The sequence below is a fragment of the Pseudarthrobacter sp. 902506025 genome (genome assembly GCF_040702325.1).
Lineage (GTDB): Bacteria > Actinomycetota > Actinomycetes > Actinomycetales > Micrococcaceae > Arthrobacter.
Genome location: NZ_JBFBKW010000003.1, coordinates 240,984 through 355,547 on the forward strand (window position 1 = coordinate 240,984; position 114,564 = coordinate 355,547).

Annotated in this window: 99 protein-coding genes, 1 tRNA gene and 1 pseudogene (1 of these 101 cut by a window edge); 34 read left to right on the forward strand and 67 right to left on the reverse strand. The window is 66.6% G+C overall.

The window, feature by feature from the left end; genetic code table 11:
* Positions 1-119 precede the first annotated feature (119 nt).
* The 4 genes from AB0280_RS08310 to AB0280_RS08325 all read right to left on the reverse strand — a co-directional run bounded on the left by AB0280_RS08310 (position 120) and on the right by AB0280_RS08325 (position 3,061).
* Positions 120-287 (reverse strand): DUF3117 domain-containing protein, encoded by a 168-nt coding sequence (locus tag AB0280_RS08310; RefSeq protein ID WP_009357720.1) that lies wholly within the window; start codon positions 285-287, stop codon positions 120-122.
* A gap of 233 nt (positions 288-520) precedes the next feature.
* Positions 521-1,777 carry a hypothetical protein gene (locus tag AB0280_RS08315; RefSeq protein ID WP_366366830.1) on the reverse strand — a complete coding sequence of 419 codons (1,257 nt, stop codon included), beginning with the start codon at positions 1,775-1,777 and terminating at the stop codon, positions 521-523.
* Positions 1,774-2,235, reverse strand: a complete 462-nt coding sequence (locus AB0280_RS08320) for a DivIVA domain-containing protein (RefSeq protein ID WP_366366831.1) — start codon at positions 2,233-2,235, stop codon at positions 1,774-1,776. The genes AB0280_RS08315 and AB0280_RS08320 overlap by 4 nt, the downstream gene beginning before the upstream one ends.
* A gap of 43 nt (positions 2,236-2,278) precedes the next feature.
* Entirely contained in the window at positions 2,279-3,061 is a 783-nt protein-coding gene (locus AB0280_RS08325) for a TIGR00730 family Rossman fold protein (RefSeq protein ID WP_366366833.1), read from the reverse strand.
* Between the two features lie 104 nt (positions 3,062-3,165).
* On the opposite strand from AB0280_RS08325, the gene AB0280_RS08330 reads away from it, so the two are divergent.
* From AB0280_RS08330 to AB0280_RS08345, 4 genes are all read left to right on the forward strand, one after another.
* Positions 3,166-3,921 carry an amino acid ABC transporter ATP-binding protein gene (locus AB0280_RS08330; RefSeq protein ID WP_026265670.1) on the forward strand — a complete coding sequence of 252 codons (756 nt, stop codon included), beginning with the start codon at positions 3,166-3,168 and terminating at the stop codon, positions 3,919-3,921.
* A gap of 72 nt (positions 3,922-3,993) precedes the next feature.
* Positions 3,994-4,881: a glutamate ABC transporter substrate-binding protein gene (locus AB0280_RS08335; RefSeq protein ID WP_141159890.1), complete on the forward strand. Its 888-nt coding sequence runs from the start codon at positions 3,994-3,996 to the stop codon at positions 4,879-4,881.
* A gap of 85 nt (positions 4,882-4,966) precedes the next feature.
* A complete protein-coding gene (locus AB0280_RS08340) occupies positions 4,967-5,617 on the forward strand; it encodes an amino acid ABC transporter permease (protein ID WP_366366835.1) in 651 nt (216 codons plus the stop codon).
* On the forward strand, positions 5,614-6,453 hold the full coding sequence (locus AB0280_RS08345) for an amino acid ABC transporter permease (RefSeq protein WP_159631483.1): 840 nt from the start codon (positions 5,614-5,616) through the stop codon (positions 6,451-6,453). The genes AB0280_RS08340 and AB0280_RS08345 overlap by 4 nt, the downstream gene beginning before the upstream one ends.
* A gap of 70 nt (positions 6,454-6,523) precedes the next feature.
* Here AB0280_RS08345 and dapE read toward each other — a convergent pair whose 3' ends face one another.
* On the reverse strand, positions 6,524-7,660 hold the full coding sequence (gene dapE / locus AB0280_RS08350) for a succinyl-diaminopimelate desuccinylase (protein ID WP_366366836.1): 1,137 nt from the start codon (positions 7,658-7,660) through the stop codon (positions 6,524-6,526).
* A 51-nt stretch (positions 7,661-7,711) separates the two neighbouring features.
* Between dapE and dapD the strand changes: the two genes are divergently transcribed.
* Both dapD and AB0280_RS08360 read left to right on the forward strand, forming a co-directional pair.
* Positions 7,712-8,740 (forward strand): 2,3,4,5-tetrahydropyridine-2,6-dicarboxylate N-succinyltransferase, encoded by a 1,029-nt coding sequence (dapD, locus tag AB0280_RS08355; RefSeq protein WP_366366837.1) that lies wholly within the window; start codon positions 7,712-7,714, stop codon positions 8,738-8,740.
* Positions 8,741-8,756: 16 nt separating this feature from the next.
* Positions 8,757-9,620 (forward strand): hypothetical protein, encoded by an 864-nt coding sequence (locus AB0280_RS08360; protein WP_364398003.1) that lies wholly within the window; start codon positions 8,757-8,759, stop codon positions 9,618-9,620.
* Positions 9,621-9,648: 28 nt separating this feature from the next.
* Here the strand turns inward: AB0280_RS08360 and AB0280_RS08365 are convergent, their stop codons facing one another.
* Positions 9,649-10,260, reverse strand: coding sequence for a hypothetical protein (locus AB0280_RS08365; RefSeq protein ID WP_159631480.1), 612 nt, complete (start codon positions 10,258-10,260; stop codon positions 9,649-9,651).
* A 114-nt stretch (positions 10,261-10,374) separates the two neighbouring features.
* Entirely contained in the window at positions 10,375-10,983 is a 609-nt protein-coding gene (locus AB0280_RS08370) for a TetR/AcrR family transcriptional regulator (protein ID WP_275179956.1), read from the reverse strand.
* Positions 10,984-11,084: 101 nt separating this feature from the next.
* Here AB0280_RS08370 and galE point away from each other — a divergent pair, with 101 nt between their 5' ends.
* Entirely contained in the window at positions 11,085-12,098 is a 1,014-nt protein-coding gene (gene galE, locus AB0280_RS08375) for a UDP-glucose 4-epimerase GalE (RefSeq protein WP_366366838.1), read from the forward strand.
* Positions 12,099-12,257: 159 nt separating this feature from the next.
* Here the strand turns inward: galE and AB0280_RS08380 are convergent, their stop codons facing one another.
* The 3 genes from AB0280_RS08380 to fdxA form a co-directional block, all read right to left on the reverse strand.
* On the reverse strand, positions 12,258-13,544 hold the full coding sequence (locus AB0280_RS08380; protein ID WP_056334606.1) for a citrate synthase: 1,287 nt from the start codon (positions 13,542-13,544) through the stop codon (positions 12,258-12,260).
* Between the two features lie 240 nt (positions 13,545-13,784).
* Positions 13,785-14,936 carry a succinyldiaminopimelate transaminase gene (dapC, locus tag AB0280_RS08385; protein ID WP_366366839.1) on the reverse strand — a complete coding sequence of 384 codons (1,152 nt, stop codon included), beginning with the start codon at positions 14,934-14,936 and terminating at the stop codon, positions 13,785-13,787.
* Positions 14,937-14,950: 14 nt separating this feature from the next.
* Positions 14,951-15,277 (reverse strand): ferredoxin, encoded by a 327-nt coding sequence (gene fdxA, locus AB0280_RS08390; protein ID WP_013601705.1) that lies wholly within the window; start codon positions 15,275-15,277, stop codon positions 14,951-14,953.
* 137 nt (positions 15,278-15,414) lie between these two features.
* On the opposite strand from fdxA, the gene AB0280_RS08395 reads away from it, so the two are divergent.
* Positions 15,415-15,654, forward strand: a complete 240-nt coding sequence (locus AB0280_RS08395; RefSeq protein WP_275179574.1) for a hypothetical protein — start codon at positions 15,415-15,417, stop codon at positions 15,652-15,654.
* A gap of 49 nt (positions 15,655-15,703) precedes the next feature.
* Here AB0280_RS08395 and AB0280_RS08400 read toward each other — a convergent pair whose 3' ends face one another.
* Both AB0280_RS08400 and typA read right to left on the reverse strand, forming a co-directional pair.
* The gene (locus AB0280_RS08400; protein ID WP_366366841.1) at positions 15,704-16,513 is read right to left on the reverse strand and encodes a type IV toxin-antitoxin system AbiEi family antitoxin domain-containing protein; all 810 of its coding nucleotides are present in this window, start codon (positions 16,511-16,513) and stop codon (positions 15,704-15,706) included.
* A gap of 202 nt (positions 16,514-16,715) precedes the next feature.
* Positions 16,716-18,644: a translational GTPase TypA gene (typA, locus tag AB0280_RS08405; protein ID WP_159631474.1), complete on the reverse strand. Its 1,929-nt coding sequence runs from the start codon at positions 18,642-18,644 to the stop codon at positions 16,716-16,718.
* A gap of 276 nt (positions 18,645-18,920) precedes the next feature.
* On the opposite strand from typA, the gene AB0280_RS08410 reads away from it, so the two are divergent.
* Positions 18,921-19,826: an SGNH/GDSL hydrolase family protein gene (locus tag AB0280_RS08410; protein ID WP_366366843.1), complete on the forward strand. Its 906-nt coding sequence runs from the start codon at positions 18,921-18,923 to the stop codon at positions 19,824-19,826.
* 136 nt (positions 19,827-19,962) lie between these two features.
* Here AB0280_RS08410 and AB0280_RS08415 read toward each other — a convergent pair whose 3' ends face one another.
* The 5 genes from AB0280_RS08415 to AB0280_RS08435 all read right to left on the reverse strand — a co-directional run bounded on the left by AB0280_RS08415 (position 19,963) and on the right by AB0280_RS08435 (position 27,398).
* Entirely contained in the window at positions 19,963-21,669 is a 1,707-nt protein-coding gene (locus tag AB0280_RS08415) for a dipeptide ABC transporter ATP-binding protein (RefSeq protein WP_224026583.1), read from the reverse strand.
* Positions 21,670-21,680: 11 nt separating this feature from the next.
* Positions 21,681-22,625 (reverse strand): ABC transporter permease, encoded by a 945-nt coding sequence (locus tag AB0280_RS08420; RefSeq protein WP_307488312.1) that lies wholly within the window; start codon positions 22,623-22,625, stop codon positions 21,681-21,683.
* Positions 22,615-23,544, reverse strand: coding sequence for an ABC transporter permease (locus tag AB0280_RS08425; RefSeq protein ID WP_307488309.1), 930 nt, complete (start codon positions 23,542-23,544; stop codon positions 22,615-22,617). The genes AB0280_RS08420 and AB0280_RS08425 overlap by 11 nt, the downstream gene beginning before the upstream one ends.
* 126 nt (positions 23,545-23,670) lie before the next feature.
* Positions 23,671-25,359, reverse strand: coding sequence for a peptide ABC transporter substrate-binding protein (locus AB0280_RS08430; RefSeq protein WP_307488307.1), 1,689 nt, complete (start codon positions 25,357-25,359; stop codon positions 23,671-23,673).
* Between the two features lie 278 nt (positions 25,360-25,637).
* The gene (locus AB0280_RS08435; protein ID WP_366366845.1) at positions 25,638-27,398 is read right to left on the reverse strand and encodes an ABC transporter family substrate-binding protein; all 1,761 of its coding nucleotides are present in this window, start codon (positions 27,396-27,398) and stop codon (positions 25,638-25,640) included.
* A 219-nt stretch (positions 27,399-27,617) separates the two neighbouring features.
* Between AB0280_RS08435 and AB0280_RS08440 the strand changes: the two genes are divergently transcribed.
* On the forward strand, positions 27,618-28,142 hold the full coding sequence (locus tag AB0280_RS08440) for a DUF805 domain-containing protein (protein WP_366366847.1): 525 nt from the start codon (positions 27,618-27,620) through the stop codon (positions 28,140-28,142).
* Between the two features lie 86 nt (positions 28,143-28,228).
* Here the strand turns inward: AB0280_RS08440 and ychF are convergent, their stop codons facing one another.
* Positions 28,229-29,314: a redox-regulated ATPase YchF gene (ychF, locus tag AB0280_RS08445; protein WP_159631466.1), complete on the reverse strand. Its 1,086-nt coding sequence runs from the start codon at positions 29,312-29,314 to the stop codon at positions 28,229-28,231.
* Between the two features lie 90 nt (positions 29,315-29,404).
* On the opposite strand from ychF, the gene AB0280_RS08450 reads away from it, so the two are divergent.
* Positions 29,405-30,631, forward strand: coding sequence for a DNA recombination protein RmuC (locus AB0280_RS08450; RefSeq protein WP_366366849.1), 1,227 nt, complete (start codon positions 29,405-29,407; stop codon positions 30,629-30,631).
* A 76-nt stretch (positions 30,632-30,707) separates the two neighbouring features.
* Here AB0280_RS08450 and AB0280_RS08455 read toward each other — a convergent pair whose 3' ends face one another.
* Both AB0280_RS08455 and AB0280_RS08460 read right to left on the reverse strand, forming a co-directional pair.
* Positions 30,708-31,787: a 4-hydroxy-3-methylbut-2-enyl diphosphate reductase gene (locus tag AB0280_RS08455; RefSeq protein ID WP_159631464.1), complete on the reverse strand. Its 1,080-nt coding sequence runs from the start codon at positions 31,785-31,787 to the stop codon at positions 30,708-30,710.
* Positions 31,788-31,796: 9 nt separating this feature from the next.
* A complete protein-coding gene (locus AB0280_RS08460; RefSeq protein ID WP_366366850.1) occupies positions 31,797-32,648 on the reverse strand; it encodes a hypothetical protein in 852 nt (283 codons plus the stop codon).
* Positions 32,649-32,808: 160 nt separating this feature from the next.
* Between AB0280_RS08460 and xseA the strand changes: the two genes are divergently transcribed.
* Together xseA and AB0280_RS08470 are read left to right on the forward strand one after the other, a co-directional pair.
* Entirely contained in the window at positions 32,809-34,161 is a 1,353-nt protein-coding gene (xseA, locus tag AB0280_RS08465) for an exodeoxyribonuclease VII large subunit (RefSeq protein ID WP_366366852.1), read from the forward strand.
* Positions 34,158-34,376 (forward strand): exodeoxyribonuclease VII small subunit, encoded by a 219-nt coding sequence (locus AB0280_RS08470; RefSeq protein WP_056334565.1) that lies wholly within the window; start codon positions 34,158-34,160, stop codon positions 34,374-34,376. The genes xseA and AB0280_RS08470 overlap by 4 nt, the downstream gene beginning before the upstream one ends.
* A gap of 83 nt (positions 34,377-34,459) precedes the next feature.
* On the opposite strand, the gene AB0280_RS08475 is transcribed toward AB0280_RS08470, so the two are convergent.
* The 6 genes from AB0280_RS08475 to AB0280_RS08500 all read right to left on the reverse strand — a co-directional run bounded on the left by AB0280_RS08475 (position 34,460) and on the right by AB0280_RS08500 (position 40,248).
* Complete coding sequence (locus AB0280_RS08475; RefSeq protein WP_366366853.1) at positions 34,460-35,314, reverse strand: polyphosphate kinase 2 family protein; 855 nt, start codon at positions 35,312-35,314, stop codon at positions 34,460-34,462.
* 51 nt (positions 35,315-35,365) lie between these two features.
* The gene (locus AB0280_RS08480; RefSeq protein WP_366366854.1) at positions 35,366-36,586 is read right to left on the reverse strand and encodes a pyridoxal phosphate-dependent aminotransferase; all 1,221 of its coding nucleotides are present in this window, start codon (positions 36,584-36,586) and stop codon (positions 35,366-35,368) included.
* A 140-nt stretch (positions 36,587-36,726) separates the two neighbouring features.
* Positions 36,727-37,689, reverse strand: a complete 963-nt coding sequence (locus AB0280_RS08485) for an ABC transporter substrate-binding protein (RefSeq protein ID WP_275179582.1) — start codon at positions 37,687-37,689, stop codon at positions 36,727-36,729.
* On the reverse strand, positions 37,686-38,432 hold the full coding sequence (locus AB0280_RS08490; protein WP_224026593.1) for an ABC transporter permease: 747 nt from the start codon (positions 38,430-38,432) through the stop codon (positions 37,686-37,688). Before AB0280_RS08490 ends, AB0280_RS08485 begins: the two co-directional genes overlap by 4 nt.
* Positions 38,429-39,148 carry an ABC transporter permease gene (locus AB0280_RS08495; RefSeq protein WP_366366856.1) on the reverse strand — a complete coding sequence of 240 codons (720 nt, stop codon included), beginning with the start codon at positions 39,146-39,148 and terminating at the stop codon, positions 38,429-38,431. Before AB0280_RS08495 ends, AB0280_RS08490 begins: the two co-directional genes overlap by 4 nt.
* Positions 39,148-40,248 (reverse strand): ABC transporter ATP-binding protein, encoded by a 1,101-nt coding sequence (locus AB0280_RS08500; RefSeq protein ID WP_159631456.1) that lies wholly within the window; start codon positions 40,246-40,248, stop codon positions 39,148-39,150. Before AB0280_RS08500 ends, AB0280_RS08495 begins: the two co-directional genes overlap by 1 nt.
* 239 nt (positions 40,249-40,487) lie before the next feature.
* Between AB0280_RS08500 and AB0280_RS08505 the strand changes: the two genes are divergently transcribed.
* Positions 40,488-41,507, forward strand: coding sequence for a pirin family protein (locus AB0280_RS08505; RefSeq protein WP_366366858.1), 1,020 nt, complete (start codon positions 40,488-40,490; stop codon positions 41,505-41,507).
* On the opposite strand, the gene AB0280_RS08510 is transcribed toward AB0280_RS08505, so the two are convergent.
* A complete protein-coding gene (locus AB0280_RS08510; protein ID WP_159631454.1) occupies positions 41,504-42,454 on the reverse strand; it encodes an N-acetylglucosamine kinase in 951 nt (316 codons plus the stop codon). The genes AB0280_RS08505 and AB0280_RS08510 overlap by 4 nt on opposite strands.
* Positions 42,455-42,540: 86 nt before the next feature.
* A complete protein-coding gene (locus AB0280_RS08515) occupies positions 42,541-43,515 on the reverse strand; it encodes a LysR family transcriptional regulator (RefSeq protein ID WP_366366860.1) in 975 nt (324 codons plus the stop codon).
* Between the two features lie 97 nt (positions 43,516-43,612).
* Between AB0280_RS08515 and AB0280_RS08520 the strand changes: the two genes are divergently transcribed.
* Together AB0280_RS08520 and AB0280_RS08525 are read left to right on the forward strand one after the other, a co-directional pair.
* Complete coding sequence (locus AB0280_RS08520) at positions 43,613-44,848, forward strand: MFS transporter (protein ID WP_366366862.1); 1,236 nt, start codon at positions 43,613-43,615, stop codon at positions 44,846-44,848.
* A gap of 139 nt (positions 44,849-44,987) precedes the next feature.
* Positions 44,988-45,491: an Lrp/AsnC family transcriptional regulator gene (locus AB0280_RS08525; RefSeq protein WP_159631451.1), complete on the forward strand. Its 504-nt coding sequence runs from the start codon at positions 44,988-44,990 to the stop codon at positions 45,489-45,491.
* 27 nt (positions 45,492-45,518) lie between these two features.
* Here the strand turns inward: AB0280_RS08525 and AB0280_RS08530 are convergent, their stop codons facing one another.
* Positions 45,519-46,766 (reverse strand): MFS transporter, encoded by a 1,248-nt coding sequence (locus AB0280_RS08530; protein WP_307488248.1) that lies wholly within the window; start codon positions 46,764-46,766, stop codon positions 45,519-45,521.
* 169 nt (positions 46,767-46,935) lie between these two features.
* On the opposite strand from AB0280_RS08530, the gene AB0280_RS08535 reads away from it, so the two are divergent.
* Positions 46,936-47,427, forward strand: coding sequence for an Lrp/AsnC family transcriptional regulator (locus AB0280_RS08535; RefSeq protein WP_366366865.1), 492 nt, complete (start codon positions 46,936-46,938; stop codon positions 47,425-47,427).
* Positions 47,428-48,423 carry a magnesium/cobalt transporter CorA gene (corA, locus tag AB0280_RS08540; protein ID WP_364397475.1) on the forward strand — a complete coding sequence of 332 codons (996 nt, stop codon included), beginning with the start codon at positions 47,428-47,430 and terminating at the stop codon, positions 48,421-48,423.
* Here the strand turns inward: corA and AB0280_RS08545 are convergent.
* From AB0280_RS08545 to AB0280_RS08555, 3 genes are all read right to left on the reverse strand, one after another.
* Complete coding sequence (locus AB0280_RS08545; protein ID WP_366366867.1) at positions 48,401-49,174, reverse strand: Pr6Pr family membrane protein; 774 nt, start codon at positions 49,172-49,174, stop codon at positions 48,401-48,403. The genes corA and AB0280_RS08545 overlap by 23 nt on opposite strands.
* Positions 49,175-49,280: 106 nt before the next feature.
* Entirely contained in the window at positions 49,281-49,433 is a 153-nt protein-coding gene (locus AB0280_RS08550; RefSeq protein ID WP_018760353.1) for a hypothetical protein, read from the reverse strand.
* A gap of 123 nt (positions 49,434-49,556) precedes the next feature.
* On the reverse strand, positions 49,557-52,031 hold the full coding sequence (locus AB0280_RS08555; RefSeq protein ID WP_366366869.1) for a PEP/pyruvate-binding domain-containing protein: 2,475 nt from the start codon (positions 52,029-52,031) through the stop codon (positions 49,557-49,559).
* A 181-nt stretch (positions 52,032-52,212) separates the two neighbouring features.
* On the opposite strand from AB0280_RS08555, the gene AB0280_RS08560 reads away from it, so the two are divergent.
* Positions 52,213-53,289, forward strand: coding sequence for a DUF2235 domain-containing protein (locus tag AB0280_RS08560; protein WP_366366870.1), 1,077 nt, complete (start codon positions 52,213-52,215; stop codon positions 53,287-53,289).
* Between the two features lie 45 nt (positions 53,290-53,334).
* On the opposite strand, the gene AB0280_RS08565 is transcribed toward AB0280_RS08560, so the two are convergent.
* The 4 genes from AB0280_RS08565 to galU form a co-directional block, all read right to left on the reverse strand.
* Positions 53,335-53,410: transfer RNA gene (locus tag AB0280_RS08565), tRNA-Ala, on the reverse strand.
* A 132-nt stretch (positions 53,411-53,542) separates the two neighbouring features.
* Positions 53,543-54,460, reverse strand: coding sequence for a hypothetical protein (locus AB0280_RS08570; RefSeq protein ID WP_366367094.1), 918 nt, complete (start codon positions 54,458-54,460; stop codon positions 53,543-53,545).
* A 108-nt stretch (positions 54,461-54,568) separates the two neighbouring features.
* Positions 54,569-55,186, reverse strand: coding sequence for a GNAT family N-acetyltransferase (locus tag AB0280_RS08575; protein WP_366366872.1), 618 nt, complete (start codon positions 55,184-55,186; stop codon positions 54,569-54,571).
* Positions 55,187-55,190: 4 nt separating this feature from the next.
* Positions 55,191-56,096, reverse strand: a complete 906-nt coding sequence (gene galU / locus AB0280_RS08580; RefSeq protein WP_159631444.1) for a UTP--glucose-1-phosphate uridylyltransferase GalU — start codon at positions 56,094-56,096, stop codon at positions 55,191-55,193.
* A gap of 102 nt (positions 56,097-56,198) precedes the next feature.
* Here galU and AB0280_RS08585 point away from each other — a divergent pair, with 102 nt between their 5' ends.
* From AB0280_RS08585 to AB0280_RS08595, 3 genes and pseudogenes are all read left to right on the forward strand, one after another.
* Positions 56,199-56,819, forward strand: coding sequence for a 5-formyltetrahydrofolate cyclo-ligase (locus tag AB0280_RS08585; RefSeq protein ID WP_366366874.1), 621 nt, complete (start codon positions 56,199-56,201; stop codon positions 56,817-56,819).
* 111 nt (positions 56,820-56,930) lie between these two features.
* Positions 56,931-57,191 carry an FmdB family zinc ribbon protein gene (locus AB0280_RS08590; protein WP_366366876.1) on the forward strand — a complete coding sequence of 87 codons (261 nt, stop codon included), beginning with the start codon at positions 56,931-56,933 and terminating at the stop codon, positions 57,189-57,191.
* 112 nt (positions 57,192-57,303) lie between these two features.
* Positions 57,304-57,630, forward strand: a pseudogene (locus tag AB0280_RS08595) (SAF domain-containing protein); the annotation flags it as partial.
* A 411-nt stretch (positions 57,631-58,041) separates the two neighbouring features.
* Here the strand turns inward: AB0280_RS08595 and AB0280_RS08600 are convergent.
* The 7 genes from AB0280_RS08600 to AB0280_RS08630 all read right to left on the reverse strand — a co-directional run bounded on the left by AB0280_RS08600 (position 58,042) and on the right by AB0280_RS08630 (position 69,040).
* Positions 58,042-62,241 carry a DUF4011 domain-containing protein gene (locus tag AB0280_RS08600; RefSeq protein WP_366366878.1) on the reverse strand — a complete coding sequence of 1,400 codons (4,200 nt, stop codon included), beginning with the start codon at positions 62,239-62,241 and terminating at the stop codon, positions 58,042-58,044.
* A 129-nt stretch (positions 62,242-62,370) separates the two neighbouring features.
* Positions 62,371-63,960, reverse strand: coding sequence for a glutamine-hydrolyzing GMP synthase (gene guaA, locus AB0280_RS08605; protein ID WP_159631439.1), 1,590 nt, complete (start codon positions 63,958-63,960; stop codon positions 62,371-62,373).
* A 103-nt stretch (positions 63,961-64,063) separates the two neighbouring features.
* Positions 64,064-64,570 (reverse strand): DUF3817 domain-containing protein, encoded by a 507-nt coding sequence (locus AB0280_RS08610; RefSeq protein WP_275179597.1) that lies wholly within the window; start codon positions 64,568-64,570, stop codon positions 64,064-64,066.
* Complete coding sequence (locus tag AB0280_RS08615; RefSeq protein WP_366366880.1) at positions 64,567-65,451, reverse strand: SURF1 family protein; 885 nt, start codon at positions 65,449-65,451, stop codon at positions 64,567-64,569. The genes AB0280_RS08610 and AB0280_RS08615 overlap by 4 nt, the downstream gene beginning before the upstream one ends.
* Before the next feature lie 80 nt (positions 65,452-65,531).
* A complete protein-coding gene (locus tag AB0280_RS08620) occupies positions 65,532-66,020 on the reverse strand; it encodes a PTS sugar transporter subunit IIA (protein WP_159631436.1) in 489 nt (162 codons plus the stop codon).
* A gap of 38 nt (positions 66,021-66,058) precedes the next feature.
* A complete protein-coding gene (locus AB0280_RS08625; RefSeq protein WP_224026611.1) occupies positions 66,059-67,798 on the reverse strand; it encodes a glycerol-3-phosphate dehydrogenase/oxidase in 1,740 nt (579 codons plus the stop codon).
* Between the two features lie 105 nt (positions 67,799-67,903).
* Positions 67,904-69,040, reverse strand: a complete 1,137-nt coding sequence (locus tag AB0280_RS08630) for a GuaB3 family IMP dehydrogenase-related protein (RefSeq protein ID WP_159631434.1) — start codon at positions 69,038-69,040, stop codon at positions 67,904-67,906.
* Between the two features lie 158 nt (positions 69,041-69,198).
* Between AB0280_RS08630 and AB0280_RS08635 the strand changes: the two genes are divergently transcribed.
* The 3 genes from AB0280_RS08635 (at position 69,199) to AB0280_RS08645 (ending at position 71,034) form a co-directional block, all read left to right on the forward strand.
* Positions 69,199-69,846: a hypothetical protein gene (locus tag AB0280_RS08635; RefSeq protein WP_307488222.1), complete on the forward strand. Its 648-nt coding sequence runs from the start codon at positions 69,199-69,201 to the stop codon at positions 69,844-69,846.
* A gap of 23 nt (positions 69,847-69,869) precedes the next feature.
* Positions 69,870-70,487 (forward strand): hypothetical protein, encoded by a 618-nt coding sequence (locus AB0280_RS08640; protein WP_307488220.1) that lies wholly within the window; start codon positions 69,870-69,872, stop codon positions 70,485-70,487.
* A gap of 295 nt (positions 70,488-70,782) precedes the next feature.
* The gene (locus AB0280_RS08645; protein ID WP_366366883.1) at positions 70,783-71,034 is read left to right on the forward strand and encodes a hypothetical protein; all 252 of its coding nucleotides are present in this window, start codon (positions 70,783-70,785) and stop codon (positions 71,032-71,034) included.
* Between the two features lie 401 nt (positions 71,035-71,435).
* On the opposite strand, the gene AB0280_RS08650 is transcribed toward AB0280_RS08645, so the two are convergent.
* The 4 genes from AB0280_RS08650 to AB0280_RS08665 all read right to left on the reverse strand — a co-directional run bounded on the left by AB0280_RS08650 (position 71,436) and on the right by AB0280_RS08665 (position 78,817).
* The gene (locus AB0280_RS08650; RefSeq protein ID WP_364397438.1) at positions 71,436-73,295 is read right to left on the reverse strand and encodes an ABC transporter ATP-binding protein; all 1,860 of its coding nucleotides are present in this window, start codon (positions 73,293-73,295) and stop codon (positions 71,436-71,438) included.
* Between the two features lie 27 nt (positions 73,296-73,322).
* Positions 73,323-74,666, reverse strand: a complete 1,344-nt coding sequence (locus tag AB0280_RS08655; RefSeq protein WP_366366885.1) for an HNH endonuclease signature motif containing protein — start codon at positions 74,664-74,666, stop codon at positions 73,323-73,325.
* 344 nt (positions 74,667-75,010) lie between these two features.
* Positions 75,011-76,522: an IMP dehydrogenase gene (guaB, locus tag AB0280_RS08660; protein ID WP_159631427.1), complete on the reverse strand. Its 1,512-nt coding sequence runs from the start codon at positions 76,520-76,522 to the stop codon at positions 75,011-75,013.
* A 198-nt stretch (positions 76,523-76,720) separates the two neighbouring features.
* Positions 76,721-78,817: an acyltransferase family protein gene (locus AB0280_RS08665; protein WP_366367096.1), complete on the reverse strand. Its 2,097-nt coding sequence runs from the start codon at positions 78,815-78,817 to the stop codon at positions 76,721-76,723.
* Positions 78,818-78,940: 123 nt separating this feature from the next.
* Here AB0280_RS08665 and AB0280_RS08670 point away from each other — a divergent pair, with 123 nt between their 5' ends.
* Positions 78,941-79,909, forward strand: coding sequence for a DUF389 domain-containing protein (locus tag AB0280_RS08670; RefSeq protein ID WP_159631426.1), 969 nt, complete (start codon positions 78,941-78,943; stop codon positions 79,907-79,909).
* Between the two features lie 10 nt (positions 79,910-79,919).
* On the opposite strand, the gene AB0280_RS08675 is transcribed toward AB0280_RS08670, so the two are convergent.
* Positions 79,920-81,443 (reverse strand): ATP-dependent DNA ligase, encoded by a 1,524-nt coding sequence (locus AB0280_RS08675; protein ID WP_366366887.1) that lies wholly within the window; start codon positions 81,441-81,443, stop codon positions 79,920-79,922.
* Positions 81,444-81,513: 70 nt separating this feature from the next.
* Here AB0280_RS08675 and AB0280_RS08680 point away from each other — a divergent pair, with 70 nt between their 5' ends.
* Complete coding sequence (locus tag AB0280_RS08680) at positions 81,514-82,116, forward strand: dihydrofolate reductase family protein (protein WP_366366889.1); 603 nt, start codon at positions 81,514-81,516, stop codon at positions 82,114-82,116.
* 90 nt (positions 82,117-82,206) lie between these two features.
* Here the strand turns inward: AB0280_RS08680 and groL are convergent, their stop codons facing one another.
* The 3 genes from groL to AB0280_RS08695 form a co-directional block, all read right to left on the reverse strand.
* Complete coding sequence (gene groL, locus AB0280_RS08685) at positions 82,207-83,817, reverse strand: chaperonin GroEL (protein ID WP_159631423.1); 1,611 nt, start codon at positions 83,815-83,817, stop codon at positions 82,207-82,209.
* Between the two features lie 79 nt (positions 83,818-83,896).
* Positions 83,897-84,190: a co-chaperone GroES gene (gene groES, locus AB0280_RS08690; RefSeq protein WP_003805290.1), complete on the reverse strand. Its 294-nt coding sequence runs from the start codon at positions 84,188-84,190 to the stop codon at positions 83,897-83,899.
* 255 nt (positions 84,191-84,445) lie between these two features.
* Positions 84,446-84,826: a hypothetical protein gene (locus AB0280_RS08695; RefSeq protein ID WP_366366891.1), complete on the reverse strand. Its 381-nt coding sequence runs from the start codon at positions 84,824-84,826 to the stop codon at positions 84,446-84,448.
* A 54-nt stretch (positions 84,827-84,880) separates the two neighbouring features.
* Here AB0280_RS08695 and AB0280_RS08700 point away from each other — a divergent pair, with 54 nt between their 5' ends.
* Positions 84,881-86,119, forward strand: coding sequence for a class I SAM-dependent methyltransferase (locus AB0280_RS08700; RefSeq protein ID WP_366366892.1), 1,239 nt, complete (start codon positions 84,881-84,883; stop codon positions 86,117-86,119).
* Positions 86,120-86,125: 6 nt separating this feature from the next.
* Here AB0280_RS08700 and AB0280_RS08705 read toward each other — a convergent pair whose 3' ends face one another.
* A complete protein-coding gene (locus AB0280_RS08705) occupies positions 86,126-86,944 on the reverse strand; it encodes a shikimate 5-dehydrogenase (RefSeq protein WP_366366894.1) in 819 nt (272 codons plus the stop codon).
* Between the two features lie 79 nt (positions 86,945-87,023).
* Complete coding sequence (locus tag AB0280_RS08710) at positions 87,024-88,481, reverse strand: glycoside hydrolase family 3 N-terminal domain-containing protein (protein WP_224027190.1); 1,458 nt, start codon at positions 88,479-88,481, stop codon at positions 87,024-87,026.
* Between the two features lie 374 nt (positions 88,482-88,855).
* Between AB0280_RS08710 and AB0280_RS08715 the strand changes: the two genes are divergently transcribed.
* Entirely contained in the window at positions 88,856-90,007 is a 1,152-nt protein-coding gene (locus tag AB0280_RS08715) for a glutamate--cysteine ligase (RefSeq protein WP_159631420.1), read from the forward strand.
* A gap of 89 nt (positions 90,008-90,096) precedes the next feature.
* Here AB0280_RS08715 and tsaD read toward each other — a convergent pair whose 3' ends face one another.
* The 6 genes from tsaD to AB0280_RS08745 are packed head-to-tail and all read right to left on the reverse strand — an operon-like array spanning position 90,097 to position 95,332.
* Complete coding sequence (gene tsaD / locus AB0280_RS08720) at positions 90,097-91,188, reverse strand: tRNA (adenosine(37)-N6)-threonylcarbamoyltransferase complex transferase subunit TsaD (protein WP_307488198.1); 1,092 nt, start codon at positions 91,186-91,188, stop codon at positions 90,097-90,099.
* The gene (rimI, locus tag AB0280_RS08725; protein WP_307488503.1) at positions 91,185-91,655 is read right to left on the reverse strand and encodes a ribosomal protein S18-alanine N-acetyltransferase; all 471 of its coding nucleotides are present in this window, start codon (positions 91,653-91,655) and stop codon (positions 91,185-91,187) included. Before rimI ends, tsaD begins: the two co-directional genes overlap by 4 nt.
* A 44-nt stretch (positions 91,656-91,699) precedes the next feature.
* Positions 91,700-92,371 (reverse strand): tRNA (adenosine(37)-N6)-threonylcarbamoyltransferase complex dimerization subunit type 1 TsaB, encoded by a 672-nt coding sequence (tsaB, locus tag AB0280_RS08730; protein WP_159631418.1) that lies wholly within the window; start codon positions 92,369-92,371, stop codon positions 91,700-91,702.
* Complete coding sequence (gene tsaE, locus AB0280_RS08735) at positions 92,365-92,952, reverse strand: tRNA (adenosine(37)-N6)-threonylcarbamoyltransferase complex ATPase subunit type 1 TsaE (protein WP_224026618.1); 588 nt, start codon at positions 92,950-92,952, stop codon at positions 92,365-92,367. The genes tsaB and tsaE overlap by 7 nt, the downstream gene beginning before the upstream one ends.
* Positions 92,949-94,184, reverse strand: a complete 1,236-nt coding sequence (gene alr, locus AB0280_RS08740) for an alanine racemase (protein WP_307488191.1) — start codon at positions 94,182-94,184, stop codon at positions 92,949-92,951. Before alr ends, tsaE begins: the two co-directional genes overlap by 4 nt.
* Before the next feature lie 56 nt (positions 94,185-94,240).
* Positions 94,241-95,332, reverse strand: coding sequence for a carbohydrate kinase family protein (locus tag AB0280_RS08745; RefSeq protein ID WP_366366896.1), 1,092 nt, complete (start codon positions 95,330-95,332; stop codon positions 94,241-94,243).
* A 91-nt stretch (positions 95,333-95,423) separates the two neighbouring features.
* Between AB0280_RS08745 and AB0280_RS08750 the strand changes: the two genes are divergently transcribed.
* The 4 genes from AB0280_RS08750 (at position 95,424) to AB0280_RS08765 (ending at position 101,086) form a co-directional block, all read left to right on the forward strand.
* On the forward strand, positions 95,424-96,836 hold the full coding sequence (locus AB0280_RS08750; protein ID WP_366366897.1) for a 6-phospho-beta-glucosidase: 1,413 nt from the start codon (positions 95,424-95,426) through the stop codon (positions 96,834-96,836).
* 76 nt (positions 96,837-96,912) lie between these two features.
* Positions 96,913-98,178: a D-inositol-3-phosphate glycosyltransferase gene (gene mshA, locus AB0280_RS08755; RefSeq protein WP_307488186.1), complete on the forward strand. Its 1,266-nt coding sequence runs from the start codon at positions 96,913-96,915 to the stop codon at positions 98,176-98,178.
* A 119-nt stretch (positions 98,179-98,297) separates the two neighbouring features.
* Positions 98,298-99,974: a formate--tetrahydrofolate ligase gene (locus tag AB0280_RS08760; protein WP_366366900.1), complete on the forward strand. Its 1,677-nt coding sequence runs from the start codon at positions 98,298-98,300 to the stop codon at positions 99,972-99,974.
* Positions 99,975-100,231: 257 nt separating this feature from the next.
* Entirely contained in the window at positions 100,232-101,086 is an 855-nt protein-coding gene (locus AB0280_RS08765; RefSeq protein WP_308209013.1) for an endonuclease domain-containing protein, read from the forward strand.
* A 269-nt stretch (positions 101,087-101,355) separates the two neighbouring features.
* On the opposite strand, the gene AB0280_RS08770 is transcribed toward AB0280_RS08765, so the two are convergent.
* The 8 genes from AB0280_RS08770 to glmS form a co-directional block, all read right to left on the reverse strand.
* Positions 101,356-102,441, reverse strand: a complete 1,086-nt coding sequence (locus tag AB0280_RS08770; protein ID WP_141159814.1) for an inositol-3-phosphate synthase — start codon at positions 102,439-102,441, stop codon at positions 101,356-101,358.
* Positions 102,442-102,603: 162 nt separating this feature from the next.
* Positions 102,604-103,644, reverse strand: a complete 1,041-nt coding sequence (gene mgrA / locus AB0280_RS08775) for an L-glyceraldehyde 3-phosphate reductase (protein ID WP_224026625.1) — start codon at positions 103,642-103,644, stop codon at positions 102,604-102,606.
* Positions 103,641-105,431: a malto-oligosyltrehalose trehalohydrolase gene (gene treZ / locus AB0280_RS08780; protein ID WP_366366902.1), complete on the reverse strand. Its 1,791-nt coding sequence runs from the start codon at positions 105,429-105,431 to the stop codon at positions 103,641-103,643. The genes mgrA and treZ overlap by 4 nt, the downstream gene beginning before the upstream one ends.
* Positions 105,428-107,755 carry a malto-oligosyltrehalose synthase gene (gene treY / locus AB0280_RS08785; RefSeq protein WP_366366904.1) on the reverse strand — a complete coding sequence of 776 codons (2,328 nt, stop codon included), beginning with the start codon at positions 107,753-107,755 and terminating at the stop codon, positions 105,428-105,430. The genes treZ and treY overlap by 4 nt, the downstream gene beginning before the upstream one ends.
* The gene (glgX, locus tag AB0280_RS08790; RefSeq protein ID WP_366366906.1) at positions 107,752-110,010 is read right to left on the reverse strand and encodes a glycogen debranching protein GlgX; all 2,259 of its coding nucleotides are present in this window, start codon (positions 110,008-110,010) and stop codon (positions 107,752-107,754) included. Before glgX ends, treY begins: the two co-directional genes overlap by 4 nt.
* A gap of 69 nt (positions 110,011-110,079) precedes the next feature.
* Positions 110,080-111,663, reverse strand: a complete 1,584-nt coding sequence (locus AB0280_RS08795; RefSeq protein ID WP_366366908.1) for an NAD(P)H-hydrate dehydratase — start codon at positions 111,661-111,663, stop codon at positions 110,080-110,082.
* Positions 111,664-111,678: 15 nt separating this feature from the next.
* A complete protein-coding gene (locus AB0280_RS08800) occupies positions 111,679-112,026 on the reverse strand; it encodes a holo-ACP synthase (RefSeq protein WP_141159808.1) in 348 nt (115 codons plus the stop codon).
* Positions 112,027-112,268: 242 nt separating this feature from the next.
* On the reverse strand, positions 112,269-114,161 hold the full coding sequence (gene glmS, locus AB0280_RS08805; RefSeq protein WP_366366910.1) for a glutamine--fructose-6-phosphate transaminase (isomerizing): 1,893 nt from the start codon (positions 114,159-114,161) through the stop codon (positions 112,269-112,271).
* A gap of 146 nt (positions 114,162-114,307) precedes the next feature.
* Here glmS and coaA point away from each other — a divergent pair, with 146 nt between their 5' ends.
* Positions 114,308-114,564, forward strand: partial view of a type I pantothenate kinase gene (gene coaA, locus AB0280_RS08810; RefSeq protein WP_366366911.1) — the 5' end (the start) only. 709 nt of this gene lie beyond the right edge of the window; 257 of the gene's 966 nt are visible here — the first part of the coding sequence; its start codon is at positions 114,308-114,310; the stop codon falls past the right edge of the window.

Sequence of the window (114,564 nt, forward strand, 5' to 3'; positions counted from 1 at the left end):
GCCGTCCGGCCCCCCTCCCGCCCCGCGCCGGGGGCGTGGTCTCGACGGCTCACCTCATCCCCCCCCGCGTTGTGGGCGGCCCGCCCCCGGCGGCCCCCCCCCCCCCCCGACCGGCACGACTATTCGGTAACGCCGACCAGGCATTCCTTGAGGTTGGCTGCCTCGGCAGCGTTCAGTTCGACCACCAGGCGCCCGCCGCCTTCGAGCGGGACCCGCATGATCAGGCTGCGGCCCTCCTTGGTGACTTCCATTGGGCCGTCGCCGGTGCGTGGTTTCATAGCCGCCATGAGGAATTCCCCTCCATTTTGTCCCAGGACTAATCAGCCCGGGCGGGCTGTGTCCGCATGTCGATCAGGCCGCTGTGGCGGGGTGGTTCGACCACCGCCGAGGCTGCGCGTTTTCTGAATGCTTTTGTCCTTGCTTACCTATCATTATCGCGGAATTACCCGCACGTAGCTAATCGATGGACATTTCCCGGAACGTGTCATTCCCGCCCTGACCTGCGCGAAAGCCGGTTTTGCTACGGCGGATAATCCCCTCCGCCGGGCAGCGGCGCCCACGCCCACAGCCACACGATCCAGACGATCTGCAGCAGCAGGAACATGGCCACAACGGTCCCCCGGTACGCCCTGGACCGGGACAGGAAAACCGTGCCCAGTGCCAGCGGAAACAGCGGCAGCAGCATCCTGAAGGTACTGGTCTGGGGGTGGAGGAACGCCAGCAGGTAACCCATATAGCAGGCGCACCAGAGCCGCAGTTCGACGCCGAGCCGCACCACGGGGGGCAGGAACAGCATCACGCCGAACAGGGCCACGAAAACCAGGGGTGCGAGGACGCCCACCACAGGACCAAAGAGGTCGACGCCGGTGTCGAACCACGGCTTGAAAGGCACCAGGTCGCGGCCCCGCCAGACGGTTTCGGTTTTGGTGTAGGCCTGCAGGTCCCCGGTGGCCGCCCATGCCGCAGCCGGCCACGCCAGGGCGGACAGGCCGGCGACGGCGGTGAGTCCGGTGAGTGCCGCCAGGTCCTTGACCGAGTGGGTATTGTCAGCCGGACCCCCTTGCCGCCCGCGGCGGAGATTCGCGGCGGCGTGGAAGACCAGGAGCAGCCCCAGCATGGCAGCGAAGGGAACGCCCACGGGCCGGGACAGGCACAGCAGGACCACTACGGGGGCGGCCCAGAGGTACCGGCGTCGCACCACCAGGAGCAGGGCCCCAGCGAGCAGCAGGAGGGACAGCGGCTCGGCGTAGGGCACTTGCAGAACAGCCGAAACAGGGAAGACCGAGAAGAACGCAACACCCCACATAGCGGGTGCGTGCGGGGCCTTCTGCCGGAAGAGGGCGTACACCGCGAGCGCAGCACCCCATCCGGCCAGCATGGCGACCACCGTGAGTGCGGCGGCAGGGTTCAGGCCGGTGAGGCGGCTGAGTCCGCCGGCCAGCGCAGGAAAAAGCGGGTAGAAAGCCCACGTGTTTTCCTGGACGTTCCCGGCGGCGTCCGTGGGAAGGACCGACGGGTAGCCGTTGGCGATGACCTGCGCGTACCAGCGGGCATCCCAGATGTTGATGAAGTTCCAGTAGTCCGGCTTTGGCGGGAACCAGGGGTTGGGGCCCTGGTGGAGCGCCGCGGCCATGAAAATGCAGGCTGTTATTAGCCTGGACCCGCCGTACAGTGCGGTGACCTGGAGCCACCATGGCCAGCCCCTGACGGCGGATGCAGCCCGGTGGGCCACATTGCCGGCAGAGGCCAGCGGGCTGCGGCGGGCAACCGTGCTCACAGGCCGCCCTTCCGCGGGGCAGCGCCTTCATGGACCGCCTGGTTGCCGCCCTTTCCCGCGTCCGGCACTTCCGGAACCGTGCCGGGGGCCGGGGGCCCGCCGTCGTCCGGCTGGCCTGGGCCGGCGCCGGTTTGCGCTTCCGTGGCGGCCAGCCGGTCCCGCAGTTCGGCCAGTTCCGCGTCGCGTGCCGCCAGCTGGTCCCGCAGTTCGTCCAGGACCTGGTCCACCTGGTCCATCCGGTAGCCGCGCAGGCCCAGCGAGAAGCGAAGCCGGGTCACGTCCTCCGGAACGGCGCGCTCCGGCAGCAGCACCGGCGGCAGGTTGGCCGGCGGCTCTTCGAAACCGCCCAGCAGGACAGGCAGCACCGCCCCGTCCGGCCTGCGGTAGCGCCGGCCCAGGCCGGCCCAAAGGACCGCCGCCACAAGGACGACGGCGAGGAAAACCAGAAAGAAGCTCACTGCTCCATCGTGCCAGACCGGTGGCGGCAACCGCGGCCCGCAGCTACTCCGGCCGCTGTTCCCCGTTCAGTGACGGGGCCACCGCGCCGTGGAGGACCCGGTCCACGGCTTCGGCGGGGTCATCAACCAGCTGGATAAGTTCAAGGTCCTTCTCGGAGACCATGCCCTCGGCCACCAGGGTGCCCCTGATCCACTCGATCATCGGTCCCCAGAAGTCGACGCCCAGGAGGACGATGGGGAAGGACGTCACTTTCCGGGTCTGGACCAGGACCATGGCCTCGAACAGCTCATCCAGGGTGCCCAGGCCGCCGGGCAGCACAATGAAGCCCTGCGCGTATTTAACGAACATGGTCTTGCGGGCAAAGAAGTAGCGGAAGTTGATGCCCAGGTCCACCCACTGGTTCAGGCCCTGCTCGAAGGGCAGTTCAATGCCGAGACCCACCGATACGCCGTTGCCTTCCACCGTTCCCCGGTTGGCCGCCTCCATGGAACCCGGGCCGCCCCCGGTGATCACGGCGACGCCGGCTTCGGCGAGCTTGCGCCCAACTTCCACGCCCATCTCGTAGTACACGCTTCCGGGCTTGGTGCGGGCTGAGCCGAAGACGCTGACGGCCTTCCCGATGTCCGCCAGCGCGCCGAAGCCCTCGACGAATTCGCTCTGGATCCGCAGGACCCGCCACGGATCGGTGTGGACGAACTGGCCGGGGCCTTTCGTATCGAGCAGGTGCTGGTCCGACATTTCCACGGCCGCCTGCTTGCGGCGCAGCTCGAGGGGCCCCTTACGGCGCGGCTGGGTATTCTTGGCCGGATCTGCGTTGATGCTCATTCCCCTAGGCTAACCTCCAACTCCAGGTATCTCTTGAATCACGATCGGCATGAACTTGGGGTGATTGGCGTCATAACCCACGGTTGTTCGCTAGATTCTTTCCTATGACTACTCATGTGCCCGGCGATGCTCTCGTCTCCCTGAACGCCGTTAACAAGCATTACGGCCAGCTGCACGTTTTGAAGGACATCAACCTCCAGGTCCGCAAGGGCGAGGTTGTTGTGGTCATCGGGCCCTCCGGCTCCGGTAAGTCCACCCTCTGCCGGGCAATCAACCGCCTGGAGACCATCGAGGGCGGAACCATCAGCATCGACGGGAAAGTCCTCCCCGAGGAAGGCAAGGAACTCGCACAGCTCCGCGCCGACGTCGGAATGGTCTTCCAGTCGTTCAACCTGTTCGCGCACAAGACCATCCTTGAAAACGTCACCCTGGGGCCGATCAAGGTCAAAGGTGTTTCCAAGGCGGCAGCGGAAAAGGACGCCATGGCGCTCCTGGAACGCGTGGGCGTGGGCCACCAGGCTCCCAAGCTGCCGGCCCAGCTCTCGGGCGGCCAGCAGCAGCGCGTTGCGATCGCCCGTGCCTTGGCAATGAAGCCGAAGGTGATGCTGTTCGACGAGCCCACGTCAGCGCTGGACCCCGAAATGATCAACGAGGTCCTGGACGTCATGGTCCAGCTCGCCAAGGAAGGCATGACCATGATCGTGGTCACCCACGAGATGGGCTTCGCCCGCAAGGCGGCCGATCGCGTGGTCTTCATGGCGGACGGCCAGATCGTGGAGGACGCCACCCCGGAGGAGTTCTTCACCAACCCGAAGAGTGACCGGGCCAAGGACTTCCTGTCCAAGCTCCTCACCCACTGACTTACCGAACAACATCACACTTCAGATCGCATCCAGGCCGGAAAACCCGCGGCCACCAATGAAAGGAATGTCATGAAGGCATTTATGTCCCGGCGAAAGTCCTTCGTCGTGGCGGCTACCGCTGCCCTCGCACTGTCACTGAGCGCCTGCGGCGGTGGAGACTCAGGCGGCTCCAGCAACCCGAGCCCCGTTGAGAAGCCGTCGTTCGCTGCCGGAACCACCATGGCGAAGCTGTCCTCCGCCGGCACCATCAAGATCGGCACCAAGTTCGACCAGCCGCTGTTCGGCCAGGTGGGCCTGGACGGCAAGCCCGTAGGTTTCGACGTCGAAATGGGCAAGCTGATCGCCGCCAAGCTGGGCATCCCCGCGGACAAGATCGAATGGTCCGAGACCGTTTCCGCCAACCGCGAGCCCTTCATCGAGCAGGGCAAGGTTGACCTGGTCATCGCCACGTACACCATCAGCGACAAGCGCAAGCAGGTTGTGGACTTCGCCGGCCCGTACTACGAAGCCGGCCAGGCCCTCATGGTGAACAAGGACAACGACACCATCAAGAAGCCCGAGGACGTCAAGGGCAAGAAGGTCTGCTCCGTCACCGGTTCCACCCCGGCCGCCACGATCGTGGACAAGTACGGCGCCGAGCTCGTCCCGGCCGCCACCTACTCCGCCTGCCTGGAGCCGCTGCGCAACAAGCAGGTTGAAGCCGTGACCACGGACAACGTGATCCTGGCCGGTTTCGTTGACAAGGAGCCGGACGCCTTCAAGCTCGCTTCCGACGAGACCTTCACCAAGGAGCCTTACGGCATCGGCCTGAAGAAGGGCGACACCGAGTTCCGCAACTGGATCAACGACCAGCTCGAATCCTTCGAAAAGGACGGCTCCTACAAGAAGGCCTGGGAAGCCACTGCGGGTTCGGTCATTAAGACCGCCCCCAGCCTCCCGGCCATCAACCGTTACTAAGTAGCGTCCGCCGCGCCGCCGGGGCTGTTCAGCAGCCCCGGCGGCACCGCCTTTAATCCGTCCACGCTTACAGCCGAAGGATCTTATGGACGTCATCTTTGAAAACCTGCCCCTGTACTGGGAGGGTTTTCTTCGCACTCTTTTTCTCTCCGTTGTCTCCGGCATTTTCGCGTTGATCCTTGGCACCTTGCTTGCCGCGGCACGCGTCTCCCCGGTCGCAGCGCTTCGCGGTTTCAGCACCGTGTACGTGGAAGTCCTCCGCAACACGCCGCTGACCATCGCATTCTTCTTCGCAGCGGTGGTGCTCCCCCGGATCGGGGTCAAGTTCGAGCAGTTCGAGATCGCCGCAATCATTGCCCTCAGCACCTACACCGCCGCGTTCATCGCCGAAGCTGTCCGCTCGGGCGTCAACAGCGTGCCTGTGGGCCAGGCCGAAGCCGCACGCAGCATCGGCATGAAGTTCGGCCAGGTTCTCTCTCTCATCATCCTCCCCCAGGCACTGCGCACGGTGATCCCGCCGCTGATCAGCATCCTGATCGCCCTGGTCAAAAACTCCTCGGTGGCCGGTGCCTTCTTCGTCCTGGAACTGTTCGGTTACGGCCGCCAGCTGGCCAACGCCAACGGCGACGCCGTGATCACGGTCCTGCTGGGCACTGCGTTCTTCTATCTGCTCCTCACCGTTCCGCTGGGAATCCTCGCCAACACGGTGGAACGAAAGGTGGCGATTGCCCGATGAGTTCCGTTCTCTACGACGTCCCGGGTCCCAAGGCCCGCCGGGTCTCCCTCATTGCCTCCATCATTGGCGGCCTGCTGATTCTTGGCCTGCTGGCCTGGGTTGTCCTGACCCTTTCCCAGCAGGGCATCTTCGAAGCACGCCGCTGGCAGATCTTCACCCGTGCCGATGTTTGGCGCCTCCTCGGCAACGGGCTGGGATCCACCCTCTCGGCAGCGGCACTTGCCGCAGTCATCGCGTTCCCGCTGGGCCTGCTGCTGTGCCTCCTGCGCATTTCGGACGCCGCCGCCATCCGGGTACCCATGCGGGTCATCCTGGAGTTCCTGCGCGGCATGCCCGTGGTCCTGATGATGCTCTTCATCCTCCTGGGCTTCGGCACCTCCGCGTTCGTCGCCGTGGTAACCGGCCTGGTGCTGTACAACGCGGCGGTCTTTGCCGAAATCATCCGGGCCGGTATCCAGTCCCTCCCCAAGGGGCAGCGCGAAGCCGGCCTGGCCATCGGCCTGACCAGCTACAAGTCGCGCATGCTGATCGAACTGCCGCAGGCAATCCGCCGCATGATGCCCTCGCTCGTTGCGCAGATGGTGGTTCTGTTGAAGGACACCTCGCTGGGCTACATCGTGGCGTACGGCGAGCTGCTGCGGGCCGTCCAGGTCATGGCGGACTTCCTGGGTACCCAGTACCTGTTCCCCATCTTCTTTGTGGCGGCGGCCATCTACATCGCCATCAACATCTCGGTTTCACGGCTTGCCGTATGGATCGAGCGCCGCGGCTCCAAGAAGGCGGCCGGCGGCACGGCGAAGGCCGAACCCGACGTCCTGGAAGCTGCGGCTCCCTAGGCTTTGAAGCTGCAACAGAAAAGGTCCGGAATTCCCGTGGGGAGTTCCGGACCTTTTCCGTTAAGGACCGTCAGCCTGCGAGCCAGCTTTGCAGCGCGGCGAGGCACTTGCGGACGGCATCAGCGTGGACGTGCTCGTTGTCCTTGTGCGCCAGCAGTGCATCGCCCGGGCCGAAGTTCACCGCGGGGATGCCCAGTTCGCTGAAGCGCGCGACGTCGGTCCAGCCGTATTTGGGCTTGGGCTCGGCTCCCACGGCGGCAACGAAGGAGGCGGCGGCCGGGTGCTGCAGGCCAGGACGCGCTCCCGCGGCAGCATCCGTGCGGACCACGTCGAAGCCCGCCAGCAGTTCCCGGACGTGGGCTTCGGCCTGGTCCGGGGTCTTGTCCGGGGCGAACCGGTAGTTGATTTCCACCACACAGCGGTCCGGGATGACATTGCCGGCGGTGCCGCCGTTGATCTTTACCGCGTTGAGGCTTTCCCGGTAGTCCAGCCCGTCAACGTTGATGGTCCGCGGTTCATAGGATGCCAGGCGGGCCAGGATGGGGGCTGCTGCGTGGATGGCGTTGCTGCCCATCCACGCCCGCGCCGAGTGTGCGGCCTCGCCCGCCGTGCTGGCCTCGAACCGGCTGGTGCCGTTGCAGCCGCCCTCCACCGTGCCGTCCGTTGGCTCCAGCAGGATGGCGAAGTCCCCCTGGAGCAGGTTGCCGTGATTCCGGACCAGGCGTCCCAGCCCGCTCTTCACAGCTTCAACTTCCTCGTGGTCGTAGAACACAAAGGTGACGTCCCGCTTGGGCTGCGCGCCGCCGTCGAACATTCCTGCTGCCAGCGCCAGCTGGACCGCCACGCCGCCCTTCATGTCGGTGGCTCCGCGGCCATAGAGGATGCCTTCACCCGGAACGCCGGATTCCCAGCTGGACGGGACAGTGCCCCTGGAACCTTCGGTCAGGGGCAACGGAACCGTGTCCAGGTGGCCGGCGAGGATGACCCGTTCGGCGCGGCCCAGTTCGGTGCGGGCGACGATGGCGTCACCGTCGCGCACCACCGTGAGCTGGGGAATCCCCCGCAATGCGGCTTCGACGGCGTCCGCGAGCTGCTTCTCATTGCCCGACACGCTGTTGATGTCCATGAGTGCCGCGGTCAGCAGCGCAACGTCCTGGTGCAGGTCAAGGGTGGACACGGAAGATTCGGGGGCGGTTTCAGCAGTCACGAAGCCAGTCTAGTTCGAACCGCCTGCCCGGCCCTCGATAGACTGGAGCACATGACTGAGACTGCTTCCTCCGCCGGGCCCGAAACCCTGACCTCCAACACTGAAGACCGTTCCGCCTATGGCTTTGGTGTGGCCACCATCGCCACCACCGGCAGCGACACCACGGTCCTGGACGTCTGGTTCCCGGCACCGGCACTCGGTGTTGCGGCCGAGGACCTCCGCTCGGTGGAAAACGCCGACGAAGCCCTGACCGCCATCGCTGAGAACGGCGCAGACCAGGACCGCGGCACGGAGCAGAAGGTGGTCTTTGTCCAGATCAACCTCGACGAAGCCCCCGCCGACACCGCGGACGCCTACCTCCGGCTGCACCTTCTCTCGCACCGCCTGGTCCAGCCCAACACCATTAACCTGGACGGCATCTTCGCCAAGCTCCCCAACGTCGTGTGGACCAATTTCGGCCCCGCTGCCGTCGAGGGCTTTGAACTGACGCGCGCCAGGCTGCGCCGGCGGGGCGCTGTCACCGTCTACGGCATCGACAAGTTCCCGCGCATGGTGGACTACGTGGTCCCCAGCGGGGTCAGGATTGCCGACGCCGACAGGGTGCGCCTGGGTGCGCACCTCGCCGCCGGCACCACCGTCATGCACGAGGGCTTCGTGAACTTCAACGCCGGGACTCTGGGCACCTCCATGGTGGAGGGGCGCATCTCGGCGGGCGTCGTGACCGGGGACGGCAGCGACGTGGGTGGCGGCGCGTCCATCATGGGCACCCTGTCAGGCGGCGGCAAGGAAAAGATCACCATCGGCGAGCGGGTCCTGCTCGGGGCAAACTCAGGCGTGGGCATCAGCATCGGTGACGATTCGGTGGTGGAAGCCGGCCTCTACGTCACGGCGGGCACCCGCGTCCGCGTCCCGGGCCCCAAGGACGAGGTGGGCGAGGACACCACCAGGATCGTCAAGGCTGCCGAGCTCTCCGGCGTCCCCAACCTGCTGTTCCGCCGCAACTCCACCACGGGCGCGGTGGAGGCTCTCCCCCGCAAGGGCCAGACCGTGGAACTGAACGACGCCCTGCACGCCAACTAGTCTCTTCGTGGCACCTCTGTCTGCGGCGCGCAGGCGCGGCCTGCGCCGCCTGGCGGTGCTGCTCCTCACCCTGGCACTGGCAGCGGGAGGCATCTACACGGCGGTCTACTTTGTGCAGCGTTCCGAGACCCTCGTCTCGGAGCGCTGCACCGCCACGGCCGGCGGCCGGACCGGGGAACTGGCGCCGGACCAGGCGGCCAACGCAGCCCTGATCACCGCCGCGGCCGTCCGGCGGGGCCTCCCTCCGCGTGCCGCCACCATTGCCCTGGCCACTGCCATGCAGGAGTCAAAGCTGCGCAACATCGGCCACGGCGACCAGGCCGGCCCTGACTCGCGGGGGCTCTTCCAGCAGCGGCCTTCCCAGGGCTGGGGCACCGAGGCCCAGATCATGGACCCGTACTACGCCGTCAACGCCTTCTATGACGCCCTGGTGAAGATCCCTGGGTACGAAACGCTGGACATCACTGACGCGGCCCAGCAGGTCCAGCGTTCCGCCTACCCCAAGGCCTATGCCCAGCACGAGGAGATGGGCCGGGCCTTCGCTTCCGGGCTGACCGGACAGACTCCGGCGGGAGTCCAGTGCACGCTGCGCTCCCCGACGGCAGGCGGGAATTCAACAACAGTGGTGACGGAGCTGGAGCAGGCGTACGGCGGCGTGGATGCGCAGGTGGACGGCGCCACCCTGGTAGTGGACGCGGACGGGGCACTGGCATGGTCGGTGGCCCAGTGGGCGGTTGCGAATGCCAAGGACCTGGCGGTGACCAAGGTGGAAGTCGCCGGCCGCAGCTGGGACCGGCCAGGCGGGGACGGATGGCAGGCGTCGGGGGCCGCCGCCGGGCAGGTGCGCATCACCGTACGGCAGGACGACGGCGGCACGTGACCTCCCGCCGTCGTCCTCCCTGCAGGGGCTAGACCAGGATTTCCAGCACCGGCTGGACGTAGCTGCGGAACAGCTCAGGCTGGCCCATCAACTCATGGCTCATGATGATCTTGTCCGGTTCCAGGTACCAGGCCCGTTGCTCGTCCAGCGGCAGCTCAATGATGGTCAGCGTGAAATCCCGGGAGTCCCGCCCCACCTCCATCAGCCGGTCGTCCACCATGTCCCCGAGCAGCTGGTCCGTTCCGCTGGCCACGCGCTGGGCTTCGAGTTCGGCGTATTCGCTCCTGCGTTCCCTGGCCCAGGTGAGGGCAGAGCCGAAATGGGCCTGCAGGAGCCGTTGGAGCGCCGGCGAGTTGCCGAACGCTTCGAAATCGGGTGGAGACAGTTCCGGGGAGGTGTGGGGGTGCGCCTTGAGCAACTGCTCCCACCAGGCCTCCCACTCGGTCTTCAGTGCGCTGAGGCCGCCAACATCCGCGGTCAGGTGCTTATGGTCCGCCGAGCGGACTTTGGGTGATGCATGGGACAGCATGGGACGGCCCACGCCGTTCAGGCCGGCGGCGTCCCGGACGTAAAGAGCAATCATCATCGGCCCGGATGTGTCGGTGGTGATCTGCCACCCTGAACCGCTTGCGTGCTGCATCCAAAGTCCTTTCCTGGCCTACCGGTGCCGGGCATCGTGATCGGTCCGGCCTACCCGGCTATCAGTCTATTCCCGCAGGCAGTCCACGGAAGTGCAGGACAGCCTTTTGATCCCTTACCGTCCGATCCCGTCCAGGTGGCGCTCAAGCACGTCGCGGCACATCTGCGCCGTCATCCAGCCGGGCTGGAGCAAGGCGTGCATGCACAGTCCGTCCAGCGTCGCCAGGAGCCGTTCGGCCTCCACCACCAGGTTCTCCTGCGGTTCATCATCCGGGAGCAGGGTTGCGACGAGTGCGCCCATGATGGCTGCGATTTCGCGGTGGCTGCGGTCCGCCTCCGCGGCGAGGAACGGCCTGATGCGGGCGGCGTTCTTGAAAGCCAGCCACGCACATGCTTCCACAGCTGTTTCCTCGTCCAGGGGAAGCATGCCGCCCAGAAGGGTTAAAACAGCCTCCCGCTGTTCGGGGCTGGCTGCGGCAGCACCAAGCACGGCGGGCAGCAGGGCTTCCAGCCGGCCGGCCACCCGGTCCACCACCGTGCCGAACGTAAACGCCAGGAGCTCCTCACTGCCCTGGAAGTAGTGCCGGACCGAGCCGACCGCCAGTCCTGCTTCGTCCGCAACCTCCCGGAGCGAGGCACGCTCGAGACCGTCCACGGCAATGATGCGGAGAACCGCCTGGACCACATCCTGCCGCCGGGCATCGGCGTCTACAATTTTGGGCACCATTCTTAATAGCACACTTGTGCTTTATCTGCCTTGTCACAGTGCGCCCGCCATCCGGGACACGGCGGCGGGCAACGCTGCACGTGGGATAGCGTTGAGGCATGAAAATCTTGGTCACAGGGGGCACCGGCTACATCGGTTCCCACACTGTTCTTTCCCTGCAGGAAGCCGGCCACGACGTGGTCGTCATCGACAACCTGGTCAATTCCAGCGAGGAGTCGCTGCGCCGCGTGGCCGAACTCAGCGGCAAGACCGCGGAGTTCTACAACGTGGACCTGGTGGACGAGGCCGCCGTCGAGCAGGTGTTCGCCAGCAACGGCATCGAGGCCGTCATCCATTTCGCGGGCCTCAAAGCCGTGGGTGAATCAGTGCAGGAGCCGTTGAAGTACTACTACAACAACCTGGTGGGGACGCTGAACCTGGTCCGCGTCATGGACAGGCACGACGTCCGGTCCATCGTCTTCAGCTCCTCGGCCACTGTCTACGGGGAACACAACCCCATCCCGTACGTGGAAAAGATGGAGATCGGCGCCAACAACCCGTACGGGCGCACCAAGGAACAGATCGAGGACATCCTCTCGGACCTCGGCGCCGCTGACTCGCGCTGGCACATAGCACTGCTTCGCTACTTCAACCCTGTTGGCGCACACCCCTCGGGCCGTATCGGCGAAGACCCGCAGGGCATTCCCAACAACCTTGTCCCTTTCATTGCCCAGGTGGCCGTGGGCCGGCGCGAGAAGCTCATGGTCTTCGGCGGCGACTACGACACCCCGGACGGCACCTGCCTGCGCGACTACATCCACGTGGTGGACCTCGCCGAAGGACACGTGGCGGCGCTGAACCACATCGCGGACCGCACCGGTGTTTTCCGCTGGAACCTCGGTTCCGGCAAGGGCTCCTCTGTCCTGGAGGTCCTGCGTTCCTTTGAGAAGGCAGTGGGCCAGCCCATCCCCTACGAGATCACCGGCCGCCGCGCAGGCGACCTTCCGGCGTTCTGGGCCGATGCCACCTCGGCCCTGGCAGACCTGAGCTGGTCCACCACCAAGACCGTGGACCAGATGTGCGAGGACCACTGGCGCTGGCAGAAGAACAACCCCCAGGGCTACGCCTCCTGACCCTGCCCTCCCCATCCATTGCTCCGCACTTGTCGTTATGGAGCCCCAAAACGACAAGTACGGAGCAGTCGATGGTTCTTAACGCGGAACGGCCGCCCACCTGTGAAAGGTGGGCGGCCGTCGTCGTCATGGCTGTTGCTGTCCCTGACGGGCAGGGGATCAGCGGGCGGGGTAGTCGCGCTCCGGCTCGCCGATGTACAGCTGGCGCGGGCGGCCGATCTTGGTGTTCGGGTCGCTGATCATTTCGCGCCACTGGGCAATCCAGCCCGGCAGGCGGCCGATGGCGAACAGGACGGTGAACATCTTCTCGGGGAAGCCCATGGCCTTGTAGATCAGGCCGGTGTAGAAGTCCACGTTCGGGTAGAGCTTGCGCTGGATGAAGTAGTCATCGCTGAGCGCCTTCTCTTCCAGGCGCATGGCGATGTCCAGCAGTTCGTCGTTGCCGCCGAGCTTGCTGAGGATCTCGTGGGCCGTGGCCTTGACGATCTTGGCGCGCGGATCGTAGTTCTTGTAGACGCGGTGTCCGAAGCCCATCAGGCGGACGCCGTCTTCCTTGTTCTTGACTTTCTCCATGTAGTCCTCGGGCTTGAGGCCCTCGGCCTGGATCTGGCGCAGCATCTTCAGCACTGCCTCGTTGGCGCCGCCGTGGGCAGGGCCGAAGAGGGCGTTGATGCCTGCCGAAACGGAGGCGAAGAGGTTGGCGTTGGAGGAGCCCACCAGGCGCACGGTGGAGGTGGAGCAGTTCTGCTCGTGGTCCGCGTGCAGGATGAGGAGCAGGTCCAGTGCCTTGACGATGACCGGGTCCAGCTCGTACTGCTCGGCGGGGAGGCCGAAGCTCAGGCGCAGGAAGTTCTCCACCAGGTTCATGGAGTTGTCCGGGTACAGCATGGGCTGGCCGATGGACTTCTTGTGTGCGTACGCGGCGATGACCGGCAGCTTGGCCATCAGGCGGATGGTGGAAACCTCCACCTGCTCGGCGTTGAACGGGTCCAGGGAGTCCTGGTAGAAGGTGGACAGCGCGGACACGGCCGAGGACAGCACCGGCATGGGGTGCGCGTCGCGGGGGAAGCCGCCGAAGAAGCCCTTGAGCTCTTCGTGCAGCAGGGTGTGGCGCCGGATCTTCTGGTCGAACTCGTCCAGTTCCGTGGGCGTGGGCAGGTTCCCGTAGATCAGCAGGTAGGACACCTCGAGGAAGCTGGAGTGCTGCGCCAACTGCTCGATGGGGTATCCGCGGTAGCGCAGGATGCCCGCATCGCCATCGATGTAGGTGATGGCGGAGGTGGTTGCTGCGGTGTTCATGAAGCCGGGGTCAAAGGTCACGGCACCGGTCTGCTTGAGCAGCTTGGAGACGTCGTAACCTTCGTTCCCTTCAACAACCTGGATGCGCGGGAGCTTCAGCTCGCCACCTGCGTGGAGCAGGGTCGCAGCATTGTTGGTCTCAGTCATGGAGTCCCCTTCATGAGGCGTCTTCGGCCTCTGTCGAAAGCTTGATCCAACATCAGGTGAGCCGCGCACTTGAGCCTGAGAAGACAGGTTCCAACACCCGGGCTGCCTTCTTGTAGAAAGCCACCATTGATCGTCAACTTAAAAAGTACCGCTCCTTGGCGGGTGTCACTAATCCGCGAGCTTCCCATCCGGCCTAAAATGCGCCGGATGTGGGGCGAGTCACACGAATATTACGTGTCCCTAGGAGCCGGACCCGGCCAGCCGTGCAACGGCTGCATCGATCCGCTCGTCGGATCCGGTCAAGGCCACGCGGACATAGCCGTTGCCCGCCTCTCCGTAGAAGACTCCCGGGCCCACCACGATGCCGCGCTCAGCCAGGCGGGCCACCGTGGCCCACGTGTCCTCCCCCGCCGTCGACCACAGGTACAGGCCGGCGTCGGACTCCTTGATCTCCAGGCCGAAGTCCAGCAGCGCGGGCACCAGGCGTTCACGGCGGCCCCGGTACAGGTCCTTCTGGGCCTCAACGTGGGTGTCATCCCCCATCGCCACCCGCATGGCCTCCTGGACCGGGTAGGGGACGATCATGCCTGCATGCTTGCGGCTGTTGACCAGGTTGGGCATCAGGTCCGGATCACCGGCAACGAAGGCTGCGCGGTAGCCCGCCAGGTTGGACTGTTTGCTCAGCGAGTACACGGCGAGAAGGCCCTGGTGCGAGCCGCCTGCCACGTAGGGATCGAGGATGCTGGGCACGCGCCGGCCGCCGCGCTGGACGTCCCAGTCGCCCCAGCCAAGCTCTGCGTAGCATTCGTCCGATGCCACCACAGCGCCGATTTCACGGGCCTGGACCACCAGTGACTTCAGTGACTCCGCGTCGCGGACGCTGCCCGTGGGGTTGCCCGGGGAATTGACCCAGATGAGGCGCACGCGTGCACGCGTGGCGTCGTCAAGCTCGTCCAGGTTGTCCGTGGCCACCGAGGTGGCCCCGGCAAGGGTGGCGCCGATATCGTACGTGGGGTAGGCCACCTTGGGGCGTACGACGACGTCTCCGGGCTTCAGGCCCAGCAGCAGCGGGAGCCACGCAACGAGTTCCTTGGAGCCCACCGTCGGCATGATGTTGCGGGGGTCGAGGCCCGCCACTCCGCGCCGGCGTTCAAACCAGCCCGCGATGGCTTCCCGAAGCGCGGGAGTGCCGTGAACGGTGGGATAGCCGGGGGCATTCGCGGCCGCCTTCAGTGCATCCTGGACCAGCTGCGGGGTGGGATCCACCGGGGTCCCGATGGACAGATTGACTGCCCCGCCCGGGTGTTCCGAGGCCTTGGCCACGTAGGGGGCCATGGCCTCCCACGGGTAGTCGGGCAGGTTCAGGCCAAACGAATTCACTGCTGCGGTCACGTTTCCCGTCCGCGTCAGTGGTCTTGGTTCTGCGGCGGCAGGGCGGCGATCATCGGGTGGTCCTTGCCCGTGTTGCCGATCTTGGCCGCGCCGCCCGGAGACCCCAGGTCATCGAAGAATTCGACGTTTGCCTTGTAGTAGTCAGCCCATTCCTCCGGGGTGTCATCCTCGTAGTAGATGGCCTCCACGGGGCACACCGGTTCGCAGGCGCCGCAGTCGACGCACTCGTCCGGATGGATGTACAGCGAACGCTCGCCCTCATAGATGCAGTCGACCGGGCACTCCTCAATGCATGCCTTGTCCTTAACATCCACACACGGCTGCGCGATTACGTACGTCACGTCCCTGGCCTCTCCACGTTGGGTTCCGGCTTGCCCGCCGGCTCTTGCATCCGGCAGCACGGCCGGACTATTGACATCTGAGCCTATTATCTCCCAGCCCTTTCCCGCTAACCTAGCCGGCGGCCTAGTATGAACTGGTGAGTCTGCCAGTGTCCGCCCCCGTCCGCTTCCTTGCCGCGGCTGAGCCCGGAACCCGGGTCGTGGTGCGCTACCGGATTGAAGGTGGCCTGACGGACGCCCTGGGCCACCTGCTGGCGTGCGACGCCGGTTCCTGCACCGTCCGCACCCGCCGGGCCGACGTCGTCATTCCCCTGGAGCTTGTGGTGGCCGCGAAGGAAGTGCCGCCCGCTCCCCCGCGCCGCGCCGCCGCGCACTGACGCCGCCTCTCGCTGCGCAAGGACTGTCCCTGCGCAGCCACTCCGGCCGTCATTGCGCAGTGCGGTACGTGGCCAGCGCCCGCTGCACCATCCTCACGAACCCGTCCGGCTCGTCAAGCAGGGTCTCAAAGGTGACCCGGAGGGTTGGAACACCCTGGACAACGGTGACATTCCACCGCCGCCGGTCCTCGCGGTAAGCCTCCCGGCTGCTGTGGTGGGCGTAGCCATCGGTCTCAACTCCGAGCAGGCCGTCAACGAGCAGATCCAGATGTCCCATCCCGGGGATCCTGACCTGCAGCTCGACCGTGTGCCCGGCTTCCTCCAACAGGTATCGCGCCATCGTTTCGATGATGGACCCGGATTGGGGGCGGATCCGCGCGACCAAGTCCCTGAAGCCCTTTTCGAGGACAGCCGGAAACCGCTCCCGCAGGGCCGGAAGGTGGATGAGCCCGTTCTTGACCGCGGACTCCGCAATGGCCAGTCCCTCCAGGGGCGCGAGGCAGCGCAAGGACTGGCACACGATGTCCAGGGGTGTCAGCGGGATCCTGCTGCGGTGCACGATGCAACCAGGGACAGGCCTGCCGTGGGATGCGGCCAGATGCGTCCTGTCCGGGCGCCTGACCACCCACAAGCCCGCGGCGCTGGCAGCCGAGACGCACCCCAGGACAGCATGGTGGCGGCCTGCGTGAATGAGCACAGGATCAGCTTGCGGGTGGGCATAGACGCCACGGGCAATCCTTTGGACTGAGCCCGCAGCCACACTCGCCTCCAGGCTCCGGCGCGAAACCCCCGCCATTGACAGTGAATGGGTACTGGCAACGCCGCCCTGGGCAGCCAGGGCTTCTGAAAGAGTTCGCATAACTGCATGCTCGCCGCTTACGGAGCCGGACGCAGGACCCGGAAACCGCCATGTGGAAAACCGTCCGTGCGAGGTGACAGCGCCGCTCGTTGCGCACGGACTGTCCCTGCTCAACGAGCGCCCGGTTAGCTGCGCAACCGCGGGCTTAAACGCAGAACGCCACCGGCAAATACCGGTGGCGTTCTGTTGACCTGCGGAGTTACTAGGCCTTGGCGCGGGCGCGGTTGGCCTTGGCGCGCTCGTTGGTGTCCAGGATGACCTTGCGGATGCGGATAGCCTCCGGGGTCACCTCGACGCACTCGTCCTCGCGGGCGAACTCGAGCGACTCTTCGAGGGTCAGGTCACGCGGCGGGGTCAGGTTCTCGAAGGTGTCCGAGGAAGCGGCACGCATGTTGGTGAGCTTCTTTTCCTTCGTGATGTTGACGTCCATGTCGTCGGCGCGGGAGTTCTCGCCCACGATCATGCCTTCGTAGACCTCGGAGGTGGGCTTCACGAAGAAGGAGCCACGTTCCTGCAGGTTGATCATGGCGAACGGGGTAACAACACCGGCGCGGTCGGCGATCATGGAACCGTTGGTGCGGTACTCGATGGGGCCGGCCCACGGCTCGTAGCCTTCCGAGATGGAAGCTGCGATGCCTGCGCCGCGGGTGTCGGTCAGGAACCGGGTACGGAAACCGATCAGGCCACGGGCCGGAACGATGAACTCCATGCGGCACCAGCCGGTACCGTGGTTGGCCATGTTGGTCATACGGCCCTTGCGGGCTGCCATGAGCTGGGTGACGGCGCCCAGGTATTCCTCGGGCACGTCGATGGTCATGTGCTCCATCGGCTCGTGGATCTTGCCATCAACGGTCTTGGTGACAACCTGCGGCTTGCCGACGGTCAGCTCGAAGCCTTCGCGGCGCATCTGCTCCACCAGGATGGCGAGGGCGAGCTCGCCACGGCCCTGGACTTCCCAGGCGTCGGGACGCTCGGTGGGCAGGACCTTGATGGAGACGTTACCGATCAGTTCCTTGTCAAGACGGTCCTTGACCTGGCGGGCAGTAACCTTGGCGCCCTTGACCTTGCCGGCCAGCGGCGAGGTGTTGATACCGATGGTCATGGAGATCGCGGGATCGTCCACGGTGATCAGCGGCAGCGGCTGGGGGTTCTCGGCGTCGGTCAGGGTTTCACCGATGGTGATCTCCTCGATGCCGGCGACGGCGACAATCTCACCGGGGCCGGCGGACTCGGCCGGCACACGCTCCAGCGCCTTGGTAGCAAGCAGCTCGGTGATCTTGACGTTCTTCAGCTCGCCGTTGGCGCGGGCCCATGCAACGGTCTGGCCCTTGCGCAGGGTGCCGTTGTAAATACGCAGCAGGGCCAGGCGGCCAAGGAACGGGGAGGCGTCGAGGTTGGTGACGTGCGCCTGGAGCACACCCTCCGGGTTGTACGTCGGAGCCGGGATGTGCTCGATGATGGTCTTGAACAGCGGCTCAAGATCCTCGTTCTCCGGAGCGGTGCCGTCAGCGGGCTGCTCAAGGGAGGCGCGGCCGACCTTCGCGGCGGCGTAAACCACGGGGACCTCGAGGATCTTGTCCAGATCGAGATCGGGGACCTCGTCGGCCAGGTCGGAGGCGAGGCCGAGGAGCAGGTCCATGGACTCGTGCACGACCTCTTCGATCCGCGCGTCGGGGCGGTCGGTCTTGTTGACCAGCAGGATCACGGGCAGGTGCGCGGCGAGGGCCTTGCGCAGCACGAAGCGGGTCTGGGGCAGCGGGCCCTCAGAGGCATCGACGAGCAGGACGACGCCGTCGACCATGGACAGGCCGCGCTCGACCTCGCCGCCGAAGTCGGCGTGGCCGGGGGTGTCGATCACGTTGATGGTGATGGTCTCGCCGTTCGAGGACGGACCGTTGTAGGCGACAGTGGTGTTCTTCGCCAGGATGGTGATGCCCTTTTCGCGCTCCAGGTCACCGGAGTCCATGACGCGGTCTTCTACGTGGTTGTGCTCGGCAAAGGAATGGGTCTGCTTGAGCATGGCGTCGACCAGGGTGGTCTTGCCGTGGTCAACGTGGGCCACGATCGCTACGTTGCGCAGGTCACTGCGCGATGCAGTGGCTACCGCAGTGTTGGTGGAGGTTTCAGACATGCGTTATTGCTCGATTCAGTGGTGAAGTCAGCTGAGGTATCGCGACATTTCCAACCGGAACGCACGACGGACAAGGCCCTTGGCACAGGGCCCCTTCCTCTATTCTAGCCGCTGAGCCATTTGTTGGCCTAAATTCCAGCGGGACTGACCGCTGCCGCTTGAGCCAATATCAGCCACCGTCCCGCACTTGGTGTGACCAAGTTCACTGCCGCCTGCGTGTACATGGCATGATGTCTGTGACCAAGAGCCCATCCTTTGAGCACGCCGGAGACAACGATGCCCCCTGCCAAGGCCAGCACCATGCGCGGTGCCGCGTGGGCTGTGGCCGCAGTGGTCGCCGGTCTCGTGGTCGCCGGTCTCGTGGTCGCGGGATCCGGTGGAGACGGACTTTCCGCTGGTCCGGGCGGCAGCAGCCTGTCGCGGGCAGCCGCAGGCCAGGCAGCCAACAACCAGGCGCCAGCCGTGAAGCCGGGCGCCGCGAAGGTGTCGGTGGCAGCCACTGCCCACGTCCTGAATACGGGCAACGGCCGGCTGGAAGCAGTTGTGCCCGATGTGGGCAAGACTGTCCTGCTGATTGGGGATTCGCAGTCGGAACCCGTTGACGGCTGGCCCCGCCTGGGTTTGGCCGCCGCCGGGTACAACGTGTACTTTTGCGGCCGCGGGGGCACCGGCTACGTCGCGGCGAACGGCGCCACCGGTAACTACGTGGACGCCCTGCAGCGCGGGGACTGGCAGCTCCCCTCCGGCACCCCCGCCCTCATTGTGGTCGAGGGCGGTGGCAACGACGCCGCCGGAGGCGCAAGCAACGCGCAGATCGCACGGAACGCCGAGCGGCTGATCGCTGAGCTGCGGAGCCGCTATCCCGGCACACGGCTGGCAATGATCGGCACCCTGGCCCGGGGATCGAACGACGGCGGCGGCCGGCGGAGTGAGGTTGACGCTGTGCTCGGTGCCGTGGCGGCAGCACATGGACTGCCCTTTATCTCCACCGGAGACTGGCTCACCAGGTACGGGCTGGCGAAGGACCTCGCCGATGCGGTGCACATGAACACCGAAGGCCGCACGGCACTGGGCGGGATTCTTGAGCGCAGGCTAAGGGAACTCGGACTGGACCGGAAAGCCGCAGCGGAGCAGGGCGCCCTCGCCGCCGTGCCTGCAGCCGGGAGCACCTTCCAGGACTGACAGCCGAACCGGGCTGGTTCCGCCGGCCACCCAGACAGTCTCGCCGGCCAATCAAACCGGTCAATTAACCGGTCACTTAAACGGCTGGAGCCGGGACCCAAAGGTCCCGGCTCCACCCGTCAGGGAAAACGTCCCGCTATGCCACCTCAGGCGGAAGCATCAGCTTCGCGCCGGGGATGGCGTTGAGCAGGGCCTTGGTGTACTCCTGCTTGGGCGATTCGAAGACGTCGTCCGTGGAGCCGGTCTCCACCAGGCGGCCCTTCTCCATCACACAGACGTGGTCTGCGATCTGGCGCACCACGGCAAGGTCGTGCGTGATGAACAGGTACGTCAGCCCAAGGTTGGCCTGCAGGTCGGCGAGCAGGTTCAGCACCTGCGCCTGCACCAGCACGTCCAGCGCGGAGACTGCCTCATCACAGATGATCACCTCGGGGTCCAGCGCCAGTGCCCGTGCAATGGCCACGCGCTGCCGCTGGCCGCCGGACAGCTCATTGGGATACCGCTGCATGGCGGACTGGGGCAGAGCCACCTGGTCCAGCAATGTCCGGACTTTCTTCTCCCGGCTGGCCTGGTCCCCGATCTTGTGGACCCGCAATGGTTCTTCGATCGTGCGGTAGATGTTGTACATCGGATCGAGGGAGCCGTACGGGTCCTGGAAGATCGGCTGGACCCGCCTGCGGAACTTGAACAGTTCGGCAGGCTTCAGGACCGAGGTGTCGACGCCGTCGAACAGGATCCTGCCCTCGGTCGGCTTCTCCAGCTGGAGCACCATCTTGGCCACTGTGGACTTGCCGGAACCCGACTCCCCCACGATCGCCGTCGTGGTTCCCCGCCGGACGTCGAAGCTTACGCCGTCAACGGCCGCGAAGTCCGTCGCCTTGCCCAGCCCCGAGCGGAGCTTGTAGACCTTCCGCAGGTCCTGGATCTGCAGGAAAGTGTCCGGCTTCACCGTTTCGGCGGCAGGTGCCAGCAGGTCCGACGTCTCCACGCCCTGTTCCTTGGCCACCTGGATGCGGCGGCTGGCAAGGGATGGCGCGGACTCCACGAGCCGCTTGGTGTAGGGGTGCTGCGGGTTGCGCAGCAGTTCCAGCGACGGCCCGGCCTCAACGACGCGGCCCTGGTACATGACCACGACTTTGTCGGCACGCTCGGCTGCGAGGCCAAGGTCGTGGGTGATCAGCAGCACCGAGGTGCCCAGCTCGTTGGTCATGGTTTCCAGGTGGTCCAGGATCTGCCGCTGGACGGTGACGTCAAGGGCCGACGTCGGCTCGTCCGCGATCAGCAGGCGCGGCTGGCAGGAGAGGCCGATGGCGATCAGTGCACGCTGGCGCATGCCGCCCGAGAACTCGTGCGGGTACTGGTTGGCCCGGCGCTTGGCGTCCGGCAGTCCGGCCTGGGACAACACCTTGGCGATATCGTCCGGACCGCTGGGCCGGCCGTTTGCCCGCAGCGTCTCCCGGACCTGGTAGCCGATCTTCCATACCGGGTTCAGGTTGGACATGGGGTCCTGCGGCACCATGCCGATGGTGTTGCCGCGCAGCTCGATCATGCGCTGCTCGGAGGCGTGGGCGATGTCCTCGCCGTCGAGCAGGATCTGGCCGCCGGACACTTTGCCGTTGTTGGGCAAGAGACCGATGGCGGCCAGGGCTGTGGTGGACTTGCCGGAACCGGACTCGCCCACGATGGCCACCGTTTCACCGGGCATGATGGTCAGGTGTGCGTTCCGCACCGCCTGGACGTCGCCGCCGCCGGTCTTGAAGGTGATGGCGAGGTCGCGGATTTCGAGCAGCGGCCTGACGCCGGTGGCACCGGCCTCATCAATGCGGACGTCTGGACTTGTCATCTCTTTATCTCTCATCGCTGACGGCTCTTCGGGTCGAGGGCGTCACGCACTGCGTCACCCAGCATGATGAAGCTCAGCACCGTGATGGACAGCGCCGCGGCCGGGTAGAGCATGATCTGCGGATGCGTACGTATCGAGGTTTGCGCAGCAGAAATATCGTGCCCCCAGGACATGACTCCTTCCGGCAACCCGATTCCCAGGAAGGACAGGGTGGCTTCGGCCACGATGAACACGCCCAGTTCCAGTGTTGCCAGGACAATAACCGGTGCCAGCGCATTGGGCAGCACGTGCTTCACCAGCGTTCCGAACCTCGACACACCAAGTGCCCGGGCTGCTGTCACAAAATCCGCGTTGCGCACCTCAATGACGGCACCCCGAGTGATGCGTGCCATTTGCGGCCATGCCAGGAGCGAGATGACGAACACCACGGTCCACACACTCTTGTTCTCCCTAAACACAGGCAACTGGGTAATCACCAGCGCGCCCAGAATCAGGGGCAGAGCGAAGAAGATGTCACCCAGCCGGGCAAGCACCGTGTCCAGCCAACCGCCGTAAAAGCCTGCCAGGGCACCGAATGTTACACCGATGATGATGACGCAGAGAACGGAAAGAATGCCGACAGACAGGGACGCCTGGGTCCCGTGAATAACGCGTGAATACACATCGCAACCCTGGAAGGTAAAACCAAAGGGGTGTCCGGCGGTAGGTCCGCCCTCTGAGTTAGCCAGTTCACATCCCTCGTTCGGCGGCACCGACGAGAACAAACCGGGGAAGAGTGCAATCACGATCAGGGCAAGGATCAGCAGCGCCGAGATGATGAACAGGGGACGACGGCGGAGCTTCCGCCAGGCGTCTGCCCACAGGCTGAGCGGGGCCTGGTCAGCCTTGACGGCATCCGTGGCCTGCAGCGGCGTCTCCTCGATGGGGGCCACGAAGTGGCTGTTGTTACTGGTCATAGCGGATCCTCGGGTCAAGCCAGGCGTACAGGAGATCGACAAGCAGGTTGGCCACCACGAAGACCAATACCAGCACACTGACGATGGAGACGATGGTGGGGCCTTCGCTGCGAAGGACTGCCTGGTAGAGCTTGTTGCCCACGCCGGGAACATTGAAGATGCCTTCAGTCACAATGGCACCGCCCATCAGGCCGCCAAGGTTGGCGCCCAGGTACGTAACCACCGGAATCAGCGAGTTGCGCAGGATGTGCGCCAGTACTACTCGCGGCCGGGACAACCCCTTGGCAGTGGCGGTCCGCACGAAGTCAGCATTCATACCCTCACTGACGGATGCCCGAGTGAGACGAAGGACGTAGGCAAAGGAGACCAGCCCCAGGACCACCGCCGGCAACAGTAGATTGCCCCAGTTGGCGTTGGCGCCCACCGTCGGTTTGGCCCAGCCGAGCTGCACGCCGAAGACGAGTTGGAAAACGAAACCGAGGACGAAGGTGGGAACTGCGATGACCACCAGGGAGGCGACCAGGACCGTGGAGTCGAACCAGCCCCCGCGGCGAAGCCCGGCGAAGACGCCGAACGCTACGCCGAAGACAGCCTGGATGATCAGAGCCTCAATAGCGAGCATGGCGGTCACGGGAAAGACGCGCGCCAGGGTGGCCGCTATCGGCTGGCCCGTAAAGTCGTTGCCGAGATTGAAGGTAAACAGATTTTTGAGGAACAGTCCGTACTGGACCCAGAACGGTTGATCCAGGTTGTACTGGCTGCGCAGCGTGTCGATGACTGCCTGGGGAGGCTGTCGATCACCGAACAAGGCTGCAATGGGATCGCCTGGCAACGCGAAGACCATGTAATACACCAGAAGGGTGGTGCCGATGAAGACAGGGATCACCTGAAGAAGTCGGCGCAGGATAAACCGGATCACAGGATCACCTGCCTGCCGGTAAAAGGGAAAACGAGTTCATGAATGCCTTCCTGCCTTTGCAAGCAAATGGGGGCCCCGATGTGACCGGAACCCCCATCAGCCTGACGGCAAGTTAGATCTGAAGACTTACTTTGCCGTGATGTTGTAGTAGAGGATCTCGCCGTTCCAGCCGGTCTCGGCCTTCACGACGTTGTTGCTCCACACAATCGCCTTGGCATAGTCCCAAAGCGGCAAGCCCGGAAGGTCCTGGAACAGAACCTCCTGCGCCTGGTTGAACTTCGCGTTTGCGTCGTCCGTGCTCTTGGCAGCCAGGCCCTCCTTGAGAAGCTTGTCGAATTCGGGGTTCGAGTACTTCTCGTAGTTTGAGGAAGCGCCCGTAGCCCAGACCGGTCCCAGGAAGTTGTAGAGCGACGGGTAGTCACCCTGCCAGCCCGCACGGGTCAGGCCGGGCAGCTGCTGGGACTTGCGGAGGTTCAGAACTTCGGCGAACTTGGCGAACGGCTGGATTTCAGCCTGGATGCCCAGGTTGTTCTTGAACCCGTTGGCCACAGCGTCAATCCATTCCTTGTGTCCGCCATCGGTGTTGGAGGCGATCTGGAGCGGCTTGGAGTTGTCGTAGGGCTTGATCTTCTCGGCCTGCGCCCACAGGTCCTTGGCCTTGGCGGCGTCGAACTTTAGGACTTCACTGCCCTTGAGGCCGTCCTTGAATCCGTCGATGACCGGCGGCACGAATGCTTTGGCCGGGGTGCGGGTACCGTTGAAGACAACCTTGGTAATCTCTTCACGGTTGATGGCGTAGGACAGCGCCTGGCGGCGCAGCTTGCCGGCTTCACCCTGGAAGTTCGGGTTGTAGCCCGGGATGTTCAACGTGGCGTTTGTTGCAACAGGTTTGGTCGCGTTGCGGTCCGGGAAATCATTGACGTAGGTCTTCGTGGCGTTGGACGGCAGGACGTCAGTGATGTCCAGGTTGTCCGCCTGCAGGTCGGTGTATGCGGGGCCCGGATCGGTGTAGAACTTGAACGTTATGCCACCATTCTTAGCCTCACGGGGACCCTTGTAGTCCGGGTTCTTCACCAACGCGATTGACTGGTCATGGACCCAAGCGCCTTGCTTCTCGAACTTGTAGGGACCGTTGCCCACCGGGTTTTCACCGAAGGTCTTGGGGTCCGCAAGTGCGGCGGACGGAAGCGGGTAGAAGGCTGAGTAGCCCAGCCGCAGGGACCAGTCAGCCTCCGGCTGTGTGAGCTTGACCGTGATCGTGGAGTCATCCGTTGCCGCCAAGCCGGACATGGTGTCGGCCTTGGGCGCCGGAGTCGTGGTGGTCTTGCCGTCCGCGGACTTCTCCGTATTGACGGCGGAAACGTCGTCGTAGCCGGCGATCGATTCGAAGAAGAAGCTGTTGTTCTGCAGGTTCTTGGAGTTGGCGGCAAAGTTCCAGGAATCGACAAAAGTCTTGGCGGTGATTGCTTCGCCATTGGTGAACTTCTGCCCCTGCTTAACCTTAATGGTCCAGGTCTGCGCGTCAGATGAATCGATGGATTCTGCCAGCGAGTTCACCGCTTTGCCGTCGGCGTCGTACGTGCGGAGGCCTTCGAACAACAGGTTGACAACCCGGCCGCCATTCGTTTCATTTGTGTTCGCCGGCAGCAGCGGGTTCTGTGGTTCGCTGTTGTACGCGGTGATGACCTTGTTCGGATCGCCGGCAGCTTTGCTGGCCCCGTCAGTGCTGCCGCCGCCGCCGGCGCCGCACCCGGTCAGGGCAAGCGCGGCGATTGCCACGATGCCCAGTGCTTTGGAAGTGCGCGTAAAACGCATTCCGCCTCCTATGAGTTGTGGGAGAGATGTATAGGGGAATCTTGTGCTTCCCCGCAGGTCGGACGCAGCTCACCGCTGTGACGAAACCTACACAATACGAGTTAGCCTAACCGCACGAAGTCCAGATATTGGTACTCCGTTGCCAAACCGTGACCGGCGGCTTTTCAATGCCCCGGGCGGCGGTGATAGTTAGGCACGTCACATGCTACTCGCCGGTAGGCCGAACGGCGAATCGGTGCCGCAAGAGCCAAAGGACCCAAAAAAGGACGTGGCCGAGGCTAGGACAGCCGCCACTCCGCAACGTTCCACCACACGCCCAGGGGACCGGGGCTGGTCTTCACGCCGGCCACCCGCGAATTGAACGCAGTCGTTCCGGGTGTTTGGTAAAGGGGAAGGCCGTACGCGTCCTCCCAGATGTGCTTGTCGATCTCGGCCAGGAGCTCGTCCTGTTTGCCCAGGTCCGTGGTCACGGCCAGCTGTTCCATGATCTTGTCCGCGTCGCCGTCGGAATAGCCCGTGAAGTTGCTGCCTGCACCGGTGCGGAAGATTTGCGGCACCCTGCTGACGCCCGCCTCAGTCCCGATCCAGCCTGACAGGGCGGCATCATAGCCACCCCTGCTCAACGCGGCCGCCCAGTCTGCACTCCCCTGGCCGCCGTCGACAACCCGGAATCCCGCCAGTGCGGCCGAGTCGCGGATCAGGGCGAAGGCTTTGGCCCGGTTCGGGTTGTCCCGGTTATAGAGAATGCGGATGCTGGGGGTGGCGTCCTTGAGGAGCCTCTTTGCGCCATCGATGTCCACCTTGGCGTAATCGGACGACCCGTTGTTCTTCACGGTCTCGTCGTACTTTGGCTGTCCGGGCAGGAACACCTGGGAGTCCAGCGGCTTGTTGTCCGCCACCTGGGTGCCCACCACGGCGTCCACAATCGCCTGCCGCGGCACCGTCTTGAGGAAGGCTTCCCGGACATCCTTGTCGGCAAACGTCCCGGAGAAGTTGAGGTCAAGGTGGTCGTAGCCGGACTGTTTGTACCGTTCAACGGTGATGCCCTGACCTGACAGGCCGGTGAGGAGATTGTCTGTGGCAGCGGAGGGCTGGGGCGAAATGATGTCAGCCTGCCCGTTGCGCAGGGCATCAACCGCGGCCGGCACGGCCCCCGTGAACCGGACATTGATCTCGTCCAGCCACGGTTCCGCGCCCCACACGTAGTCCCGGTTCCGGACCAGCTTCATGGAAACTTCAGGCACGATGTCGCGGACGATGTAGGGGCCGCTGGAAAGGTAGAGCGCAGGATCATCCGGAACGGATTTCGTATCGAACCCGGTGTTCCAGAAGTCGCTGACCTTTTTGAGGGCCGGGTGCGACGCCGGTTTGTCCGGGTTGCCCCGGGGCGTGTCCTTGAGGAGCTTGACCAGGTCCTCCTCGTCGTTGAGTCCGCTCTTGGCAGCAACGACATGGGCCGGGAGTCCGACGTCGAACGCCACTTCCCAGTCAGCGTACGGTGCGGCGTACTCAATGGTGATGGAACGGCCGTCCGACCCGATTTCGGGAAACAGGGTACCCGCCAGGCCTGTGGTGTCGGAGGCGACCGAGAAGTACTTGGTGCCCTTCCCCGCTGCGGGTTCGACGTCGTCGAAGTAACCCGACCCTGCGGCCCAGCTCAGCAGGAGGTCTGCAGCTCCGATGGGCGCCCCGTCCGACCACTTCACGCCCTCGTTGACCGTGTACTTTACTTTGAGCGGCTGGTCGGAGACCTTCTCGAAGTGGCCGAACTTGTCGTTGCGGACCACCTTGGAGCTGTCGTCCAGGTAGAAGAAGCCCGAGTGCGTGATGGCGCCGATCTTCGAGTTGATGTCGGTGTTGCCGTTGGCGCTGTAGGGGTTGAACGAGGAGAATGCGTTGACCTCGGCCACAGTGACGCTGCCGCCGCGCTTCGCCTCCCCCACCACCACGGACGGGGCGCTGCCGCCCGAACAGCCGGAAAGAACCAGGGCAGCCGCCAACGCGGCGATGAGCAACTGCATCAGACGCCGGACCGGCATGCCGCCTCCTTGTGGTTTTCCCTCTCCGGAGGGGACTGGGGCCGCTTCGATCACGCCCTACAAACTCAGGATACTTGGTGCTGCTGCCCGCCAACCCAATCCGAACCTCCTGGCAATGGGGTACGTAGTCCGGGCCGCCGGACGGGACCTACGGCCCAAGCCCGGGCCCGGCCGGTTCCGTAGCATGCTGGCAACGGAACCTCAGGAAGGAAAAGCTCGATGAGCATCCCCCAACCGTCCAATGTGCCCGGAAGTGCAGTCCCGCCCCTCGAACTGCCGTACTACGGTGCTCCGCCGGTGGACGCGGTCAAACGCGTCTTCCAGAAGTACGCGGTCTTCTCGGGGCGCGCCAGCCGAAGCGAATATTGGTGGTGGTTCCTCGCTTCCGGGCTGGCCTCAGCGGTGCTGAATTCCATCAGTCCCACTGTGGTCAACGGCCAGGTGACGGGGTCCAGCGCCCTGGGTGGCTTGTGGTTTCTCGCCACCGTTGTCCCGTCACTCGCGGTGGCGTCCCGACGCCTCCACGACGTGAACCTCAGCACCTGGATGCTGCTGCTCGCCCTCATCCCCGTGCTTGGATGGATTGCGCTCATCGTGCTGCTCGCGCAGCGGGGGAACCCGTCTGGCCAGCGTTTCGACAAGTACCCGGCACGGGAGCGTGGGCAGGCGTCATCCGCTCCCCCGTCCTGGCCTCAGCAGCAGCCTCCCTACCCGCCCGGTCCCGCTGGTCCGACCGGGCCGTAGGCCAGGGCAGACCTCCGGCAATTTTTCCGCCCGGACAGTAGCCCAGCGTCGTTCCGGGACCGGCAGTGCGCCTGTTCCTGCGGAAATCAGACGTTGAAGCGGAACTCCACCACGTCGCCGTCGGCCATGACGTATTCCTTGCCTTCGATCCGGACCTTGCCGCGGGATTTCGCCTCGGCCATGGATCCGGCGTCCACCAGGTCGTCGAAGGAGACGACTTCGGCCTTGATGAAGCCGCGCTGGAAGTCGGAGTGGATGACGCCGGCTGCCTGCGGTGCCGTGTCGCCCTGCCGGATGGTCCAGGCGCGCGCTTCCTTGGGGCCCGCCGTGAGGTAGGTCTGCAGCCCCAGGGTGTGGAAGCCCACGCGTGCAAGCTGGTCCAGGCCGGATTCGTCCTGGCCGTTCATCTCGAGCATCTCGCGGGCTTCTTCCTCGTCCAGCTCCACAAGGTCGGCTTCGAGCTTGGCGTCCAGGAAGATGCAGTCGGCCGGGGCCACCATGGCGCGCAGTTCTTCCTGCTTTTCCGGGCTGCCCAGGATGCCTTCGTCGGCATTGAACACGTAGATGAAGGGCTTGGCCGTCAGCAGGCCCAGCTCCTTGAGGTGCTCCATCTCCAGTTTGTCGCTCTTGATGGAGGAGTAGATGGTGTCTCCCCGCTCCAGCACCGCCTGCGCGGCCTTGATGGCGGCGAGCTCGGCGGCTTCCCGCTTCTTGATCTTGACTTCTTTTTCGATCCGCGGGATGGCTTTTTCGATGGTCTGCAGGTCCGCGAGGATCAGCTCGGTGTTGATGGTCTCCATGTCCGAGCGGGGATCCACCTTGCCGTCGACGTGGATCACGTCGGGGTCATCGAAGACCCGGACAACTTCGGCGATGGCTTCAGCTTCGCGGATGTTGGCCAGGAACTGGTTGCCGAGCCCCTCCCCCTCCGACGCGCCCTTCACGATGCCGGCGATGTCGACGAAGGATACCGCGGCGGGCAGGACGCGCTGGGAGCCGAAGATCCCGGCGAGCTTCTGCAGCCTGGGGTCCGGGAGGTTCACGACGCCGACATTGGGTTCGATGGTGGCGAACGGATAGTTCGCGGCCAGGACCTGGTTGCGGGTGAGCGCGTTGAAGAGGGTTGATTTGCCGACGTTGGGCAGTCCGACGATGCCAATAGTAAGAGCCACGAGCATTGATTCTACCCGCCGGACCCCGCCGCCCAGTACCCGGGAATGTCACTGCCCATGATTGTCAGAGCCCCGTGCAACAGTGAAGCCATGGATGCTTTTGCCTTGATTCTGGCCCTCTTCATGCTGCTGCTCGGTGCGCTTGCCGGCGCTGCAGCCACCTACTTCTCATTGCGCCGGAACTCGCACGCCCTGGAGTCGGACTTCGACCAGGTGTCGTCCCGCCTGTCCGATGTCACGGCGCAGCTGGCAGCGGCCGACGCCGAGCGGCGGCTTTTGGCCGCACAGAACCGTGAGCTGGGTGAGGCCAGGACACAGGACGGCAGCGTGCTGCGTGCCCTGGCGCCCGTGGCCGAAAAGCTGTCCGCGGTGCAGCAGCAGGTGGCGTTGCTGGAGCGGGACCGGGTTGAGCAGTATGGCCAACTAGCCCAGCAGCTGCAGGAGGCCAGGCTGTCCGATGAACAGCTCATCCGTTCCACGCACGCCCTGGAATCGGCGCTGCGTTCCAACAGCGCCAGGGGCCAGTGGGGCGAGGTGCAGCTTCGGCGCGTGGTGGAGGCTGCAGGGATGCTCCGCCACGTCGACTTCGTGGAGCAGGTCCACAGCGCGGGCCACGACTCAACGGTGCGGCCGGACCTGGTGGTGCAGCTGCCGGGTGAAAAGCAGCTGGTGGTGGACGCCAAGGTGCCGTTGTCGTCCTACCTTGAGGCACAGGAACTGGGCTCGGTGGACCCGCGCCTGGCCCCGGCTGGACCGCAGTCGGCGAACGATGGCCGCAACAGGCAGGCCCTCCTGGCGGCACACGCCAAGGCCCTTAGGGCGCACGTGGATGCGCTCAGTACCAAAAAGTACTGGGATATCCCCGGGAACTCCCCGGAACTGGTGGTTTGTTTCATCCCGGCCGAGTCCATCCTGGCGGCGGCGCTGACAGCTGACGCCGGGCTCCTGGACCACGCGTTGTCCCGCAATGTCGTCCTCGCCTCGCCGAGCACCCTGCTGGCGGTGCTGAAGTCCGTGGCATTCACGTGGCGCCAGGACGTCCTGACGGACAGTGCACGCGAGCTCTTCGAACTTGCGCGGCAGCTGTACGACCGGATGGGCACGCTGGGCGAGAACGTCACCAAGCTCGGATCCTCGCTGAAGACGTCCGTGGACCGGTACAACGCCATGGTGGGAACGCTGGAAGCCAGGGTCCTGCCCACCGCGCGGAAACTCAACAGCCTGGAGGAAACAGGCTTGGTTGCACCCCCCTTGGTGGAGGTGCAACCGCGGGCGCTCGTGGCACCCGAGCTGCAGGGCGACGGGGAAGCAGCCTGACACGGCCGCCGAAATGCAGAATGGGCCGGGCAGCCAGTGGCTGCCCGGCCCATTCCGTTGGAATTGTGTGCCGGTTTTAGCTGCGGGTCCGTCGTCCGCCCAGCGCACGGCTGACATCGCCGGCCTGTTTCAGGGTGGCCCGGAGTTCCTTGGGCAGTGAGAAGAGGAGGTCTTCCTCGGCCGTCACGACTTCCTCCACGGCTCCGTAGCCGTAATCAGCGAGCAGCCGCAGCACGTCCTGCACCAGCACCTCGGGAACGGATGCCCCCGACGTAACACCCACGGTGGCGACGCCTTCAAACCACGCCTCGTCAACCTCGTTGGCGAAATCCACCCGGTACGAGGCTTTGGCACCGTATTCGAGCGCCACCTCCACCAGCCGGACGGAGTTGGACGAGTTGGCCGAACCCACCACGATCACCAGGTCCGCCTTGGGCGCGATCTTTTTGATGGCCACCTGGCGGTTGGTGGTGGCGTAGCAGATGTCGTCGCTGGGCGGATCCTGCAGGGTGGGGAACCGTTCCTTGAGCAGCCGGACGGTTTCCATGGTCTCGTCCACGCTGAGTGTCGTCTGCGAAAGCCAGATGACCTTCTCGGGGTCGCGGACGGTGACCTGGTCCACTTCATGCGGGCCATTAATGATCTGGATGTGCTCCGGCGCTTCCCCTGAAGTGCCTTCCACTTCCTCATGGCCGTCGTGGCCGATCAGGAGGATATCGAAATCGTCCTTGGCGAAGCGGACGGCTTCCTTGTGCACTTTGGTGACCAGGGGGCACGTGGCATCAATGGTGCGCAGGCCCCGGGTTTCGGCGGACTCGACCACTGCCGGGGACACTCCGTGGGCGGAGAAGATCACCAGGGCACCTTCGGGCACCTCATCGGTTTCGTCCACGAAGATGGCGCCCTTTTCTTCCAGCGAGCTGACCACGTGGACGTTGTGGACGATCTGCTTGCGGACGTACACGGGCGGACCGTAGTGCTCCAGCGCCTTTTCTACGGCGATCACGGCACGGTCAACACCGGCGCAGTAACCGCGCGGAGCAGCCAGCAGTACCTTCTTGGTGCCGTTCACGGGGGCCGCAGCTGCTACTTCCTCCGGGGAGCGGCGCCTGCGCGGAATGGTTGGCATCGAAAGGGATACAGCCGAGGTGGTCATGCCTCCATGCTACCGGCTGGCCCCAACCCGTTTCCGGGATGCGAACAACGTCACAATGCCCACCGCCACCAGGACGCCACCGGCAACCCCGGCCGTGGTGATCCACGTTTGGAAGTCCGCGCCGGCGGCGGCAAGGAAATGGTCGCGGAACATATTGGCCACCGCGTTGCCGGTGTCCGTGGCCTGGGCGCGGGCTGAGCCCAGCTGCAGTCCCAGCCCCCACAGCCCGGCGAGCGCCAGTCCGCCGAGGCCGGCGGCCAGCAGTACCGTCCCGCGGCGGCGTGCCGCCACGAGCGCCAGCAGGAACGCTACGGCCGACCCGATGGCCAGGATGTAGCCCATGGGCGCGTAGGTGGCCAGCCGTTCAGTCCATTCCCTTTGCGCAGGCTGGCCTACATTGATCAGCGTCTGTTCCGGCGGATCGAGGGGAAGCCTGGTGGTGCGGGAGATCTCCTCCGAGCCCAGGGCAACCAGTGGGGCAACGTCGAGGGTCAGGGACGACGCCGGTGCTCCTCCCTGGGATGCCGCGGCAGGATCGGCAAAGCTGAGGCGGTGGCTTCTGCGGAGGGTCTCCTCCCAGGCCGCCGGATAGCCGGGCAACCCGGTCAGCGACTCGGCCGCCTTTTCAAGCATTGGCTCCACCAGCCCGGAGAGGAACCCGGGAACCGACCCGGTGTCAATCGTTCCCACTGCGGCCGCGGCCAGCTTCTTTTGGAATTCCGTGTCCTTGCCAAGCGGAGCTGCGAGACGGACGAAGCCGTCTTCCTGGACGATGTTCCGGTCCACCCAGATGGCGGGAACGGCAACGGCGGCGAGGAGGATGCCCAGCACGGTGGCGATGGCAGAGATAAAAGTGCGCACAACAGGTCCTTAGGGGTTGGGGGCCTTATCCCATCCTAGGCAGGGTCCGGGGGCTGCCCTGTCAGTCTCCGGTGCTAGACCTTATGGATAAGGTTGATTGACCGCCCACAACAGTTGAAGGACCGCATGCCCGCAGCACCAGCCTCCCACCGGCGTCCGCATGTCTGACCAGGCCTCGTTACCGGGTACCGTCCCCACCACCCTGCCGGCCACTGCGGCGGAAACCAGCCCGGACAACCCGTGGCCGCTGCAGCTGCTGTCGCAGAAGCTCAAGGCGCACATCGACCGTACCCCGTCGGCGTGGGTTGAGGGCCAGGTCATTGAACTGAACCGGCGCGGGACCAACGCCTACATCACGCTTCGGGACGTGGATGCGGAGGTGTCGCTGCCGGCTTCCGTCTGGACCAAGGTCCTGGAGCGGCAGAACCTTCCACTGGAGCGCGGTTCACGGGTAGTGGCCCTGCTGAAACCGGAGTTCTGGCTGAAGACGGGCCGGCTGAACATGCTGGTACGGGACATCCGGCCGGTCGGACTGGGTGACCTGCTGGCCCGCATTGAGCGGCTGCGCCAGGCCCTTGCAGCTGAGGGTCTTTTCGCCGACTCCCGGAAGAAGCGGCTGCCCCTGCTGCCGCACCGCATCGGCCTGATCACGGGACGGGACTCGGACGCCAAGAAGGACATCCTTCGCAACGCGGCCCTGCGGTGGCCGGCGGTGGAGTTCGAAATCCGCGAGGTGGCCGTCCAGGGGAACACAGCCGTGTCCCAGGTGGTCCGTGCCCTGCGTGAACTGGACGACCGGCCTGAGGTGGATGTCATCGTCATCGCCCGGGGCGGCGGGGCACTGGAAGATCTTTTGCCCTTTAACAGCGAGGAGCTGATCCGGGCCGTGGCCGCGGCCACCACGCCCGTGGTGAGCGCCATTGGCCATGAGGCGGACCGCCCGCTGCTGGATTACGTCGCCGATCTGCGGGCCTCCACCCCCACCGACGCCGCGAAGCGGATCGTGCCGGAGGTATCCGAGGAACTTGCCGGGGTGCGCCAGGCGCGGGAACAGCTGCGGCGCTGCGTGGAACGGCTGGTGGACCGGGAGTCGGACCGGCTGGCGGCACTGCATTCGCGGCCCGTCATGGCGGCGCCCGAGGGCATGGTCTCCGTCCGGGGCGAGGAAATCGAACGGCTGCTGCGGCGCTCGTCCGCCGCGGTGAGCTCCACGGTGGTGCGGGCAGCGGACCAGCTGGAGCATCTGAAAGCCCAGGTCCGTGCGCTCTCACCGCAGAAGACACTGGACCGGGGGTACGCCGTCGTCGAACTGGCAGGCGACCAGGCCGCACGGATCGCCGAGGCCGGCCACGCCGTCGTCCGCAGGCCCGCCGAAGCACCTGCGGGTGCCGCCTTGTCCATCCGTGTCGCGGAGGGCCGCTTCGGAGCCACCTCCACCGGCCCTGCGGGGTCCACCAGGGCACCGCACCCAGGAAACCCAGACCAGCACCAGGAAGTGGAAGAGAAGGCATGACCGAACAGAAACCAGAATCCGATGTCGCCGCGCTGAGCTATGAGGAAGCCCGGGAGCAGCTCATCGCCGTGGTGGGCAGGCTGGAGGCCGGAGGGGCGAGCCTGGAGGAATCCCTGGCGTTGTGGGAGCGTGGCGAGGCACTGGCCGCGCGGTGCGAGGAGTGGCTCGAGGGAGCACGGAAGCGCTTGGCCGCTGCCCGGGACCAGCCGCTGTAACCAACCAACCGCCGGACCGGGCCAGCCCTGGGAACCGCGGCTGTCAAACCGGGGCATCCTGACCCGGGCCCCAGGGGCCGGGGTCAGGAACGGGCCACGAGCTCCCGTTCGATGTCGACGTCAAATTCAGCCTTGGGCCACTCCAGGCGGAAATCGGACAGCGCCGACATCACCAGTTGCTGCACGGCGATGCGGGCGAACCATTTCTTGTTGGCCGGAACCACGTACCACGGGGCTATCGCTGAGCTGGTCTCGTCAAACGCGGCCTGGTATGCAGCCATGTAGTCATCCCAAAAGGCGCGTTCCTTCAGGTCGCCGCTGCTGTATTTCCAGTGCTTGGCAGGGTTGTCCAGGCGGGCCAGCAGCCGGGATTTCTGCTCATCCTTGCTGATGTTGAGCATCACTTTGATGATCTTGGTGCCGGCGTCGGTTTGGCGGGCTTCGAATTCGTTGATGGCCCGGTAGCGCCGGCTGATTTCTTCCGGGGTGGCCCAGTTGTGGACGCGGTGGATGAGGACGTCCTCATAGTGGGAGCGGTCAAAGATCCCCACCATCCCGGCTGCGGGGACCTCCTTCTCGATACGCCAGAGGAAATCGTAGGACTTCTCCTGCTCGGTGGGGGCCTTGAACGCCTTGAACTGGACGCCCTGGGGGTCCATGGTTGCCATGACGTGGTTGACGATTCCGCCCTTGCCGGCTGTGTCCATGGCCTGCAGGACCAGGAGGATCCGTTTCTTTCCGCCGGCCCGGGATTCGGCGAACAGCTGTTCCTGCAGCTCCGAGAGCGTCCCGTCCATCTCAGCCAGCAACGCCTCGCCGTCGGCCTTGTTGCCGCTGTAGCCCGGGGTGGCGTCCGGGTCCACCGCTGCCAGGGAAAATCCTTTTCCAACGCGGAGCGTCTCAGACGGATGCTGGTCGAAGCCAACGACGCGGGCCATGGGGTTCCTCTCCGCAGGGGGTACACGGGCCCGGTGGCCCGTGAGCACAGGCTAGTTCCCCTGGTACCTGCTTAGGAAGTCCCCCATGCGCCCAATGGCTTCTTCGATGTCCTTCACGTTGGGCAGCGTCACCATGCGGAAGTGGTCCGGGCGCACCCAGTTGAAGGCACGGCCATGGGATACCAGGATCTTCTGTTCCCTCAGCAGGTCAAGGACAAACTTCTCGTCATCCCGGATGCGGTAGACCTCGGGGTCGAGCCGCGGGAACAGGTACAGGGCGCCTTTGGCCTGCTGCGTGCTGACGCCGGGGATGGCGTTCAGCATGTCGTAGGCCTTGTTGCGCTGCTCCAGCAGCCGGCCGCCCGGGAGGATGAGGTCGTTGATGCTCTGGTAGCCGCCCAGCGCCGTCTGGATGGCGTGCTGGGCCGGGACATTGGCGCACAGTCGCATGTTGGCCAGGAGGTTGATGCCTTCGAGGTAGTCGGCGGCATCCTTCTTGGGTCCTGAAATGGCCATCCAGCCTGCCCGGTAACCGCAGACGCGGTAGGCCTTGGACAACCCGCTGAAGGTCAGGCACAGGACGTGGTCGCCGGTGAGGCCGGCCAGGTTCACGTGGACGGCGTCCTCGTACAGGATCTTTTCGTAGATCTCGTCGGCGAAGATCACCAGGCCGTGCTTTTCGGCCAGGGCCACGATGCGTTTCAGGGTCTGTTCCGGGTACACAGCGCCGGTGGGGTTGTTCGGGTTGATGACCACGATGCCCTTGGTGCGGGGGGTGATCTTGGCTTCCATGTCCTCCAGGTCAGGCTGCCAGCCGGACTCTTCATCGCAGAGGTAATGCACGGGTTTTCCGCCGGCGAGCGCTACGGAGGCCGTCCAGAGCGGGTAGTCCGGCGTGGGGATGAGCACTTCGTCGCCTGAGTCCAGCAGCGCCATCAGGGACATGGTGATGAGCTCGCTGACGCCGTTGCCCAGGTAGATGTCGTCAACGTGGATGTTCTGGATACCGCGGGTCTGGTAGTACTGCGAGACGGCGGTGCGGGCAGAAAATATGCCGCGGGAATCGCTGTAGCCCTGGGCGTGGGGCAGGTGGCGGATCATGTCCACCAGGATGGCGTCGGGCGCCTCGAAGCCGAACGGTGCGGGGTTGCCGATGTTCAGCTTGAGGATTCGGTGGCCCTCCGCCTCCATCTGCTGGGCGGCTTCGAGGATCGGTCCACGGATGTCATATAGGACGTTGTTGAGCTTCGTGGACTGCCTGAATTCTGCCATCCCTCAAATATGCCACAGGAAGGATGAATGGCCGTTGAGACATCCGCCACATGGCCGACGGCGGCTGCCGGACCTTCGAAAGGCCGGCAGCCGCCGTCGTTGTCACCCGCGTGTTCCTGCCCTGGGCAGGGAACGCGGACCTACTTGACGATGCCCTTCTCCTTGAGCCAGTTGGTTGCTGCCGTCTTGGCGTCCTGCTTCTGGCTGCCGCTGACGGCGCGGTTGAGGTTGATCAGGTCATCGGTGGTGAGGGTGCTGGAGACCGAGTTGAGTGCCTGCTTGGCCTTGTCCGTCATCTTGGCCTTGTTGTACAGCGGCAGGACCTGCTGGGCGATGAAGTTGTTCTTGGGATCGTCCAGCACCACGAGGTCATTGTCCGCGATGGACGGCGTGGTGGTGTAGATATCGGCCACCTGCACCTGGTCCTCCAGGAGGGCCTTGAGCGTTACCGGGCCGCCGCCGTCGCTGAAGGGCTCAAGCTTCTTGGGTTCGCAGTTGTAGTTCTTCTTCAGCCCAGGCAGGCCGTAGGCGCGCTCGGCGAAGGTGGCCGGGGCGCCGACGACGATCTGGCTGCAGACCTTGGCCAGGTCCTCAATGGATTTCAGCTGGTACTTCTCGGCCGTTGCCTTGGTGACCACCATGGCGTCCTTGTCTTCGGCCTTGGACACGTCCAGGACGCCAAGGCCATCCGGCAGCTTGCCCGGCAGCGCCTTGGCGATGTCACCGGCGGAGACTTCCGTGGCTTCCTTGTTCACGTAGAGCAGCAGGTTGCCGCTGTAGTCCGGCACCACATCCACTGACCCGTCCTGGACGGCCTTGAAGTAGACCTCGCGGGAGCCGATGTTCGGTTTGGTGGTGGCGGTGATTCCGTTGGCGTTCAAGGCGCCGGCGTACAGTTCGGCGATGATCTGGCTTTCCGGGAAGTCCGCGGAACCCACCACCAGGGATGTGGCCCCGCCGGAAGCGCCGGCGCTGGATGCGGGCGCGTTCTTCAGCGGATCGGACGAACCGCCGCAGGCTGACAGCGCCACTGCCAGGCCAAGCCCGGCGGCAAGGCCGCTGAACGCCCGCCTGCCGAGGCGCTGGGGACGGCTATCTTTCATGATTTACCTCCTTGTACAACAGTCTCCGCAACAACGGGGTCTGTGAGATCAACCGCAGCCTCCTGGCTGCGGAAGGACAGCTTCGAGGCCCCTGGTGTCAGGAACAGCCTCTGGAACAGGGACAGGAGAAGGTCGACGGCGATGGCCAGCACTGCGATGAGGAGGGAACCTCCCAGCATCTGGGGGAAGTCGCTGAGGACCAGTCCGTCAAAGAGATACCGGCCCAGTCCGCCGAGGTTGATGTACGCCACCACCGAGACGGTGGCGATCACCTGCAGCACACCGGTCCGGAAACCGCCGAACATGACGGTGAGGGCGTTGGGCAGTTCGGCCCGGAACAGAACCTGCAGTTCCGTCATGCCCATGGCCCGGGCGGCATCAACCACGTTCCGGTCCACGCTGGAGATGCCCGCGTAAGTCCCTGCCAGGAGCGGGGGCACCGTGAGGATTACCAGGGCCCAGATGGGCGGCATCAGCCCGATGCCTGCCAGGAGCACGAACAGGATCAGCAGGCCAAGGGTGGGCAGGGCGCGCAGTGCGCCGGCCAGGGCCACGACAGCGACGCGTCCCCTTCCCGTGTGGCCGACGAACATCCCGACGGGTACTGCAACGGCGGTGGCGATCAGCATGACCAGGCCGGTGTACTGGAGGTGCTCCCCCAGCCGGGCGGGAATGCCCATGCTTCCGGCCCAGTGCAGGGGGTCGGCGAGCCAAGCGAAGGTATCGGCGAAGACGTTGCTCATGCTGCCTCACCCACTGTGGAAGCAGCCTCTTCAGCAGCGGTGGTTCCGGAGGGGACGCCCAGGGCTCCGTGGTTCTTCAGCTTTTCGGCCCGCTCCCAAGGGGTGAGGACGCGTTCCAGGAGGACCAGGACGGCGTCCATCAGCAGCGCGAGGACCAGGATGGCGATGATGCCCACCACCACCTCGGTGACGAAGTCGCGCTGGAGCCCGTCAGTGAAGAGCATGCCCAGGTTGCCCACGCCCAGGAGGGCCGCAACGCTGACCAGCGAGATGTTGCTGACGGACACCACCCGGAGGCCGGCAAACATGACCGGAAGGGAGAGCGGCAGGTCAACCTGCAGGAACCGGGCCAGGGGCTTGAACCCCATGGCCTGCGCGGCCTGGCTGACGTCCGCGTCCACGGAGTCGAAGGCATCAAGGGTCGCGCGCACCAGCAGGGCCACGGCATAAATGGTCAGCGCCACCACCACGTTGAGGGGATCCAGGATCCGGGTCCCCAGGATGGTGGGAAGGATGATGAACAAGGCCAGCGACGGGATGGTGTAGAGAAGGGAAGAGGCCGTCAGCACCACGGAGCGGAGCGCACTGTTTTGCCGCGCCAACTGTGCCAGCGGGATGGAAATGAGCAGGCCCAGGACCATGGGGACCAGCGCCAGCACCAGGTGCTGGCCGCCGCGCTCCAGGATCATGCCGGTATTGGCCAGGAACCATTCCATCAGAGGGCAGCCTGCCGCACCTGGCGCGCTTCTTCGATCAATGCCAGGACCTCACCGCCGCGGACCACGCCCAGGACCACGCCGTCGGCATCCACGGCGACGCCCAGGCCGGAGGGCGAGGACAGGGCGGCATCCAGGGCGCGGCGGAGGCTCTCTCCGGGGCGGAACAGCGAGCCGCCGGGAATCAATTCAGTCTCCGTGCCGGGTGCCGACCATCCCAGCGGACGCTTGTCCGCGTCCACCACCAGTTGCCAGCCGCCGGCAGCGCTGGAATCGGACTGGTACCCTCCCGAAGCCCGGATGATCGTGGGCACCGGGTGGATCGCCACGCCGTCGGACGGGGAAAAACCAAGGTGGCGGAAGCCGCGGTCGCGCCCCACGAAGGAGGCCACGAAGTTGTTGGCCGGCGCCCGCAGGATCTCCTCTGGCGAGGCGTACTGGGCCAGCTTGCCGCCGGTGGCAAAGACAGCCACCTTGTCGCCCAGGATGGTGGCCTCATCAATATCGTGGGTCACGAAAACGATGGTCTTGGCCAGATCCTTTTGCAGCCGCAGCAGCTCGTGCTGGAGTTCGTCGCGGACAACGGGGTCCACCGCGCTGAACGGCTCATCCATGAGGAGTACGGGCGGGTCCGCAGCGAGGGCACGCGCCACGCCCACGCGCTGCTGCTGGCCGCCGGAAAGCTGCGACGGGTAACGCCCACCCAGCGACGGCGCCAGGCCCACCACATCCAGGAGTTCGCGGGCACGCTTCCGGGCGTCCGCTTTGGAGACCCCGTTCAGGCGCGGAACGGTGGCGATGTTGTCCAGGACGGAGCGGTGCGGCAGGAGACCGGCGGACTGCATCACGTACCCCATTGACCGCCGCAGTTCCGCCGCCGGTACCGACGTGACATCCCGGCCGTCCACGGTGATGGTCCCGGACGTGGGTTCCACCATCCGGTTGATCATCCTGAGGGACGTTGTTTTGCCGCAGCCGGAAGGACCCACGAAGACGGTGACGGACCCTTTGGCGATGGACATGGACAACCCGTCCACGGCAGGCTGGCCGCCCGGATACTGCTTGGTAACGCTCTGGAACTCGATCATCGCCTGGTCCATGGTGCGGACTTACCTGTTCTCTTGGACGGGCTGTTCCCAGCACCGCGACACTGCCATAAGCACGCTGATAGTTACGGTAACCCAAACCGGGTCAGGCTTCAGCAGCTGGGGCCCTAATCCGTACAAAGGAATCCCTACTGTAACCATTCGGAACCCCGGCCGGGATGGATGGGATTCCCTGGATCCGGCCCTGCATCGGCTCCTGTCACGGGCGCCGCGGCCGGGCCTACAGTGGAGGCGTGACCAACTTGGAAGTTTCGCCGCAGCAGGAAGTTTGCCCACCCGCACCCGAAGGAGGGTTGTCCGGCCCCTGCCTGCAGCTATGGCCGGAACGTGAAGTACCCCTGGGCGGCGTCCGCGCCATGAACGTCAAGCGCACGTTGCCCCAGCGCGGCCTTCCCACGATCGGGGCCTGGTGCTTCCTGGACAGTTTCGGCCCGGACCGGACCGCGATGTCCGTCCTTCCCCACCCCCACATCGGGCTGCAAACGGTCACCTGGCCGCTGGCGGGGCACATCCGCCACCGGGACAGCGTGGGCAGCGACGTGGTGGTGCGCCCCGGGGAGCTGAACATCATGACAGCCGGCCACGGCGTCTCGCATTCCGAGTTCGCTGTGCTTCCTGCCGACGGCGGGGAGTTGCCGCTGCAACGGGGCCTGCAGCTGTGGGTGGCCCTTCCCGACGGGGACCGGCACCGGAAACCGGCATTCGAACAGCACCGCGAGCTGCCACGCGCTGCCGGGCCGGGCTTCACGGCGACGGTCATGGTGGGCGAGCTTGCCGGGGTGGCCTCCTCCGCAACAGTGTTTTCGCCGATCGTCGGCGCGGACGTTTCCTGCGAGGGCGAGGCGGTGCTGCCGTTGAACCCCGGCTTTGAGCACGGCATCCTGGTGCTCGACGGCGGCCTGGCGGTGGACGGGCAGGACCTGCCGGCGGGACCGCTGGGCTACCTGGGCACCGGCCGCAGCGAACTCAGGGTGGAGGCTCTCCCCGGTACGAGGTTCCTGCTGATCGGCGGCGAGCCGTTTGGTGAGGAACTGCTGATGTGGTGGAACTTTGTGGGCCGCACCCATGACGAAGTGGAAAAGGCCAGGGACGACTGGGAAGCGCAGGCCGGCCTGCCGGACGCTGAGACGGCTGCAGCCCGCTACGGCCTGGTGCCGGGCCACGGCCCGGATGCCGGGGCGGAGGCCGGCCGGATTCCCGCTCCCCCGCTCCCCGGTGTCCGGCTGACACCGCGGAAGCGTTCCGTGGGCTAGGCGGGTTCGGCCACCAGCTGCAGCACGCCGAACACCGGTTCCTGGTCCAGCACCCTGACGTCGGTCACGCCGGTTTCGGCGAGGTTCCGGCGGAAGGACTCCTGCAGGGGTGCCACGTTCATGCCCAGACCGCCGCCCAGGATCACCGGACCTTCGATTTTCAGCTGGCCCAGCACCTGGCCGGCCAAAGCAGCGAGGTCCTGCCCGGCCTGCTCCAGCAACATGGCGCTGTCCCGGTGCCCGGAGGCCGCGGCTTCCACGACGTGCCTGGCCTGCTGCGCCCAGAAGCGCCTCCCGGTGTCCGGGGAGTGGAACAAGGCGATGAGCTTGTTGGGGTGGTCCAGCCCGCAGGATGCCAGGAGCGCCGCCGTGAGCTGGTCGACGGGCAGGCCCTGGTTCATCCTGCGGAGGCTGTGCCGCACCGCTTCCCGGCCCAGCCAGTAGCCGCTGCCTTCATCCCCCAGCAGGTATCCCCATCCGCCGGCCCTGGCCTCGCCGCCGTCGGCATTGCGCCCCCACGCGGCAGATCCGGTGCCCGCGATGACCGCTACTCCGGTGGCGGCGCGGCCCGCGGCCAGCAGGAGGCGGGAGTCATGGACAACGGTGACGCGTGCTTCGGGAGCCAGGGGCTGGATCAGCGCAGCCAGGGCGGCGGCGTCTTCATCGGTATCGATTCCGCCGGATCCCGCGTATACCCGGTCCACGTGACCTCCGCCGATCATGGCGAACAGGTCCGCAAGGTTGCGTGCCGCCTGCTCGCGGCTGACATTCTGGACGTTGGAGCTTCCGGCCGACTCGTCGGCCACGGGGTGGCCGTCCTCGAAACGGATGCCGTGGGTCTTGGTGCCCCCGATATCCAGCCCGATCGTGATGCCGTGCAAAGGACTGGCCGCGGAGCCTGCCGCTTGGTCAAAAGGAGTGGCAGAGGAGTTCTGGGTGTTTGTCACGTCACAAGGGTACTTGCCCCATGGTGTTTGGCACCCCGCCGCCCCTGCACCGGAAGCCAGCCGCCGCCGTCGGACATTTTCCCGGCTCAGCGGCCTGCCCTCGTGACCAGCCCGGCCAGTAGCGCGGGCCCCTGCCCCACCACCAGTTCGCGGAAAAGCCTGGCCGGAACCGGCTCGCTTTCCGGTTTCCTGCGCCGCCAGCTGACGCCGATTTCCCGGAAGGCGAGTGCCGAGTCCAGCGGAACCTCCACCCACCCCAGGTCCCCGGTTTCGGGACGCGGAGTCCGGCCGGGAGCGTCGCCGCCCGGCGGCAGGATGCTGACGCCAAGGCCGGCGGAGACCAGGCCGCGGACGGTGTGGGAATCCTGGCTTTCGAAGGCGATCCGCGGACGGTACCCGGCCTCGCGGAAGAGCGCGTCGGTCAGGGAACGCAGCCCATAGCCGGGCCCGAGCACTACGACGGGCTCCATCCGAATGTCGGCCAGCCGGGCCATCCGCTGCCGGGCAAGCGGATGGGCGTGATGCACCACCAGGCGCAGCGGCTCGCGGTACAGCGGCGCCGAGTCGAGGTTCTTGCCCGGCGGCGCCACGGGTGCCGTGAGGGCGAGGTCCGCCTCCCCCGCTGACAACTCATCCAGGCAGGTATCCCGGGCGCCTTGGCTAAGGCGGAAGCCGGTCCCGGGATGCCGGGCACGGAAGGCACTGATCAGCAGCGGCAGGGTGGCTTCGCCGAAGGTGTGCTGGAAAGACACGGACACGGTGCCCCTGACCACCTGCGACTCGTTCCGCACCAGATCGAGTCCGGCCTGGAATTCTGCGAGCGCCTGCTCGACGTACGGCAGCAACGTGCGGGCAGCCTGAGTCAGGCGGACTCCGCGGCCGTCCCTGACCAGGAGTTCGGTGCCGACGGCGGCACTGGCCCTCGCCAGCGCCCGGCTCACCGTTGACTGGGGTACTCCGAGCAGTTCGGCCGTTTCCGTCACGTGCTCCGTCCGGCCCAGCTCTGCGAGCACCGGCAGCAGCGGCAACAACTGCGCAAGTTGTTTCCGGTCAGGCTCCATCGGCAGTTCCTCCCAAGCGAAAACAATCCATAATTGCTATCACTTTGGCATAAAGCATGCATTGGATGCATTCATCCGCCGAGGCTACGCTGGCTGGATGCCTCAGAACGCAAGCGCCGGAACTGACGCACCTTCCCTCTGGACCGGCCACGCCAAGGGATCCCGGGCGTACGGGCGGATCCTTGCGGGCCTGTCCTGCGCCAGCGTGGCCACCTTTGCCCAGCTCTACTCCACCCAGGCGGTCCTCCCCCTCCTGGCCGCGGACCTGCGCATCACGGCCGCCGAAGCCGCCCTCACTATTTCGCTCGCGACCGTAGGCTTGGCTGCCACGGTAATCCCCTGGTCCTTCCTGGCGGACAGGATCGGCCGGGTCAAGGCCATGATGTGGGGCATCACCGCGGCCACCGTGCTGGGACTGCTGGTACCGATGGCTACCAGCTTCCCTATGCTGCTGGCCCTGCGGCTGCTGGAGGGAATGGCCCTGGGCGGCATTCCCGCCATCGCCATCGCCTACCTGAACGAGGAAGTCAGCAAAGCCCACGCCGCCCTCGCCGCGGGAAGCTACGTGGCCGGCACCACGCTGGGAGGACTGTCCGGGCGGCTGGTGGCGGGGCCGGTTGGCGAGCTCTGGGGATGGCGGTCCGCGGCGCTGGCCGTGTCACTGCTGGCGACCGTTGCCGCCGTCGCGTTCCTTGTCCTGGTGCCCCGCGCCCGGGGTTTCGTCCCGGCCCCGGCTTCCGGGCTCCGCAGTGCCATCGGGACCCTGGGCGGCCACCTGCGCAATATCAGGCTGCTGGCCCTGTACGCCCAGGCATTCCTGATGATGGGCGGCTTCGTGGCGGTCTACAACTACCTGGGCTTCCGGTTGTCCGGTGCGCCGTTCGGGCTTCCGGCGACAGTGATCAGCCTGATCTTCCTTGCCTACCTGTCCGGCACGTTCTCCTCCCGCTGGGCGGCGGGGATGACCACGCGGTACGGCCGCCGGAGCGTGCTGCTGGCAGGACTTGCGCTGGCCCTGGCAGGACTGGCCCTGACACTCACCCAGTCCCTGGTCCTGATCCTGGCCGGGCTGGTGGTGTTTACCGGCGGTTTCTTTGCAGCCCACAGCATCGGCTCCGGCTGGACGGGTGCCATCGCCAGGACCGGACGGGCGCAGGCAGCGTCACTGTACAACCTTGCCTACTACCTTGGTTCCAGCCTGCTGGGCTGGGCCGGCGGCCTGGTCTTCCAGGCCTGGGGCTGGAACGCCCTTGCGGGAGCTGTCATGGTCCTGGCCTGCCTGACTGCGGCAACTGTCGCCGTCGTCCATCCGCCGGCGGAACGCGCGTCCTGAGCCGGCGTGCCGCGGGCGAATTAACCAACTTCACGAGGCCTTGGGAGGGTTTGGATGTTCGGCAGGACGCGTGCCTGCTGCGCAGCTCGCGGCGATTCTGCGGTCTAGGATGAACTAGGACCGCTTGGAAGGAACCGCAGTGAGCACGAATGCAAGGAACACCAGGCCCGGGGCGCACCTGGAGCCGCTGGACGCCATCGACGAGCGACTCCTCGCGGCCCTGGTGGCGGATGCCAGGATTTCCAACAAACAGCTCGCCGAGATGGTGGGGATTGCGCCCTCGACGGCACTTATGCGCACCCGTGCCCTTTCGGAGCGGGGCATCGTCCAGGGTTACGAGGCGAAGCTGAGCCTGTCAGCCATCGGCAGGTCCGTACAGGCACTGGTGGCTGTACGGCTCCGCGCCCACGACAGGGACCAGATCGACCGTTTCACCGCCCGCGTGCCGCACCTGCCCGCCGTGCTGTCCACCTTCCACACCTCAGGTTCGGTCGACTACCTGCTGCACATCGCCGTCGGGACTACAGAAGACCTGCGGGACTGGGTATTGGACAACCTGGCCACCGACCCCGTGGTGGGGCACACCGAAACCACCCTCGTCTTCGAGCACATCCAGGGCAACCACGGCCCGCTTCCGGACTAGCAGCGAAACAGCCCCGGGGGCCACGGTTCAGGCGGCGGACTGCCGCCTCGCCGTTTGGACCAGCGTCGCGGCGGCAAGTCCAAGGGCCGCCGCACCGCACAGCAGGACGAAGCCCTGCACGGCCGCTGCCATGCCGAACGCGGCGCTGGCCCAGCCCAGGCCCAGGACCGGCACCGCGCTTCCCAGGTAGGTGATGACGTAGACGGTGCTGATGATCTGCGCGTGGCGGGCCGGTTCCACCCTCGCCGCCACATCGTTGAACACGGTACGGAATGCCAGCCCCTGCCCCACTCCGGCGGCAATGGCTGCGCCCACCAGCATCACGGGGCTGTGCCAGGTCCCGGCGGCGCCCAGCAGCATGACGGAGACGCCCAGTACGGCCAGGCCGGCGGGCACGGTCAGGCGCCCGCGCACGGTCACCAACTGGCTCAGGGCCGATGCACCAAGCGGCAGCCCGGCGAGAACGCCGATCAGCGGCCGGGAGTCCGTGCCCAGGACCTGGGCGAAGTATCCCGGGGCCAGGGACAGGGAGAAGCCAAACACGGCAAAGCTGAGGAAGCCGACGCCGGATGCCAGCCAGAAAGCGCCCCTCGCCTGGCGGGACACGGAGGGCCTGCGCGGCGCAAGGGCATGCAGCGGCCGGGACACAGCGGGAATCATGATGGCCGGGCGGGCACGGATCAGGTAGAGCGGCACCAGAAGCCCGGCGAGCAGCAGCGAATGGACGGCGTACGGAGCCGTGGTGGCGCCGGGAAGCAGGGACAGCAGGCCGCCGATGACAGGCCCGGCCGCAACTCCCCCTGAAGAGGCCAGCAGGGTAAAGCGCGACGCCCATTCCGGCCGGGAGGGAAGCAGTTCACGCAGGGCAGCCGCGCTGGCTCCCGTGGCAAGCGCGACTGCGATACCCTGCAGGGCCCGGCCGGCGCACAGGGCCGCCAGCGAGTGGGCCTCGGCAAATATTCCGCCACCCGCCAGTCCGGTCAGCACGGCGACCAGGAGGGCTGCCCGCCTGCCGATATGGTCCGACCAGTGCCCGGCCAGGAGCAGGGTCCCCACCAGCGCCAGGACATAGCTGGCGAAGGCTGCTGTGACTTCCAGGCTGGACAGTCCCAGGTTGGCCTGCAGCAGCGGGTACAGCGGCGTGGCAAGGTTGGCGCCCACCAGGAGCATGAAGATGGCGGCCCCGGAAATCACCAGCCGCGCCGTGGTGGAGGCATTCCACCCGCTGGGCGTAGCCGGTACCGGACGCATGCGCAGTTCGCTGAAGACCGTCATTGTGCCGCCTTAAGGATCGCCGCGGCGGGTGGTCCTTGTGGGAGCCCTTCGCGGATACAACAGTGTTGATACAAGAGTGCGGCACGGCTGCGCCATCCGTCCGTTATGAGGTGGATAATTGAGCAAAATCATCAACTTACGGATCACCGCATGATGGAGAGTGACGATCTTGAACAAGTTGGACACCACAGACCTGAAGATCCTCCTGGCCCTCATCAGGGATCCCCGGATCCAGATCGGCGAGCTCAGCGACTCCCTGGGCATCGCCCGCAACACGGCCCAGTCGCGCGTGCGCCGCCTGCTCCGCACCGGCGTACTGCGCCCTGGCGGCCGCGAAGTCGATCTCGAAGCGGTGGGCTATGACGTGGTTGCTTTCGTCACCATCGAAGTCTCCCACCGTGAGCTCGACGGCGTCGTGGCGGCGCTGCGCCTCATCCCTCAGGTCCTGGAGGTCCATGAGATCTCAGGCCGCGGGGACGTCTGGTGCCGGGTGGTTGCCACCGACACCCACAATCTCCAGTCCTCCCTGCGGCAGGTCCTGAGGATCAAGGGAGTCATCCGGACAGAGACCGTCCTGGCCCTGCACACCCATATCCCCTACCGCACCGAGCCGCTCATCAGTGGCCTTAGCAGTGCCGCCACCCCGGCTAGGATTTCCTGAATGACCATCATCGATAACGCCGTCTACGTCAACGGCGTCCGCCACGCAGAGCCCGAAAGCCTGGAACAGACCTTTGAGACCCTGGCCCGGCACGGCGGCATGGCATGGATCGGGCTCTACCGTCCCACTGCGGAAGAAATGACCGCCGTCGCCAATGAGTTCGGGCTGCACGCCCTCGCGGTGGAGGACGCCGTCTCGGCACACCAGCGGCCCAAGCTGGAGCGGTACGACGACAACCTCTTCACCGTCCTGCGTCCGGCCCGGTACCTGGATGTGGACGAGACCGTGGAGTTCGGCGAGCTCCACGTCTTCACCGGGAAGAACTTCGTAGTGACCGTACGGCATGCGGAAACGGCGGGCGTGGCCCGCGTGCGGCAGCGGCTGGAGGCCCGCCCCGACCTCCTCCAGCACGGGCCTGAAGCTGTTCTTTACGCCCTGCTGGACCGGGTGGTTGATGACTACGCGCCGGTGGTGGCGGGCCTGGAGAACGATATTGACGAAATTGAGGACCAGCTGTTCAGCGGCGATTCCTCGGTGTCACGCCGAATCTATGAACTGGCCCGCGAAGTCATCCAGTTCCAGCGCGCCATCCACCCCCTGCCGGAGATGCTGGACCAGCTGAAGCGGGGCTTCGAGAAGTACGGGGTGGAAACCGAACTCCGGCACAACCTGCGCGACGTGGAGGACCACGTGGAACGGGTGATTTCCCGGGCCGACTCGTTCCGGGACTTGCTGCAGAATGCCCTGACCCTGGACGGAACCCTGACCGCCAACCGGCAGAACGAGGCCAGCGCCGAGCAGAACGAACAGGTCAAGAAGATCTCATCCTGGGCAGCGATCCTGTTCGCGCCGTCATTTGTGGCCGGCATCTACGGGATGAACTTCGACAACATGCCTGAGCTCCACTGGGCCGGTGGTTATCCCTACGCCTTGGTCCTCATGGTTGCCGCCGGGGCCCTCATGTACGGAATCTTCAAAAAGAAGGGCTGGATCTAGGGGCTTCGGCGCCGCGGGCCCTGCCGGCCTTTCCGGCCTTTCCGGCCGCCAGCACCGCCCGCGCGTTGCCCGCCGCGTGGACCAGGACCGAGACAACCAGGAACGCAACCAGGACCTGGGCCGTGGAAACAAACACCCTGGCCCACCCGCCGTCGAGCGTGGGATCCAGGAAGTCGTAGACGTACCATCCGTCGAGGCCCCCGCGGATCCAGGAGAACGCAAGGAAAGCCACGGGATAGCCCAGCCAGGCGAGGGGCCGCCACCACGCCCCGCGCAACGTCCGTGTCACCAGGAGCCAGTCGAGCGCCGTCACCAACGGGGCGAGGCGGTGGTGCACCATCTGGGGCCAATACAGATCCCAGCTCCACCACGGTTCACCCGGCGGAGCCACCAGCACCACATAGATGATGCCCGTCATCACCAGATAAAGGACCAGCGCTCCGAAAAGGTGGTCCCACCAGTGCGGCAGCCGGGCCCGCCGCCGGACACCCGAAACAATCAAAACGAGCCCCAAGGCAAGGTTTCCCTGGACGGTGAACTCCGAGTACAGCTGGGGAACATCCACGTCATTGCCCGGGAGGGTGGCATCGAACGTCTTCTGGACCAGTGCGGCGAGCACGAAGAGTCCGACAGATATGCGGACGGACCGGATCCAGGGACGGTCAGGGTGCAGGGCGCGGTTGGCAGGGGTATCCCGGCGGACCGGCGGGACCAAGGCCAAAGGACCGGCGGCGGGCTCTGTGAGGCTCATGGAGAAAGCGTGGAGCCGCGGAGGCCGAAGGGGTAGGGCCTTTTGGCAGTAAGGAGTTCACCGCCGGCCGGGCCGGCAGCCGTTGGCCAGGCCGGCGGATGTACCGTCAGGCGTTGGTTCGGCGCTTTAGCCAGCCCCAGACGCCGGTGGCGACGAAGAGGACCAGGCCGATGATGGCGAGCCAGAGCAGGCCCTTCACCACGAAGCCGACGATGGACAGGATGAGCCAGATGACCAGCAGGCCGATGATGATTCCCATGGGCCCCACTCTAGGCCCCCACAATCCAATCGGGCCGCCCATCGGTCCCGCGTTTTGCCACGTGGCATTTTGCCCACTGGACTGCCCGCAGCGTCTGCCTCCGGCCGGCAGTGTTGGCTTGGGTCAGGCCGCGGTGACCCGCCCCGTGCTTCCGTCCACCATGACGGCCTGCCCGTCGGCCAGGGTGCTGGTGCCGTTCCCCGTGCCCATGACGGCCGGGATGCCGTACTCCCGGGCGACGATCGCGGCATGGGAGCCGGCGCCGCCCAAATCCACCACCACCGCAGCAGCCCGCTGGAACAGTGGGGTCCACGAAGGGTTGGTGTAGGGGCAGACCAGGATTTCACCGCTCCTGAGCAACCCGAATTCCTCCGGGCTGCGGATCACCCGCACTGTCCCCGTTGCCTGGCCGCGGCTGGCAGGCATGCCGCTGGCCAGGACCCCGTGCGGCCGCCGGGAGTCCGCGAACAGGGAAACGGGGTCCAGCAGCGGGATACCCTCAAGCTCCCTGCGCTTGGCAGCCCTTGCCAGCACCAGGCGGCGGTACCGTTCCCGGTCGTCCGGTGGCAACGCCCCGCCGTCGGGCATTGCGGCCAGTTCCTCGAAGCGCAGGTGGTTGACCTCCTGAGGGTCCGCCAAAACTCCTGCGATGACCAGGCGGCGCCCCAGCTCCAGCAGCGCCCGGCGCAGGGGCGGCAGCACCTTGGTGGCATGGAAGTGGCTGTCCTCCCGGAACGCCATCCCGGTTTTGGCTGCCTGGACAGTGGACAGGACGTGGCGGCGGAGGACAGCCACGCGGAGGGCAGGATGCCGCATCAGGTCCGCGAGCGCCTCGCCGGTCTGGTCCCGGACCGGCGGGCGATCGCCCATCATCGACGTGATGAGCCCGAGCACCACCTCGGGCGCGTCCGACCACGTGGGCGCGCTGCTGAGCAGCACACTGACCGTTTCGCGGTGGCCGTACTCGGCCAGGAAACCGTCGAACGCGGACCGGAAGCCGGCGAACTCCTGTTGGTGCTCAAGGGCAGCCAGCAGTTCGCCCGGTGCGAGGCTGCTGAAGGCCTGCTTCAGGGCCGGGCTGGTCCTGACCTGGTCAGCCAGATTCCCGAGCGCCGTGTTGGCCTGGCTGGTGCGGGTCTCCGCACCGGCGATGAGTGCGGGTGCAAGCTTCAGTTTGCCCAGTGGGAGGAGCAGCAGGCGCAATTCCAGTTGGGGAAGGAGTATCCCGGGAAGGTACGAGATCCTGAGTTCGGTGATCCCCCGCATGGTGGTGAAGGCCTCAGTGGCTAGCGAAACGACTCCCTGCCAGGAGAGCGGGCGCGGGTCCTGGGCCGCCAGCCTGCTGACGTTGTCCAGAAAGGCCGTAAACCTGCTGTCGAGGGTCCACCGGGAAGGGTCGTAGCGCCTGGCCCGGCGGATAAGGGCCAGCGGCGCTGCCAGCGTCCGCAGGGTGGGCCGGGGTACCGGCGGAACCAGCCGCACCACCACACCGTCCTCTTCGGGCAACAGTTTTTCCACGGGCGGGAATGACACACCTACACTGCCGGCTATGCCGTGGAGCATGGCCAGGATGCCGCGCTGCATCCATCCGGAGACGTCCAGGGGGTAGGGACGGACCTGGAACATCTCCAGCAAAAAGGGCGCCAGCAGGCGCTGGATCGGGTTGAGCCGCAATGGCTGCGGGGGCAGGGCCGTTATGGGCCGGGCCTGCACCAGGAATATACGGCGGCCGGCAATCGCCCATTCGATGTCCTGGGGGCGGCCGAAATGGTCCTGCACGCCCACCGCCAACCGTGCCAGCTCAGCCGCCTGGCCGCTCCCGAGTCCGCGGACGGACTCCCCTGCCCCAACGGACCTCTGGGTGCCGCCTTCGGTCCCTGCCCGGATAACCACCTCATGCCGGCCCGGCCTGAAGGCGCGGATCCCGCCCGCCCGGTCCAGGACATACCGTTCAGGGATGACCTCGCCTGCAACCACCGCCTCACCCAGACCGGGGCTCGCATCGATGAGGATTTCGTTGCGCTCACCAGTTACCGGGTTGGCGGTGAACATGACGCCCGCCAGGTCTGCGCGCACCATTTCCTGGACGACGACGGCCATGGCGGCGCCGCCGGGGTCCACACCCTGCCTGCCGCGGTAGGCAATGGCCCGGTCCGTCCACAGCGACGCCCAGCAACCCACCACGGCCTGGACCACCGCCGTCTCGCCACGGATATTCAGGTAGGTGTCCTGCTGCCCGGCGAATGTGGCACCTGGCAGGTCTTCGGCGGTGGCACTGGAACGGACCGCCACCGGGCTCCCGCCCAGGCCCGCATAAGCCGCGGCAATGTCCTTGCGGACACGGTCCGGCATCTTTGCCTCCGTGAAAAGACTGCGGACCTCCGCCGGCGGGGCGCCTGCCTTGAGCAACCGGCCCAGCTCGCCGCCCACCCCGGATTCCTCCAGCATGGCAAGGTATGCCCTGGTGGTCACTACAAATCCGGGCGGAACCGGAAAGCCGGCGCGGACCAGTTCGCCAAGGCTGGCGCCTTTCCCACCGGCCAGGGCGACGTCGCGGGCACCGAAATCCCCCAGGTTGCCGACCGTCGTCCCATTCATTCCGGGGCTCCTGACACTGTTCCGCCCGCTGCTCACTCCACGCTAAGCCCCCCGGACCGGGCACACAACAACAACCCAGCCGCCGGCGTTAGGCATGTATGGACGGGAAGCCGGCGCGGGTGTATACCGATGGAAGCCGCGACCGCGGGCGGGGTGAGGGTCGGATTCCCAGGAAGACGAAATGGCCAAGCGCATAGTAGTTTGCTGCGACGGAACGTGGGCAACCCCGGACCAGGCTGACGACGGGCAGCCGTGCCCCACCAATGTCACAAAGCTCGCCCTGGCCATCGCTGCGGCCGGCAAGGACCAGGACGGCACCGACATTGAACAGAGGGTCTTCTATCATCGCGGCGTGGGCACCGGACGCCAGGGCCGTCTCGGTGGAGGCGCGTTCGGCGCAGGGCTCTCCTACGACATCCTCGCCGCCTACCGCTTCATCATGGGCAACTTCCAGCCAGGGGATGAGCTGTTCCTGCTGGGCTTCAGCCGCGGCGCCTACACAGCCCGCAGTACCGCTGGACTGATCAGGAACGCGGGCATCCTGCGCCGGCGTTTCCGTGGAAGGCTGGGCGCCGCCTTCAGCCTTTACAGGGACCGGACTGCCACCACCAACCCGCGTTCGGTCGAAGCCACGCTCTTCCGCCGGTCCTTCTCCCACGAGACCCGGATCCGCTGCATCGCGGTCTGGGACACCGTGGGGGCGCTCGGCATCCCGCTCACCGGGGTACCTGTCGTTGACAGGTTCAACCGCAGGTTTGCCTTCCACGACACGGCACTCTCCACTACCGTCGACAACGCGTTCCAGGCCTTGGCAATTGATGAAAAAAGGAAACCATTCGCTCCGACGCTCTGGCAGCCGCAGGACGACGCGGGAACCCAGAGACTGGAACAGGTAGGGTTCACCGGAACGCACGGGGACGTAGGCGGCGGCAATCGGAGCACCCTGCTGTCCGACGTTGCCTTGTCATGGATCGTTGAACGCACCCGGAGCGCAGGGCTTGCCTTCCGGCCCGATGCCTCCGGGGCCGCGGCAGGGGCGCCGGTTGAGCCGTCCAACCAGTACCCGCCGATCCAGGAATCCCGCGTTGGTTTTTGGAGAATGCTGCCTGCCTACGTCAGGCCCATAGGGTCAACCGATCCGGCACACGAACGGGTGGCAGAGTCCGCTCTGAAGCGGCATGATGGCGATCCCACCTACCGGCCGTCCAACCTTGTCCGCTATCTGGGGGAAAGGCCCGGCACTCCATCCCTGTCCTGAGGGGGCGGGCCGGTCACCCGCCGGAACCGGCCGGGTGCCTGCAAATGGTGGAGCTAAGGAGATTCGAACTCCTGACCTCTTCGATGCGAACGAAGCGCTCTACCAACTGAGCTATAGCCCCGGACGTATCCGCGCCCTGGCGGACTGCTGCCCGCCGGTGCGGGACCGGTGTCCCTAGGCTACAAATTTTCCCGGCTCAACGCCAATTGACGCGCGCAGTGGACGGCGGAGGAAGGCAAGGCGCTGCCGGGCCCTATGCGCGGCGGCGCTGCAGGACGTCGTCGAGGTTGCTGAGGGCGCTTTGAGCCTTGGACAACTGCTGTGCTTCCGCTGCAGCAGCCGTCTCTGCCGCGGGCGCTGCGGAAGCGCCCTGCTTCAGTGACGGCTTGCCGACCGCCTTGGGCGCTTCGGGAAGCTCAAGCGGCTTCGGCTCGGGACGCTCCGCCTTTGGGGCTTCCACGTACACGGGCTTGGGGACTTCCACCGGCTCCCAGGGGGTGCTGGCGGGGGCGGCCGGAGCAACTGCCGGTGCGCTGGTGTCGCCGGCAGCCACGGCAACGGCGAGGGCGGCTTCGCGAAGCTCCATGGCGGTGAGCGGTATGACCTTCGGCTCCCCCGCCTCGGCGTCGAAAAGCCGGCTTTCCGGCAGCACGGGGGCGGTTTCGGGCTTCGCAGGCAGGGCGACGGCGTCTTCCGGACGGCGCGCCGGGGCGCTCATCGCGGAGCGAAAGGCGGCGTCCACCTTCGCCTTGCGGTCACGGATGGCGAGCCAGCGCAGCAATGCCACGGATGCAACCGTCAGCAGGGTGCAGGTGAGCGGCAGAGCGGGCGAGCCGATGCCGAAGGGAAGCAGCACACCTGAGATGAATGCAGTCACCAGGGAAAGGAGTCCCACAAGGGCCACGCCAGTGCGGCCGTAGCGGATGCGGAACGGCGCCGCAGGTGGGGTGCTTGCAGTGCCGGCAAGGGATGCGGCACTCTTCCTGGGTTCCATGGCTTTCTCCTGCTGGGCGGCGACGTTCAGGACCAGGCCGGCATGCGGATCCGGCCTTTCATCGGCGGGGGCGTCTGCCAGGAACTCGCCGGCGGGCTGGAACTGATGCCTGCGGTTCCGGAGGACGTAAGGGGCAACCCATACAATCCAGAGCGCGACGGCAACCACAAGGATCACTGAGCTGCTAAGGGGGAAGTCCACACTCAAAACCGTATGAGCATCATGCCTGCTCAGGCCGCATTAGCTGCGGTGTGTCGTGCCCCCACTGGCAAACCGTTGGATTTATTACCGGCGCGACGCCAGCCACGGACCCAGGAGGCCTTCCGGGACCTCTTCGGAGGTGAGGGCGAACGAACGGTGGTCCGCCCATTTGCCGTTGATATGCAGGAAACGGGGACGGTACCCCTCGTCCCGGAACCCCAGCTTTTCCACCACCCGCAGGCTGGGTCCGTTCTCGGGCCGGATGTTGATTTCCATCCGGTGCAGGCCAAGCGTACGGAAACAGTGGTCCGTTACCAGCGCCACGGAGGTGGGGGCTATCCCCCGTCCCGCCCGGGATTGGTCCACCCAGTACCCCAACGTTGCCATCATGGCCGAACCCCAGACGATGGAAGACACCGTCAGTTGGCCCACGATGGCCGGATTCCTCAGGCCCGGCCTCCACTCCGTGATGACGAAGGGCAGGGCGGTAGCCTGTGCAGCCTGCAGGTTGAGCGAGCGGACCATGTGCCGGTAGTCGGGAAGTCCGCCGGACGGGTCCGGGTTGGAGGCTTCCCACGGTGCCAGCCACTCACTGTTCCGTGACCGGACTTCTGTCCACTCTTTCTTGTCCCGGTACCGGATGGGCCGCAGGACCAGGTCGCCGCACTCGAGGGTGGCCGGCCAGATGGGACCTGTGCGCACGGCGCTACCGGGAGAGGCCGGCGGTGAAGCCCGGCAGCCATTCCCGCAGGCCGGGCCCCAGGTCATCGCTGTCGATGGCCAGCTGGACGCAGGCCTTGAGGTAGCTGAGCTTGTCGCCGGTATCGTAACGGCGGCCCCGGAACACCACGCCATACACGCCATGTCCCTCGCCGTCACCGGAGGCGAGTTCCTGCAGGGCATCCGTCAGCTGGATTTCGCCTCCGCGGCCCGGCTCCGTGTGCTCGAGGACTTCGAACACGGCGGGGTGCAGGACATACCGCCCGATCAGCGCCAGGTTGGACGGTGCTTCCTCGGGCGAGGGCTTCTCGACGAGCCGGTTGACGCGGACATAGTCCTCGCCGTCGATGGCCTGGACGTCGGCGCAGCCGTAGGCGCTGATCTGGGAGGGTTCCACCTCAATGAGGGCGACGACGGACCCTCCGGTTTTCGCCTGCACGTCGATCATGGTGCTGAGGAGTTCGTCGCGGGCATCGATGAGGTCGTCGCCCAGCAGCACGGCGAAGGCTTCATCGCCAACATGCTGCTTCGCCCGGAGCACGGCATGGCCCAAGCCATGGGGATCGCCCTGCCGGACGTAGTGGATGTCACCCAGCTGGCTGGCGGCCTGGATGGACGCAAGCTTTTCCGTATCGCCCTTGTCCTCAAGGGTCGATTCGAGGGACGGCACCCTGTCGAAGTGGTCTTCGAGGGCCCGCTTGTTGCGGCCGGTAATCATCAGGATGTCGTTGAGGCCCACATGGACGGCTTCCTCCACCACATACTGGATGGCAGGCTTGTCCACGACGGGAAGCATTTCCTTGGGCATGGCCTTGGTGGCTGGCAGGAACCTGGTGCCCAGGCCCGCTGCGGGAATGACGGCTTTGCGGACTCTGGGTTTACTGGTGTTCACCGGACTAATCTAACGTCAGCGTCAAGTATTTCAGTAACCCCCGGCACCGAAGGCCGGCACGCGGCCTCAAGGCGCGGAACACCGGACTTCAGGGAGGACAACATGCTGCAGGAGACAAACGCCGTCAAGGACGGGATCCGGGCTACCCACCGGCAGCGGCGGGCAGGCCTGACACCGGCGCAACTGGAAGCTGCCGGCCAGGCCCTGGCCACCCATGGGGAAGCCTGGGCTGGATCGGTGACGGAAGGCCGTCCCGGGATAGCATGCGTATACCTTGGCGTGGGTCAGGAACCACCTACCCTGCCGCTGATCGAAGCCCTGCACCGCAGCGGCCACCAGGTCCTGCTTCCGGTGTGCGAACCGGCCAGGGAGTTGAGCTGGGTGTTCTGGACTCCGGACACCGGCTTCGAGCGCAGCAGGTACGCGCCCATCCTGGAACCCACGGGGAACCGGCACGGGCCCGAAACCGCCGGCGACGCCGCTGTGCTTTTCATTCCCGCCACAGCCGTGGACCTGGCCGGCAACAGGATTGGCCAGGGCGGCGGCTACTACGACAAATTCCTGGGGCACCTCGCTACGGCCGGGAAGGAAATCCCGCTGGCCGCTGTTATCTACGACGAAGAATTGCTGCCCGCCGGACGGATCCCGGCCGAGGAGTTCGACCGTCCAGTCCCGGCCGTCCTGGTCCCTTCCGGGTACCGGCCCCTGGCGGGCGGCGCCTGAACACCGTCGTTCCGTGCACAGTGATAGAATTAGCACTCAGGCCCTGCGACTGCTAATGGTTTACCAGGTGGCAGCACGGGACCTCTCGTTTGCCCAAGAGGAGGAGCACCAGTGCCAACATATGCTTACGCCTGCAAGGATTGCGGCCACGCCTTCGACATCGTCCAGTCGTTCTCGGACAGCAGCCTGACGTCCTGCCCTGAATGCGAAGGCACGCTGCGCAAGAAGTTCAACAGCGTCGGTGTCGTCTTCAAGGGCTCCGGCTTCTACCGCACGGACTCCCGCGTTTCCAAGGGCAGCTCCGTTTCCGCCGCGCCTGCAGCGCCTGCTGCCGCCCCCGCCGCGCCGGCGCCCGCAGCCGCCGCGAGCTAATCCGGCACAGACTTCACGACGGCGGCCGGCGCTTTCCAGCGTCCGGCCGCTTTTGTCCACATAGGCCTTATCCCGGCTCCCTTGCGCGTGCGCCCGGAGTTAGCGTGGGCGCATGCCCCTTCTTCCCCGCCGCCGTGCCGCCCTCCGGTATTCTTCGGGCCCCGCAGGCGCTGCCCGCAGTCCAAGGAACCGCCCCCTGCCCGCGCGTGTTGCCGCCTGGTTGAGCCGGAACCGCCGGCTCGCCGCTGCACTGTTGCTGTGCGCAGCTGCCGCCATCGCCGTCCAGCAGCTCACTCCTGCCCCGCTCTCCACCGCCACCGCACTGGCCGCAGCCCGGGATCTTCCTGCCGGGACCGCCGTGACGGACGCGGACGTGGTCCGAGTCCAGGTGCCCCCTGGCATGGTGGCCGACGGCTTCCTCCGGGATGACGCCGCCGCCACCGGCAAACAGCTCGCCGCACCGATGCGCAAGGGCCAGCTCCTCAGCGATGCCCAGCTGGTGGGTCCCGGGCTCCTGGCAGGTACACCGCCCGGTTCAGCCGCAGTTCCACTGCGGATGGCGGATGCCTCGTCGATTCAGCTGGTCTCCCCCGGCCAACTGGTCAACGTTGTGCTCACATCGGCCAACGGGTTCGACCAGCAAGGCCCGTCGGAGGTACTGGCGTCGGCCGTCCCCGTGCTCTGGACCTCCAACAAGGGCGGCCAGAGCGGCCAGTGGCTGGGCACCACGGAGACCCGACGGTCTGATCGTGGTGGCAGCCACCGCCGAACAAGCATCACGCCTGGCCGGAGCGTCAACCCATGGCCGGCTGTTCTTCGTCCTGGTCGGCCCGCCGTAAGCTTGCGTCGGTCAGCCCCAGTGCGGCGGCTTCTGTTCCTTCAACCACGTGTCGTGGTCATCCTCCCGGTCACCCCAGCTGCGGGCGTCATCCTCTGCTGCCTTGCTCGGGAGGATCTCTTCAGTGCCGCCTGTTACTGTCCGGGGCGCCGGTGCCGTTTCGGCCGGGCCTGCAGGAACGTCCCCGCCGGTTACTGTTTCTGCCTGCCCGTCCTGGAGCTCATCCTGGCGCATGTCTTCCTCGCGGCCGTCTTCCTCAAGCCTGCCGTGTGCAGGTTTCTTTTCCTCGGTCATGGATCCCGCTTCCTGGTGTCCGCTGTCACCGGTCCGGCCTGCGCCGCGATCCCCGGGCAGGTAGGAAACTCCGGCGGACGGCGCGGCGTCAATTCCATTGAGCGCCTGGTCAACGTCGTCGTCAAGGAAGCCCGCAGACTGGTGGGTCCTGCCCGGCAGCACCATCTTTTCCAGGCCCAGATAGCCGGCAATGCGGTCTGCGCAGGACGACGGGTCCGTGAACACTTCGATGGTCCACAGCGGCATGTACCGCCAGCCAAGGCGTTCCAGCAGTTGGGGACGCAGCCTGCTGCGTTCCCGCACGCTCATGGTGCGGTACTGCGCAGTGCCGTCGGACTCGATGGCCACCGGCCGCGGGATGTCGGAGTCCTCCTGGCCCATGGTATTCAGGGGGTCGGCGGCTGCCACTACATCGATTGCCCCGTCGTATTGGTGCCAGACCCTGGCGCCCCGGGCACGCAGCCGGTCACCGAGATCCGCCACCAACGGGTCCGCGCCCAGCGCCTGTTCGCTGGCGGCGGCGCGGGACGCGGGGGTGCCAAGATCCGTGTTGCCGGAAATTTCCCGGTCCAGCAGCGCGTACAGGTCCACCGCCCCGTGGGTAAGCCGGGTGTGGTCCAGGTCCTCGGGCCGGAAGCACGTAAGTACGTGCAGGGAACGCCGGGCCCGGGTCATGGCCAGGGCAAACTTCTCCCGGCCGCCTTCAGCGGACAGCGGCCCGAAGTTGTGGAGGGCACGGCCGTGCGGGGTCCGCCCGAATCCCGGCGAGAAAATGACATGGTCGCGGACCAGGCCCTGGGCACGTTCCAGGTCCACCACGCGGAAGGACTCCGGGCCGGCGCCGAAGAATCCGGCCAGGCCCGGCTGGTTGGACAGCTGGAGCCGGATGGACTCGCCAATCCTCGCGGCGTGGCGCAGGCTGGCGGTGACTACGGCGAGGGAGGTCCGCGGACGCAGGCGGGCGTGCTCGAAGACCAACTCCACTACGCGGTTGACCTCGGCAACCACGGACTCCACGCCTTCGTGGTCGGCACTGGGAAGGCCGGTGCCGTCCGGCAGGTATTCCACCAGCAGGGACCGGTCCAGCCCCGTGGCCGACTGGCCCTCGGGCAGCCGGCGCAGGCCGCCGTCGTAAAAGTTCTTACTGAGCTGCAGGACCAGGTCCTCGTCCACTGCGCGGTACACCACGTTGAGGCGCCACACCGGCAGCACTGCGGAGAGCGCGGTAAAAGCGCTCTCGACGCGGTGGTGGGCAGACTCGCCGGGTGCCAGCCGCTCCACCCCAACCGTGAACGTCCGGGGCGTGGCAATGCGCGGGTCGCCGAAGGCGATCACCTGCCGTGCCCGGGCAATCGACGGCAGGACGGCCTGCAGGGAGGTGGCCTCCGCGTCGAGGATCACGACGGCGTCGAAGTGCTGTTCTGCCGGGAGCAGGCCCGTCATCAGGTACGGGCTGACGGACCAGACCGGGACGAGTGTGCCGATCAGCTCAGGTGCCTGGGCGGTGAGGGAAGGCAGGGACACCCGGCCGTCCTTGAGCAGGCTGCGGAGCAGGTCTGCCTGGCGCGGCTGGGCAGCGATGGCTGTCCGCCACCGTTCCGCGAGGTCCCACCGCAGACGGGCGGCGCCGCTGGCAATGTGGGCGTTGTCGGCCAGCCGGTACTCCGCTTCCAGCTGGCGCAGGGCGTCGCCGTCGGACATCGCCAGGTAGTCGTCGCCGCTGATCATTGCCTCAAGCGCGGACTGCCACCACGCCAGCTCCAGCTCCGCGGCGACGGATCCTTCCGGAACTTCCCGTTCTGCAAGATCGGCCAGGAGTTCACCCAGGCCATGTTCACGCATGTTCTCAATGAGGAGTGTGCGTTCGGGCAGCGTCTTGAGCGTATCGGTGTCCGCCACCAGGCGGTCCAGCCGGTCCATCAGCTGCGCGTAGGGCACCGTGGCCAAGGCCCCGCCATCTTCGGTGTACTGCAGCGCCTCGCCCAGCTGTGCCAGCTCCTGGTCCAGTGACCGGTACATGGCGTTCATTTCGGCCAGGCCGGAGGGAACAGCGGGATGGCGCTGCGTGGTGGCGTAGCCAGCCCAGAGGGCACGCTGTTCCTGGACCAGCACCAGGGACGAGTGCAGGTCCGCGATGTGGACGCCCGGGCGCACGTATTCCTTGGCCACCCTGCGCAGCCTGGAGCGCTGCATGGCGGTCAGCTCGATGCCGCGCTCCCGCCGCCACGCGGACGGCGCCGTGGCGGAGATCAGGTCTGTCACGGGCCGGTCGAAGATGTCCGGGGTGAACTTGTCCAGGCTGCCGCGGACGGCAACCAGCAGTTCCAGCTGCTCTCCCCACTCCGCGAAGGACTCGCCCAGGCGGATCTCGGCGTGCTCGGCAACGGCGTCCATGCGGTCGCGCAGGACGGGGAGGCTCTTGGCCACCGAGCGGACCAGGTCCTGGGCTTCCTCGGTTTCCTTCCGGGTCAGCAGCCGGGCGCCGTGCCAGGGGCTGGTGGTGGCCGCCTTGCTGAAGCTGCCCAGTTCCGCGGCGCGCCGCAGCCTGCCCGCCAGCTCCTCACGGTCCCGGATGCTGTCCAGGACGCTGCGCTTGAGCCGGACGGTGGTGGCCGGGGCAGGATGGATCGAGGTGAGCTCAGCGAGTGACTGCATGGCCTGGTACGGCGAGCAGCCCCACCTCTCGCGGACGTTGTGGAGCGATGCCACGTGGTCCATGAGGGCGTGCCGGTGTTCGGTCAGGGTGGCGTGCAGGTTCCCCAGCTGGGGTTCCAGGGACTTTTCATTGCGGACGATCGCCCGGACCAGCTGGCCTTTCAGCTGTTGGGCGGTGACGTTCCCGGTCAGTTGGAAGAGGATGGACTCCAGGCCCAACGACTCCAGGTGCCCGGAAACCTCGTTCAGGCTGGCGCGGCGATCGCCCACCACCAGCACGGTCTTGCCGGCATCCACCAGGGCGCCGATGGTGTTGATGGCCGTCTGGGTCTGGCCGGTCCCGGGCGGGCTGCTGACCACCAGGGAGTCCCCGGCGCGGGCAGCATCAACAACGTACTGCTGGTCCGTGTCGGCATCCAGCAGCAGCAGCTCGTCCTTGGGGTGCCTGTTGTCCAGGTGCGGGAAGCGGGACGGGTCCGGTTCCTCGACGTCCACCACTTCGCCTCCGGCGGCGGTGGCCAGCGCAGAGACGATGGGGTGGGAATCGTTGATCCAGGGGTCGTCGAGGTTGCCGGAGAGGTCCGCAAAGGTGGAGACCAGCAGGTTGTGCTGGGTTTCAGCCCCGTGGATGGGCCGGATCAGGGTGGCCAGCCGGTCCAGGACGGGCTGGGGGTCGAACCGCGCGGTGCTGTAGGCCAGGCGGGTCACGGCGTTGACGTCGAACACGATCCCGTGGATGTTTTTCAGGTGCCGCACCAGGGCGGGGTTGATCTGCGCCTGTTCGGTCAGCTGCAGTTCGAAGTCGTCCTCCCCGGGGCGCACCGTCAGGGAGATGGCGGTCAGCATGACCGGGGCTGACACGCGCTGGGGTTTGCCCCCGACGGCGGATGTCCACACCACAGTGCCCGCCGACAGGTATCCGGCGTCGATGCCGCGGTCGTTGGCGAGCTCGAAGATCTTTGACCGGATGTTGCGCGACGCCCTCGCGGCCACCACATACTGCTGCCGGTCACGGATCAGGGTGGACAGGCGTGTGCGGCGCCCGGCCATGAGCTGGGCAAGGCCCGAGGGGTGTGCCGAGGTGAGGTCGATGGAACCTTCCGGCGTCTTGGTGAAGCGGAGCATTGTGTCCGCGCCGGTGACGGGTTTGAGCCCGGACAGCCATTTACGAAGCTCTTCCGAGCCTTCCGGGTGGCCTTGACCAACTGACACTTCTGCCTTCTTTTCTGCGTTTGCACGTGACGCCCTGGACCATACCGGCATAGATTCGAGAGTAGCCGCTCCGGCGCCGGACTTGAGCGACCGCAACACTGGGGCACCGGAAATTGCGGAGGAATTCGCTGGGAAACAGCAGTGGCCGGCCTCCGCTGACGGAGGCCGGCCACTAGCGTGCTATTCCCACTCGATGGTTCCCGGCGGCTTGCTGGTGACGTCCAGCACCACCCGGTTGACGCCGTCCACCTCGTTGGTGATCCGGCTGGAGATCCGTGCCAGCAGGTCGTAGGGCAGGCGCGACCAGTCGGCAGTCATGGCGTCTTCCGAGGAGACCGGACGGAGCACGATGGGGTGGCCGTAGGTGCGGCCGTCGCCCATGACGCCGACGCTGCGGACGTCTGCGAGCAGGACTACGGGCATCTGCCACACCTCGTTGTCCAGCCCGGCCGCGGTCAGCTCGGCACGCGCGATGGCGTCCGCCTTGCGCAGCAGGTCCAGCCGCTCCTTGGTGACCTCGCCGACGATCCGGATGCCCAGGCCGGGGCCCGGGAAGGGCTGGCGGCCGACGATTTCCTGCGGCAGGCCGAGCTGGGCGCCGACGGCACGGACCTCGTCCTTGAACAGGGCCCGCAGAGGCTCAACGAGCTCGAACTGCAGGTCCTCGGGGAGGCCGCCCACGTTGTGGTGGCTCTTGATGTTGGCTGCACCTTCACCACCGCCGGATTCGACGACGTCCGGGTACAGGGTGCCCTGGACCAGGAACTTGATCTTCTCGCCGTGGGCTGCGGCCTCGGCGATGATGGCCAGTTCGGCTTCTTCGAAGGCGCGGATGAATTCCCGGCCGATGATCTTGCGCTTGGTTTCGGGATCGCTGACGCCGGCCAGGGCCGAGAGGAAGCGTTCCTGTTCGTTGGCCACGTACAGCTTCACACCGGTTGCGGCCACGAAGTCGCGTTCAACCTGTTCCGCTTCGCCTTCACGCAGCAGTCCGTGGTCCACGAACACGCAAGTGAGCTGGTCGCCCACGGCGCGCTGGACCAGGGCTGCCGCCACTGCCGAATCGACGCCGCCGGAGAGGCCGCAGATAACGCGGGCATCCCCTACCTGCTGGCGGATGCGCTCCACCTGTTCTTCCAGGATGTTGCCCGTGGTCCAGTTGGGCTCCAGCTTGGCGCCCTTGAACAGGAAGTTCTCGAGCACCTGCTGGCCGTAGGCGGAATGCTTGACCTCAGGGTGCCACTGCACGCCGAAGAGGCCCTTTTCCTCGTTGGCGAAGGCTGCAACTTCGGCGCCTGCCGTCGTGGCGAGGACATCGAAGCCTGCAGGGGCTTCGTGCACGGAGTCGCCGTGGCTCATCCAGGTCTTCTGGTGCTGGGGCATGCCCTCAAGCACCGAGCGGCCGTCACCGAGGATGGTGGTTTCCGTGGATCCGTACTCCCGCAGGCCGGTCTTGTCCACCTTGCCGCCCAGGGCGTTGGCCATGGCCTGGAACCCGTAGCAGATCCCAAAGACGGGGACGCCGGCTTCGAAGAGGTCGGCACCCACGCTGGGGGCGCCGTCGGCATAGACGCTGGAGGGGCCACCGGAGAGGATGATGGCGGCAGGGTTCTTGGCCAGGAGCTGCTCGGTGGAGTAGGTATGCGGAACCACTTCCGAATACACATTCGCTTCCCTGACGCGGCGGGCAATCAGCTGCGCGTACTGGGCACCGTAATCAACAACCAGCACCGGCTTCTGGGAAGTCTGGGATGCAGTGGGAGTAGTCACCGTAATAGCCTACTTTGCGCCCTTGCACCGGCGCACCTTCAGAAGCCGCGCTGTGACGCAGCAGACGTCCGACGGCGGATGGCCGGCGCGCGCCGGGCCCGTTTCAGTAGCGCTGGGGAGCCTGCGGATTGGCGGCAAGCTCGGCTTCCACCTCTGCGTGGAATTTCTTCTCCACGATGAACGACAGGAACGGCACCACGCCGCCCAGTGCCAGCAGCACCAGTTTCAGGAAGGGCCAGCGCATCAGGGACCACAGCCGGAAGTTGGAGATCAGGTACACAACGTACATCCAGCCGTGCACGATCAGGACGGTGACGGAGACGTTCATGCCGTTGAGCACCCCCGCCGGCTCGGCGTCGGCGAATCCGAAGCCGAACGGCTGGCCGGTCACCGCATTGGTTCCGCCGGCGAACAGATACTGCCCGAAGCCGTACCGTGCCACCAGTTCCGCACACAGCAGCAGGAGCATGGTGCCGGTGAGGTAGGCCATGACCTTGTAGAACTTCAGGGCGGACCGGATCTGCGCCTCGGTACCGCCGAAACGGCGCTTCTTCCCGGAGGTCTTGCCGGAGGCCTGCGATGAGGGGGTGGCCGGTTTCGGATCAATCATGGCTGTACCTTCTGCTGGTGCTGTTCAGGCTGCTGGTGCTGTTCGGCCTGCTGTGGAAGCTGTTGGTTTTCGTCGTGCCCGTCACCGTCGTTCCCGGCGTCGTCAAGGGCCTCCTCCAGGTCCCGGTGGTAGTCGTCCTTGACCAGCCGCCACCAGATGAAGAGGGCGAACCCGGCGAAGACAACCCACTCGATGGAGTAGAAGAGGTTGAGCCAGTTGATGTGCTGCGCCGGCGGCTGCGGACCGATGTCCAGTGGAAGGAGGTTCCCCGGAACCGCGGCAGCGCTGACGTCCCGGCCCCCCACCACTTCCGCGGTGGCAGACACGAAGCCTGGGTAGCTGCTGACCTCCCAGTAGTTGATGAGCTCCGCCACGGAGACGGCCGAGGCTTCCCCCGGTTTCGGAGCTTTCCCCGCCACCGGCGCTTCGGACGGCAGCAGCCGGCCGGTCAGCTCAACAAGGCCCGACGGCGGTGCTGCCGCGTCCCCGGGCTGGGCGACCCACCCGCGTGCCACCGGGATCCACGTCTGTGGTGAGGCACCTGCTCCGGTCAGGGCGGGGGCACCGTTAACGGCGAAGGCTGAAACAACCCAGTAGCCGGTTTTGCCGTCGTGGAGCCTCCCGGGAACCAGGACCTGCTTGTCCGGGCTGTACGTCCCCTGGGCAGTGACCATCTGGTCGGCAACACTGCCGTGGAAGAACTCACCCGGCTGCAGGGTGCCGGTAAGCGGCCGGACCTGTTCGGTGGCGGGATTGACCGGCACCTCGGGCTGGGTGGAGCGGCCGAATTGCCACTGGCTCAGCAGCACGAAGACCCCGGAGAGAGCGATCGCGAAGATAAAGCCTGCGATCCATCGGGGCTTAAGGGCTGTTTTCCACACGTCTTAACCGTACTTCGTACTTCTGTAGAACAACTAAACGCCGGGGGCGTCCGGGCCCGGAGGCGGGACCGGGGATGCGCCTAGTGGTCGAAGAACACCAGGCTGGAGTTGATGAGCTCGGCGATTACTTCGGCGTCGTAGGCACGCCGCAGCGACTCGCGGAATGATTCCTTGGAGAGTGACCGGGCCAGGGTGGCCAAAACTTCCAGGTGGTCGGAGAAAGAGCTCGCCGGGGTGGCAATCAGCAGGATGACCGTGGCAGGACCGTCGGCTGCACCGAAGTCCAGGGCGTGGCCGTACTTGGTGATGCCGACGGCGATGGAGGTCTGGGACACGAATTCGCTGCGGGCATGCGGCAGTCCGATGCCGCCCGGGAGCCCCGTGGCCAGCTGGTGCTCCCGGGCATTGACGTTTTTCAGGAACCCGTCAAGATCCGAGATCCGCCCTGCGGCGTGGAGCCGCTCTGCCAGTTGGTTGGTGGCGTCGGTCTTGTCCTTCGCCTCCATTTCCAGGATCACCATGTCGGCGGTGGTCAGGTGGGCGTCATACGGGTCCAGTGGTTCCGCCAAGGCGTTTCCCTTCGGTCAGCAGTGGGGCGAACGGCCCCTCAACGCAAGGGCACGATATCTTCCGCGCCCAGGCGGGCGGCGTCTGCGGATTCGTCGTCCGGCTGTTGCTGGCTGAGGCGTTCGGCCTCCACGCGGGCAAGGTAGTGGCGGACTTCGTTTTCACGCTGCGTGTCACTCCAGCCAAGGACGTCACCCATCAGTTTAGCGACAACGGGGGCGGCGGACACGCCGCGGTCCCATGCTTCGATGGAGATCCTTGTGCGCCGGGTCAGGACGTCCTGCACATGGCGGGCACCTTCGTGGCTTGCGGCGTAGACGGCCTCTGCCTGCAGGTAGTCGTCGGCGCCAGGGAGTGGCTCCGCCAGCTCCGGGTTCTGCTCAATGAGGGCCAGGACCTCGGGCGTCATGGACCCATACCGGTTGAGCAGGTGCTCGATCCGGGCGACGTGCACCCCGGACTCCTCTGCGGTGCGGTTCCGGCGGTTCCAGGCGGCCCGGAAACCGCTGGCGCCCAGGAGCGGTATGGTTTCGGTGCAGCTGGGCGGGACGCGTTCGTCCATGGTGCGGGTGGCCTCGTCAACGGCATCCTTGGCCATGACCCGGTAGGTGGTCCACTTTCCGCCTGCCACCACCACCAGTCCGGGAACAGGGTGCGCCACCACGTGCTCGCGGGACAGCTTGGCGGTGGAGTCGTTTTCGCCGGCCAGCAGCGGCCGCAGGCCGGCATAGACCCCTTCGACGTCTTCCCGGGTCAAGGGCCGCTTGAGCACCTGGTTGACGTGCTCCAGGACGTAGTCGATGTCCTTGCTGGAAGCGGCCGGATGGGCCTTGTCCAGGTGCCAGTCAGTGTCAGTGGTGCCGATGATCCAGTGCCGTCCCCATGGGATGACGAACAGCACCGACTTCTCGGTGCGCAGGATCAGCCCCACCGTGGACTGGAAGCGGTCGCGGGGAACCACCAGGTGGATGCCTTTGGAAGCACGGACCTTCAGCTGGCCGCGGTCGGTCACCATGGCCTGCGTTTCGTCGGTCCACACGCCGGTGGCGTTGATGACCTGCTTGGCGCGGATGCTGAACTGCGTCCCGTCCTCGCGGTTTTCCACCTTGGCCCCCACCACGCGTTCGCCTTCGCGGAGGAAGTCCACCACCTTCATCTGGTTCACGGCGTGGGCGCCGTAGTAGGCAGCCGTGCGGACCAGGTTGGCGCAGTATTTGGCGTCATCCACCTGGCCGTCGTAGTACCGGATGGACCCGACGAAGGCGTCGTTCTTGAGGCTGGGGGCGGCCCGGAGCGTTCCCCGGCGGCTGAGGTGTTTGTGGAACGGCACTCCCCTGCTGTGGCCGGCGGAGACTGACATGGCGTCATAGAGGGCGATGCCGGCACCAACGTAGGGCCGCTCGATGAAGGGTTTGGTCAGCGGATACAGGAACGGCACCGGCCGGGCCAGGTGGGGTGCAATCTCGGAGAGGAGCAGCCCGCGTTCCTGCAGGGCCTCTTTGACCAGGGCGAAGTCCAGCATTTCCAGGTAGCGCAACCCACCGTGGATCAGTTTGGAAGACCGTGACGACGTGCCTGCCGCCCAGTCGCTTGCCTCGACGATGCCGACGCTCAACCCCCGGGTCACGGCGTCGAGCGCGGCTCCCGTGCCAACGATGCCGCCGCCGACAATCAGGATGTCCAGTTCCTGGCCGGGTTCCGTGGTGGCGCGCAGCCGCTGGATGGATGCTTCCCTGGCTTCCGGGCCAAGGACCCCGCCGTTTGCAGGAACACTCTTCATTGAACGCCTCCAGTGCCTCTAGTGCCGGTAGTAAACCCACACTACTTGCTGGGGGCGTGCTTTGGGCAGGGCCGGAGCGCGCCCGCCCCGCCCTGCCGTGGCGTGTCAGTTCCCGGCGTACGGCGACACGACGACGTCGACCCGCTGGAATTCCTTCAGGTCCGAATATCCGGTGGTCGCCATGGAGCGCCGCAGCGCACCGATAAGGTTGGACGTTCCGTTCGTGTGGTGGCCGGGTCCGAAGAGAACTTCCTCCAGCGGGCCCACGGTGCCGACGTTGGCGCGGTCCCCGCGCGGCAGTTCGGTGTGGTGGGCCTCCTGCCCCCAGTGCCAGCCCTTGCCGGGGGCTTCTTCAGCCCTGGCCAGGGCGCTGCCCAGCATGACGGCGTCGGCGCCCATGGCGATCGCCTTGACGATGTCACCTGAGGTGCCCATGCCGCCGTCGGCAATAACGTGGACGTAGCGGCCGCCGGATTCGTCCATGTAGTCGCGGCGTGCCGCGGCGACGTCGGAGATGGCTGAGGCCATGGGCGAGTGGATGCCCAGCGCGCGCCGCGTCGTGGTGGTGGCACCGCCGCCGAAGCCCACCAGTACGCCCGCAGCGCCGGTGCGCATGAGGTGCAGCGCCGGAGTGTAGCCGGCAGCGCCGCCGACGATGACGGGGACGTCGAGTTCGTAGATGAACTGCTTCAGGTTCAGCGGCTCGTGGTCCTTGGAGACGTGCTCTGCGGACACGGTGGTGCCACGGATGACGAAGATGTCGACGCCGGCGGCCAGGACCGTCTTGTAGTGTTCCTGCGTGCGCTGGGGGGTCAGGGACCCGGCAACAGTGACGCCGGCGTCACGCATTTCGGCGAGCCGGGACGTGATGAGCTCGGGCTGGATGGGTGCCTGGTACAGCTCCTGCATGCGCGTGGTGACGGCAGGGCTGTTGGTTTCATCCTGGAGCGCCGCGATCTCATCGAGGATGGACTGCGGATCCTCGTACCGGGTCCAGAGGCCTTCCAGGTCCAGCACGCCGAGGCCGCCGAGCTTGCCGAGGGCGATGGCGGTGGCCGGGGACATGGCCGAGTCCATCGGCGCGGCGATCACGGGCATCTCGAACTGGTAGGCGTCGATCTGCCAGGAGACGGAGACGTCCTTGGGGTCGCGGGTGCGACGGTTGGGGACGATTGCAATGTCATCCAGGGAGTAGGCACGACGCCCACGCTTGCCACGGCCGATCTCGATCTCATAAGTCACTGCTCTAGGTTATCCCAGCAGGTCCACTGGCCTGGCCTGGGCCGGCGCTGAAGGTCATCGCTGGCCCTGGCGACTGCGCCGAGCAAGCACGTAGCCTTGGGCAGGGGGCTTCGGTGGATGCTCCCGCGATAGCTTCCACGATTGGGCCTCCTTCCGATATGACGCACTCCATTCCTTTTCCCGCCGACACGCCTGTCCATTCGCTCGACCATTGGCTCTCCCCCGAACTGGCCCGGGTCAGCCCGCCGGACGCCCCCTCCCGGCTCCGCGAGCTGGCCGATGCCCAGGGCACTTTGGCCGCCGGCTGGAGCGGGGCGATCGCCGGCGGCCCTGTCCTGGCCCTTGCAGGCGCCTTCACCTCCGTGATGTCGGGGAATCCCGCGGCAGCGCTTGTCTTGGTCCCGCTGGGGGCCATCCTGGTGCTGCTGGGCCTCTTCGGGTGGAAACGGGTCCGATCCGTCCTGCCCCGGACTGACAAGGCCCTGATCACCCGTGGCCCCGGATCTGCCCGCGGCGGCATCGGCATGGTGTCGTTCCTGGCTGTCGTTCTCGGCGGGATCATTTACCTGTACCTGCCCTCCGCCATGGCGAAGGGCGCCGGTGAGGTCACTATCCTGGTGGGCAGCTACGTACTCATGCTGGCCCTCCTGGTCGCGTGCATCATCGTCCCGTCCGCGGTCCTGGGCCGGGCCCGGGAGTCGTTCCGCCTGCGGGTGCAAACCAGCCCGAGGCTTCGGAGGGCACTCGAGGAAGATCTGGCCGTCTGGCGCGATCCCTACGGCAACGCCGCTTACGGCCCCCTCTGACATCCGGGAAGCGCAGGATTGTGATGGGCAGTCGGTGGACATTTGACGGGCATATCGCCGGGATCGGCACTGCCTCCGGGTTGCGCGCCGTAGTTGGAATGTGGCAGGACTCCCCCTTTGGGTCCTTCTCGGACGTCATGGTGCAGCAGCCTTCTGGGCATCGCCTTCTGCTCGCTCCGACATCCGAGGTGGCCGGCTTCATTGCCGCGACCTACACCTTTGATGAAGTGCGGGTGCTGGACGTTGCTGCCTCGCTCACCGACCACACGTTGACGGTCGACGCCGGCCCGCTGGCAATCCAGGCCGTCACCGGTGCCAGGACCCTGCTGGGAACAGCGCTGCGGACAGTACCCCGGCGCCTTGCAGTCCATCCCCGCTGGCTCGCCGCGGTCAATCCGTTCGCTGCCCTCGCGGCACCCGGCGCCCGCACCTACGGAACTGCGGGCAGCGGAAGGACGGAGTTCTATGGGGTGACGGACCTGCACCACGTGACGTCCGCCGTCGTCCGCTGGAATGGTGCCGATGCCGGAGCGCTGGCCCCCATCCGGCCAGCCGTCACGTTCGGCTTCAGCAGCGTCCCTCCCCGCCCGAGCATCGCCCGCGTGCGTACCACCGTGGTGGACGGCAGGCACGGAGGTTAGATCTGCCCATCGCTGCATGCGCGGGCCTGTATTAGCCTTGGCACCGGAAAATTGATTTTGGGGGGGGAACAGCGTGGCACCAGGCGACGAATCAACGGCATCGGCTCCTGCCTGTTCCGGCATCAGGGATCTGAGAAGGGTGCCGGACGCGACGGCTTACGGCTACGCCCAGCGCCGGTCCTGGATCTTTTTTGCCTGGTGGTACCCGGCACTGCTGGCTTCCACGGGTTGGGCCTTGACCGCCTGGCTCCGGTTCACCCGCAGGCCACCGCGCCCCGCTTCTAACCTTCTGCGGGTGGAGCGGGGGATCCGGGGCACCCCAGTGATGGTCTGGACTATCCTGGTCGCCACCACGGCCGCCGTTGTGGCCTTGATCCTGTTCACCCCCAACGGCGCCTCTCCGGAAAATTTGCCGGTGCTCGGACTGCTGATCACGGTTCCCCTCGGCTCGGCCGCCGGCCTGCTGCACACCCGCCGCCTGATGTGCAACAACGCCGGACTCTACGCCCGCTGGCTCGAACGCCGTTCCCTGACGGAGCATTCATGAGGGGTGGCGTGGCTTCGCCCAGCACTGAGGCCGTCCCGCAACTAGCCCTGGGCCATGCCCATCGTAGGGCCCGTGTCTTCTGGTTTTGGTGGATGGGCATGGTCTTCGCCGTACCCGGCGCGGTTCAGGCGATTGTATTGGCTGGCACTGGCCAGAATCCCGGGAACGGACTTGTGCTGCTGGTGCTGGTTTCACTCCTGGTGGTGGCCACGCCGCGAGGGACGTCCCCTGATGTCCTGCCCATCCTTGCGTTGCGTTTTTGGTTGCCTTTCCCTTGTCGGTTGGAGCAGGAATGCTGTACCCGCGGCATCTGCACCAGCACCGGGACCGCCTGTACGCCGCCTGGTTGCGGCGACGCTGACAGAAGTGCCCGATCGGCGGGCGGGCTCCCCCGACCTGCATCAGACTCCTTCAGGTTCCTCCACGGAAAGCTGGGACTCGAACATCCTGAAGTACCGGCCGCGCAGGGCCACCAGTTCCTTATGGGTGCCTTTCTCCACAATGCGGCCATCCTCCAGCATGTACACCACGTCCGCCTTCTCGATCGTGGCGAGCCGGTGGCTGATGGCGATGATGGTGCTGCCGCGGTCAGCGAAGAGCCTGGTGAAGATTCGGTGCTCAGCGAGGGCATCGATGGCCGAGGTGGGCTCGTCCATCACCATGAAGGATGCGTCGCGGTAGAAGTTCCGTGCCATGGCCAGGCGCTGCCACTGGCCTCCGGACAGGCCACTGCCCTTCCGTCCGCGCGGATCCTCCATCCAGTTGCTCACGTGGTTGTCGAGTCCGTTCGGCAGCCTATTGATGAAGTCGAGCGCCTCGGCGTCGGCTGCAGCCTTGCGGACGCGGGCGTCGTCCCGAGGTGAATCAACGTCGCCGAAGTAGATGTTCTCGGCCGCCGTGGCGAACTCGTACTTCAGGAACTCCTGGCTGAGCACGGCAAGGTGGCGGTGCCAGGATTTAACGTCGACGGCGGCGAGGTCCACGCCATCGAGCAGTATCTGCCCTGAGTCGGGCCGGTAGAGTCCGGCGAGGATGCGGATGAGGGTGGACTTCCCGGCGCCGTTCTCCCCGACGATGGCGATGTGTTGGCCCTGCCGGATGGTGAGGCTGATGCCCTTGATCACCTCGATGTCGCTGCCCGTGTAGGTGAAGCGGATGTCCTTCAGCTCCACTTCCCTGGGCGCCTCCAGGAGGGGTGGGGCATGTTCCGAGTGCACGGGCATCGCCATGAACAGCTCGTAGTCCTTCAGGTTGGCCAGGTCTTCATCAATGGAGCTGAGCGAGGACACCAGGCTGTTTGCGGTGGACAGGGCACGGCTGACGATCTGCTGGACGTAGAGGAACTGGCCCACCGGGGCTGCGCGGGCAATGATCTGGCCCACCACCCAGATCAGCGAGACCACTTCCGCGCCGTACTGCAGGGCGTCCGCCGCCAGCTGCCTGGGGATGTATCGGCGCTGGTAGTCCAGGCGCCGCCGTTCGTCGGCGTCCCGGAGCCGGGACCGAAGGTCCATGAGGAAACCGACGATGCCATAAAGCCGCATTTCGGCAATGTGCTGCGGCCGGAGGAGGTTGGTCTCGATCATGCGGCGCTGGCGCCGCGAGTCCACCTGCGTGTTCCAGTGCGCAATCTGTTCCCTGGACAGCTTGAACTGCAGGTACACGCTCGGAACGATGGCCACCAACACGATGACGGCGATCCACCAGCTGACCAGCAGCAGGGCGCCCACGGCCAGGATGACCGAGACCAGCTGGGTGAAGATCGCGGCAATCCGGTCCAGGACGCGGGCGTAGGAGTCGGAGAATCGTTTGGCGCGGTCGTAAAGGTCCACTGTCTCCTTGTCGTCGTAGCGCCAGAAGTCCAGGGAGAGGAAGCGCTCGTACATCTGGTCCCCCACGATGGCGCCTACTTTGAAACTCATCAGCTGCTGGATGTAGCGGTCCACGCTGTTGAAGGCGCCCCAGAACAGGCCCAGCGCGGCAGTGACGACGACGTACACGATGGCAAGCCGCCCCGCTCCGCCGTCGCCCGCGTACGCTGCCGCCAATGCTGTGGTGGTGAGGGACGCGTAGAAGGTGGTGACAAGCGGCAACACAGCGGAAATCAGGGAACCCAGCACCTTCATGACGACGGCGCCCGGGGAGGCATGGAAGCTCACCCGGAGCACCTGGGCCACGGCCTTGGCATAGGGGCGCACGGCAAGCCGCTTTTGCGGGTCGCGTTTAGGGGTCAGCTCCGCCGGATGGCGCGGTTGGGACATGGAATCAGCCTAATGCGGGGCGGTCCGTCACGATGTGGAATGGAGACAGCGCAGCAGGGCATCTTCACCTGGCGAGTGTGCCATGTAGTGGAAGTCCGGCGGCCCACCGGCCAATCGACGTGCTCCACCGCTGTGGTACGCCGCGCTCATCCACTCCGGGCCACGCCATTGTGGCCAGTCGGATGGTTCGGGGTCGGGGTGTTCGGGTTTGTAGTGGCGTCCGGTGGGTGAGGTCCAGCCGGGCGGCTCGTTCTTGGTGGCCGGGTCGGGTGTCCATTGGCTGTGGTGTTTGAGCCGGTGATGTTTGGGGCAGAGCTGGGCCAGGTTGCTGACGTTGGTGGTGCCGCCGTGTTGCCACGCTTGTAGGTGGTCGGTTTCGTTGTCGGGGGTGCGGTTGGTGCAGCCGGGGAAGGTGCATTTGGTGTCGCGCAGCCTGATCCAGCGTTTGATGGCTTCGGTGAGCCGGTAGTTTTTCCGGCCGATCTCCAGTGGTGCGCCGTCGCGTGGGTCGACAAGGACCCGATAGAACGAATCCGCCCCGTCCGCGACGAGCCTCCGCGCCATGGAGGCCGGGATCGGTCCGAAACCGTCCAGCACTGCTGGTTCGTCGGTCGCTCCGAGGAGGGAGAACACCGGCACAGTGACCAGGACGTCGGCCCTCGGGGTGAGGACCTGTCCCATCGCGGTCGTGCTTGCGGTGGCCGCGGTGGTGCCAGAGGAACGTTCACCCGCAACCTGCCCGGTACCGAGGAGCAGCGAGGCTGCGATGTCGGGGCGGAGTTGGGTGAGGGTGCGCTCTTCGGTGGGCCCTTGGAGGCCGCGGGCGGTGGCGGTGGTCCGGTTCCAGATGGCGCACGCGGTGTCCCCGGGCAGGTACAGCGAGATCCAGGCCATGCCGTCCCGGTCGGGGACATATTCCATCCGCCGGTCCGCCGCACCCTTGGCGTGCCGCTTCTCGATGGAGTCCGGATGATGGCGTTCCCTCCACCCACGGACCTTGGCCCGGAACCGGGACGGGACAAGCTCACCGGGAGCCGCACCCCGGGCGGGGTTGGCAGCGGCGGGGTCGAAGAAGTGTGCCACCAACCCGGCGGCGCCAGCGGCATCGAGGCCGTCGGTTTCGTCGGCGATGATCTTTGCGTGCTGCCAGGACAACGACCCGGCCGACAGGGCCTCAAACACGGGCGGGAACAAACAGATCCGCCGTGACTGCTCCACCAAAGCGCCCGCGGCAGCGGAGCTGATGGTCAGCACCCCGGCGACCTCCTCGACAACGGAGACGTAGGCGTAGGTGCGGTCTTGAACGGAAGCGTCCGGCGGGGTCATCGCCTGCTGGAACTCCACTGCCTCGGCGGCGTCCCGTGCTTTCATCGCAGCGAGTTGTGCTTCCAGTCGGGATGCAGCTTCCAGTCGTGCAAGCCGGATCCCATACCGCCGCTGCAACACATCCACACCGACACCGACATCCACGCCAGCACCAGCGTGAGCCCCGGAAGCCAGGAAAGCGTCCTCTTTCTCCAGGGCGCTCAGGGCAGCAACAGAGGCACGAACACCCTCCAACGCCACCCCAGCACTACCGCCGATTCCCATAAGAACATCATCCAACGGGGGTCCGACATTCAAACCGACCGCGTTCTCCGGTACCCAACAACAAGAGGAGGCGGGAAAAGCCCGCCTCCTCTTTCACACGCCTCAGCGTGAAAAACCCTTCGCCGTTAGCGCGATCCGTAGTTCGGCGCCTCGACGGTCATCTGGATGTCGTGCGGGTGCGATTCCTTCAGGCCGGCGGAGGTGATCCGGACGAACTTGCCGCGGACCTTCAGCTCGGGAATGGTGGGCGCTCCGGTGTAAAACATGGTCTGGCGGAGGCCTCCCACCAGCTGGTACGCCACTGAGGACAGCGGGCCACGGTACGCCACCCGGCCTTCGATGCCTTCGGGGATCAGCTTGTCGTCACCGGACACGTCGGCCTGGAAGTACCGGTCCTTGGAGTAGGACGTGTTCTTGCCGCGCGACTGCATGGCGCCGAGGGAGCCCATGCCGCGGTAGGACTTGAACTGCTTGCCGTTGACGAAGATCAGGTCGCCCGGAGACTCGTCGCAGCCAGCCAGGAGGGAGCCCAGCATGACTGTGTCGGCGCCGGCCACCAGGGCCTTGCCGATGTCGCCCGAGTACTGGAGGCCGCCGTCGGCGATCAGCGGCACGCCGGCCGGAATGGCAGCCTTGGCGGATTCGTAGATGGCCGTGATCTGCGGGACACCCACGCCCGCCACCACACGGGTGGTGCAGATGGAGCCGGGACCAACGCCCACCTTGATACCGTCGGCGCCGGCGTCAATCAGCGCCTGGGCACCTTCACGGGTGGCAGCCTGGCCGCCGATAACGTCCACGTGAGCGGCGACGGGATCGGACTTCAGCCTGCGGATCATATCCAGGACACCCTGGGAGTGGCCGTTGGCGGTGTCCACGAACAGCGCGTCCACGCCGGCGTCCACCAAGGTCATGGCGCGCTCCCAGCCGTCGCCGAAGAAGCCGATGGCGGCACCCACCCGGAGCCGGCCTTCATCGTCCTTGGTGGCCAGGGGGTACTGCTCGGCCTTGGTGAAGTCCTTGGTGGTGATCAGGCCCTTGAGCCGGCCCTGCTCGTCCACGAGCGGGAGTTTTTCGATCTTGTTGGTGGCCAGCTTGTGCGAGGCTTCCTCGCGGCTGATGCCTACGTGCCCGGTGACCAGGGGCATCTTGGTCATGACGTCGCTGACCAGCCGCAGCGGGAAATCGGACTCCGGCACAAAACGGGTGTCGCGGTTGGTGACGATGCCCAGCAGGCGGTTGTCCTCGTCCACCACGGGGAGGCCGGAGACGCGGTAGTGGGCGCAGAGATCATCGAGCTCGCGCAGCGTTGCCTCGGGGCGGATGGTCAGCGGGTTGGTGATCATCCCGGACTCGCTCCGCTTGACCCGGTCCACCTGGTCCGCCTGGTCGGCGATGGACAGGTTGCGGTGCACGACGCCCAGGCCGCCCTGGCGGGCCATGGCGATGGCCATGCGGGACTCGGTGACCGTGTCCATCGCCGCGGAGAGCAGCGGGGTCTGAACGGTGATGCGCTTGGAAATTCGTGAGGACGTGTCTGCCTCGGACGGGATGACGTCGGTGTGGCCCGGCAGGAGCAGGACGTCGTCGTAGGTCAGGCCGATGAAGCCAAAGGGGTTGTGTTCGGGCTCGGTCATGAGTGCGCCTCTTACCTTGGTTGCTGGGTCACGGGTAGGGGTTGCAGCCGATGACCAGCCCGTAATTACGGAACTGGCCTGTGCAGACGATCCTGCGGGAGCACCGTGCAGGACGGCGTTCCGGGGGCAGAAAGTGTTGAGTAAATATTAGAACCTCGGCGCCAATCCCCCTATTCCAGGCCGGCAATGTGAGCAACCTTACGGCCCGGCAGGCGGAATGGTTAAGCTCCAGCCGGTGGCGGCCAGCAGCCGCTGCTCGAACATCGGGATCATGGTTTCCACATAGGTCCTGGTGAGGTGGTTGTCGTCCTTGTAGACGTACACGTTTCCCACCACGGCCGGGCAGACGCCCCGCGCGCAGATGAAATCGCTCATGTCCATCAGGTGCAGCCCCGGCAGTTTCCCGCGGTAGTTCTCCAGCGGTGACGGCTCCACCAGGGACTCCGCCAGGGACGGGTTGCAGGCAGGGGCGCTTGCACCGTTCCGCTGGGCACACTGGGGCATGTTGAAGGTGAACCGCGGGTTGTCCCGGATGCCCACGATTTCGATCCCGGCGTCCGCGAACGGCCGGACGCCATCGAGGTATCCCGGCACTTCGGTTTCGAACGGAGCGTCCTCGTGGGTCAGCGACGCCACCGTGAACACGGCGTCCGGCCGGTGTTCCAGGACATAGGCGGAGCTGGCCCTGTTATAGGCGTTGCATTCGGCGTTCCTGGTGTCCGATTCGGCGCCGAAGCGGCAGGCAGGCATCAGCAGCGTTACCAGTTCCCAGCCACGGGCCGCTGCCACCGGCGCCAGGGCGGCGAGGTACTGCTGGGCGTGGGAGTCGCCCAGGACCACGATGCGCCGGGTGGCCGGTTCCTCCGGCAGCTCCTGCCGGCAGCCCTCAAGGATCGGATCGCCGGTGGCGTTGGCTCCTGCGCAGGGCGAATCGATGCCGGCCCAATCGTTGTCCAGCGCTGTGGGTCCGGGAATGGTGCGCGCCCTTGGTGCGGGCGAGTTTTCGTTTTCCGGGGTGAGCGCCAGGGCACCTGGCGTCAGCTCCCGCGGTTGGGCCGCCGTCGCGCTTTCCTCTGCGGTGAGCGTCGTCTGCCAGACCGCGACAGGCCCCGCCAGGACGGCGCCGCAGGCGACGATGACGACGGCGGTCCGCCAGGCGCGCAGCTTGGGCCAGTGCCAGTCGCGCAACGGCTTTTCCACGAAGCGCGTGGTCAGCACGGCAAGCACGATGGAGGCCCCGACGATACCAAGACCCTGCTTGAGGTTCGGCGCTTCGACGCCTGTGGCGGCCAGCACCAGCACCAGGACGGGCCAGTGCCAGAGGTACAGGGCGTAGGAGTTGTCCCCCAGCGCGACGGCGGGCCGGCTGCTGAGGAGGCGGTCCACCCCGTACCGGCTGCCCGACTGGCCCGCGACGATGATCGCTGCTGCCGCAAGGGTTGGCCACAGGGCCACATAGCCGGGGAAGGAACGGTCAACGGTAAGGACCAGCCCGCAGGAAACCATGGCCGCCAGGCCGACCCAGCCCAACGCCACGCGCAGGACGCGGCCGGGCTTGAGGTACGGCAGCGCCAGTGCCAGCAGGGACCCCAGCGCAAACTCCCACAGGCGGGCCCGGGTATCGAAGTAGGCGTACGCCTGGTTGGTGGCGGTCTGGTCAATGGAGTAGGCCAAGGACACCGCAAATACCGTACCGAACACCAGCGCCAGCAGGCCCCGGTACGTCAGCCAATGCAGGCGGGGGACCCTGCGAAGCCCGGCCAGCACGACTGCCGTGGCGGAAAAGACCAGCGGCCACAGGATGAAGACCTGCCCCTGAATGGACAGGGACCAGAAGTGCTGCAGGGGGCTGGCACCGGCGTGGTCCTGCGCGTAATAGTCCACCGACAAATCAGCAAGGAGCCAGTTTTGGCTGTACAGCAGTGACGCCCAGGCCTCGTCGAGCACCTGCGGCCACCGGCCCTGCGGCAGGATCAGCCAGGTGCCGGCGAGAACTCCGAGAATCACCACGACGGCGGCTGGCAGCAGTCGCTTGAACAGGTGCAGCCAGTGCGCCAGGAGCCCGAAGGGTTTGCCTGATTCCGCCTTGCGGACGAAGGACAACGTAAGAAGGAAGGCCGAAACCAGCAGGAAGATGTCCACGCCACCGGACACGCGGCCCAGCCAGACGTGGTAGGTGACAACCATCAGGACGGCCAGGGCCCGCAGCCCCTGGACCTCCGGCCGGAAGGTGGGCTTCCGTTGGCGGGGCGCGGCGCCCGGGCCGGGTTCGGGTGCCTTCGGGGTTTCCGTTATCGACACTAGAACCTCTCACAACTCCCGCCAGCCAAAGCCCCCAGCCTAGCCAACGCGCTGTTCAACAGCCAATCACGCCGCCGGTTCAGACTATGCTGGCCCCAGTCGTGGAAGGGAGCGGGCGTGGTTGTCCAGCTGCGGATTTGTGTGCCCGGCGAGCTGTCCGACGTGACCCGGCAGACCTGCCGCGACCAGCGCGGAACGGCAGAGGTCGCTGTGGTCCGGGGCGCCTCCGTGGTGCCAGAGGGCGATGTTATTGAAGTCCTGATCGCCCGGGAGGCAGTGGAGGAACTGCTGGAGAAGCTGAATATCCTGAAGGTCCGTGATGTTGGCTCCATTTCCATGTCCACACCGGAATTTGTGCTGTCCAGGAATGCGGACCGGGCAGAGCGGGACGCCCCCGGGGATGGCGCCGACGCGGTGATCTGGGATGACGTCACCCGCCAATCCGGCGAAGACTCCCGGCTGACGTGGAACTTCCTCGCGTTCCTGGTGCTGGCCACGCAGCTCGCGGGGATCGGCATCGTGACCGATTCCCCCATCGCCATCGTGGGCGCCATGGCGGTGGGCCCTGAGTTCGGACCGCTGGCCGCGCTGGCGGTTTCGATCGCCACCCGGAAGTGGAGGCTTGGCCGCCGGGCTGCAGTCGCCCTGGCCGTGGGCTTCCCGGTTGCCATGCTGCTGGCGGCACTGACGGCGTGGCTGTCGATCCCGCTTGGCCTCTTCCCGCGGGATGCCCTGGACAAGGGATCCGCCGTCGAGTTCATCTACCATCCCGGCCCGTATTCGTTGATCGTGGCCCTCCTGGCCGGAATCGCCGGAATGCTTTCCATCATCGGCCGCCGGTCCGCAGCACTGATCGGCGTCTTCATCTCCGTGACAACCGTACCGGCGGCCGGATACGTGGCGGTGGCCTTGGTGCTGGGCGAATACCAAAAAGCGGCTGGCTCCGCCCTCCAACTGCTGCTCAACCTCGTGGGTATCGTGGTGGCTGCCCTCGCGGTACTGCTCTTCTACCGGGTGGTCGCACGGCGGCTGCCCGACGGGGTGGCACGCAGCCTGAAGCGCCAGCGGACCGGAACAGGCCGCTGACCGCTCGCCTCTAGGAGCGCAGCAGGGCGCGCAGGGCCTGGATGGTATCCGCTTCCGCCGGGGCCTTGTCGTCCCGGTAGCGCTTGACGCGAGCGAACCTCAAGGCGATCCCGCCCGGGTAGCGCGGCGACTGCTGCACGCCGTCGATGGCTATTTCGACGACCGTGACCGGTTCAACCCAAACAGTGCCTGCCGTGCGCCGCACCTCAAGCTCCTGGAACCGCTCCGTCTGCCAGCGCAGCAGTTCATCAGTGAGGCCTTTGAACGTCTTGCCCACCATCACGTAGCCGCCGGGTTCGCCGAACTCCCCGGTGGGGTCAAGGGCACCCAGGTGCAGGTTGGAGAGCATTCCCGTGCGGCGTCCGGAGCCCCATTCGCAGGCGAGCACCACCAGGTCATACGTGTGGACCGGTTTCACCTTCACCCAGTTGGATCCACGCCTCCCGGCGGCGTAGGTCGATTCGATCGCCTTCACCACCACGCCCTCGTGGCCCGCGGCGAGTGCATCCCGCGACACCCGTTCGGCAACGGCCGGATCCGCCGTGACCTCCCCGGGAATCCGGTGTGCCGGTGCAATGCGTTCCAGGACGTCGATGCGGGTGGACAGCGGTTCATCCAGCAGGTCACGTCCGTCAATGTGGAGCACATCGAAAAACCAGGGATGGAGCAGCGTTTCGCGGACTGCATCGGCGCCGAAGCGGGACATCGTTTCCTGGAAGGGCCGCGGGGCGCCGTCCTCATCCAGGGCGAGCGTTTCGCCGTCGAGGATCACGTCCTGCACGGGCAGCCCGCGGACCAGGTCAACCACCTCGGGCAGCCGGTGCGTCACCTCCGCGAGGTTCCGGGTGAAGATGCGTACCTCGCTGCCCGACCGGTGCACCTGGATGCGGGCGCCGTCGAGCTTGAATTCCACCGAGGCCTCCCCCGTCGCTTCCAGGGCGGCACCCGCGCTGCCGGCGGTGGCCGCGAGCATGGGCTGCACCGGGCGGCCCACCACCAGGCCGACGGCGTCAAGCTCGGCCGGGGTGCCGGTGAGCGCCAGGAGGGCGGTTCCTCCGAGGTCCCCGGAAAGCATTGCCGCGCGCCGTACCGCCTCGACGGACCTGTCTGCGGCGCGGGCAATGGCATCCGTCAGGACTCCTTCCAGGGCGCCGGTGCGCAGTTCCCCGAGCAGCACGCCGGCGATGAACGACTGCTCCGACGCGGTGGCCGCTCCCATCAGCGTCCCGAGGATGGAGGCCCGCCCCGCACCCGACCCGCTGCCCGCCGTTGCCAGGAGCCGGTCCAGCGCGGCATCAAAATCCGCCACGGTGAGGCTTGGCTCCGCGGCGGGTTCTTCCTTGGCCGCCGCCACGGCGCTCCAACCGACGCCAACCCGGCCCTGACGGGGCTTGGCACTGAGCAAACCCACCGCCGTCGGGATCTCAGCAGGTTCCAGCCGGCGCAGGAGGTGGGCCAAAGCATCCACTTTCGCGAGCCGGGACCGGGTCGATGCGACGGTTTTCGTGGTGTCCACGAGCTCAAGGAGCAGCATGGCACCATCCTGCCACGGGCCCCGGACAGGGACACTGGACAGAGCCCCGGCGCGGGTCCACAATGTGCGCGTGGGGATCATCGTGGCGAACCTGTTCATCACCCTCGACGGCGTGTACCAGGCGCCGGGCGGCCGTGAAGAAGACCCCGAAGGCGGATTCGCGTTCGGCGGCTGGCAGGCGCCGGTGTCCGACGACGAGGCCGGCGCGTCGATAGCGGACGAGATCGGCCGGATGGATGCACTCCTCCTCGGCCGGAAGACCTATGACATCTTTGCGTCCTACTGGCCGCATCAGTCCGGTGACATAGCCGATGCCCTGAACCGGGTCCCCAAGTTCGTTGTCTCCGGCACGCTGGCGGACCCGGACTGGGCCGGCACCACCGTCCTGCCGGATGCCGCGGCCGCCGGCGGCCTCCGGGACGGGTACGGGCAGCTGCACATGTTCGGCAGCGGGATGCTGATCCGTACCCTCCTGGCTGCCAATGTGCTGGACCGCCTCCACCTCTGGCTGTACCCGGTGGTCCTGGGCCAGGGCAAGCGCCTGTTCGATGAGGGAACGGTTCCCTCCACTTTCACGCTGGCCGAGCAGGCCCGCAGTTTTCCCAAGGGTGCGGTGTCGCTGGTGTACGAGCGTGCCGGAGAAGTTGAGACGCGGGAGATGGACGCCGGCTAAGCGCCCACCGCCCCAGAAGCAGCAACGCAAAAGGCTGGCCCGGCAGATGCCGGACCAGCCTTTTCAGCGGTAAGCCGCCAGGGCGCAGCGTTAGTGGCTGTGGCCTGCGTGCTCGTCCTCTTCGGCCGGCTTCTCCACGACCAGGGTCTCGGTGGTGAGAACCAGGGCGGCGATGGAGGCCGCGTTACGGAGGGCTGCACGGGTGACCTTGACGGGGTCGATGACGCCCGCGGCAATCAGGTCCTCGTACTCACCTGACTTGGCGTTGAAGCCGTTGTTGGTCTCAAGGTCGGCAACCTTGGAGGTGACAACGTAGCCATCGAAGCCGGCGTTCTGCGCGATCCAGCGCAGCGGCTGCACCAGTGCGCGGCGGACGATGCCCACGGCTGCGGCGGCGTCGCCTTCGAGGGCCTTGACGGAAGCGTCCTCATCCAGTGCCTTGAGGGCGTGGATCAGGGCGGAGCCGCCGCCGGCAACGATGCCTTCTTCGAGGGCAGCGCGGGTGGAGGACACAGCGTCCTCGATGCGGTGCTTCTTTTCCTTGAGCTCAACCTCGGTGGCAGCGCCGACCTTGATGACTCCGATGCCGCCGGCAAGCTTAGCCAGGCGTTCCTGGAGCTTTTCGCGGTCCCAGTCGGAATCGGTGCGGGTCAGCTCGGCGCGCAGCTGGGCAACGCGTGCAGCGACGTCCTCGGCAGAACCGGCGCCGTCCACGATGGTGGTGTTGTCCTTGGTGACCGTGATGCGACGGGCGGTACCCAGCACCTCCAGGCCCACGGAGTCCAGGCTGAGGCCCAGTTCCGGGGAGACGACCTGCGCACCGGTGAGGGTGGCGATGTCCTGCAGCATGGCCTTGCGGCGGTCGCCGAAGCCGGGAGCCTTGACGGCTACGACATTCAGGGTGCCGCGGATGCGGTTGACGATCAGCGTGGACAGGGCCTCGCCCTCAACGTCCTCGGCGATGATGAACAGCGGCTTGGAACTCTGCAGCGCCTTTTCGAGCAGCGGCAGGAATTCCTGGATCGAGGAGATCTTGCCCTGGTTGATCAGGATGAGTGCGTCCTCGAGGACTGCTTCCTGGCGCTCCGCGTCGGTGACGAAGTACGGGGACAGGTAGCCCTTGTCGAACTGCATGCCCTCGGTGAGGACCAGTTCGGTCTGGGTGGTGGAGGACTCTTCGATGGTGATGACACCATCCTTGCCCACCTTGCCGAAGGCCTCGGCGAGCAGTTCGCCGATTTCGTCGCTCTGCGCCGAGATGGCGGCAACGTTGGCTACCTGGGTGCCTTCGACCGGGCGGGCGTTCTCCAGCAGGCGGGCGGCCACGGCCTCAACCGCAACCTCGATGCCGCGCTTGATCTGGCCGGGGGCAGCGCCGGCTGCAACGTTGCGCAGGCCTTCCTTGACCAGCGCCTGTGCCAGGACCGTGGCGGTGGTGGTGCCGTCGCCGGCAACATCGTTGGTCTTGGTGGCTACTTCCTTGGCCAGCTGTGCGCCAAGGTTCTCGTAGGGGTCGTCCAGCTCGACTTCGCGGGCGATGGTGACGCCGTCGTTCGTGATGGTGGGGGCACCCCACTTCTTGTCCAGGACGACGTTGCGGCCGCGGGGGCCGAGCGTCACCTTGACGGTGTTCGCGAGCTTGTCGATGCCGGCCTCAAGGGACCGGCGGGCAGCGTCGTTAAACGCAAGCTGCTTTGCCATGGTTTTGTCCTTTCAAAGACAGAAACCCCGCGCTGCCGGCCAGCGTGAGCATGGCCGGCAGCACGGGGATCCGGAAGAGTTACTTGACGACGATTGCCAGGACGTCGCGGGCGGACAGCACGAGGTACTCGGTGCCGCCGGTCTTGACTTCGGTTCCGCCGTACTTGGAGTAGATGACGACGTCGCCAACGGCTACGTCAACGGGAACGCGGTTGCCATCTTCGAAGCGGCCGGGGCCTACTGCGACAACTTCGCCTTCCTGCGGCTTCTCCTGTGCGGAGTCCGGGATGACCAGGCCGGAAGCCGTGGTCTGCTCGGCTTCGAGCGGGCGGACAACAATACGATCCTCAAGAGGCTTAATAGAGACCGACACTCGGACCTCTCCTTTTCGTCAGCAAATTCGTGGACTGGAAAGCTTCCCGCCGTAGCTGGCAAACCGTCGTCGCGGTGCCGGCAGCAGCCTGGCTGGCAGCTCTTCATGTGTTAGCACCCTCCTAGGGAGAGTGCTAATGAAGACTCTATGTATGAGTTAGCACTCGGTCAAGGTGAGTGCCAACGTTTCGTCGTGGGCGTACAGCCCGGGGTGGACGACGGCGGGTGGCCGGGGACGCGAAAGGAAGCCCTGTCCCTACCGGCCCAGGTCGTCGAAGTCCACGTCCTCGCCGCCCTCCGTGTCGCCGCCGCCCTGCGTCCGTCCCCGGAAGAGCACCCAGCCGGACACCGCTGCGGCGAGCAGCGCAGCAACGAGGAAGAAGATGCTCCCGGCCCGCGCGCCGTCGTACAGCCCGCGGATGTCCCGGGCCTCCTGGGTGTTGTCCTGGACGTCGTTGCCGCCCACCGAGTAAACGGTGGCGTTGAACGTATCGAGCAGGAAGATGATCACCAGCAGCGCGATGCAGACCACGGCCACGACGGCGGCGGCGATCAGCACAGGACGGGCGAACCTGGCCGGATGGCGGTCCCCGGACTCGTGGTCGCCGGTCTCGCGGGGGGCTGCGCTCTCATCCATGGATTCAACACTATCCGCATCCCGGCCACGCGCTCCTCCACTAGGCTGGAACCCATGGCTCACGCTCCCCAGGACCAGATTGCACAGGACCAGATCGCACCATTGCTGACCCCCGAAGGCTGGGAGTTGCTGGCGTCCCTGGGCCCCTACCGGGACGAGGACTCGTTCGAGCTGAACTCCGCGCTCCGGAAAGCCGGACACCCCGCCGGGCTCGTGTCCGCCGTCCTGACGCAGTCACGGCTGCGCACCAAGGCAGAGGGGAAATTCGGGGAGTTCGCCCGGCAGATGCTGTTCACCCAGGCGGGCCTGGAGCAGGCCACGCGCCTCAACGTCGCCGCCCACCACGCCCAGCGGTTCGCTGCCGCGGGGATCAGCCGCGTGGCGGACCTGGGGTGCGGCCTCGGCGCCGATTCCCTGGCGCTGGCCTCCCTGGACATCAATGTCACCGCCGTCGAAATGGACGAAACCACGGCGGCGTGCGCCACGGTGAACCTCATCCCGTTCCCCAACGCCACAGTGGTGCATGCGGATGCGGAATCGCTTCCGCTGGACGGGGTGGATGGCGTCTGGCTGGACCCTGCCCGGCGGGTCACCTCCACTTCCGGCACCAAGCGGATCTGGGACCCCGAGGCATTCTCCCCGCCGTTGTCCTTCGTGGAATCACTGGCCGCCCGGGGCAAGGCAGTGGGCGTGAAGATGGGACCGGGCATGCCGCATGAATCCGTGCCCGCGGGCTGCGAGGCGCAGTGGGTCTCGGTGGCCGGTGACGTCACCGAGGTGACCCTGTGGTTCAACGCCGTGCGCCGGCCTGGAGTCCGCCGCGCCGCGTTGGTCCTGGGGCCGAAGGCTCCGGCGGAGCTGACCAGCCCGGAGGATTTCGGCGACGGCCCGTCAGCGCCGGTGGGACCGGTGGAGGGATACCTGTACGAACCCGACGGCGCCGTGATCCGCGCCGGACTGGTGGCGGACGTCGCACTGCAGCTCGGTGGCCACCTGGTGGACGAACACATTGCCTACATCTGCGCTCCCGAACTCCTGGCCACCCCGTTCGCCCGGGCCTACAAGGTCCTGCAGGTCATGCCCTACAACGTGAAGGCGCTCAAGGCCTGGGTGAAACAGGAGGGCATCACCGTGCTGGACATCAAGAAGCGCGGCACCGCCGTCACCCCCGAAGAGCTGCGGAAACAGCTGCTGCCCGGCGGAAAGAACGCCAGGAAGGGCGGCAAAACGGCCACCCTGGTCCTGACGCGCATCGGTGAGGACCGGGTGGCCATCGTGGTGGAACCCGCCTAGCTGCCCCTACTGGGCGCGCATGAACTCCTCGGCGGCCCGCACCTGGTCCGGGGTGGGCCGGACGCCCGTATAGAGGACAAACTGCTCCAGTGCCTGGATGGTGGCCACCTCAGCCCCCGTGATCACCGGCTTGCCGGCGGCACGGGCCGCCTTGATGAGGGGGGTTTCGGCGGGCAGCGCCACCACGTCGAACACCAGACGGGCCGCGTTGATGGCCTCCGCCGGGAAAGCCACAGTGTCCGCTTCCGCCCCGCCGGCCATCCCCAGCGGGGTGACGTTGATGATCAAGTCGGCCGTCCCGCCGTCGATCGCTGCCCGCCACCGGAAGCCGTACTGGTCCGCGAGCGCACGCCCCGCGGCCTCGTTCCGGGCCAGGACGGTGACGTCGGTTAATCCGGCGTTCCGGAGGGCGGCAACCGTGGCCTTGGCCATGCCCCCGGCGCCCTGCACCAGCACCGAATAGTCCGTGGGGACTGCATTGGTGGCGAGGAGTTGTTCGATGGCGGTGTAGTCGGTGTTGTACGCCTTGAGGTGCCCGTCCGTGTTCACGATGGTGTTCACCGAGTCGATGGCCTTGGCGGAGGGGTCCATCTCGTCCACCAGGGCGATGACGTCTTCCTTGTACGGCATGGAGATGGCACAGCCACGGATGCCCAGCCCGCGGACACCGGCAATGGCCTGTTCCAGGTTGGTGGGTGCGAAGGCCTTGTAGATCCAGTTCAGGTCCAGCTGCCCGTAAAGGTGGTTGTGGAACCGGGTCCCGTTGTTGCTGGGACGGGCCGAAAGCGAGATGCAGAGGGTCATGTCTTTATTCAGAATGGGCACCAGACCATTAAACGCGTTCCAGCCCAAGTGGGTAGCGCCAAGTGTCGTTTTGACGCCTCAAAACGACAGTTCGCGCTACTTAGTTGGGTCGGGGGCAGCCGGTTCCCGCGGGGAAAGGCCCGACGGCGGCGGGCAGCTTTCCCGGAGCGGGCGCCTTCCCTGCCAGCACGGCGGCCAGCGCGTCGAAGGCGGCGTCGGTCCGGCCATAGAGGGCCACCTTCACCGGTGCGCTGGACCCCTGGAGCGGCCACGGAGCGTCGAGGGACACGGCGATGTCCCCACCGGCCGGTTTTCCACCAAACCCGATGAGGTTGACCAGCGGGCCTGATCCCACGGTGAGCCCGGCGCGCGCTGCGGCGGCTTCGAAGCGCTCCCGGTCCCCCGGTCCCCCGCCGGCCACCCGCACGGAACCGGGCACCAGGGGTCCGCTGCAGGGACCGGAAACAACGGTAACGGCCGACGCCGAGACCTGGGCGGACAGGGCGGCCCCGCTTCCGGCCGGCGCACCTGAGCCCGCTGTTCCGGCAGGCGGGGTGGTCCGGGCATGCCAGATCATCATGGTGGCCACCCGCTGCGCTGCTTCATCCAGGCGTGCGGCGGGAAGGGTGCCGGCAGCCAGGGCCTGGACGATGGCGGCGTGCGCCTGCTCCACGTCCGTGGGCATCAGCAGCAGGTCGGCACCGGCGGCCAGTGCCTTCACTGCAGCCGCGCCGGCCGGGTACTGCTTGTCAACGGCGCCCATGTTGAGGGCGTCCGTCACGGCCACTCCCTTGAAGCCCAAACCCCTGAGCGCCGAGTAGCTGGGGGCAGAGAGCGACGCCGGGACGCCTGGTTCCAGCGCGGGTACGGCAATGTGCCCGGTCATGACCACGGGGAGGCCCGCTGCGACGGCAGCCTCGAAGGGTCTCCAGTCCCGGCCCCGGAGCACGTCGATGCCTGCCGGCTGGACGGGGAGGCTGAGGTGGGAATCCGCCGTCACCGAGCCGTGTCCGGGAAAGTGCTTGACGGTGGGGAGCACGCCGGCGTCCAGCATGCCCTGGGAGAAGGCGGTGCCCTGGGCCGCCGCCGCGGCCGGGTCGCCGGACATGGAACGCGCCCCGATGGTGGGGTCTGCAGGACCGACGGTCACATCCGTGTCCGGCGCGAAGTCGAGGTCGAAGCCCAGTGGCACCAACTCGCTTGCCAGGCCCTTGCCGGCCTTGCGCGTCAGGTCCAGGTTGCCGGCGGCCCCGTAACTCATGGGAGCGGGCCACTCGGTGAGGGGCGGCCCCAGGCGTGCCACCGCGCCGCCTTCCTGGTCCACGCTCATGATCCCGGGCCAGCGCCGTCCGTCGGCGGCCACAGCCTGCTGCAGCCGCTGGTTTACGGCGCCCATGGCGGCCACGTCCACCTTTCCCTGCGGGTCGCGTGGCACGTTGTCGCCCATGATGATGGATCCGGCCAGGTGGAGGCGCTGGATGAGCGCCGCATGGGCCTCTACCTGGCTGCCCTTGAAGAACGGGAGCAGGACCTGCCCGGCTTTCTGTTCCGGCGACATCGCCGCAACGGCCGCCAAGGCGGCGTCCTGGTCCCGCTGCTCCGGGCCCCACCCCAAAGGCCGGGAACCCGGGTCAGGCGACGGGGAAGCCGGAGGAGGCGCCGGCGTCGTACTTGCTGATGCGGTGGGGGACGCGTCGGCGGTCGGGGCGGAGGATGAGGGCGGTGCGGCGCTTGGGGCGGCTGAACAGGAGGCCAGCGCCATTGCGGACAGGGCCAGGAGGAGGGGGAAGGATTTGGCAGGACTGTGACGCAGGGGGAACGGTGCCATCAGTACGATGCTACCCCTGCACTAGACTTGAACCATCCGTTCGCCTGCCGGCTGCAGCCTGTGAGCGGCATCAGCCAGCGGCAAACCGGACAGTAAGGAAACGTGTGAAGATCGACTTCGCGTCATCGAGGCAATCCACCCTCGGTGTTGAGTGGGAGCTGGCACTGGTGGACGGGAAGACGGGCGAGCTCGCTTCCGTGGCCAACCAGGTGCTCCGCGGCGTGGCGTCCCGCCACCCCGAACTCAACGAAGACGACGAACATCCGCACATCAAGCAGGAACTGCTGCTCAATACGGTGGAACTGGTCACCGGGATCTGCGAAACGGCAGCCGAGGCCAAGGAGGACCTCAGCCGGTCCGTCGCGGCCGTCCGTGAAATCACCGATCCCATGAACGTGGAGCTGTTCTGCGCCGGCAGCCACCCGTTCAGCCCTCCGCAGCTGCAGCCGGTGACGGACAAGGCACGCTACGCCAAGCTCATTGACCGGACCCAATGGTGGGGCCGGCAGATGGTCATCTATGGCGTCCATGTCCACGTGGGGCTGGACCGCCGGGACAAAGCCCTCCCCGTCCTGGACGGCCTGGTCAACTACTTCCCGCACTTCCAGGCGCTTTCCGCGTCCAGCCCGTTTTGGGGCGGCGAGGACACCGGGTACGCCTCGCAGCGGGCCCTGATGTTCCAGCAGCTTCCTACCGCGGGGCTGCCCTTCCAGTTCAAGTCCTGGGAAGAATACGAGTCCTACGTCCAGGACATGTTCACCACGGGCGTCATCGACACCATCTCGGAAATCCGGTGGGACATCCGGCCGGTGCCCGCCCTGGGCACCATCGAGATGCGGATCTGTGACGGCCTGGCCACCCTGGAGGAAGTGGGGGCCATTGCGGCGCTCACCCAGTGCCTGGTGGACGAGTTCTCCACCACCCTGGACAACGGCGGCACCATCCCCACCATGCCGCCATGGCACGTCCAGGAGAACAAGTGGCGCGCCGCCCGGTACGGCCTGGACGCCATCATCATCCTCGACGCCGCGGGCAAGGAGCAGCTGGTCACCGACCACCTGCTGGAGACCCTGAACCGGCTTGAACCGGTTGCCGCCAAGCTGCGCTGCTCCGACGAGCTGGCCGACGTCGAGAAGATCATCCGCCGCGGCGCCGGATACCAGCGCCAGCGCCGGGTGGCTGCGGAGAACGGCGGAAACCTGCAGGCCGTGGTGCTGGACCTGGTCAAGCAGATGCGCAACGGCCCCACCGCCTGACAACCCCTTTACTTGCCCCATCAGATATGGCTCCTAAACCGGCGGTTTAGGAGCCATATCTGATGGGGCGTCGCAGGGTTTGCCGGGTGTCAGGCCGGGAGCGACACCGAGGTGACGGGCATCGAGGAGTCCGGGGCGAATCCGATGCCACTGGGGTCGGTGCCGGCCATCACCAGCTGGGCGCCGAGCGCGGCCACCATGGCGCCGTTGTCCGTGCACAGGTCCAGCGGCGGAACGTGCAGGCGGATGCCGGCGGAGGCGCAGCGCTGCCCGGTCAGTTCGCGCAGCCGTGAGTTGGCCGCCACTCCCCCGCCCAGCAGAACGTCCTTGATGCCCTGCTCGCGGCAGGCCAGGACCGCCTTGGAGGAGATTACGTCCACCACTGCTTCCTGGAACGCTGCCGCGATGTCGGCCACCGGGATCTCTTCGCCGCGGGCCTCGAACTGCTCCACGCAGCGGGCCACGGCCGTCTTCAGGCCGCTGAAGGACCAGTCGTACCGGTGCGGGCCGGGTTCGTCGGCTGTGCCCATGTATTTGGGCTGGGTCAGGCCTCGGGGGAAGCGGATCGACTTGGGGTTGCCGGAGCGGGCCATCTTGTCGATGGCCGGTCCGCCGGGGTAGCCGAGTCCCAGGATGCGGGCCACCTTGTCGTAGGCCTCGCCAGCGGCGTCGTCGATGGTGGAGCCCAGGAGCTCCACGTCACTGGTGATGCTGTTGATCCGCAGGATTTCGGTGTGGCCGCCGGAGACCAGCAGGGCGCCGAGGTTCTCCGGCAGCTCCTGCCTGCGGCCCGTGGCGCGGTCGTCCAGGAGCCCCACGCCAACATGCGCCACCAGGTGGTTGATGGCGTACAGCGGCTTCCCGGTGGCGACGGCAAGCGCCTTGGCAGCACACACACCCACCATCAGCGCGCCGGCAAGCCCGGGTCCGGAGGTGACGGCGATCGCGTCCACCTGGTCCAGGGTCACTCCTGCATCCGCGAGGGCCTGCTCGAGGGTGGGAACAAAGGCGTCCAGGTGGGCGCGGGAGGCGATCTCAGGGATGACGCCGCCGAAGCGGACATGCTCGTCCATGGAGGAAGAGACCGTGTTGGTCAGGAGGGTGGTTCCGCGGACCAGGCCGACGCCGGTTTCGTCGCAGGATGATTCAATGCCCAGTACCAGGGGCTGCGTACGGTTCATGCCTGGCCTGCTTCCGTTGCTTCGTGTCCTTCAGGGTGTGCCGCGGGCAGCTGGAGCCGCATGATGAGGGCATCCACGCCGTCGCGGTAATAGCGGGGGCGGACGTGGATCTGTTCGAATCCAAACCGCACATAGAGCTGTTGTGCCCGCGGGTTGTCGGCGCGGACCTCAAGCAGGACGTCGGCGGCGCCGCGGTGCCGGGCCTCCTCGATCAGTTGCGTGAGCAGGGTGCTGCCGATGCCGCGGCCCTCGTGCTCAGGGACGACGGCGATGGTCTGGACGTCCGCGATGGGTTCAATGCACATCAGGCCGGCGTAGCCCACGATCCCGCCGCTGGTCTCCGCCACGAGGTAGCGGCGGGTCTCCGGCTGGGAGAGTTCGTCCAGGAACATCTGGACTGGCCACGCGTCAATGGGAAAGAGCTTGTGTTCCAGCGCACCGACGGCAGGCACATCGTCCAGCGTCATGTCGCGGACGGTGACGTCCGCCGCGCGTGGGTCCGGGGCGCTGCTCACAATGCCCGCTTCCGTGGTCCGGGGACCTGCGCGTCGGATTCCCGCAGGTACAGGGGGGTGGAGTCCAGCAGGGTGTCTCCTGCAGCCAGCCGCGCCAGGGCGAACTGGCCAAGATACAGGGCGTCCGGCTGCTCCGCGGCGAAATCCGGGTGGGCCTGAAGCACCCCGGCGTAGAGGCCCGCGCCGGCGCCGAACGCAGGCAGGTCCGGGAGGGCAGACGCGAACCCGACGTGGGGGCCGTCCTCCAGCACGGGCAGCTGGCCGTCATCCAGGCTGTACCGGGCCCAGTAGACCTCTTTGCGGCGGGCGTCCGTCACCACCAGGAACTCGGAAGCGGCTGCGGTGGACTCCGCAACTTCCAGGGCCATCGCGTCCAGGCTCACCAGGCCATGCAGCGGCTTGCCCCACACGAAGGCCAGCGTGCGGGCGGTGGCAATGCCGGAGCGCAGCCCGGTAAACGGGCCCGGGCCAACGCCCACCACCAAGGCGTCGACGTCCTGCCCGGCCACGCCCGCCGACTCCAGCATGGCGTCGATTCCGGGCGCAAGCACCTCAGCGTGGCTGCGGGTGTCCTCCGTGGCGAAGCTGGCAAGCACGCTCTCGGGGGCATCATCGGTGACCAGCGCAGCGCTGGCCACGGCCGAGGTGTCAATAGCGAGGATCAGCATGCCGCTCCCCCGTCGGGTCCAGCCAGTTCAGGAAAGTTCGCCCAGCGGGGACCGTAGCCGCGCATGACGATGGTCCGGGGCTCGTCGGTGTCTTCGGCGTCGAAATCCAGGCTTGAGGAGGTGGACGCCGCAGCGCCGCCCAGGCCGATCGCACGGTGCAGGTCGATCTCCAGCCGGCTGTCGCTCAGGTGCTCCACGCGCTCATGTCCCCACTCGACCACCGTCACCGATGAATCCATGGTGTTTTCGAGGTCGATGTCGTCAATCTCCGCCGCCGAGCCAAGCCGGTAGGCGTCCACGTGCACCAGGTCCGGGCCGCCCGGACGCGGGCCGTCCGGCAGGTTGGGATGGATCCGGACCAGGACGAACGTCGGCGAGATGATGCCCGGGCGGACACCCAGGCCTTCGCCCAGGCCCTGGGTGAAGGTGGTCTTCCCGGCACCCAGCTCGCCGGACAGCACCAGCAGGTCCCCGGCCTGCAGCACCTCCGCCAGGCGGGCGCCGAAACCGTGCGTCTGTTCCGCCGTCGTCGCCGTGAAGGTCTTTTCCCAGTTGGCGGGCAGGTCTTCGGGCGTGCTCATGCCGCTCCCTTGCCGGGGACGCCCACCAGGTTATTGCCGGCTTCCGCGCGCTCGTCTTCGTTGATGAAGCGGCGGGGAACACGGGGACTGATCCTGGTCACCACCTCGTAGTTGATGGTCCCGGCGGCGCGTGCCCACTCGTCCACCGTGGGTCCGCCGTCGGCGCCGTTACCGAACAGCTCCGCCTCCGCGCCCTGCAACGCGGCACCGGAGGCCTCCGGACCCAGGTCGATGACCATCTGGTCCATGGCGATCCGCCCCACTACGGGGTAGGTTTTCCCGGCCACGCGGACGGGGCCGCCGGTGGCGACGCGCGGGACGCCGTCGGCATAGCCCAGCGGAATCAGCGCCAGGGTGCTCGCCGTCCTGGTGCGGTAATGCAGCCCGTAGGAGACGCCCTGCCCCTCCGGCACCTCTTTGCACTGCGACACCAGGGTGCGCAGCGTCATGGCGGGGCGGAGGCCGAGCTCGGCGGAGGTCTGCCCGTCGAACGGCGAAAGCCCGTAGATGCCCAGGCCCACACGGACCATGTCGAAGTGGGTGTCCGGCCGGGAAAGGGTGGCGGGGGTGTTGGCAAGGTGCCGGACCTCAGGGTCCACGCCCGCGTCCTCGGCGATGGCCAGGGCCTCCCGGAATGCGGCCACCTGCTGGTCCGTCTCGGGCCGCTCCGGCTCATCGGCCACGGCCAGGTGCGAGAAGATGCCCACCACGCGCAGCAGGCCCTGGTCCTGGTACTCCACGGCCTCCCCCACCAGGCGGTCCCAGGCCTCGGGGGTTGCGCCGTTGCGGCCCAGCCCGGTGTCCACCTTGAGGTGCACCCGTGCGGGACGTTCCTGTTCGCGGGCGGCAGCCACGATGCGTTCCAGCTCCCAGCCCGAGCAGCCAATGTCGACGCCGGCAGCCACGGCGGCGCCGAAGTTGCTGTCGGTGGTGTGCAGCCAGGCGAGGAGGGGCGCGTCGATGCCGGCGGCGCGGAGCGCGAGGGCCTCGGAAATGTGCGCCACGCCCAGCCAGGACGCGCCGGCCTGCAGGGCCGCACGGGCCACGGGAACCGCGCCGTGCCCGTACGCGTCGGCCTTGACCACGGCCATGACTTTCGCGGGGGAAGCAGCGGCGGCAAGCCGGCGGACGTTGTGCCGGATGGCCTCCAGGTCGATCACGGCGGACCGCTCATGGCGGGGGTCCGGCCCGGAGGCAGCGCTGAATTCACCGGTTGTTGCGGGGTAGGTCACCTAACTGATTCTAGTGCGGGCACTTCGCGCCGAATAATCGGGGCGTCCGGCGCTCCTCAGGCGTCGGACAGGTGCGCGATGGTGGCCGCCGCCCGGCGCTGCGCCGCCAGCGGCACGTCCTCGATGATGTCCGCGAGGAATCCGAAGCGCCGCAGCCATTGGCTCATTTGCCGTTCCGGGCGGGCGTTGGCGCGCTTCCACCAGTCAGCGATGTCCCCCCAGCCAGGAGCGGCCAGGGATCCGCCAACCTCCTGCACGGCCAGGGAGGCGCACAGGTTGGCAAACCGGAGCCTGTCCCCCAGCGGCCAACCGGCCAGGGTGCCCACGATGAACGCTGCGTCGAAGCAGTCACCGGCTCCGGTGGGGTCGTGCGCCTTGACCGGAAGCGACGGGACCCACTCCTCCTCCCCGGTCTCTGAATCAACGGCCATGGCCCCTTGCGCTCCCAGGGTCACCACGGCCACCGGTACGCGGTCCGCCAGAGCGTAGAGCGCACTCCAGGGATTGTCCTTGCCGGTGAACGCCATGGCCTCGCGCTGGTTGGGCAGGAAGGCGTAAAAGTACTGCAGGTTTTCAAGCCGCACCGGCGCCCACTCGCCGCTGGGATCCCACCCCACGTCGCCGAACAAACGCACTCCGGCCCCATGGGCGGCCCGGACCCACGGTTCAATTTCCATGCCCACCTCCGCGATGCCGGCGAGCGCCTTGGGCGGGCTCCCGATCAGCTCGGAGTTGGTCACCGGCGCTGAATGCCCGTGCGTGACCATGGACCGGTCCTGGTCCACGCAGAGGGACACGGTCACCGGGGAGTGCCAGCCCGGGACGCGGCGGGAGAGGCTGAGGTCCACATGTTCCTGGCCGGAGAGGATCTTCCAGTTGAAGTCGCCGTAGCCGTCGTCCCCGAACGCCGCCGCCAGGCCGGTGCGCAGGCCCAGCCGCGCGGCGGCGATGGCCTGGTTGGCCACCCCGCCAGGGCAGCTGCCCATGCCGTCACTCCAGATTTCCGTGCCGGGTTCGGGCCCGTGCGGGAGGCCGGTGAAGATGATGTCCTGGAAAACGGTCCCGGCCAACAGGAGGTCGAATCCGGGTTCCCCCGGCGAGCGGACGGCAGCCAGCGGATCGAAGGGGCGGGCTGGCATCGCGTCCATAGTGCGCAGGATACGCCGCGCCGCAGTGCTCCGGTAGGGGCTTTGGACACGGTATGGACACGGTGTCGGAGGCTGGTCCTAGACTGCATCCATGCGGCTTCTGATTGCCGGCGGCGGGGGTTTCAGGGTGCCGCTCATCTACCGGGCGTTGGTGTCCGGGCCCTTTTCCGGGCTGGTCACGGAGCTGGTGCTGCACGACGTCGATCCCGCACGCCTTGACGCCGTCACCGCCGTGCTGCGCAGCATGCCGGCGGGCCAGGGTGCGCACCCTCAGGTGCAGGCCACCACAGATCTTTCCGCCGCCCTATCCGGAACCTCCATGGTCTTCGCCGCGATCCGGCCCGGCGGCACCGCAGGCCGCGTCGCGGATGAAGAAGTGGCGCAGGACCTCGGGCTGCTGGGCCAGGAAACCACCGGGGCCGGTGGGATTTCCTACGCCTTGCGGACCATCCCGCACATGGTGGGCCTTGCCCGGCTGATGCGCGAGCGCTGCCCGGACGCCTGGCTGGTCAACTTCACCAATCCGGCCGGGATGGTCACCGAGGCGCTGCGCCCTGTCCTGCGGAACCGGGTCATCGGGATCTGCGACTCTGCGGGCGGGCTGGTGCAGCGGGCGGCGCGCGCTGCCGGTGTACCCTTGCCGGCGGGACGGCTCGACGGCGTGGGCTACTACGGGTTGAACCACCTGGGCTGGCTGTACCGGCTGGAGTCCGGCGGACGGGACGTGCTGCCCGGCCTGCTGGCCGACGCCGGGGCGCTGCAGTCGTTCGAGGAAGGCAGGCTCTTCCCGCAGCCGTTCCTTGCCGGACTGGGCCTGCTTCCCAACGAGTACCTGTACTACTACTACCAGCGCAATTCGGCCCGGCAGGCAATGCGGGCCATGGCACGCACCCGCGGGCAGACCATCCACAACCAGCAGCAGGAGCTTTATCCGCGGCTGGCCGCTGCCGGGCCTGACGCATACCGGTTGTGGGAGGCGGCACGGCGTTCCCGCGAAGAGGGGTACCTGGCCGAAGCCCGGCACGACGGCGAGCGCCGGAACGAGGAGGACCTGGCCGGCGGTGGCTACGAACGGGTGGCGCTGGCGGCCATGCAGGCACTGGCCGGCGGCGGCGATACGCAACTGATCCTCAATACGGTCAACGCAGTGCCGGCGGCCCGGGCACCGGGGCCCACCGGCGCTGCCCCTGGCCCTCCCCAACCCGCCATTCCCGGCCTGCCGGCGGACGCCGTCGTCGAGGTCCCCTGCACCGTCACCCCGGCCGGAGCCGTCCCGCTGCCCCAGGAGAAGCCGGCGGAACCGCAGCTGGGCCTGCTCCGGCAGGTCAAGGAGGTGGAACGGCTCGTTGTCCTGGCCGCGGGCACCGGCAACCGGGATGCCGCCGTCGAGGCCTTCGCCCGGCACCCGCTCCTGGATTCGGCGGACGTGGCCGCGAAGCTGATGGCCGGTTATGAGCGGGCGTTTCCGGACCTGGGGAAGATGTGGGAGGGCGGTGGGCGTTAGGGGAAGGAGTAATGTTTTATCGGATGCGCACTGAGCCGGCTCCCCTGACACGCGCCGGCGGCCGGAAGGAGGTCCCGTGGCACTGATCCGCAGGGTCGCTTTGCTTTCCCTCCACACCTCCCCCATGGAACAGCCCGGTTCCGGGGATGCCGGCGGAATGAACGTCTATATCCGCGAGCTGGCCTCGGCACTGGCCGAGGCAGGCGTGGAGGTGGAGATCTTCACGCGGGCCACCTCAGCCGACCAGCCCGCCGTCGAGCATCCCGACCCCGGCGTGTGCGTGCACAACGTCCTGGCCGGGCCGCCCAGGAAGGTCCCCAAAGAGGAACTTCCCGGGCTGCTGCATGCCATGGTCGCGGAAATCGAGCAGATCCGCCGCCGCCAACCGCACGGCCGGTACGACGTCATCCACTCCCATTACTGGGTGTCCGGGATAGCGGGGCTGGAGCTGTCCGAGCTGTGGGGTGTTCCGTTGGTGCACACCATGCACACCATGGCCAAGGTCAAGAACCTGCTGCTGGAATCCGGTGAGCAGCCGGAGCCCCGGCGCCGCGAACTGGGCGAGCACCGCATCGTGGACGGCGCTGCCAGGCTCATCGCCAACACCAGCTCCGAGGCCGCCGAACTCGTGTCCCACTACGGCGCCACCTACGACCGCATCGACATCGCGCCGCCCGGCGTGGACCTGGCCACGTTCACCCCCGCATTCCGGGCACGGTCCAGGGCGGAGCACGGCGTCAGCCCCGACACGTTCCACCTGGTGTTCGCCGGCCGCATCCAGCGCCTGAAAGGCCCCCAGGTCCTGGTCAAGGCCGCGGCGCTGCTGCGGAAACGCCGCCCGGACATCGACCTGCGCGTCACCATCCTGGGCGCGTTGAGCGGCAACAAGGAGTTCAACCTCCGCTGCCTGGTGGCAGAGGCGGGAATGGACGACGTCGTCACGCAGCTTCCGCCGGTGAAGGCACCTGAGCTGGCGTCCTGGTTCCGTGCGGCCGACGTCGTGGTGATGCCTTCCTTCAGCGAATCCTTCGGGCTCGTGGCACTCGAGGCCCAGGCCTGCGGGACCCCCGTGGTGGCCACCCGGGTTGGCGGGCTGTCCCGCGCCATCTTCCACGGCCGGACCGGGCTCCTGGTGGACGGCCACCATGCTGCCGATTGGGCCGATGCCCTGGAGGCCCTGTACGACGACCCTGCCACCCGTGAGGACCTGGGCCGCGCTGCCGCCATCCGTGCCCAGAACTCCGGCTGGCAGCGCACTGCCGCCATAACGCTGGAAAGCTACCATGCCGCCGTCGACAACTTCGTGGGGCGCCGCCTGGCCCCGGTGGTGCCGGCCTCCTGACGGTCGTTCGCCTGAGCGCGCTGCTGGTATCGGGTGCCGTTGGAGCCGGGTGCTGTTAGCTTAGGGGCAGGTCTCCGGCGCCGGCCGGTGCAGGAAAGACTGCGCAGGAAAGGACAAGGATGTCTGCTCTCCCCTCCGATCTGGAAATAGCCCGCGCCGCCCGCATCCGCCCCATCGGGGAAATCGCGGCGGCAGCCGGGATCAATGCCGATGCACTGGAACAGTACGGACGGTACAAGGCCAAGATCGATCCCGCCCGGCTTGCGGCCCCCGCTCCGCACGGCAAGGTGGTGCTGGTCTCGGCCATGTCGCCCACCCCGGCCGGCGAGGGCAAGTCCACCACCACTGTGGGGCTGGCGGATTCGATGGCCCGCGCCGGCCACAAGGTGATGATCGCCCTGCGGGAACCGTCCCTGGGCCCGGTGCTTGGCATGAAGGGCGGCGCCACCGGTGGCGGCTACTCGCAGGTGCTGCCCATGGACGAGATCAACCTGCACTTCACCGGCGATTTCCATGCGATCACGTCGGCCAACAATGCCCTGATGGCACTGGTGGACAACCATATCTACCAGGGCAATGCGCTGAACATCGATCCGCGCAGGATGACGTTCAAACGCGTCCTGGACATGAACGACCGCTCCCTGCGGGAGGTGGTCATCGGACTGGGCGGACCGACGCAGGGCGTGCCGCGGCAGGACGGGTTCGACATCACCGTGGCTTCCGAGATCATGGCTGTCTTCTGCCTCGCCACGGACCTGGCGGACCTCCGCTCACGGCTGGGCCGGATCACGTTCGGCTACACCTATGACCGGGCACCGGTGACGGTGGCGGACCTCGGCGTGGAGGGGGCCTTGACGCTGCTCCTGAAGGAGGCGGTCAAGCCCAACCTGGTGCAGACCATCGCCGGCACCCCCGCCCTGGTCCACGGCGGTCCCTTCGCCAATATCGCCCACGGCTGCAATTCGCTCATTGCCACGCAGACCGCCCGGCGGTTGGCGGACATCGTGGTGACCGAAGCCGGCTTCGGGGCTGACCTTGGCGCCGAAAAGTTCATGGACATCAAGGCGCGGTACGGCGGCCTGGCCCCGTCCGCCGTCGTGGTGGTGGCAACAGTCCGCGCCCTGAAGATGCAGGGCGGGGTGGCCAAGGACCAGCTGGCCCGCCCGGATGTCGCTGCCCTGGAGGCCGGGGTGGTTAACCTGCGCCGGCACGTGCACAACGTGGAGAAGTTCGGCGTCACTCCCGTGGTGGCCATCAACAAATTCTCCTCCGATGCGCCGGAGGAACTCGACTGGCTGCTGAAGTGGTGCGCAGCCGAGGGCGTGCGCGCCGCCGTCGCCGACGTGTGGGGCCGGGGCGGCGGGGGCGACGGCGGGGACGAACTCGCGGCCCTCGTTGCGCAGGCGGTGGAGGCTCCCAGCAGTTTCCGGCACCTGTATCCCCTGGAGCTGTCCGTGGAGGACAAGATCCGCACCATCGCCCAGGAGATTTACGGAGCCGACGGCGTGGACTTCTCCGTGCCGGCGCTGAAGCGGCTTGCCGACATCGAGCGCAACGGGTGGGGTTCGATGCCAGTGTGCATGGCAAAAACCCAGTACTCGTTCACTGACGATGCCTCCCGTCTGGGCGCCCCCAAGGGGTTCACCATCCACGTCCGCGACCTGCTGCCCAAGACCGGTGCGGGCTTCATCGTTGCCCTTACCGGAGCAGTCATGACCATGCCCGGCCTCCCGGCCGTCCCGGCTGCGCTGCGCATGGACGTGGACGCGGACGGCAACCCGGTCGGCCTCACCTAGCCCAACGCTTCATCACCTTCCGCCCCCAATCCACCAACGCCCCATCACCTCCCGCCCCCAATTCACCAACGCCCCATCACCGTGGAACCATCCAGGCCTGTTCCTGTGGATAACTCCTGCAGTGGTCTAGCCTTCTACGCCAGAATGCCAGCATGCATAAGCGCGCTGACCTACCGTCGACCCTGGCAAGCTCCCCGTTCACATACGACTCGGCGGTGACTGCCGGTGTGTCAGCGAAGCGGCTGCGGAAGGATGACGTGGTCCACGTCAGCAGGCGGTTGTACCGCCCGTCGACTTGGAGCTTCGAGTTGGAAGCCGCGGCACGGGTCCTCTCCGAAGTTTCGCCAGGCGCGTGGATTTCACACGTCACAGCTGCACGTTTGCACTGTCAATTGCTCCCCGCGTGGCTGTCGGATTCAACTGAACTGCATATGAGCAAACCGAAGCAATTACCGCAGGTGCGCCGGAAAGGTGTGGTTGCCCATAAGGTCATAGCCAGTGCCGACGAAATCGAAACTGTCGACGGTATCCGCATCAGTACCCGTTCCCGAACCTGGCTCGACTTGGCCCGGCGGCTGTCGCTGGCTGAGCTGGTCTGCCTTGGAGACCAAATCATTCGCATCCCTCGAGCGGAGTTTGAGGCCAGGTCGCAGCCCTTCGACACGTTGGAGGGTCTCAGCGCTTTGGTCAGCCGGCACCCTAATCTTCAGGGGGTCGTGCGTGCCCGGGAAGCTTTGGAGCTGATGCGGGTCGGCGCTGATTCGGCACCGGAATCGATGCTGCGGCTGGCCATGCTTGACGCGAACCTGCCAGAACCTGACCTGCAAATCGCACTTCGACCGAATGATGCAGCTTCCCCTACTGCCGACCTGGGCTACCGTCACCGGCGCCTTGCAGTCCAGTACGACGGCGGTCACCATCTTCTTGAGGCTCAGCGACTGAGTGATCGACGGCGCGACAAGGCCTTCGAGTCAGCTGGGTGGACGGTTCTGGTATTCACCAAGGACGATGCCACGGACGGTTTTCAACGAGCTGTAGCGGCAATCAAACGGCACCTTCGCACGGCGTGGATTGACCATTCCTACTCGGCCGGTTTTGCCGGAAACGGGTGACCAAAACACCACCACCGCCTCCAAAAACGCGGCCGCGGGGTTTACGCTCCTCAGGGGACAAATAGTGATGGCGCGTTTCGGGAGAATACGCCGGAAGTGATGGCGCGTCCCGGAAAAGCCGGCCGGAAGTGATGGGGCGTTTCGGGAGAATAGGCAGGAAGTGGTGGCGCGTCCCGGAAAAACCGGCCGGAAGTGATGGCGCGTGTTAACGCAGGACGCTCCCCCACCCGGTAAGGGTGAGGGAGCGTCCGGCACCGGGAAAAGACGGTTTAGCGCTCCAGGTCGCCGCGGATGAAGGCTTCGACCTTCTCGCGGGCGAGGTCGTCGTTGAACTGCTCCGGCGGGGACTTCATGAAGTAGCTGGACGCCGAGAGCAGCGGGCCACCGATGCCGCGGTCCAGGCCGATCTTGGCGGCACGGATCGCATCGATGATCACGCCAGCGGAGTTCGGCGAATCCCAGACCTCCAGCTTGTACTCCAGGGACACCGGGGCGTCGCCGAAGTTCCGGCCTTCAAGGCGCACGAACGCCCACTTGCGGTCATCAAGCCACTGAACGTAATCGGACGGGCCGATGTGTACGTCCTTGGCAGCCAGCTCGGCTTCCACGTTGGAGGTCACGGCCTGGGTCTTGGAGATCTTCTTGGACTCCAGGCGGTCACGCTCCAGCATGTTCTTGAAGTCCATGTTGCCGCCGACGTTCAGCTGGTACGTGCGGTCCAGGGTCACGCCGCGGTCTTCGAACAGCTTGGCCATGACGCGGTGCGTGATGGTTGCACCGATCTGGCTCTTGATGTCGTCGCCGACGATCGGAACACCGGCGGCGGTGAACTTGTCAGCCCATTCCTTGGTGCCGGCAATGAATACGGGCAGGGCGTTGACGAACGCTACGCCGGCGTCGATCGCAGCCTGGGCGTAGAACTCGGCAGCCTGCTGGGAACCGACGGGCAGGTAGCAGACCAGGACGTCAGCCTTGGCGTCCTTCAGGGCCTGGACCACGTCCACGGGCTCTTCGGTGGACTGCTCGATGGTCTCGAGGTAGTACTTGCCCAAGCCGTCCAGGGTGTGGCCGCGCTGGACCGTGACACCCGTCGGCGGAACATCGGCGATCTTGATGGTGTTGTTTTCGCTGGCCAGGATGGCATCGGAAAGGTCAACGCCGACCTTCTTGCCGTCCACATCGAACGCGGCGACGAACTCGACGTCGCCCACGTGGTACTGGCCAAACTCAACGTGCATCAGGCCCGGGATGGTTTCTGCCGGGTCGGCATCCTTGTAGTAGTGGACGCCCTGCACCAGCGAGGCGGCGCAGTTTCCCACGCCAACGATTGCAACACGAATGGGATGTGAAGACACAGAACTCCTTTGGGGACAAACGTCAGCCGGCCTGGTTGGCCTCCGAGGAATGGACGACGGCGGCCGGCTGGCTTGGCGCCGCGCGGCGCCTTTTCATACTACCCAACACAGCGGGACCGGCAGTTGTTCCGCCGATCCCGCAGTGTAATGAAAACAAGCTCCTTAGGCGTTCTGCTTCCAGAGGTTGATGTCCGATTCCACGGCGAATTCATCGATCGCCGTGAGCTCCTCATCAGTGAAGTTGAGGTTGTTGATGGCGGACAAAGTGTCCTCCAGCTGCCGCACACTTGAGGCGCCAACCAGGGCCGACGTGACGGCTGACCCCTTGGGCTGGTCCCGCAGGATCCAGGCAATGGCCATCTGCGCGAGGGACTGCCCGCGGCCCTCGGCGATCTTCCGCAGCCCGCGGACCCGGTCCAGTTTCTCCTCCGTAATGGAGTCCTCGGAGAGGAACCGTGCCTTGGCCGCCCGGGAGTCTCCCGGGATGCCGTGGAGGTAGCGGTCCGTGAGCATGCCCTGCGCCAGGGGCGAGAAGGCGATGGACCCGGCGCCCACCTGGTCCAGCACCTCGTACAGGTTGGGCGAGCCGTCCTCGGTCCAGCGGTTGAGCATGGAGTAGCTGGGCTGGTGGATCAGCAGCGGCGTGCCGAGTTCCTTGAGGATCCGGGCGGCCTCGAGGGTCTGTTCGGGGGTGTAGGAGGAGATTCCCGCGTACAGCGCCTTGCCGGACCGGACAGCGTAATCCAGGGCGCCCATGGTTTCTTCCATGGGCGTCTCGGGGTCCGGGCGGTGGCTGTAGAAGATGTCCACGTAGTCCAGGCCCATCCGCTGCAACGACTGGTCCAGGCTGGAGATCAGGTACTTGCGGGAACCCCATTCTCCGTAGGGGCCGGGCCACATGTAGTAGCCGGCCTTGGTGGAGATGACCAGCTCGTCTCGGTAGGGCTTGAAGTCGTCCCGCAGGTGCCGGCCGAAGTTCGTTTCCGCGGACCCGTCCGGAGGACCGTAGTTATTCGCGAGGTCGAAGTGGTTGACACCCAGGTCGAAGGCGCGGCGGAGGATGTCCCGCTGTTCCTCGAAGCGCTTGTCGTCGCCGAAGTTGTGCCACAGGCCCAAGGAGATGGCCGGGAGCTTGAGCCCGCTGCGGCCCACCCGGCGGTAGGGCATGGTTTCATAGCGGTTGTCCGCTGCTGAATACGTCATGCGTTCTGTCCTTCCTGTTGGGTTGCGATGATCGCGGCACTCCAGGGCGCCATGGCGAGGGCCCCGCCGTCCAGGCCGGTCCCGTCGTCCGTTGCCAGCAGGACGCTGCCGGAGGCGCCGTCAAGCCGGACCTTTGAGTCGGAGAAGTTCACCAGCACCTCAACGGGGCCGCGCCGGAAGCGCAGCCAGCCCGCGTCGTCGTCGAACGAAACGTCTGTCCCGTCAAAGCCAGCCCCGGCCAGATCCGGATGGGAGCGGCGCAGCGCCGTCAAGGACCGGTACAGGTCCAGGAGCCGCGCATGGTCGCCCGTTGAAGCCTCGGCCCAGTCCAGCTTGGACCGGCGGAAGGTTTCCGGATCCTGGGGATCGGGCACGACGGCGGGATCCCACCCCATGCGCTCGAATTCCCTGATGCGCCCTTCCGCGGTGGCCTTTCCGAGCTCCGGTTCGGGGTGCGAGGTGAAGAACTGCCACGGTGTGGAGGCCCCGTATTCCTCGCCCATGAACAGCATGGGCGTGAACGGCGAGGTCAGCGTGAGCACCGCGGCGACGGCAAGCTGCCCGTAGGACAGTGACTGGGAGAGCCTGTCCCCCGTGGCCCGGTTGCCGATCTGGTCGTGGTTCTGGTTGCAGACCACCAGCGCCGCCGGGTGCACCAGCGAGCCGTTGATGGGGCGTCCGTGGTGCCGGCCGCGGAAGCTGGAATAGCTGCCGTCGTGGAGGAACCCGTCTTTAAGGACCTTGGCCAGCACGGCCAGGGAGTCGAAGTCCGAGTAGTAGCCGGTGGTTTCGCCGCTGACGTTGACGTGGACGGCGTGGTGGAAGTCGTCGCTCCACTGGCCCGCCAGGCCGTACCCGTTGGCGTCACGGGGGTAGATCAGGCGCGGGTTGTTGAGGTCCGATTCCGCGATGAGGGTCTTGGGCAGCCCGGTTTCGGCCGAAATGGCGTCGCCGAGGGCCCCGAGGTCCTCCAGGATGTGCACGGCCCGCTCGTCCCGCAGTGCGTGCACGGCGTCCAGGCGGAGCCCGTCCACGTGGTAGTCGCGCAGCCACAGGGCCGCGTTTCCCAGGATGTATTCGCGGACAACGTCCGAGCCGGGCCCGTCCAGGTTCACCGAGTCGCCCCAGGTGTTGGCGTCGCCCTGTTTCAGGTACGGGCCGAACTTGGGGAGGTAGTTGCCGCTGGGTCCCAGGTGGTTATACACCACGTCCTGGATGACGCCCAGTCCTGCAGCGTGCGCAGCGTCAACGAACCGCTGGTAGGCAGCAGGACCGCCGTAGCCTTCGTGCACGGCGTACCACTGGACGCCGTCGTAGCCCCAGTTGTGGGTGCCGTTGAAGCCGTTGACCGGCAGCAGTTCCACGAAATCGATGCCCAGGTCCGCCAGGTAGCCCAGCTTCTCCACGGCGGCGTCGAGGGTTCCTTCAGGGGTGAAGGTGCCCACGTGCAGTTCGTAAATGACAGCGCCCTGCAGGTCCTTGCCGCGCCAGCCGGAATCCCGCCACGCGTAGGCCGCAGGATCGTAGGTCCGGGACTGTTCATGCACGCCGGAAGGGATCCGGCGGGACCGGGGGTCCGGAACAGGGGTGGTGTCCCCGTCCAGCAGGTAGCCGTAGTCCACGTCCCCGTCGGCCGGGGCGTCAGGGGCAGTCCACCACCCTTCGGATCCGGGCGCCGTGTCCTTCTTCCGCATGGGATATTGCCGGCCATCGGCCAGCAAAACCACCGATGAAACGTCCGGGGCCCACACATCGAAACGCTCGGGTCCTACGTTGACCAGGGTCATGCCTTTTCTCCATCCACAGGTACCAGCAGGGCCACGGGGTAGGTACCCAGCACCTCTGCCACCGAAACCTGGCCCGGGCCGAAGCTGGCTCCGGTCAGTTCGTCACGCATGGCAGTGGAAAGGTCGACGGCGGTGTCCCGCCACCCGCCGGCAGCCTCCAGTCCGGCGGGGAGCCGGGTGGCAAGCGTCAGCGCACCGGGGGTCGCATCGGTTCCGCGGGTGAACGCGAGCAGGTGCCGGGCCGCCGCGCCGGTGGCCGACACCGGAGTGTAGCCCCGGAACAATTCCGGACGGTCGCGGCGCAGGCGCAGTGCCCGCGAGGTGACCAGCAGCTTGCTGGCCTCTGTGCCCGCGTCCGGCAAGGCGCCGGCGTCGAGCTTTGCCAGCTCTGCCTGCCGTGCGGCGAAGTCTACGGGGCGGCGGTTGTCCGGGTCCGTGAGTGACCGTTCCCAGTACTCACTGCCCTGGTAGACGTCCGGCACGCCCGGCATGGTCAGCTGGACCAGCTTGGCGGACACCGAGTTGGTAGCCGAGTAGGCGTCGATGCGGGCCACGAAGTCCACAACCACCTTGGCCACCGTGGCGTCGTCGAAGACCGCATCTACGGCAGCCTTGACCTTGGCCTCGAAATCCTCGTTGGGCTCGGTCCACTTAGTGGAGTTGCCGGCCTCCCTGGCCGCCTTTTCCGCATAGCCCTGCAGCCGCTCCCGGCTTGCCGGCCACGCACCAACGATTGCCTGCCACAGCAGGTTCTCGTACGGACCGTCCGGAATCGGCGCCAGTCCGCGGAGCGTCTCCAGTGTTTCCGCCCATTCCTGCGGCAGTTCGGCGATAACCGAGATCCGCGCCCGGGCATCCTCGCTGCGCTTGGTGTCGTGGGTGGACAGGGTGGTCATGGACAGCGGCAACTCCTGCTCGCGCCGCTGCATCCGCCGGTGGAATTCCTCGGGCGCCACAGCGAACTCGGTGGGCTCGGCACCCACCTCGGTCAGCGTGCCCAGGCGTGTGTAGCGGTAGAACGCGGTATCTTCCACGCCCTTGGCCATGACCATGCCGGAGGTCTGCTGGAAGCGGACGGCGATGGGATTGGCGGGGTCCAGCAGCAACGGCAGGAGGGTTCCCACCGCCACTTCCAGGTCCGGCCGGTGCGCCGCGGCGGACTCGCAGGCTTCCTTGAGGACGTCCGCTCCCACCGGCAGGTAGGACCGGTAGACCGGGAAGGACGCGATGATCTCGGCAATGGCGTCGGCCGCCTGGTCCACGGTGATGCCGTGGGACTCGGGGACCAGCCGGGCAAGGCGCAGCACCTCGGAGCGCAGGATGCCGTCGGCGATCATGCGCTTGGTGCCGCGGATCATCTCCGCGTAATCGGCGGGCCCGGACGTTCCCCGCAGGGATGCGTCAAGGGCATCCAGGGCCTGCTGCCCGGCAGGGTCCACGAAGACCCGGTCCACGTCCGCCAGGGCGTCGTAGCCGGTGGTCCCTTCGCAGGCAAAGTCCTGAGGCAGCACTTCGCCCGGTTCGAGGATTTTCTCCACCAGAACGTACGCGCCGCCACTGAGGTCCTTGAGCCAGCGGAGGTAGCCCGCGGGGTCAGCCAGACCGTCCGGATGGTCCACGCGGAGCCCATCCACCAGGCCTTCGGTGAACCAGCGGCCCACCTCGGCGTGGGCCTTCTCGAAGACCGACGGCTCTTCCACCCGGATGCCGGCGAGGGTGGTGACCGCAAAGAAGCGCCGGTAGTTCAGCTCGGCATCGGCCCGGCGCCAGTCCATGAGTTGGTAGTGCTGGCGGCTGTGGACGTCCTGCGGGGAGTCACCCTCGCTGTACGTGCCCTCGGCCAGCGGGAACCGGTGGTCGTAGTAGCGCAGTTCACCGTCCTTGACCTCGAGTTTTTCCAGGTCGGAGTCCGAGCCCAGCATCGGCAGCCGTACCTTTCCTCCGCCCAGGTCCCAGTCGACGTCGAACGCTTCGGCGTACGGCGATCCGCGGCCTTCCTTGAGCAGGGACCACCACCACGGGTTCTGCACCGGGGTGGCCACTCCCACGTGGTTGGGCACGATGTCCACCAGGACGCCCATGCCGTGTTCGCGGGCAGCTTTGGAGAGGGCCAGCAGGCCGTCCGGGCCGCCGCGGTCCGGATCCACCGCGGAGGGGTCGGTCACGTCGTAGCCGTGGTCCGAGCCCTTTTCCGCGGTGAGGATGGGCGAGAGGTACACCCAGTCCACGCCGAGGTCCTTCAGGTACGGGACCTTCTCTGCGGCGTCGAACAGGGTGAAGCTGCTGCGGATCTGCAAACGGTAGGTGGAGACCGGGGTCCTCATGCCTTGGCGTCCCCGTCGGCGCCCGTTGCCCTTGCCTCGCTCGCTTCCGCGGCCTTGGTCTGGGCCTCCACCATCTCCTCCTGGGCTTCCTCGTGCTCGGCCATGGAGGCCAGGGACGCGGCTGCGGAGGTGTCCACCTCGGCTTCGGGGCCGGAGTAGGCGCGCAGGACCACCATGGACTTCGCTTCCAGCGTCAGGGTGGCCCCGGCCTTGAGCGGCTCGTAGGCGTCGGCCTGCGCGGCGGTGTCGATCAGGACCTCCCAGTACTGCGAGTACTCGTCGGACGGGACGCAGAAGTCCACCGCGTCGTCATGGGCGTTGAAGGCCATGAGGAAGCTGTCATCGGTGATCCTGCGGCCGCGCGAGTCCTGTTCCTGGATGCCGTCACCGTTGTAGAACACACCAATGGTCCGGCCGAAGCCGCTCCCCCAGTCCTCCGGCAGCATTTCGGTACCGTCGGTCTTGAGCCAGACGATGTCCGGCAGCTTCTCGCCTTCGCCACGGCGCACCGGGCGGCCGTCGAAGAAGCGGCTGCGGCGGAACGTGGGGTGGTCGTGGCGGAGCTTGTTCACGAAGGCCGTGAACTCCACCAGCGGCTGGTCCATGGCTTCCCAGTGCACCCAGCTGAGTTCGGAGTCCTGGCAGTAGGTGTTGTTGTTGCCCTGCTGCGTGCGGCCCAGCTCGTCGCCGTGGAGCAGCATTGGCACGCCCTGGGAGAGCAGCAGCGTGGCGATGAAGTTCCGTTGCTGCCGGGCACGCAGGGTCAGCACCTTCTCGTCGTCGGTGTCCCCTTCCACGCCGCAGTTCCAGGAACGGTTGTGGGATTCGCCGTCGTTGTTGCCTTCGCCGTTGGCCTCGTTGTGCTTCTCGTTGTAGGAGACCAGGTCCCGCATGGTGAAGCCGTCGTGGGCGGTGACGAAGTTGATGGAAGCCACCGGGCGCCGGGCAGAGCTCTCATAAAGGTCTGCCGAACCGGTCAGGCGGGAAGCGAACTCGCCCAGGGTGGAGGGTTCGCCGCGCCAGAAGTCGCGGACGGTGTCGCGGTACTTGCCGTTCCATTCCGTCCACTGCGGCGGGAAGTTGCCCACCTGGTAGCCGCCGGGCCCAACGTCCCACGGTTCGGCGATGAGTTTGACCTGGGAAACAATCGGATCCTGCTGGATCAGTTCGAAGAAGGTGGAGAGCTTGTCCACGTCGTAGAACTCGCGGGCCAGAGTGGAGGCGAGGTCGAAGCGGAAGCCGTCCACGTGCATCTCGGTGACCCAGTAGCGCAGGGAATCCATGAGCAGCTGCAGGGAGTGCGGGTGGCGCACGTTGAGCGAGTTGCCGGTGCCCGTGTAGTCCATGTAGTGCTTGAGGTCGTTGTCCACCAGGCGGTAGTAGGCCTGGTTGTCGATGCCCTTGAAGGACAGCGTGGGGCCCAGGTGGTTGCCTTCTGCCGTGTGGTTGTAGACGACGTCGAGGATCACTTCGATGCCGGCACGGTGCAGGTCGCGGACCATGGCCTTGAATTCCTGGACCTGGTGCCCCACGTCGCCGGTGGAGCTGTACGTGTTCTGCGGGGCGAAGAAGCCGATGGTGTTGTAGCCCCAGTAGTTGTTGAGGCCCTTCTCTTCCAGGGTGCCGTCGTTGACGAACTGGTGGACCGGCATGAGCTCGATGGCGGTGACGCCGAGCTTCTTCATGTGCTCGATCACGGCGGGGTGCGAGACGCCGGCGTAGGTGCCGCGCTGCTCCTCGGGGATCTCCGGGTGCAGTTCGGTGAGGCCCTTGACGTGGGCTTCGTAGATCACGGACTCGTGGTACGGAATCTTCAGCTGGCGGTCGCCGTCCCATTCGAAGAACGGGTTGATGACCACGCCGTGCATGGTGTGCGGCGCGGAATCGGCGTCGTTGCGGGAGTCCGGGTCGCCGAATTCGTACGAGAACAGCGCCGGATCCCAGTCGATCTGTCCCTGGATGGCCTTGGCGTAGGGGTCCATCAGCAGCTTGTTCGGGTTGAAGCGGTTGCCGGCGGCGGGGTCGTACGGGCCGTGCACCCGGTAGCCGTACTTCTGGCCGGGCTGGATGTGGGGCAGGTAGCAGTGCCACACGTAGCCGTCCACCTCGGTCAGCTCGATCTTGGTTTCGGTCAAGTCATCGGCCAGGAGGCAGAGTTCGACCCGCTCCGCCCGTTCGCTGAACAGGGCGAAATTGGTGCCGGTGCCGTCAAAGGTAGCTCCCAGCGGGTAGGCAGTTCCAGGCCAGACTTCCATCGTGCTCCTCATTATTTGGTCAGCAGCAGACGGCATTGGAACGCCCCTGCTGCTGGTGCGAACTAATGCCTACCGTAGTGGTTGGCTGTGACTATTACGTTTCCAGGCTCCATAGTTACTAAGCATGCTGACTTTACCCCAAATTTCGGGTAGGGCCTCCGCAACACGTCCCGCGGTGATCGGCCCGCCGGACACGGCCTCCGACGCCGCCCTCCCGGCTCTGCCGTGCAGGGCAGCACCCAGCGCTGCGATGGCGGCCCACCGCGCGTCGGCGCCGATACCCAACCCACCGAAGCGCCCGACGTCGTCCCCTGCCTGGGCGAGCAGCGCCCCGATGACGCCGGCCAGCACATCCCCGCTCCCGGCGGTGGCGAGCCAGGGCGTGCCGTCCGCCTGGCTGAAGGTGGCGCCCCGCGGCGCGGACACGAGCGTGGTGGCGCCTTTGAGCAGGACGGTAGCCCCGGTGCGCTCCGCCGCGTTGCGCACCGCTGCCAGCGTTCCGGCCTCCACCGCCTCCCGGTCCTCCGGGTGGCCCATCCGGTGGAACAGCGACGCCAGCTCACCGGCGTGCGGGGTGAGCACCACATGCGGGGCGAGCATGGCAGGCAGCGCAGGCAGCGCGCCGGCATCGGCCACGACGGGAAGGTCCGATGCAATGGCGTCCCGGGCGCGGGTCAGCTGTTCGTGGTCATGGGGCCCCATTCCGGAGCCCACCAGCCAGGCCTGGACACGGTTTTCAGCCACGGTCCCGGTGCTGCAGACAACTTCGGGGCACGACTGGCGGACCAGGTCGGCCACGGACGGCGGCCCCAGATACCTGACCATGCCCACTCCCGCAGCCAGGGCGCCCCGGCAGGCGAGGACGGCCGCGCCGGGGTAGTCCTCCGAACCGGCCACCACGCCCAGAACACCGCGGGAGTACTTCTGGGCCCGCCGGGACGGGTGCGGCAGGAGCCGTGCCAGGTCGGCGTCCACGAGCCGGTAGAGGGAGGGCTCGGGCAGGTGCTCCTCGATCCCGATGGGCACCACCTGCACCCGGCCCGCATAGTCTGCGCCGGGGTCGGCAAGCAGGCCGTCCTTTGCTCCCCCGAACGTGACCGTCAGGTCGGCCGGCAGGACGGGCGCGGCCGCCTCGCCGGTGTCCGCGTCCACGCCGCTGGGAAGGTCGCACGCCACCACAAAGCCTCGGCGGTTCCCGTCGGCGACAGCCTGGACGAGGGCTGCGGCACTCCCCCGCAGGCCGCCCTTGGCGCCGGTTCCCAGGACGGCGTCAATGACGACGTCGGCCCGGGCGGCTTCTTCAGCCAGTTCGGGAAGTGCCGCGTCGGTGAGCCGCTGCACCCGGCCGCCGGCGCGCTCCAGTGCGGCCAGGCCTGCCGGATGGGCCGCGTCCCCGGTGAGCACCGCCGTCGTGCGCAGTCCCCGGGCGGCCAGGAAGGCGCCGGCGAACAGGCCGTCGCCGCCGTTGTTGCCCTTGCCTGCCAGCACCACCACGCGGGCGCCGTTCAGGCGGCTGCCGCGTGCCTTGAGTTCATGGACGACGGCGTTGGCCAGGCCGTGCGCGGCGCGCTGCATGAGCACATCCCCCAGGCCGGTGGCCAGGAGTGGCTCCTCGGCGGCCCGGACCTGCTTTCCGGTGTAGGCGCTGATCATGCGGCGGGGGCCTGGTCAGCCTTCGGCCAGGACCGTGGCCGTGGCGATGCCGCCGTCGTGGCTGATGGACAGGTGCCAGCGCTTGACGCCTTTGGCCTCGGCAACAGCAAGGACCGTTCCCTTGACCTGGACGGTGGGCCCGTTGCTGTCCAGGCCGATCCAGCAGTCCTGCCAGTTCATGCCGGCGGGCGCACCGAGGACCTTGGCCACCGCTTCCTTGGCGGCGAACCGGGCGGCCAGGGACCGGGTGTTCAGTTCCCGTTCCGCGGGAACGAACAGGCGGTCCCTCAGGCCCGGCGTCCGCTCCAGCTGCCGCCCGAACCGTTCGATGTCTACTACGTCTACCCCGATGCCAACGATCATGGGTGCCATTCTACGGTGGCTGCTGCGGCGGGATGGCGGGCGCACGCCGGTCATTCACGCTGTCCGCCATGAGCGGAAATGCGTGACTTTTGGGGCGATCCTGCGGAGCGCGCGCCGAGTTCCCGGGGCCTCCGTGGCTGCGGCAGGCTGAAAGTTTCGCAAACCTGTTCGGCCAGGGGGCGTTAACGCGGATGCCCCGGACCGATGGGGCCCGGGGCTTCAGCTGCGCTGTGGTGTGCAGGTTATTCGACGGTGACGCTCTTGGCGAGGTTGCGGGGCTGGTCCACGTCGTAGCCCTTGGCTGCGGCGAGTTCCGCGGCGAAGATCTGCAGCGGGACGGTGGTCAGCAGGGGCATCAGCAGGGTGGGGGTCTCGGGGACGTAGAAGACGTGCTCGGCGTAGGCCTTCACGGCTTCGTCGCCTTCCTCGGCGATGACCAGGGTCCGGGCGCCGCGGGCGCGGACTTCCTGGATGTTGGAGACCACCTTGGAGTGCAGCGAGTCACGCCCGCGCGGGGACGGGACGACGACGAACACGGGCTGGCCTTCATCGATCAGGGCGATGGGGCCGTGCTTGAGCTCACCGGCGGCGAACCCTTCGGCGTGGATGTACGCGATTTCCTTGAGCTTCAACGCGCCTTCAAGGGCGACGGGGTAGCCCACGTGCCGGCCCAGGAACAGCACGGACTTCTCGTCCGCCATGGACCGGGCCAGTTCCCGCAGGGGCTCTGCCTTGTCCAGGATGGTCTGGATCTTGGCGGGGATCTTGTTCAGGTCCGCCAGGACGTCCTTGATCTGGCCCGAGAAGATGTTCCCGCGCAGCTGGGCAAGGTACAGGCCCAGCAGGTACGCGGCCGTGATCTGGGCCAGGAAGGCCTTGGTCGAGGCCACCGCGATCTCCGGGCCGGCGTGCGTGTACAGCACGGCGTCGGACTCACGCGGAATGGTGGAACCGTTGGTGTTGCAGATCGAGATGGTCTTCGCGCCCTGTTCCCGGGCGTACCGGACAGCCATCAGGGTGTCCATGGTCTCCCCGGACTGGGAGATGGAGACCACCAGGGTCTTCTCATCCAGGATCGGGTCCCGGTAGCGGAACTCGTGCGCGAGCTCCACCTCGGTGGGGATCCGGCACCAGTTCTCGATCGCGTACTTCGCCACCATGCCCGCATACGCGGCGGTGCCGCAGGCCAGCACGATGATCTTGTTGACCTGCTTCAACAGCTCCGGGTCGATCCGCAGCTCGTCCAGGGTCAGCTTGCCCTTGATGTCCGAACGGCCCAGCAGGGTCTGCGCCACGGCGTCGGGCTGGTCATGGATTTCCTTCTCCATGAACGAGGAGAACCCGCCCTTTTCCGCCGACGCCGGGTCCCAGTCCACGTGGTATTCCTTGCCGGAAGCCGGGTTGCCGTAGAAATCGGTGATCTCCACGGAATCGGCGGTGATGGTGACGATCTGGTCCTGGCCCAGTTCCACCGCGCGGCGGGTGTAGTCGATGAACCCGGACACGTCCGAGCCCAGGAAGTTCTCCCCCTCGCCCAGGCCTACCACCAGCGGTGAGTTACGGCGGGCGGCCACGACGACGTCGGGCTGGTCCGCGTGCACGGCCAGCAGGGTGAAGGCACCCTCGAGGCGCTGGCAGGCCAGCTCCATGGCCTTGGTCAGGCCACCGTTGGCGGTGTCCCCGCCCAGCTGGTTGCGGAGGATGTCGGCCAGCAGCGCGGCAGCGACCTCGGTGTCCGTCTCGGACAGGAACGTCACACCCTTCTCCAGCAGCTCCAGTTTGAGCTCGGCGAAGTTTTCGATGATGCCGTTGTGGATCACGGCGAGCTTGCCGCCGTCAGCCAGGTGCGGGTGCGCGTTGCGGTCCGTCGGGCCGCCGTGCGTCGCCCACCGCGTGTGGCCGATACCGGTCAGGGTCTCCGGCAACGGCCGGGCCTCCAGCTCACCAATCAGGTTGCTCAGCTTCCCGGACTTCTTCCGCGACTCGATGGCCCCCTGGGACACCACAGCCACACCGGCAGAGTCATAACCGCGGTACTCCAGGCGCCGCAGCCCCTCAAGGACAACATCCAAGGCACTGTGGCCATTAATTGCACCGTCAACGGAACGGCCTACGTAACCCACGATTCCACACATAGGCACAAGACTATCGGGCGGGTGGCACTTGCTCTAAACCGGACTCTAAACCGGAGGACCGCGCTGCGGCGCCGCAGTGACCGGTGCCGCCGCGCTGAACAGGGGCGTCATTTCGCGATGGGCTCCCCGCGGGGCAGAATCTTTAGGTGACTTCACAACGCAATGATGCGAACGGGGAGGGTGCCTCGCCGTTCGTGGAGTTGGACCGGCATACCTGGTCCCGTCTCGCAGCCCAGATGGAACAGCCCCTCAATGAAGAGGACGTGCTGCGCCTCCGCGGGCTCGGCGACCCCCTTGACATGAAGGAGGTCAGTGACGTCTACCTGCCGCTGTCACGGCTCCTGCACCTGTATGTGGAAGCTGCCGGGCAGCTGCACGCGGCCACCACCACGTTCCTGGGCGA

What these genes read in the sequence shown, in the direction of transcription:
- AB0280_RS08560 (WP_366366870.1), top strand. Translation starts at nt 52,213, where the DNA reads ATGGCCAAGCGCATAGTAGTTTGCTGCGACGGAACGTGGGCAACCCCG.
- AB0280_RS08515 (WP_366366860.1), bottom strand. Translation starts at nt 43,515, where the DNA reads ATGGAGCCTGACCGGAAACAACTTGCGCAGTTGTTGCCGCTGCTGCCG.
- AB0280_RS08410 (WP_366366843.1), top strand. Translation starts at nt 18,921, where the DNA reads ATGCCCCCTGCCAAGGCCAGCACCATGCGCGGTGCCGCGTGGGCTGTG.
- AB0280_RS08310 (WP_009357720.1), bottom strand. Translation starts at nt 287, where the DNA reads ATGGCGGCTATGAAACCACGCACCGGCGACGGCCCAATGGAAGTCACC.
- guaB (WP_159631427.1), bottom strand. Translation starts at nt 76,522, where the DNA reads ATGACCGAGCCCGAACACAACCCCTTTGGCTTCATCGGCCTGACCTAC.
- AB0280_RS08435 (WP_366366845.1), bottom strand. Translation starts at nt 27,398, where the DNA reads ATGCCGGTCCGGCGTCTGATGCAGTTGCTCATCGCCGCGTTGGCGGCT.
- AB0280_RS08545 (WP_366366867.1), bottom strand. Translation starts at nt 49,174, where the DNA reads ATGAGCCTCACAGAGCCCGCCGCCGGTCCTTTGGCCTTGGTCCCGCCG.
- AB0280_RS08345 (WP_159631483.1), top strand. Translation starts at nt 5,614, where the DNA reads ATGAGTTCCGTTCTCTACGACGTCCCGGGTCCCAAGGCCCGCCGGGTC.
- AB0280_RS08800 (WP_141159808.1), bottom strand. Translation starts at nt 112,026, where the DNA reads ATGATCGTTGGCATCGGGGTAGACGTAGTAGACATCGAACGGTTCGGG.
- AB0280_RS08490 (WP_224026593.1), bottom strand. Translation starts at nt 38,432, where the DNA reads ATGAGCAACGTCTTCGCCGATACCTTCGCTTGGCTCGCCGACCCCCTG.
- AB0280_RS08455 (WP_159631464.1), bottom strand. Translation starts at nt 31,787, where the DNA reads ATGACCACCTCGGCTGTATCCCTTTCGATGCCAACCATTCCGCGCAGG.
- AB0280_RS08470 (WP_056334565.1), top strand. Translation starts at nt 34,158, where the DNA reads ATGACCGAACAGAAACCAGAATCCGATGTCGCCGCGCTGAGCTATGAG.
- glgX (WP_366366906.1), bottom strand. Translation starts at nt 110,010, where the DNA reads ATGGAAGTCTGGCCTGGAACTGCCTACCCGCTGGGAGCTACCTTTGAC.
- AB0280_RS08695 (WP_366366891.1), bottom strand. Translation starts at nt 84,826, where the DNA reads ATGGATGAGAGCGCAGCCCCCCGCGAGACCGGCGACCACGAGTCCGGG.
- tsaE (WP_224026618.1), bottom strand. Translation starts at nt 92,952, where the DNA reads ATGAGCACGCCCGAAGACCTGCCCGCCAACTGGGAAAAGACCTTCACG.
- AB0280_RS08335 (WP_141159890.1), top strand. Translation starts at nt 3,994, where the DNA reads ATGAAGGCATTTATGTCCCGGCGAAAGTCCTTCGTCGTGGCGGCTACC.
- treZ (WP_366366902.1), bottom strand. Translation starts at nt 105,431, where the DNA reads ATGACCCTGGTCAACGTAGGACCCGAGCGTTTCGATGTGTGGGCCCCG.
- AB0280_RS08480 (WP_366366854.1), bottom strand. Translation starts at nt 36,586, where the DNA reads ATGGCAGAATTCAGGCAGTCCACGAAGCTCAACAACGTCCTATATGAC.
- AB0280_RS08650 (WP_364397438.1), bottom strand. Translation starts at nt 73,295, where the DNA reads ATGTCCCAACCGCGCCATCCGGCGGAGCTGACCCCTAAACGCGACCCG.
- AB0280_RS08555 (WP_366366869.1), bottom strand. Translation starts at nt 52,031, where the DNA reads ATGAATGGGACGACGGTCGGCAACCTGGGGGATTTCGGTGCCCGCGAC.
- AB0280_RS08475 (WP_366366853.1), bottom strand. Translation starts at nt 35,314, where the DNA reads ATGGCCCGCGTCGTTGGCTTCGACCAGCATCCGTCTGAGACGCTCCGC.
- AB0280_RS08745 (WP_366366896.1), bottom strand. Translation starts at nt 95,332, where the DNA reads ATGGACGCGATGCCAGCCCGCCCCTTCGATCCGCTGGCTGCCGTCCGC.
- AB0280_RS08530 (WP_307488248.1), bottom strand. Translation starts at nt 46,766, where the DNA reads ATGACGGTCTTCAGCGAACTGCGCATGCGTCCGGTACCGGCTACGCCC.
- AB0280_RS08795 (WP_366366908.1), bottom strand. Translation starts at nt 111,663, where the DNA reads ATGATCAGCGCCTACACCGGAAAGCAGGTCCGGGCCGCCGAGGAGCCA.
- AB0280_RS08340 (WP_366366835.1), top strand. Translation starts at nt 4,967, where the DNA reads ATGGACGTCATCTTTGAAAACCTGCCCCTGTACTGGGAGGGTTTTCTT.
- AB0280_RS08625 (WP_224026611.1), bottom strand. Translation starts at nt 67,798, where the DNA reads ATGAAGAGTGTTCCTGCAAACGGCGGGGTCCTTGGCCCGGAAGCCAGG.
- mgrA (WP_224026625.1), bottom strand. Translation starts at nt 103,644, where the DNA reads ATGACGTATTCAGCAGCGGACAACCGCTATGAAACCATGCCCTACCGC.
- AB0280_RS08700 (WP_366366892.1), top strand. Translation starts at nt 84,881, where the DNA reads ATGGCTCACGCTCCCCAGGACCAGATTGCACAGGACCAGATCGCACCA.
- AB0280_RS08380 (WP_056334606.1), bottom strand. Translation starts at nt 13,544, where the DNA reads ATGACTGAGACCAACAATGCTGCGACCCTGCTCCACGCAGGTGGCGAG.
- AB0280_RS08760 (WP_366366900.1), top strand. Translation starts at nt 98,298, where the DNA reads ATGTCTGCTCTCCCCTCCGATCTGGAAATAGCCCGCGCCGCCCGCATC.
- treY (WP_366366904.1), bottom strand. Translation starts at nt 107,755, where the DNA reads ATGAGGACCCCGGTCTCCACCTACCGTTTGCAGATCCGCAGCAGCTTC.
- corA (WP_364397475.1), top strand. Translation starts at nt 47,428, where the DNA reads ATGACCATCATCGATAACGCCGTCTACGTCAACGGCGTCCGCCACGCA.
- glmS (WP_366366910.1), bottom strand. Translation starts at nt 114,161, where the DNA reads ATGTGTGGAATCGTGGGTTACGTAGGCCGTTCCGTTGACGGTGCAATT.
- AB0280_RS08710 (WP_224027190.1), bottom strand. Translation starts at nt 88,481, where the DNA reads ATGTCGCCGGAACAGAAAGCCGGGCAGGTCCTGCTCCCGTTCTTCAAG.
- AB0280_RS08500 (WP_159631456.1), bottom strand. Translation starts at nt 40,248, where the DNA reads ATGGACCAGGCGATGATCGAGTTCCAGAGCGTTACCAAGCAGTATCCG.
- xseA (WP_366366852.1), top strand. Translation starts at nt 32,809, where the DNA reads ATGTCTGACCAGGCCTCGTTACCGGGTACCGTCCCCACCACCCTGCCG.
- AB0280_RS08430 (WP_307488307.1), bottom strand. Translation starts at nt 25,359, where the DNA reads ATGCGTTTTACGCGCACTTCCAAAGCACTGGGCATCGTGGCAATCGCC.
- tsaD (WP_307488198.1), bottom strand. Translation starts at nt 91,188, where the DNA reads ATGAACCGTACGCAGCCCCTGGTACTGGGCATTGAATCATCCTGCGAC.
- AB0280_RS08585 (WP_366366874.1), top strand. Translation starts at nt 56,199, where the DNA reads ATGCTGCAGGAGACAAACGCCGTCAAGGACGGGATCCGGGCTACCCAC.
- AB0280_RS08400 (WP_366366841.1), bottom strand. Translation starts at nt 16,513, where the DNA reads ATGCGAACTCTTTCAGAAGCCCTGGCTGCCCAGGGCGGCGTTGCCAGT.
- AB0280_RS08415 (WP_224026583.1), bottom strand. Translation starts at nt 21,669, where the DNA reads ATGACAAGTCCAGACGTCCGCATTGATGAGGCCGGTGCCACCGGCGTC.
- galE (WP_366366838.1), top strand. Translation starts at nt 11,085, where the DNA reads ATGAAAATCTTGGTCACAGGGGGCACCGGCTACATCGGTTCCCACACT.
- AB0280_RS08655 (WP_366366885.1), bottom strand. Translation starts at nt 74,666, where the DNA reads ATGAAAGCACGGGACGCCGCCGAGGCAGTGGAGTTCCAGCAGGCGATG.
- AB0280_RS08610 (WP_275179597.1), bottom strand. Translation starts at nt 64,570, where the DNA reads ATGATTGATCCGAAACCGGCCACCCCCTCATCGCAGGCCTCCGGCAAG.
- typA (WP_159631474.1), bottom strand. Translation starts at nt 18,644, where the DNA reads ATGTCTGAAACCTCCACCAACACTGCGGTAGCCACTGCATCGCGCAGT.
- AB0280_RS08520 (WP_366366862.1), top strand. Translation starts at nt 43,613, where the DNA reads ATGCCTCAGAACGCAAGCGCCGGAACTGACGCACCTTCCCTCTGGACC.
- AB0280_RS08485 (WP_275179582.1), bottom strand. Translation starts at nt 37,689, where the DNA reads ATGAAAGATAGCCGTCCCCAGCGCCTCGGCAGGCGGGCGTTCAGCGGC.
- groL (WP_159631423.1), bottom strand. Translation starts at nt 83,817, where the DNA reads ATGGCAAAGCAGCTTGCGTTTAACGACGCTGCCCGCCGGTCCCTTGAG.
- AB0280_RS08365 (WP_159631480.1), bottom strand. Translation starts at nt 10,260, where the DNA reads ATGCAGCACGCAAGCGGTTCAGGGTGGCAGATCACCACCGACACATCC.
- AB0280_RS08495 (WP_366366856.1), bottom strand. Translation starts at nt 39,148, where the DNA reads ATGGAATGGTTCCTGGCCAATACCGGCATGATCCTGGAGCGCGGCGGC.
- dapD (WP_366366837.1), top strand. Translation starts at nt 7,712, where the DNA reads ATGACTGAGACTGCTTCCTCCGCCGGGCCCGAAACCCTGACCTCCAAC.
- AB0280_RS08550 (WP_018760353.1), bottom strand. Translation starts at nt 49,433, where the DNA reads ATGGGAATCATCATCGGCCTGCTGGTCATCTGGCTCATCCTGTCCATC.
- AB0280_RS08750 (WP_366366897.1), top strand. Translation starts at nt 95,424, where the DNA reads ATGCGGCTTCTGATTGCCGGCGGCGGGGGTTTCAGGGTGCCGCTCATC.
- tsaB (WP_159631418.1), bottom strand. Translation starts at nt 92,371, where the DNA reads ATGCTGATCCTCGCTATTGACACCTCGGCCGTGGCCAGCGCTGCGCTG.
- AB0280_RS08600 (WP_366366878.1), bottom strand. Translation starts at nt 62,241, where the DNA reads ATGCCGGTATGGTCCAGGGCGTCACGTGCAAACGCAGAAAAGAAGGCA.
- AB0280_RS08325 (WP_366366833.1), bottom strand. Translation starts at nt 3,061, where the DNA reads ATGAGCATCAACGCAGATCCGGCCAAGAATACCCAGCCGCGCCGTAAG.
- rimI (WP_307488503.1), bottom strand. Translation starts at nt 91,655, where the DNA reads ATGACGCTGGACGATGTGCCTGCCGTCGGTGCGCTGGAACACAAGCTC.
- AB0280_RS08640 (WP_307488220.1), top strand. Translation starts at nt 69,870, where the DNA reads ATGGGCAGTCGGTGGACATTTGACGGGCATATCGCCGGGATCGGCACT.
- AB0280_RS08675 (WP_366366887.1), bottom strand. Translation starts at nt 81,443, where the DNA reads ATGCTGCTCCTTGAGCTCGTGGACACCACGAAAACCGTCGCATCGACC.
- AB0280_RS08450 (WP_366366849.1), top strand. Translation starts at nt 29,405, where the DNA reads ATGGATGCTTTTGCCTTGATTCTGGCCCTCTTCATGCTGCTGCTCGGT.
- AB0280_RS08440 (WP_366366847.1), top strand. Translation starts at nt 27,618, where the DNA reads ATGAGCATCCCCCAACCGTCCAATGTGCCCGGAAGTGCAGTCCCGCCC.
- AB0280_RS08635 (WP_307488222.1), top strand. Translation starts at nt 69,199, where the DNA reads ATGACGCACTCCATTCCTTTTCCCGCCGACACGCCTGTCCATTCGCTC.
- AB0280_RS08330 (WP_026265670.1), top strand. Translation starts at nt 3,166, where the DNA reads ATGACTACTCATGTGCCCGGCGATGCTCTCGTCTCCCTGAACGCCGTT.
- AB0280_RS08420 (WP_307488312.1), bottom strand. Translation starts at nt 22,625, where the DNA reads ATGACCAGTAACAACAGCCACTTCGTGGCCCCCATCGAGGAGACGCCG.